This is a genomic window from Methylophilus sp. YYY-1, assembly GCF_029132825.1.
GTDB classification, from domain to species: Bacteria; Pseudomonadota; Gammaproteobacteria; order Burkholderiales; family Methylophilaceae; genus Methylophilus; species Methylophilus glucosoxydans.
The window spans coordinates 1-115343 of record NZ_WOVG01000002.1 but is presented as its reverse complement, the minus strand read 5'-3'; the positions used below and the strand labels follow the sequence as shown (position 1 = coordinate 115343).

General features: G+C 51.7%; 106 protein-coding genes, 1 tRNA gene and 1 rRNA gene (1 of these 108 running past the window's edge). 47 read left to right on the top strand and 61 right to left on the bottom strand.

Annotated elements, in window-relative coordinates:
- The 9 genes from gmd to purM all read right to left on the bottom strand — a co-directional run.
- Positions 1-276, bottom strand: the 5' end (the start) of a protein-coding gene (gmd, locus tag GOC95_RS07135; protein ID WP_275356477.1) for a GDP-mannose 4,6-dehydratase. Its footprint begins 840 nt before the window's first position; the window shows 276 of its 1116 coding nt (coding positions 1-276); the start codon lies at positions 274-276; the stop codon falls past the left edge of the window.
- 188 nt (positions 277-464) lie between these two features.
- Positions 465-1172, bottom strand: a complete 708-nt coding sequence (locus GOC95_RS07130) for an ABC transporter ATP-binding protein (RefSeq protein ID WP_275356476.1) — start codon at positions 1170-1172, stop codon at positions 465-467.
- A gap of 1 nt (position 1173) precedes the next feature.
- Positions 1174-2007, bottom strand: a complete 834-nt coding sequence (locus tag GOC95_RS07125) for an ABC transporter permease (RefSeq protein WP_275356475.1) — start codon at positions 2005-2007, stop codon at positions 1174-1176.
- Positions 2000-3205 (bottom strand): glycosyltransferase, encoded by a 1206-nt coding sequence (locus GOC95_RS07120; protein WP_275356474.1) that lies wholly within the window; start codon positions 3203-3205, stop codon positions 2000-2002. Before GOC95_RS07120 ends, GOC95_RS07125 begins: the two co-directional genes overlap by 8 nt.
- Positions 3206-3252: 47 nt before the next feature.
- On the bottom strand, positions 3253-4218 hold the full coding sequence (locus GOC95_RS07115; protein WP_275356473.1) for a GDP-L-fucose synthase: 966 nt from the start codon (positions 4216-4218) through the stop codon (positions 3253-3255).
- A gap of 190 nt (positions 4219-4408) precedes the next feature.
- The gene (locus GOC95_RS07110; RefSeq protein WP_275356472.1) at positions 4409-5683 is read right to left on the bottom strand and encodes an RsmB/NOP family class I SAM-dependent RNA methyltransferase; all 1275 of its coding nucleotides are present in this window, start codon (positions 5681-5683) and stop codon (positions 4409-4411) included.
- A 39-nt stretch (positions 5684-5722) separates the two neighbouring features.
- Entirely contained in the window at positions 5723-6817 is a 1095-nt protein-coding gene (locus GOC95_RS07105; RefSeq protein WP_194749798.1) for a DUF3108 domain-containing protein, read from the bottom strand.
- 25 nt (positions 6818-6842) lie between these two features.
- Entirely contained in the window at positions 6843-7544 is a 702-nt protein-coding gene (locus GOC95_RS07100; protein WP_275356471.1) for a DUF3108 domain-containing protein, read from the bottom strand.
- A complete protein-coding gene (purM, locus tag GOC95_RS07095; RefSeq protein WP_275356796.1) occupies positions 7544-8593 on the bottom strand; it encodes a phosphoribosylformylglycinamidine cyclo-ligase in 1050 nt (349 codons plus the stop codon). Before purM ends, GOC95_RS07100 begins: the two co-directional genes overlap by 1 nt.
- A gap of 170 nt (positions 8594-8763) precedes the next feature.
- On the opposite strand from purM, the gene GOC95_RS07090 reads away from it, so the two are divergent.
- Both GOC95_RS07090 and GOC95_RS07085 read left to right on the top strand, forming a co-directional pair.
- A complete protein-coding gene (locus GOC95_RS07090; RefSeq protein ID WP_275356470.1) occupies positions 8764-9894 on the top strand; it encodes an AI-2E family transporter in 1131 nt (376 codons plus the stop codon).
- A 20-nt stretch (positions 9895-9914) separates the two neighbouring features.
- Positions 9915-10520, top strand: a complete 606-nt coding sequence (locus tag GOC95_RS07085) for a DnaA/Hda family protein (protein WP_275356469.1) — start codon at positions 9915-9917, stop codon at positions 10518-10520.
- 36 nt (positions 10521-10556) lie between these two features.
- Here the strand turns inward: GOC95_RS07085 and GOC95_RS07080 are convergent, their stop codons facing one another.
- A complete protein-coding gene (locus GOC95_RS07080; protein WP_275356468.1) occupies positions 10557-11651 on the bottom strand; it encodes a diguanylate cyclase in 1095 nt (364 codons plus the stop codon).
- A gap of 184 nt (positions 11652-11835) precedes the next feature.
- Between GOC95_RS07080 and GOC95_RS07075 the strand changes: the two genes are divergently transcribed.
- Complete coding sequence (locus tag GOC95_RS07075) at positions 11836-13467, top strand: NAD(P)/FAD-dependent oxidoreductase (RefSeq protein ID WP_275356467.1); 1632 nt, start codon at positions 11836-11838, stop codon at positions 13465-13467.
- A 66-nt stretch (positions 13468-13533) separates the two neighbouring features.
- Here the strand turns inward: GOC95_RS07075 and ahpF are convergent, their stop codons facing one another.
- The 4 genes from ahpF to GOC95_RS07055 form a co-directional block, all read right to left on the bottom strand.
- Positions 13534-15099: an alkyl hydroperoxide reductase subunit F gene (gene ahpF / locus GOC95_RS07070; protein WP_275356466.1), complete on the bottom strand. Its 1566-nt coding sequence runs from the start codon at positions 15097-15099 to the stop codon at positions 13534-13536.
- 189 nt (positions 15100-15288) lie between these two features.
- Positions 15289-15852: an alkyl hydroperoxide reductase subunit C gene (gene ahpC / locus GOC95_RS07065; protein WP_018987528.1), complete on the bottom strand. Its 564-nt coding sequence runs from the start codon at positions 15850-15852 to the stop codon at positions 15289-15291.
- A 153-nt stretch (positions 15853-16005) separates the two neighbouring features.
- A complete protein-coding gene (gene soxZ / locus GOC95_RS07060) occupies positions 16006-16812 on the bottom strand; it encodes a thiosulfate oxidation carrier complex protein SoxZ (protein ID WP_194749791.1) in 807 nt (268 codons plus the stop codon).
- Between the two features lie 9 nt (positions 16813-16821).
- Entirely contained in the window at positions 16822-18381 is a 1560-nt protein-coding gene (locus GOC95_RS07055; protein ID WP_275356465.1) for a M48 family metalloprotease, read from the bottom strand.
- A 127-nt stretch (positions 18382-18508) separates the two neighbouring features.
- Here GOC95_RS07055 and moaC point away from each other — a divergent pair, with 127 nt between their 5' ends.
- Positions 18509-18997: a cyclic pyranopterin monophosphate synthase MoaC gene (moaC, locus tag GOC95_RS07050; protein WP_275356464.1), complete on the top strand. Its 489-nt coding sequence runs from the start codon at positions 18509-18511 to the stop codon at positions 18995-18997.
- Between the two features lie 765 nt (positions 18998-19762).
- On the opposite strand, the gene GOC95_RS07045 is transcribed toward moaC, so the two are convergent.
- Together GOC95_RS07045 and GOC95_RS07040 are read right to left on the bottom strand one after the other, a co-directional pair.
- Entirely contained in the window at positions 19763-20773 is a 1011-nt protein-coding gene (locus tag GOC95_RS07045) for an FAD-dependent oxidoreductase (protein ID WP_275356463.1), read from the bottom strand.
- A 73-nt stretch (positions 20774-20846) separates the two neighbouring features.
- Entirely contained in the window at positions 20847-22823 is a 1977-nt protein-coding gene (locus tag GOC95_RS07040) for a cation:proton antiporter (protein ID WP_194749709.1), read from the bottom strand.
- A gap of 224 nt (positions 22824-23047) precedes the next feature.
- On the opposite strand from GOC95_RS07040, the gene GOC95_RS07035 reads away from it, so the two are divergent.
- The 5 genes from GOC95_RS07035 to GOC95_RS07015 are packed head-to-tail and all read left to right on the top strand — an operon-like array spanning position 23048 to position 27674.
- On the top strand, positions 23048-24049 hold the full coding sequence (locus GOC95_RS07035; protein WP_275356795.1) for a KpsF/GutQ family sugar-phosphate isomerase: 1002 nt from the start codon (positions 23048-23050) through the stop codon (positions 24047-24049).
- Positions 24050-24074: 25 nt separating this feature from the next.
- Positions 24075-24698 (top strand): LPS export ABC transporter periplasmic protein LptC, encoded by a 624-nt coding sequence (lptC, locus tag GOC95_RS07030; protein WP_275356462.1) that lies wholly within the window; start codon positions 24075-24077, stop codon positions 24696-24698.
- A gap of 58 nt (positions 24699-24756) precedes the next feature.
- Entirely contained in the window at positions 24757-25371 is a 615-nt protein-coding gene (gene lptA / locus GOC95_RS07025; RefSeq protein WP_275356461.1) for a lipopolysaccharide transport periplasmic protein LptA, read from the top strand.
- A gap of 8 nt (positions 25372-25379) precedes the next feature.
- Positions 25380-26123, top strand: a complete 744-nt coding sequence (gene lptB / locus GOC95_RS07020) for an LPS export ABC transporter ATP-binding protein (protein WP_194749713.1) — start codon at positions 25380-25382, stop codon at positions 26121-26123.
- Positions 26124-26129: 6 nt separating this feature from the next.
- A complete protein-coding gene (locus GOC95_RS07015; protein WP_275356460.1) occupies positions 26130-27674 on the top strand; it encodes an RNA polymerase factor sigma-54 in 1545 nt (514 codons plus the stop codon).
- 45 nt (positions 27675-27719) lie between these two features.
- Here the strand turns inward: GOC95_RS07015 and tyrS are convergent, their stop codons facing one another.
- Positions 27720-28958 (bottom strand): tyrosine--tRNA ligase, encoded by a 1239-nt coding sequence (gene tyrS, locus GOC95_RS07010; RefSeq protein ID WP_275356459.1) that lies wholly within the window; start codon positions 28956-28958, stop codon positions 27720-27722.
- Positions 28959-29082: 124 nt separating this feature from the next.
- On the opposite strand from tyrS, the gene GOC95_RS07005 reads away from it, so the two are divergent.
- Together GOC95_RS07005 and gltA are read left to right on the top strand one after the other, a co-directional pair.
- On the top strand, positions 29083-30198 hold the full coding sequence (locus GOC95_RS07005) for an anhydro-N-acetylmuramic acid kinase (protein ID WP_275356794.1): 1116 nt from the start codon (positions 29083-29085) through the stop codon (positions 30196-30198).
- A gap of 183 nt (positions 30199-30381) precedes the next feature.
- The gene (gltA, locus tag GOC95_RS07000; protein WP_275356458.1) at positions 30382-31671 is read left to right on the top strand and encodes a citrate synthase; all 1290 of its coding nucleotides are present in this window, start codon (positions 30382-30384) and stop codon (positions 31669-31671) included.
- Positions 31672-31724: 53 nt separating this feature from the next.
- Here gltA and speD read toward each other — a convergent pair whose 3' ends face one another.
- Positions 31725-32096, bottom strand: a complete 372-nt coding sequence (gene speD, locus GOC95_RS06995; RefSeq protein ID WP_275356457.1) for an adenosylmethionine decarboxylase — start codon at positions 32094-32096, stop codon at positions 31725-31727.
- Between the two features lie 125 nt (positions 32097-32221).
- On the opposite strand from speD, the gene GOC95_RS06990 reads away from it, so the two are divergent.
- Genes GOC95_RS06990 through GOC95_RS06965 form a run of 6 tightly spaced genes read left to right on the top strand, consistent with a single transcriptional unit; the run spans position 32222 to position 38736 of the window.
- Positions 32222-33220 (top strand): SPFH domain-containing protein, encoded by a 999-nt coding sequence (locus tag GOC95_RS06990; RefSeq protein WP_275356456.1) that lies wholly within the window; start codon positions 32222-32224, stop codon positions 33218-33220.
- Between the two features lie 12 nt (positions 33221-33232).
- The gene (locus tag GOC95_RS06985; protein WP_275356455.1) at positions 33233-35188 is read left to right on the top strand and encodes a DUF4178 domain-containing protein; all 1956 of its coding nucleotides are present in this window, start codon (positions 33233-33235) and stop codon (positions 35186-35188) included.
- A gap of 13 nt (positions 35189-35201) precedes the next feature.
- On the top strand, positions 35202-35345 hold the full coding sequence (locus tag GOC95_RS06980) for a hypothetical protein (protein ID WP_156171694.1): 144 nt from the start codon (positions 35202-35204) through the stop codon (positions 35343-35345).
- 15 nt (positions 35346-35360) lie between these two features.
- The gene (locus tag GOC95_RS06975) at positions 35361-35576 is read left to right on the top strand and encodes a DUF350 domain-containing protein (RefSeq protein ID WP_049639492.1); all 216 of its coding nucleotides are present in this window, start codon (positions 35361-35363) and stop codon (positions 35574-35576) included.
- Positions 35569-37137, top strand: a complete 1569-nt coding sequence (locus tag GOC95_RS06970) for a polyamine aminopropyltransferase (RefSeq protein ID WP_275356454.1) — start codon at positions 35569-35571, stop codon at positions 37135-37137. The genes GOC95_RS06975 and GOC95_RS06970 overlap by 8 nt, the downstream gene beginning before the upstream one ends.
- Positions 37138-37140: 3 nt before the next feature.
- Positions 37141-38736 carry an FAD-dependent oxidoreductase gene (locus GOC95_RS06965; protein WP_275356453.1) on the top strand — a complete coding sequence of 532 codons (1596 nt, stop codon included), beginning with the start codon at positions 37141-37143 and terminating at the stop codon, positions 38734-38736.
- A 40-nt stretch (positions 38737-38776) separates the two neighbouring features.
- On the opposite strand, the gene erpA is transcribed toward GOC95_RS06965, so the two are convergent.
- The 6 genes from erpA to rplM all read right to left on the bottom strand — a co-directional run bounded on the left by erpA (position 38777) and on the right by rplM (position 42042).
- Entirely contained in the window at positions 38777-39133 is a 357-nt protein-coding gene (erpA, locus tag GOC95_RS06960) for an iron-sulfur cluster insertion protein ErpA (RefSeq protein ID WP_194749778.1), read from the bottom strand.
- Positions 39134-39199: 66 nt separating this feature from the next.
- Positions 39200-39607 carry a polymer-forming cytoskeletal protein gene (locus tag GOC95_RS06955; RefSeq protein WP_275356451.1) on the bottom strand — a complete coding sequence of 136 codons (408 nt, stop codon included), beginning with the start codon at positions 39605-39607 and terminating at the stop codon, positions 39200-39202.
- 64 nt (positions 39608-39671) lie between these two features.
- Positions 39672-40034 carry a hypothetical protein gene (locus tag GOC95_RS06950; protein WP_194749718.1) on the bottom strand — a complete coding sequence of 121 codons (363 nt, stop codon included), beginning with the start codon at positions 40032-40034 and terminating at the stop codon, positions 39672-39674.
- Positions 40034-41080 carry an N-acetyl-gamma-glutamyl-phosphate reductase gene (argC, locus tag GOC95_RS06945; protein ID WP_275356450.1) on the bottom strand — a complete coding sequence of 349 codons (1047 nt, stop codon included), beginning with the start codon at positions 41078-41080 and terminating at the stop codon, positions 40034-40036. Before argC ends, GOC95_RS06950 begins: the two co-directional genes overlap by 1 nt.
- Before the next feature lie 118 nt (positions 41081-41198).
- A complete protein-coding gene (gene rpsI / locus GOC95_RS06940) occupies positions 41199-41591 on the bottom strand; it encodes a 30S ribosomal protein S9 (protein ID WP_049639496.1) in 393 nt (130 codons plus the stop codon).
- Positions 41592-41613: 22 nt separating this feature from the next.
- Positions 41614-42042 (bottom strand): 50S ribosomal protein L13, encoded by a 429-nt coding sequence (gene rplM, locus GOC95_RS06935; RefSeq protein WP_194749720.1) that lies wholly within the window; start codon positions 42040-42042, stop codon positions 41614-41616.
- Between the two features lie 362 nt (positions 42043-42404).
- Here rplM and GOC95_RS06930 point away from each other — a divergent pair, with 362 nt between their 5' ends.
- A complete protein-coding gene (locus GOC95_RS06930; protein ID WP_275356449.1) occupies positions 42405-43964 on the top strand; it encodes a hypothetical protein in 1560 nt (519 codons plus the stop codon).
- Here GOC95_RS06930 and ubiA read toward each other — a convergent pair.
- The 6 genes from ubiA to thiS form a co-directional block, all read right to left on the bottom strand.
- Positions 43956-44819, bottom strand: coding sequence for a 4-hydroxybenzoate octaprenyltransferase (gene ubiA, locus GOC95_RS06925; RefSeq protein ID WP_275356448.1), 864 nt, complete (start codon positions 44817-44819; stop codon positions 43956-43958). The genes GOC95_RS06930 and ubiA overlap by 9 nt on opposite strands.
- 24 nt (positions 44820-44843) lie before the next feature.
- Positions 44844-45443 carry a chorismate lyase gene (locus GOC95_RS06920; protein ID WP_275356447.1) on the bottom strand — a complete coding sequence of 200 codons (600 nt, stop codon included), beginning with the start codon at positions 45441-45443 and terminating at the stop codon, positions 44844-44846.
- Positions 45404-46642, bottom strand: coding sequence for an MltA domain-containing protein (locus GOC95_RS06915; protein WP_275356446.1), 1239 nt, complete (start codon positions 46640-46642; stop codon positions 45404-45406). Before GOC95_RS06915 ends, GOC95_RS06920 begins: the two co-directional genes overlap by 40 nt.
- 86 nt (positions 46643-46728) lie before the next feature.
- The gene (gene apaG / locus GOC95_RS06910; RefSeq protein ID WP_275356445.1) at positions 46729-47112 is read right to left on the bottom strand and encodes a Co2+/Mg2+ efflux protein ApaG; all 384 of its coding nucleotides are present in this window, start codon (positions 47110-47112) and stop codon (positions 46729-46731) included.
- Between the two features lie 2 nt (positions 47113-47114).
- The gene (locus GOC95_RS06905) at positions 47115-47897 is read right to left on the bottom strand and encodes a thiazole synthase (RefSeq protein ID WP_275356793.1); all 783 of its coding nucleotides are present in this window, start codon (positions 47895-47897) and stop codon (positions 47115-47117) included.
- A 51-nt stretch (positions 47898-47948) separates the two neighbouring features.
- Entirely contained in the window at positions 47949-48152 is a 204-nt protein-coding gene (gene thiS, locus GOC95_RS06900; protein ID WP_194749782.1) for a sulfur carrier protein ThiS, read from the bottom strand.
- A 336-nt stretch (positions 48153-48488) separates the two neighbouring features.
- Here thiS and GOC95_RS06895 point away from each other — a divergent pair, with 336 nt between their 5' ends.
- Positions 48489-48668 (top strand): hypothetical protein, encoded by a 180-nt coding sequence (locus tag GOC95_RS06895; protein WP_194749724.1) that lies wholly within the window; start codon positions 48489-48491, stop codon positions 48666-48668.
- 286 nt (positions 48669-48954) lie between these two features.
- Here the strand turns inward: GOC95_RS06895 and gndA are convergent, their stop codons facing one another.
- Positions 48955-50469 carry an NADP-dependent phosphogluconate dehydrogenase gene (gene gndA / locus GOC95_RS06890; protein WP_194749725.1) on the bottom strand — a complete coding sequence of 505 codons (1515 nt, stop codon included), beginning with the start codon at positions 50467-50469 and terminating at the stop codon, positions 48955-48957.
- 167 nt (positions 50470-50636) lie between these two features.
- Entirely contained in the window at positions 50637-51377 is a 741-nt protein-coding gene (locus GOC95_RS06885) for a dienelactone hydrolase family protein (protein WP_194749726.1), read from the bottom strand.
- A gap of 182 nt (positions 51378-51559) precedes the next feature.
- Here GOC95_RS06885 and GOC95_RS06880 point away from each other — a divergent pair, with 182 nt between their 5' ends.
- From GOC95_RS06880 to hemE, 5 genes are all read left to right on the top strand, one after another.
- Complete coding sequence (locus GOC95_RS06880) at positions 51560-52513, top strand: serine protease (protein ID WP_275356444.1); 954 nt, start codon at positions 51560-51562, stop codon at positions 52511-52513.
- 106 nt (positions 52514-52619) lie between these two features.
- Positions 52620-53900, top strand: a complete 1281-nt coding sequence (gene hemL / locus GOC95_RS06875) for a glutamate-1-semialdehyde 2,1-aminomutase (protein WP_275356443.1) — start codon at positions 52620-52622, stop codon at positions 53898-53900.
- Positions 53901-54322: 422 nt separating this feature from the next.
- A complete protein-coding gene (locus tag GOC95_RS06870) occupies positions 54323-58993 on the top strand; it encodes a glutamate synthase-related protein (RefSeq protein WP_275356792.1) in 4671 nt (1556 codons plus the stop codon).
- Positions 58994-59081: 88 nt separating this feature from the next.
- Positions 59082-60509: a glutamate synthase subunit beta gene (locus GOC95_RS06865; RefSeq protein ID WP_194749729.1), complete on the top strand. Its 1428-nt coding sequence runs from the start codon at positions 59082-59084 to the stop codon at positions 60507-60509.
- Positions 60510-60681: 172 nt separating this feature from the next.
- The gene (gene hemE / locus GOC95_RS06860; RefSeq protein WP_275356442.1) at positions 60682-61746 is read left to right on the top strand and encodes a uroporphyrinogen decarboxylase; all 1065 of its coding nucleotides are present in this window, start codon (positions 60682-60684) and stop codon (positions 61744-61746) included.
- A 6-nt stretch (positions 61747-61752) separates the two neighbouring features.
- Here the strand turns inward: hemE and GOC95_RS06855 are convergent, their stop codons facing one another.
- Both GOC95_RS06855 and GOC95_RS06850 read right to left on the bottom strand, forming a co-directional pair.
- Positions 61753-63366 carry a glycosyltransferase family 39 protein gene (locus tag GOC95_RS06855; protein WP_275356441.1) on the bottom strand — a complete coding sequence of 538 codons (1614 nt, stop codon included), beginning with the start codon at positions 63364-63366 and terminating at the stop codon, positions 61753-61755.
- Between the two features lie 297 nt (positions 63367-63663).
- Positions 63664-64260 (bottom strand): cytochrome b, encoded by a 597-nt coding sequence (locus GOC95_RS06850; protein ID WP_194749732.1) that lies wholly within the window; start codon positions 64258-64260, stop codon positions 63664-63666.
- Positions 64261-64363: 103 nt separating this feature from the next.
- On the opposite strand from GOC95_RS06850, the gene GOC95_RS06845 reads away from it, so the two are divergent.
- Positions 64364-65293 (top strand): quinoprotein relay system zinc metallohydrolase 2, encoded by a 930-nt coding sequence (locus tag GOC95_RS06845; RefSeq protein WP_275356440.1) that lies wholly within the window; start codon positions 64364-64366, stop codon positions 65291-65293.
- Positions 65294-65299: 6 nt separating this feature from the next.
- On the opposite strand, the gene GOC95_RS06840 is transcribed toward GOC95_RS06845, so the two are convergent.
- The 4 genes from GOC95_RS06840 to GOC95_RS06825 are packed head-to-tail and all read right to left on the bottom strand — an operon-like array spanning position 65300 to position 68946.
- Entirely contained in the window at positions 65300-66091 is a 792-nt protein-coding gene (locus tag GOC95_RS06840; protein ID WP_275356439.1) for an SDR family oxidoreductase, read from the bottom strand.
- Between the two features lie 12 nt (positions 66092-66103).
- Positions 66104-66802, bottom strand: coding sequence for an iron-containing redox enzyme family protein (locus GOC95_RS06835; RefSeq protein ID WP_275356438.1), 699 nt, complete (start codon positions 66800-66802; stop codon positions 66104-66106).
- Positions 66799-68295 carry an AMP-binding protein gene (locus tag GOC95_RS06830; protein ID WP_275356437.1) on the bottom strand — a complete coding sequence of 499 codons (1497 nt, stop codon included), beginning with the start codon at positions 68293-68295 and terminating at the stop codon, positions 66799-66801. The genes GOC95_RS06835 and GOC95_RS06830 overlap by 4 nt, the downstream gene beginning before the upstream one ends.
- Positions 68296-68304: 9 nt before the next feature.
- The gene (locus GOC95_RS06825; RefSeq protein WP_275356436.1) at positions 68305-68946 is read right to left on the bottom strand and encodes a thermostable hemolysin; all 642 of its coding nucleotides are present in this window, start codon (positions 68944-68946) and stop codon (positions 68305-68307) included.
- A 366-nt stretch (positions 68947-69312) separates the two neighbouring features.
- Here GOC95_RS06825 and GOC95_RS06820 point away from each other — a divergent pair, with 366 nt between their 5' ends.
- Complete coding sequence (locus GOC95_RS06820) at positions 69313-70026, top strand: phosphatase PAP2 family protein (RefSeq protein WP_275356435.1); 714 nt, start codon at positions 69313-69315, stop codon at positions 70024-70026.
- Positions 70023-71714 (top strand): phosphoethanolamine--lipid A transferase, encoded by a 1692-nt coding sequence (locus GOC95_RS06815; protein ID WP_275356434.1) that lies wholly within the window; start codon positions 70023-70025, stop codon positions 71712-71714. The genes GOC95_RS06820 and GOC95_RS06815 overlap by 4 nt, the downstream gene beginning before the upstream one ends.
- Here GOC95_RS06815 and GOC95_RS06810 read toward each other — a convergent pair.
- Both GOC95_RS06810 and GOC95_RS06805 read right to left on the bottom strand, forming a co-directional pair.
- The gene (locus GOC95_RS06810) at positions 71711-72220 is read right to left on the bottom strand and encodes a hypothetical protein (RefSeq protein WP_275356433.1); all 510 of its coding nucleotides are present in this window, start codon (positions 72218-72220) and stop codon (positions 71711-71713) included. The two genes, GOC95_RS06815 and GOC95_RS06810, sit on opposite strands and share 4 nt — an antisense overlap.
- Positions 72220-73260 carry a hypothetical protein gene (locus GOC95_RS06805; RefSeq protein ID WP_194749744.1) on the bottom strand — a complete coding sequence of 347 codons (1041 nt, stop codon included), beginning with the start codon at positions 73258-73260 and terminating at the stop codon, positions 72220-72222. Before GOC95_RS06805 ends, GOC95_RS06810 begins: the two co-directional genes overlap by 1 nt.
- Before the next feature lie 38 nt (positions 73261-73298).
- Here GOC95_RS06805 and GOC95_RS06800 point away from each other — a divergent pair, with 38 nt between their 5' ends.
- The gene (locus GOC95_RS06800; RefSeq protein WP_275356432.1) at positions 73299-74981 is read left to right on the top strand and encodes a HAMP domain-containing sensor histidine kinase; all 1683 of its coding nucleotides are present in this window, start codon (positions 73299-73301) and stop codon (positions 74979-74981) included.
- 2 nt (positions 74982-74983) lie between these two features.
- Positions 74984-76357: a sigma-54 dependent transcriptional regulator gene (locus GOC95_RS06795; protein WP_275356431.1), complete on the top strand. Its 1374-nt coding sequence runs from the start codon at positions 74984-74986 to the stop codon at positions 76355-76357.
- 10 nt (positions 76358-76367) lie between these two features.
- Here the strand turns inward: GOC95_RS06795 and GOC95_RS06790 are convergent, their stop codons facing one another.
- Positions 76368-77168, bottom strand: a complete 801-nt coding sequence (locus GOC95_RS06790; RefSeq protein WP_275356430.1) for a class III extradiol ring-cleavage dioxygenase — start codon at positions 77166-77168, stop codon at positions 76368-76370.
- Positions 77169-77186: 18 nt separating this feature from the next.
- Positions 77187-77576, bottom strand: coding sequence for a DoxX family protein (locus tag GOC95_RS06785; protein WP_275356429.1), 390 nt, complete (start codon positions 77574-77576; stop codon positions 77187-77189).
- A gap of 162 nt (positions 77577-77738) precedes the next feature.
- Here GOC95_RS06785 and GOC95_RS06780 point away from each other — a divergent pair, with 162 nt between their 5' ends.
- Positions 77739-78644, top strand: a complete 906-nt coding sequence (locus GOC95_RS06780) for a LysR family transcriptional regulator (protein WP_275356428.1) — start codon at positions 77739-77741, stop codon at positions 78642-78644.
- Here GOC95_RS06780 and GOC95_RS06775 read toward each other — a convergent pair.
- Positions 78628-79032, bottom strand: a complete 405-nt coding sequence (locus GOC95_RS06775; RefSeq protein ID WP_194749749.1) for a DoxX family protein — start codon at positions 79030-79032, stop codon at positions 78628-78630. The genes GOC95_RS06780 and GOC95_RS06775 overlap by 17 nt on opposite strands.
- 228 nt (positions 79033-79260) lie before the next feature.
- Between GOC95_RS06775 and GOC95_RS06770 the strand changes: the two genes are divergently transcribed.
- From GOC95_RS06770 to GOC95_RS06730, 9 genes are all read left to right on the top strand, one after another.
- Positions 79261-79899, top strand: coding sequence for a TetR/AcrR family transcriptional regulator (locus GOC95_RS06770; protein WP_275356427.1), 639 nt, complete (start codon positions 79261-79263; stop codon positions 79897-79899).
- Positions 79892-80977, top strand: a complete 1086-nt coding sequence (locus GOC95_RS06765) for an efflux RND transporter periplasmic adaptor subunit (RefSeq protein WP_275356426.1) — start codon at positions 79892-79894, stop codon at positions 80975-80977. The genes GOC95_RS06770 and GOC95_RS06765 overlap by 8 nt, the downstream gene beginning before the upstream one ends.
- Positions 80977-84177, top strand: a complete 3201-nt coding sequence (locus GOC95_RS06760; protein ID WP_275356425.1) for an efflux RND transporter permease subunit — start codon at positions 80977-80979, stop codon at positions 84175-84177. Before GOC95_RS06765 ends, GOC95_RS06760 begins: the two co-directional genes overlap by 1 nt.
- 148 nt (positions 84178-84325) lie before the next feature.
- A complete protein-coding gene (locus tag GOC95_RS06755) occupies positions 84326-84982 on the top strand; it encodes a protein-L-isoaspartate O-methyltransferase (protein WP_275356424.1) in 657 nt (218 codons plus the stop codon).
- Between the two features lie 24 nt (positions 84983-85006).
- Positions 85007-86353 carry a TolC family outer membrane protein gene (locus tag GOC95_RS06750; protein ID WP_275356423.1) on the top strand — a complete coding sequence of 449 codons (1347 nt, stop codon included), beginning with the start codon at positions 85007-85009 and terminating at the stop codon, positions 86351-86353.
- Between the two features lie 4 nt (positions 86354-86357).
- On the top strand, positions 86358-86912 hold the full coding sequence (locus GOC95_RS06745) for an isochorismatase family protein (protein WP_194749755.1): 555 nt from the start codon (positions 86358-86360) through the stop codon (positions 86910-86912).
- Positions 86913-87132: 220 nt separating this feature from the next.
- Entirely contained in the window at positions 87133-87435 is a 303-nt protein-coding gene (locus GOC95_RS06740; protein WP_275356422.1) for a transcriptional regulator, read from the top strand.
- Positions 87432-88769, top strand: a complete 1338-nt coding sequence (locus GOC95_RS06735) for a HipA domain-containing protein (RefSeq protein WP_275356421.1) — start codon at positions 87432-87434, stop codon at positions 88767-88769. The genes GOC95_RS06740 and GOC95_RS06735 overlap by 4 nt, the downstream gene beginning before the upstream one ends.
- 113 nt (positions 88770-88882) lie before the next feature.
- Entirely contained in the window at positions 88883-89221 is a 339-nt protein-coding gene (locus tag GOC95_RS06730) for a tRNA-binding protein (protein ID WP_275356420.1), read from the top strand.
- A gap of 53 nt (positions 89222-89274) precedes the next feature.
- On the opposite strand, the gene GOC95_RS06725 is transcribed toward GOC95_RS06730, so the two are convergent.
- Positions 89275-89670 (bottom strand): DUF2130 domain-containing protein, encoded by a 396-nt coding sequence (locus GOC95_RS06725; RefSeq protein WP_275356419.1) that lies wholly within the window; start codon positions 89668-89670, stop codon positions 89275-89277.
- A 133-nt stretch (positions 89671-89803) separates the two neighbouring features.
- Between GOC95_RS06725 and GOC95_RS06720 the strand changes: the two genes are divergently transcribed.
- Positions 89804-90529: a hypothetical protein gene (locus GOC95_RS06720; RefSeq protein ID WP_275356418.1), complete on the top strand. Its 726-nt coding sequence runs from the start codon at positions 89804-89806 to the stop codon at positions 90527-90529.
- Between the two features lie 62 nt (positions 90530-90591).
- A complete protein-coding gene (locus tag GOC95_RS06715; RefSeq protein WP_275356417.1) occupies positions 90592-91824 on the top strand; it encodes a hypothetical protein in 1233 nt (410 codons plus the stop codon).
- 134 nt (positions 91825-91958) lie between these two features.
- On the opposite strand, the gene nikR is transcribed toward GOC95_RS06715, so the two are convergent.
- The 6 genes from nikR to chrA all read right to left on the bottom strand — a co-directional run bounded on the left by nikR (position 91959) and on the right by chrA (position 99693).
- Positions 91959-92363, bottom strand: a complete 405-nt coding sequence (gene nikR / locus GOC95_RS06710) for a nickel-responsive transcriptional regulator NikR (RefSeq protein ID WP_275356416.1) — start codon at positions 92361-92363, stop codon at positions 91959-91961.
- Between the two features lie 15 nt (positions 92364-92378).
- Entirely contained in the window at positions 92379-94439 is a 2061-nt protein-coding gene (locus tag GOC95_RS06705; protein WP_275356415.1) for a TonB-dependent receptor, read from the bottom strand.
- Between the two features lie 121 nt (positions 94440-94560).
- Entirely contained in the window at positions 94561-96681 is a 2121-nt protein-coding gene (gene pnp / locus GOC95_RS06700) for a polyribonucleotide nucleotidyltransferase (protein ID WP_194749761.1), read from the bottom strand.
- Positions 96682-97014: 333 nt separating this feature from the next.
- The gene (rpsO, locus tag GOC95_RS06695; RefSeq protein WP_194749762.1) at positions 97015-97284 is read right to left on the bottom strand and encodes a 30S ribosomal protein S15; all 270 of its coding nucleotides are present in this window, start codon (positions 97282-97284) and stop codon (positions 97015-97017) included.
- A 182-nt stretch (positions 97285-97466) separates the two neighbouring features.
- On the bottom strand, positions 97467-98360 hold the full coding sequence (locus GOC95_RS06690) for a PfkB family carbohydrate kinase (RefSeq protein ID WP_275356414.1): 894 nt from the start codon (positions 98358-98360) through the stop codon (positions 97467-97469).
- A 4-nt stretch (positions 98361-98364) separates the two neighbouring features.
- Positions 98365-99693: a chromate efflux transporter gene (gene chrA, locus GOC95_RS06685; protein ID WP_275356413.1), complete on the bottom strand. Its 1329-nt coding sequence runs from the start codon at positions 99691-99693 to the stop codon at positions 98365-98367.
- A gap of 138 nt (positions 99694-99831) precedes the next feature.
- Here chrA and GOC95_RS06680 point away from each other — a divergent pair.
- From GOC95_RS06680 to GOC95_RS06670, 3 genes are all read left to right on the top strand, one after another.
- Positions 99832-99907 (top strand) — tRNA-Phe (locus GOC95_RS06680).
- Positions 99908-99949: 42 nt separating this feature from the next.
- Positions 99950-100267 (top strand): rhodanese-like domain-containing protein, encoded by a 318-nt coding sequence (locus GOC95_RS06675; protein WP_275356412.1) that lies wholly within the window; start codon positions 99950-99952, stop codon positions 100265-100267.
- 21 nt (positions 100268-100288) lie between these two features.
- Positions 100289-100522: a sulfurtransferase TusA family protein gene (locus GOC95_RS06670; RefSeq protein ID WP_275356411.1), complete on the top strand. Its 234-nt coding sequence runs from the start codon at positions 100289-100291 to the stop codon at positions 100520-100522.
- A gap of 360 nt (positions 100523-100882) precedes the next feature.
- Here GOC95_RS06670 and GOC95_RS06665 read toward each other — a convergent pair whose 3' ends face one another.
- Both GOC95_RS06665 and ilvA read right to left on the bottom strand, forming a co-directional pair.
- On the bottom strand, positions 100883-102028 hold the full coding sequence (locus tag GOC95_RS06665; protein ID WP_275356410.1) for a glutaminyl-peptide cyclotransferase: 1146 nt from the start codon (positions 102026-102028) through the stop codon (positions 100883-100885).
- Between the two features lie 151 nt (positions 102029-102179).
- Entirely contained in the window at positions 102180-103691 is a 1512-nt protein-coding gene (gene ilvA, locus GOC95_RS06660) for a threonine ammonia-lyase, biosynthetic (RefSeq protein WP_275356409.1), read from the bottom strand.
- Positions 103692-103786: 95 nt separating this feature from the next.
- Between ilvA and rpiA the strand changes: the two genes are divergently transcribed.
- Both rpiA and phoU read left to right on the top strand, forming a co-directional pair.
- Complete coding sequence (rpiA, locus tag GOC95_RS06655) at positions 103787-104449, top strand: ribose-5-phosphate isomerase RpiA (protein ID WP_194749787.1); 663 nt, start codon at positions 103787-103789, stop codon at positions 104447-104449.
- A gap of 88 nt (positions 104450-104537) precedes the next feature.
- Entirely contained in the window at positions 104538-105242 is a 705-nt protein-coding gene (gene phoU, locus GOC95_RS06650) for a phosphate signaling complex protein PhoU (protein ID WP_275356408.1), read from the top strand.
- An 89-nt stretch (positions 105243-105331) separates the two neighbouring features.
- Here phoU and GOC95_RS06645 read toward each other — a convergent pair whose 3' ends face one another.
- Positions 105332-105604 carry an oxidative damage protection protein gene (locus GOC95_RS06645; protein WP_194749769.1) on the bottom strand — a complete coding sequence of 91 codons (273 nt, stop codon included), beginning with the start codon at positions 105602-105604 and terminating at the stop codon, positions 105332-105334.
- A 79-nt stretch (positions 105605-105683) separates the two neighbouring features.
- Between GOC95_RS06645 and GOC95_RS06640 the strand changes: the two genes are divergently transcribed.
- Positions 105684-106079 (top strand): diacylglycerol kinase, encoded by a 396-nt coding sequence (locus GOC95_RS06640; RefSeq protein ID WP_275356407.1) that lies wholly within the window; start codon positions 105684-105686, stop codon positions 106077-106079.
- A gap of 97 nt (positions 106080-106176) precedes the next feature.
- Here GOC95_RS06640 and GOC95_RS06635 read toward each other — a convergent pair whose 3' ends face one another.
- The 8 genes from GOC95_RS06635 to rrf all read right to left on the bottom strand — a co-directional run bounded on the left by GOC95_RS06635 (position 106177) and on the right by rrf (position 115322).
- Positions 106177-108207, bottom strand: coding sequence for a TonB-dependent receptor (locus GOC95_RS06635; protein ID WP_275356791.1), 2031 nt, complete (start codon positions 108205-108207; stop codon positions 106177-106179).
- 100 nt (positions 108208-108307) lie between these two features.
- On the bottom strand, positions 108308-108616 hold the full coding sequence (locus GOC95_RS06630; RefSeq protein ID WP_275356406.1) for a hypothetical protein: 309 nt from the start codon (positions 108614-108616) through the stop codon (positions 108308-108310).
- A 97-nt stretch (positions 108617-108713) separates the two neighbouring features.
- The gene (truB, locus tag GOC95_RS06625; protein ID WP_275356405.1) at positions 108714-109613 is read right to left on the bottom strand and encodes a tRNA pseudouridine(55) synthase TruB; all 900 of its coding nucleotides are present in this window, start codon (positions 109611-109613) and stop codon (positions 108714-108716) included.
- Between the two features lie 16 nt (positions 109614-109629).
- Positions 109630-109986, bottom strand: coding sequence for a 30S ribosome-binding factor RbfA (gene rbfA / locus GOC95_RS06620; RefSeq protein ID WP_194749773.1), 357 nt, complete (start codon positions 109984-109986; stop codon positions 109630-109632).
- Positions 109986-112694, bottom strand: coding sequence for a translation initiation factor IF-2 (gene infB, locus GOC95_RS06615; protein WP_194749774.1), 2709 nt, complete (start codon positions 112692-112694; stop codon positions 109986-109988). Before infB ends, rbfA begins: the two co-directional genes overlap by 1 nt.
- A gap of 84 nt (positions 112695-112778) precedes the next feature.
- Complete coding sequence (nusA, locus tag GOC95_RS06610; RefSeq protein WP_194749775.1) at positions 112779-114245, bottom strand: transcription termination factor NusA; 1467 nt, start codon at positions 114243-114245, stop codon at positions 112779-112781.
- Positions 114246-114284: 39 nt separating this feature from the next.
- Positions 114285-114773, bottom strand: a complete 489-nt coding sequence (rimP, locus tag GOC95_RS06605; protein ID WP_275356403.1) for a ribosome maturation factor RimP — start codon at positions 114771-114773, stop codon at positions 114285-114287.
- 435 nt (positions 114774-115208) lie between these two features.
- A 5S ribosomal RNA gene (rrf, locus tag GOC95_RS06600) occupies positions 115209-115322 on the bottom strand.
- Positions 115323-115343: the final 21 nt, after the last annotated feature.

Genomic DNA, 115343 nt, shown 5'->3' with positions numbered 1-115343 from the left:
GGCAACATGCGATTGAGCCCCAAGGTTATAGACTTCATCAGGTTCAACCTGCTTGAGTATTCTTATTAGATTGGACGTGTCAGATAAATCTCCGTAGTGCAAAATCAATTTTGGATTTAACACATGTGGATCTTCATAGATGTGGTCAATACGATTAGTATTGAATAGGGATGAGCGTCGCTTGATACCATGTACTTCGTAACCTTTAGCTAGTAAAAACTCAGCTAAATATGACCCATCTTGACCTGTTACTCCAGTTATTAAAGCCTTTTTCATACCATCCTTGAAATTTATATCACTTTAAAATAAACAAAAAACCATTAAAAATGCAAATAAAAAATTTTACGACTAACGTGATGTCCAACACGGTCTTTTGAAAACCCGATTGCGCCTATGTCATTAGAGCTTATAAAGAAAACTTCTCTGATGAGAGAGCAAACATCTCCAACCATGGATATGGTGAATTAGGTTACTTCTTTCAATTGACCGTGACTTAATTCAAAAACTCTGTTGCAAAATTGAGAAATCAATGATTCTGAATGCGAAGCAAATACAAAAATTTTTGCAGAAGAAACAATACTTTCCATACGCTCTCTTGCTTTTATCTGAAATGATTTATCACCTGTACCGAACATCTCATCGACCAAAAGAATTTCAGGTTGATTTGATGTTGTAACCGCGAACATAAGCCGCATTAACATTCCCGATGAGTATGTTCTAACTGGAGCACTTAGAAAATCTCCAAGATCGGTAAAACTCTCTATGGACGGCAATATCTCATTAATTTCTTTTAAAGACATTCCTAGTAGCAAGCCCAAACGATAAATATTTTCATAACCTGTTAGCTCTGAGTCCAAGCCTGCTCCAAGCTCTATTATTGTTGATACCTTACCCTCTCTAATAATGTTTCCTTTTGTTGGCGTATAAATACCCGCCATGGTTCTTAATAACGTTGTTTTTCCCGCGCCATTATGCCCAATCAAACCAACAGAGTCCCCATCGTTAAGAGCAAAGTTAACATTTTCTAACGCTGAAACCGATACTAAATTCTTTTTGGTTTTTGATAAGCGCCCACCTGTACTGACCTCAACAAGTTTACTTTTTAAAGACATCGCACCTGCATGATAAATTGGATAGCTAAGTGACACGTTATGAAATATTATTTTTGCCATACTATACCCAAAAAGAAATGCTTCCTTTATTTTTCCCCAGAGAGTAAATTACAAACGACCAGCCTACTAATGCTGCAACACAGCCAACCTCATAAACAAAAGGATTGATTGATGCACCAATTAAAGGGTCTCTGATTAATGCTAATAGGTAGCTAAAAGGATTCAACCAAACAATAGCTTGTTGCGACACCTCCAGTAAATTTGGTCTGTATATAACCGGGCTTATGAAGAAAATTATTGGCATCATTGCAGAAACAATCTGTTCTATATCTCGAAAACGAGCACCCCAAATACCTAACAATATACTTATCCATAATAAATTCGCAATAACGAGCATTAGTCCTGGAATAAACAATAATTGTCCAATACTGATGTGTTGGTGGAAAATAAATAGAACGACCACTATCACGATAAAACTATGAGTTAGATTTATAAGATGCTTGGCTACAAGCTGCAATGGGAAAAGCGTGTATGGGTTCTCAATATTTCTTATGAAGTGGGAATTTCTTACAAAGATAGAGCATGATTCAAGAATGCAGCCAGATATGAACTGCCAAGATACTAATCCGATAGTCAGAGATGGAATAAAAGTTGCGGAATCTTGCTTTAACAGCATACTCCATAAAAAGCCCAAACCTGCGACACTAACTGAAGTACTTATTATCATCCATATTGGACCTAAAGCACTTCGTCTATATCTGGCTTTGGTATCACCCCATGCAAAAAACAAAACTAAGTCTAATTTTGAAATCGCCCTCTTGATATCATTAAAACCAATTGCTAATGTGCTCTTCAACCTCTGACCAAAGCATGCAATGCCTGAATACTCAACCATTTACGTAGGCCTCAGCTTGAGTCTTTATGTTATATGTAGCTTCATCACCATAAGGCATTTGCGGTATTGGAGCCGCTAATATCATATTAGTTTTTAGAGCCATTTCCAGAATGTTACCAATGTCAAATCGAGATACATTTGTATAGCGAACTTGTTTAAACAGCTCATCAAATGCAAATGATGTAGAGCACAGCACCCTTGGACACAGATCTAAACAAATCGAAGCAATTCCGGATCCATCCTGCCCATTCTCATAATAGGGCAGCCATGAAATATCAACTTGTGATGCGACGCTCAAAAAGTCCTCATCATTTAGCTCGCCCAGAAAGAAAACTCTAGATTTTAGTTCTTTCGATGAAAGGACATTTTTGATTAATTTTGATAGATATTCATCAACCTTTCCGTTTGACTTCAAAGTTTGTGGGTGTTGTCTACCAAAAATCACTAATTTGTAATTTTCAGGTAATAATTTTAAAGCCTCCAATGCATCCATATGCCCTTTGTAGCCACTGATGTAGCCAAACATACCAATTAAGACATCATCTTTTGATAAGTTTGCTCTGGTACGGATATTACTTAAAACGGATTTGTTAGGAACGAAGTCATATGGCACCAACTTCAGAGGATGCAGAGTAATATTTTTATAATCAAAAAAATGTCCAATTTGTTTTTTTGCGCGGGTAGTATGAACAATAACTCTGGCATTAGCATTAACAGCTTTTCTTAAAAGACCCTTATTAATTTTAAGGTGTGTATTTAAGTACAAGTTTGAGAACAAATCTTTCAAACCAGACTTAATTTTTAGCATTAAGATTTTCTTAAATGCCAATCTTGCACCAGAGGGAGTTGTGCTGATTAATCGAGGGGAGTGAAATGTAACTGATGTATTAGGATTCGCCTTTACTAACCAGCCAAACCTCTTAATGATATCTCTAGGAAGAGACCCATAAAGACCTGCCTCCAGTTGAATATTCACAATATCAAAGCCCGTCAACTTTGAAGCAAGACATTTAATATGCTCGTCACCTTTTGGCCTCACGCCAAAATCGACAGACTGCAATAGACTTAGATCTAGCTCCAAAACCTCCACATCAAATTCAGGAAAAAATTTTTCGATGCTATCATGAATAACTTTAGTAAATGCTGCATTTCCACAGCTTTCCGAGTAGCTTGACACGATTGCCATTTTTTTCTTCATTATTTTAACCTTGAATTATTTATACATTGAGTGTTTGAGGACAAAAATTATAGTCTGCCATTACCACTTGCTAACTGACTCTTGAAATCCGAATAGGACAGTTCTAGACCTTTACAGGGATCAATTACCGGCTTCCATCCCAGATTATTAATTCTTGCACTGTTTAAAAGCTTTTTCATGGTCCCGTTAGGTTTTGATGTATCAAACACAATTTTTCCTTCAAAACCCACCGTCTTAACAATAAGATGAGCCAGTTCAGAAATTGAAAAATCATATCCTAAGCCGACATTGTAGATATCGTGTTCAGATTTTTGAGACATCAACACCTTCATTGCACTAGCCAAATCATCAATATAGAGAATTTCTCTTCTTGCGGTCCCGTCCCCCCAAACCAAAAACTCTTTATCGCCGGACACTTTAGCCTCATGAGCACGCCTAATAATTCCAGCAATAACGTGATTATGTTCTGGGTGATAGTTGTCACCTGGGCCATAAAGATTGGGGGGGATTACAGACACAAAATCACATCCGAACTGAGTTTTGTATGCGCGACACATTTCAATACCTGCAATCTTAGCGATTGCATAAGATCTAATGTTTTCTTCAAGCGGCCCAGTTAATAAAGCATCCTCTGAAATGGGTTGCAGTGCTTTTGTGGGGTAGGTGCAATTTGATGCTACAAAGACTAGTTTTTTCACGCCTACTCGGTATGCTGCATCTATAACATTTGTTTGAATCAGAATATTGTCTCTCAAAAAGTCTGCACGATATGTAGCATTTGCGTGAATTCCACCAACTTTTGCGCCTGCATGAAAAACCAATTCCGGCTTGTGCTCATGCACCCAATCATTAACCTCAGCTTGACAGCGTAAATCTAGATCAGCACTTGATGCAGTAATTAGTATAGCGTTTTCATTCGCCATAGCTCGCATAAGGGCAGAGCCTAGCATTCCCCTGTGCCCAGTAATCCAAATGCGTTTATTTGCAAAAATAGAATGATTATTTGAGGACATATATAATTTTCTGATGTTAAATTTTCAAAACGTGAGGCCATATAAAACCACTCTTACTGGCATACAATAAGTTACAAACCTATTAACATTTTGAAGTTAAAAAATGTAATCTACCATTTTACCATTTTTGTGCATCAAATAAAAATTTAAGCAAATCAATCAGTCATCTTCTTGAGAAACAATTTTCTTTTTAGCTCTTTTCAAACACCGCCGCAAAAAAACCATCCGTGCCATGCAGATGAGGCAATAATTTCAGATAGCCTCCTGTATCCATCGCAATATTTTGCTGGGCTAAAACTTCATTGGCAGGGATGAGTTTGAAGTCAGGGTGTGCGGCAAGAAAGGCTTCGGCGATGGCCTCATTCTCTTCACGTAACAAGCTACAGGTCGCATACACCACGCGGCCACCGGCTTTGCAGAGCTTGGCGGCGCGGGCGAGGATGTTGGTTTGTTTGACATTCAGTTCAACCACATCTTCTTCAGCTTGGCGCCATTTTAAATCCGGGTTGCGGCGCAGGGTGCCGAGACCGCTACAAGGGGCGTCGACCAGCACGCGGTCAAACTTGCCGTTGAGGCGTTTGAGTTTGAGGTCGTTTTCGTTGTTAATCAGTTGCGCTTGCAGGTTGGAGAGGCCGCTGCGTTTTAAGCGTTGGCCAAGGTTGTTGAGACGTTTTTCGGAGACATCAAAGGCATATAAACGCCCGGTATTTTTCATCAATGCGCCCAGCGCCAGCGTTTTGCCGCCCGCCCCTGCGCACAAGTCGGCGACCATCTGGCCGCGTTTGGGGGCAACCAGATAGCTGAGCAACTGGCTACCTTCATCTTGCACCTCGATTTTGCCTTCGGTAAACAGGATGTGTTTGCCGATATTGAGGCGCGAGCCCATGCGGATGCCGACGGGGGAGTACGGCGTAGGCGTGATCACATTATCTTTAACCGTGTTTTCAGCCAGCATACGGGCCAGCACTTCTTCGCGGCTGGCCTTGATGGTGTTGACGCGCAAATCCAGACTGGCTTGCTCAAACATGCTGCGGCAGATGGTCATGGCTTCTGTCTCGCCATATTGTTCAACCAGTTTTTGCCAGAACCAGTCGCGCACATCGGCCAGCACTGCTGGCGCAAAGCCTTCACTGTTTTTCGCTTTGATGGTGACGGCCCATTCTTTTTGACGCTCGTCGAGCATCTCATCCAAGTCACGGATGCTTTTGCCCTCTATTTTAAGCAGCAAGGCGATAATGAGCTTGCGTGTATCTTCTTGTTCATCTGGCTCGCTGACACTCACTTCACGCAAATAACGATAGCGGCGTAAGACGCCGTAGGCGGTTTCAGCCACCCAAGCACGGTCTTTGGTGCCCAGCTCGCGATGCTGACGGAAAAATTCGCCGAGCTTGGCATCGGCCGGACTTTCAAATTTCAGCAGGTCGTTTAACAGCATCGCCGTCTGGCGCATCAGGGATTGGTTCATCAGGTTCTTTCAATACTTACGATAGTTGCAATATTTGCGTTATTCGGCGATCAAGCGCGTGGCCACTTGCTCAATCACCATGCCGTTTTTCTCGAGCTTTTTGATTTTAACCGGCACATAGCGATAGCCGCTGGCCAGCCATAATTCCACTTTTTCATCTGTGTCACCACGGGTGTGCGCAATATGCAGGGTAGACACAGACTGCTCGGCAATCTCTAACGTCTCCTCACCTTCAAACACATACTCATATTCGCCCAGCCGGCGGCCATTGGTTAATGTCACGCGCATTTCTTGCAGCGGCGGTACAAACATAAACTGATACATAAAACTCAGGATGTCTTGCGTATTGGCGGGCAACTCGCGCTTTTGCTCACCCTTGCTGGTTTTGAGGGTCAATTCACCGATCGCCCAGTTAAAGGTCGCCTCATAGGTTTTGCTTTCACGGCTACCAAACGCATAACGGTAATAGCTAGGCCTGAGCCCAGCGGGCCCCACTTCACCGCGACTTTGCTGTTCAAGCGAGGGGTACAACAATTTTAGCAGCCCCTTGCCCTCAACCAGCCAGCGTAAGGAATAACTTTCTGCAGTCTCGCGCACATATTCAATGCTGGCACTGCCGGCCGGGCGCGACTCGCCATTCACATACACCGCATACTCGGTCAGCACATGCCGATATGGCGGGGCAGGCCGCTCATCGTCCGTTGCCTCTGGATGATCACTGGCATGCCACTCGGCAATTTGTTCTGCCACCGCCTCAGCCTCAGGCACAGCAGGCGCATCCTGACCTGACTGGCTCACATCTGCTGACGATGACTCGCTTAAAGCATCCGGCGCGACACGATCACCCTGATCAGTCGCCGGTTCTGAAAGTGGCTGCGCGGAAGAGCGCTTTTTCGCCGCAGGCGCAGGGCGAGAGGCCGGCGCCTCAACCTTGGAAGCGACTGGCGCGGACTTGGTTGGCAACACAAGACGTGCTTGCAATCGCGCTGGCTGTTCCGCTTCTGCCGGTAACCAGCTCCGCCAATTGACCTCACTCAACACCAGCACATGCAACAACAAAGAAACACAGAAAGCGAGAAACAACGGCCACGAAAAATGCTGCGTGATCTTTTCTCGTAACCCTGACGCTGGCATGTTTAAGTTCCCAGCATTGACGGCATCACTGGCCGGTGATGCTGGTGATCACCTGCTCCATCTGTTTGCCATCATCTTGCACAATCAGCTTGACTGGCAGATAGCCTTTTTCTTTGGCCAGGTATAACGTTTTCTCACCCTCGGTATCCGCCAGTTTGATCACATTAAACGTCCCTGCCTCGGTGACAAGCGGTGTTTTTTCTTCGGTGATCACAAAGGCGTGGGGCGAGAGTTTTTTACCAGTTGCCACGTCCAGGCTGATTTGTTTACCTTTAGGGGGCTGCCACATCCAGCAATACATCACACTTAGCAAATCCTGTACGTTTTTGGTCAACGGCACGGTTTCCTGCTCGTCTTTGATTTGCATATTGAGGATTTTTTTCGCCCAGTCAAACTCACTGATCAAGGCTTTATTCGGATGTTTGGACTGGCGTGACTCAAAATGTGCCGGACGTAAAGCATTCGAGATAACCTGGCCTTGACTGGAGAGTGTGCGCTCACCCATCAGCTTGTAAATGCCTTTACCTTCCGCCAGGGAATTGATCTCGTAACGCCCTGAGGAGACATTGAGCTGATCTTTGATGGTGCCAATACTGACGCCTTGCTGCAACAAATCATAGGTGACGGTCAGTTGCTTGGGCGCAGCCGACAAGCACGGTGCGGCCAAGAAGCCTGCAATCGCCAGACAGAACGCTAGATGGCGGCAAAAGCGCTGCATGCCAGCCATTACACCACCACGGTTGGGGCTTCGCCCGCTTGCTGTGCGCGAATCTGACCAATCCGGTAAACCGTCTCTCCTGCGGAGGCCAGCACAGCTTGCGCCTGGTCTGCGTGCTCTGCCGCCACGATCACGGCCATGCCAATACCGCAGTTAAACGTGCGGTACATTTCAATCGGTTCGATATTGCCTTGTGCCTGCAACCATTGGAACAAGGGTGGCAACGTCCAGCTGGCTTTCTGGATTTCTGCAGTCAGGCCTTCAGGCAACACGCGCGGGATATTTTCGGTGATACCGCCACCCGTAATATGCGCCATGCCTTTGACTGGCAAAGTTTCCAGCAACTGGAGAATAGACTTCACATACAGCTTGGTCGGTGCCATCACCACATCTTTGAACTTGCGGCCATGGAAATCTGATTCCATATCAATCCCGGATGTTTCGATCAGTTTGCGGATCAAGGAGTAGCCATTAGAGTGCGCACCACTGGAAGCCAGGCCCAGCACCACATCAGCGGCACGAATGGTAGAACCGTCAATAATATTGGCTTTATCGACACAGCCAACAGCAAAGCCAGCCAAATCATATTCACCGGCAGGATACATGCCAGGCATTTCAGCGGTTTCACCGCCCACCAGCGCACAACCGGACTCTTCACAGCCTTGCGCAATGCCTTTAATCACGGCGGCAGCAGTGCCGACTTCGAGTTTGCCACAGGCAAAGTAATCGAGGAAAAACAGCGGCTCGGCGCCTTGCACCAGAATATCGTTTACACTCATGGCCACCAGGTCTATACCCACAGTGTCATGCTTGTTCAACTGAAATGCCAATTTAAGCTTGGTCCCCACGCCGTCGGTGCCCGAAACCAGCACAGGCTCCTTGAATTTTTTTGGCATGGCAAACAATGACCCAAAGCCACCAATCCCGCCCATGACTTCAGGACGCAGCGTGCGCTTGGCAAAGGGCTTGATTTGTTCGACCAGGGCATCGCCCGCCTCAATGTCTACACCGGCATCGCGGTAGGTAATGGAAGTTTTATCAGAAGAAGTCGTCAAGATACTCTCGTTTCTTTCAATGCGATTAATTGTGTGACGCACTACCGGCAATGTGCAGATGTTTGCAACAAAGCGTAAGACCGCGTCGAAATTCAGTATAATTTTAAAATAATCATTATTTTAACGCATCTTGCCAGTTCGACCTACGCCGGATTCGCGCATGCGCCCTACCCATGTCAGACCAAGACCATCACAAGTCCATTGCTACCCAGTTTGTCAGTGATCATCGCTGGTGGATTCTGATCGGCATTTTCATTTACCTTTTTTACCTGCTCGAGCCCATCCTCACGCCTTTTCTGGCCGCTGCCGTGATTGCCTATATGCTGGACCCCATGGTGGACAAACTGAGCGAAGCCGGCCTGGGTCGCTGGCAGTTTGGCCGTACCGTCGCCACTTTGCTGGTGATGACTGGCGTCATTTTGGCGTTGATTGGTCTGTTGCTGATCTTGATTCCGCTCTTGCAACAGCAGTCGCAGTTAATCGCGCAACGCTTACCGGTCGTGGTCGATCACTTCCATCAGCAGGTAGAGCCCTGGTTACGCGACAAATTCGGCATCCACCTTGATATTGACAGCAACGTTGTCCAAAAACTGATCAGCGAGCACTGGCAAACCGCAGGCAGTATGCTGGGGAGTTTTTTGCTCAGCGCCGGGCAAAAAGGCCTTAACCTGATTGGCATGTTTGCCAACATTTGCCTGTTGCCCGTGGTGTTGTTTTATTTTCTGCGCGACTGGGATCATATGATGGCTGAAACCGGCAACCTGATCCCGCGCAACTGGATCGCGCGGGTAAAGCATATCTGTAAAGACGTAGACAGCGTGGTCGCAGAGTTCTTGCGTGGCCAGCTTTCCGTCATGCTGTCGCTATGCGTGTTTTACAGCGTCGGCCTGTGGCTGGTGGGGCTGGATATGGCGCTCTCCATCGGCATGATTGCCGGCTTGTTAAGCTTTGTCCCCTACCTGGGCTTTGCCTTGGCCTTTGTGATGGCAGTCTTGCTCGCCTTGTTACAGTTTGCCTCGCTACCAGAAGTTGTCCCGGTCCTGCTGGTATTTGGCGTCGGCCAGTTTGTAGAAAGCTTTCTGCTCACGCCTATTTTGGTGGGCGACCGCATTGGATTGCACCCGGTCATCGTGATTCTCGCATTAATGGCTGGTGGGCAATTATTTGGGTTTGCCGGCGTATTGCTGGCGTTGCCGGTGAGTGCCGCAATTGCCGTAGGCTTGCGCCATACCAAACAAAGTTATTTGCGTAGCGAAACCTATTTGAATAGCGAGCCGAATCTGATCCAAACCCTGGATGAGTGATCCCTCGCGATAAGACTGCCGTGAAACAACTGCTACTGAATATTCAGCCGCCGGCCGCGCCCGGTTTTGACAACTTTATTGTGGGCCAAAACCAAGAGGCGCTGGCCAGCTTACATGCCGTGCTGGCCGCACAAGCCCCCACCCGTTTTCTTTACCTCTGGGGTGAGTCTGGCAGTGGCAAAAGCCATTTATTGCTGGCTGCACAGACCCTGGGGGCGCATATTGCCGATGATGTGCACCTGCTGGATGAAGAGTCGCAAATCATTTTGTTTGATACTTTTAACCAGATCAAGGCGGAAGGCGGCATGCTGGTGACCGCTGGCAGCCATGCGCCCACCCAGATGGGCTTGCGTGATGACCTCGCGACCAGGCTGGCCTGGGGCTTGGTTTATCAACTACATCCGCTGAGTGACAGTGAAAAAGCGGAGGCCTTGCGTGCTCATGCGCATGAGCGTGGCATGAAATTACCCGAAGAGGTGATTGCTTACTGCTTGCGCTATTTGCGCCGGGATTTGCCGACACTGATGGCCGTGCTGGACGCGCTGGATAAATGGTCATTGACCACCAAAAAGCCCGTCACCGTCGCCATGCTCAAAAAAATGCGTCAGTTGCAGACAACGCGGTAATCAAACACAAGACGGGCACCACACTCAGCTATCGACCTACTCGCCAAAGCTGAAACGATTCTTGCCATTTTTCTTGGAGTCGTACATGGCTTTATCTGCCACATGCAACAACTGTTTCACGTTTTTGCCATGATGCGGGTATTCGGCAATGCCGATACTCACCCCGATTTCCAATGGAATCCCGCGCACAACCACGGGTTGCGCAAACAAGTGGATCAAGCGCTGCGCGAGCTGCGTCAATTCCAGCCGATGTAAGTAGTTGCTCACCACCAATACAAACTCGTCTCCGCCCTGACGGGCCAGAAAGTCAGACTGTCTCAGCACTTTCTTAAACATATTTGCCACTTCAATTAGCAAGGCATCGCCCACATCATGTCCATAGGCATCGTTCACCCGTTTAAACCCGTCCAGATCCATAAAAAAGACAGCAAACTGCTTGGAGCCTATCCTGGCCATTTCGTAAGTGCTTTCCAGATAGACATTCACACTGCGGCGGTTTGGCAGGCTGGTGAGCAAATCGTGATCCGCCTGATGGCTAAGCTGTTTAGCTACGGCCTGATTTTCCATGACCTGTTCCAGCAAAAGGGTGGTACTGCGGTAAGAAAAGACCAAGACGCTGATAATGACAATACTCAATAGAATCGCCACCGTGACTGAAGCCAGGATACGATTGCGGATCGCTTGCTCAAAGCCTTGACGCTGTAATACCAGTTGCTCGTCAATCTGCGCCATATGCCCATCAATCAACTTCATCAATTCACGCCCGCGATCTCTGCTTAATGAAAGATGTGGCGCATATTCACCCGCATGCATCTGTACCTGCACGCTTTTATCCATGACATTAAATTTTTGTTGCACCAACTGTTTGATTTTATTTAACAAGGGACGCGCAGCACAGTCTATTGCCAAACTATTTTCTAGCTGTGCGATGACTTTAGAGGCTTCATCACGTCCTTGTTCCAGCGCATCCAAAAACAAGGTGTGCCCAGTGAGCAAATAACCGCGCTGCCCACTTTCGGCATTGGTGATCGCCTTACCCAAGGTCACCACCTGGTAGCGCTGCCTGTCTACCAGATCTTTTTGCTCTGAGTAATCAACGAGCTGATACATGGCAACAAACAACCCCGCCATTGAGATGCACAATAATGCAGCCGCAATGATTAGTGGGATAAGTATTCGTCGCTTGTAATTAAACATACAGACTTTATATCGTCACAATCTCACATATTTTTTAGGGAAAATTTCCAACTAATTGATGATAAAGCCTTACCGAATAGAATAAAATAGCCTTTTGATAGATAACCACTATCCCATTATGCTCAGAATCACAGAAATCAAACTACCGATTGAGCTTGCAGATACGCTCAAACACCAGGATGACCAAATCAAGGCGGCGCTGATCAGACGCCTTGAAATCCCCGAAAGCGAACTGATCCGCTTTGAGATCTTTAAGCGCGGCGTGGATGCACGCAAGTCACATGCCATATTGTATGTGTACAACCTGGATGTCGAGGTCAAAAACGAAGCCAAAATACTGGCACGGTTTAAAAAAGACCCGCACATCAAACCGGCACCGGATACCAGCTACCACTTTGTCGCACAATCCAGTCAGAACAAGACACACCGGCCTGTTGTGGTGGGATTTGGTCCAGCCGGGATTTTTGCCGCGCTGATTCTCGCCCAAGCCGGCTTCAATCCGATTGTGCTCGAACGCGGCAAAGAAGTGCGCAAACGGACCCAAGACACCTGGGGACTCTGGCGCAAACGCACATTAAACCCTGAATCCAACGTGCAGTTTGGTGAAGGCGGAGCGGGCACGTTCTCGGATGGCAAACTCTACAGCCAAATCAAGGATCCCAAACATTACGGCCGCAAGGTCTTGCAGGAATTCGTCAAGGCCGGGGCGCCAGAAGAAATTCTTTACGTCAGCCATCCGCACATCGGAACTTTCAGGCTGGTCGGCATGGTTGAAGAAATGCGCAATACCATTATCAGCCTGGGGGGCGAGATCCGCTTTGAAAGTCGGGTAACCGATATTGCCATTGAGAACGAGCAGGTACAGGGCGTCACTCTGCATAGCGGTGAGTTTATCCCGACCAATCATCTGGTGCTCGCCGTCGGTCACAGCGCGCGTGACACGTTTGAGATGGTCTATGAAAGAGGCGTGTATGTTGAAGCCAAGCCGTTCTCGATTGGCTTCCGCATTGAACACCCACAAAGCCTGATAGATCGCGCGCGCTATGGCAAAAGCTATAGCGACGATATCCTTAAAAAACTGGGCGCAGCTGATTACCGGCTGGTGCATCACGCGCAAAATGGCCGTAGTGTGTATAGTTTTTGCATGTGCCCGGGCGGCACGGTCGTTGCCGCCACCTCAGAACCCAACCGCGTGGTGACCAATGGCATGAGCCAATATAGCCGCAACGAGCGTAACGCCAATGCTGGCATTGTGGTTGGCATCACGCCGGAAGTGGATTACCCAGGCCACCCACTTGCGGGTGTCGAATTCCAGCGCCAGCTGGAAAGCCAGGCATACGTGCTCGGCGGCAGTAATTACTCAGCCCCCGGCCAACTGATAGGCGACTTTTTAGCTAACCGCCCCTCGACCCAATTTGGTGAAGTGATGCCGTCTTACACGCCCGGTGTGCACTTGACCAACCTGGATACCGCATTGCCTGAATTCGCGATTAGCGCCATGCGTGAAGCGATCCCGGCTTTTGCCAAACAAGTTTCCGGATTTGACCTGGCCGATGGCGTCCTCACTGGCGTGGAAACCCGCACCTCCAGCCCGATCCGCATCAAACGCACCGACGATACCTTGCAAAGCATCAACACCAAAGGCTTGTTTCCCTGTGGTGAAGGCGCAGGCTACGCAGGCGGCATTCTGTCAGCCGCGGTAGATGGGATTAAGGTGGCAGAAGCCGTTTCGCTGTCGCTGACTTCCTGATCAGTTTTTCAAAATAGACCACATAAAAAAACCTGCCGAGGCAGGTTTTTTTTATTGCCAACACAATTACTGACGAATCAGGTAATCAAACGCCCCCAGTGCTGCATTCGAGCCCTCACCCATGGCAATGATGATTTGCTTGTAGGGAATCGTTGTGACATCCCCTGCCGCAAACACACCTGGCAACGACGTGGCATTGTGGTGGTTAATTTCAATTTCACCATATTTGCTCAGATCCAGGGTGCCTTTTAGCCAGTCACTGTTAGGGACCAGGCCAATCTGGATAAACACACCTTCCAGTGCGATATGCTTGCTCTCGCCAGAGACGCGGTCGGTGTAAGTAAGGCCATTCACACGTGTACCGTCACCAGTGATTTCGGTCGTTTGGGCGCTAGTTAAAATCGTCACGTTTTCAAGTGAGCGCAATTTGCGTTGCAATACCGCATCTGCCTTCAGCTCAGTATCAAACTGCAGCAAGGTGACATGACCAACCACACCAGCAAGGTCAATTGCGGCTTCCACACCGGAGTTACCACCACCAATCACTGCGACATGCTTGCCTTTAAACAACGGGCCATCGCAGTGTGGGCAGTAGGCCACGCCTTTGTTTTTATAGGCTTCTTCGCCAGGCACATTCAGATTTCTCCAGCGTGCACCGGTGGCCAGAATCACGGACTTGCTGCGCAAAATCGCCCCGCTTTCGAGCTTCACTTCAATCAAGCCAGCATGTTTGCTGTCGGTTTTGCTAGGCTCGGCCAATCCAACGGCACGTTGCAATGGCATGATATCCACGTCGTAGGTTTTCACGTGCTCTTCAAGCGCCGCGACCAGTTTAGGGCCCTCTGTCTCTTTGACTGAAATAAAGTTTTCAATCGCCAGGGTGTCGTTAACCTGGCCACCAAAGCGCTCAGCGACGATGCCCGTGCGTATGCCTTTACGGGCTGCATAAATTGCTGCTGAAGCACCCGCCGGGCCACCGCCAACCACCAGCACATCAAACGCTTCTTTAGCGTTGAGCTTTTCGGCCTCTCTGGCAACAACGCCCGTATCCACCTTGGCCAGAATTTCTTCGACCAGCGTACGGCCTGAGGCAAACATCTCGCCATTGAGGAAAGTGGCGGGTACCGCCATGATGTTGCGCTCGTTGACTTCGTCCTGAAACAGCGCGCCGTCAATCACGGTGGTCTTGATGCGTGGGTTGAACACGGTCATCAGCGTGGTTGCCTGCACGACGTCTGGGCAGTTATGGCAAGACAAGCTCATATACACTTCAAAATTCAAATCGCTATCCAGCGCCTTGATCTGGTCAAGTACATCCTGTTCAACCTTAGGCGGATGGCCACCGGTCCACAATAAGGCCAGCACCAAGGAGGTGAATTCATGGCCTAACGGAATCGCCGCAAAGCGCACACCATGGGTTTCGCCTTCTTTGGCAATCACGAATGACGGTTTGCGTGCATCATCGCCAGTCTCGTCCAGGCTAACCTTGTCTGACAAAGCGGCAATTTCTTGCAACAGTTCACGCATTTCTGCGGCACGCTCACTCCCATCCAGCGAAGCAATCAAACGGATAGGTTGGCGCAACATGCCAAGGTAAGTCTGCAGTTGGGTTTTTAAGGTGTCATCTAACATATTCATTCTCCAAAATCACGGCTGGTGCATTTCTTCAGGCAACAACACGCCGTGGCCATCACGCATGGCAATCAAAAATGGTTGGGGGAAACTCGCTCAGGAAAAACCACAGTGACAACACATCCACTCAGTGACTTTTCCTGAGCGCCCTGCTTGCGCAGGGCGTTGCTCATACCAATCTCAGCGAGATTAGATCTTGCCTACCAAGTCCAAAGATGGCGTCAAGGTTTTTGCACCTTCGTTCCACTTGGCTGGGCACACCTGGCCTGGGTTAGCAGCCGTATATTGTGCAGCCTTCAATTTGCGCAGCGTTTCTTTCACATCACGGGCAATTTCGTTGCTGTGTACTTCAACAGTCTTGATCACGCCGTCTGGGTTGATCACGAAGGTACCACGCAATGCCAAACCTTCTTCATCAATATGCACGTCAAATGCACGGGTTAATTGGTGAGTTGGATCGCCAACCAATGGGAATTTCGCCTTGCCTACGGCTGGTGAAGTCTCGTGCCAAACCTTGTGGGAGAAGTGGGTATCGGTGGTCACGATGTACACTTCAGCACCAGCCTTCTGGAATTCCGCATAATTGTCAGCTGCATCTTCAACTTCGGTTGGGCAGTTGAAAGTGAACGCTGCTGGCATGAAAATCAACACAGACCATTTGCCTTTCAAAGACTCGTCAGTCACTTCGATAAATTTACCGTTGTGAAAAGCTTGCGCCTTGAATGGTTGTACTTGTGTGTTAATCAATGACATGTAGTTCTCCTTTATGATTTAGAACGTGGGTTAATTAAACAGACTTCATTAAATATTGCTGCATTTCAACAGCGAATGAGTGCATTGTAGACACACACATTCAATATGTAAAATTGATTATTTTAATTTTATCAATAAATTATTTTTATCAAACTATACAGCCACCGTAACTTGTCCATGCCCTTCAAGGCCACGGTTATCCTGCCAGTTTACCGTAATCACATCGCCGACCTTGGCATCCTGTATATAAAAGGTGAAATAGGGATTGCGTGCAATCGCGGTGCCCGTCTGGGCATCTACAATCACCTGCCCATTCATCACCACTTGCATCAGTTGCATAAAGTGCGCGGGCATTAACTGGCCATCTTCATTTTTGCTACGACCCGTACGCATGGGATGCACAATAATGATTTTAAGTTCAGTGACATGGTTCCCCAGCGGGCTGCTCTCCAGCATGCGGGCTCGCATTTTCATGCTACTGGCAAACGGCTCTTCACGTTCGCTGCTGGCACAACCATCTTCGAGCACGATCACCTGACGCCGCTGCTGCACAAACTGGCCACTCCCCTGTTCTGCCAACGCGATCACCTCCCCCGATTGCGCGAGCTTGACGCGTGTCACCAGCCTCGGCAATACCTGCTTGCCTAACTCAAAACTCGCAATCAAGGGAGTGGGATTGGCATCTGCCAGCAAGCGCAAACTACGCAGTTTGCCCGCCGCCTGCGTGCTGCTCAGCTCAATTTGCACCACGGCGCCGTTTTCAGCTTTTTGCGGTGCGTCAATACTGAGATCACTGGCGACAGGCACCGCGGTGGCTTTGAGCGCAGCCAACACTTGTGCCGTTTGCTTGGCCTCAAAGGCAGAAGCAAACCAGGTGGCCGCTTGCACTTTGCGGGCGATGATCCACAATGGTAGCGCTGCCAGCAGCACACTGTTTTTTAACCAGCGACGTCTGTCCATCCTGCCCTCCTATCCATTTTTGTCATCCCCTTGTTCCAGCTTGAGCTGCACCCTGAGCGCTTTCAATCTGGCCTCGACTTTGGATTGCAGGTAAAAATCGCCATCCTTGGCCTTGCTGGCAATTTCAAACTGCTCAATCGCCCGCGGCAAATCATACTTGCGCACATAAGACTCCCCTAGCGCCTGATGCCGCAACATCTGTTTGTCCTGGCCCTGATATGCGGCAGCCAGCCAGTCATACAGTTTTGGGTCCTCAGGGAAGGCCTCAAGCTGTTTCTGGATAAAACTGACTGCCGGCGCCCACTGATTGCTGCGGATCAATAACTCAGCCTCGCCTTGCGCCAGCGCACGATGTTGCGGATATTGCTGCAAGCCCTGAACAAAACGGTTTTGCGCCTGTGCCACCTGCCCCGACTTGGCCAGGGTCAAGCCTTGCAGGGTCACCAGATAAGGGCTGGAAAGGCCATGCTTAACCAGCCAGTCGACCTCGGCCTGTGCTTTTTGCGGCTGATTGACACGCAGCCAGGCGTAAGCCAGGCCATAGTGTTCAGCCAGCTCATTCTGGTAGCGGCCCTCGTTAATATTGTTCTGAAACTCTTCTACCATTTGCTGGGGCGCGCCTTGAAAAGCCCGGATTTTTGCCCGCATCATAAAAAAGGGCAGACTTTCATTCACCTGCTTATAAGGCAGGTTTTGTACACGGTTGCCTATATCGGCAATCCGCTCGCTGGTCAGCGGGTGGGTACGCAAATAGCTGGGCATATTGCCATCCGAAAAGCGCGTCGCCCGCTGCATGGTGGTAAAAAAGGCCGGCATGGCGCGCACATCAAAGCCTGCATCCTGCAAAATGGTCAAGCCGACCCGATCTGCTTCGCGCTCGTGCTCACGCGTGTAATCCAGCTGCTTTTGTATCCCGGCAGCAGAGGCCGCAGTCATCGCGCCCATGCCCACTTGCGGGTTAGAGCGTGCCACCAGCAATGCCAGGGCCGTCGCAGCGATATTTTTGAACATATCGTACTTTTGAGAGGCAAGCATACGCGCCAGGTGATGCTGCGTGACATGGCCGATTTCGTGCCCCAGCACACTGGCCAACTCAGACTCACTGTTGGCCGCAATGAATAAACCGGTATGGACGCCAATGACCCCGCCCGGCATGGCAAAAGCGTTAATCGACTTGTCCTGTACCACAAAAAAATAAAACTTTTGAGCGCGGTCCGGGCTACTTGCCCCCAGCCGCGTGCCCAGTGCCTGCAGGTAATCAGTCACCTCGGCATCATCGAACACATCTTCATCGGTAGCGACTTGCTTTAAAATCTGGTGCGCAATTTTTTCTTCATCGCGCAATGACAATACGGTTTGTGAGGCGTCACCCAACTCAGGCAGCTGGTTAGATGAATCGGCAGGCAGGGTGACATCCAGATCACCAGGCTCATAAGGCTTGCCAGAAAAAATACCAGTCGAGTTATTCGCCAACAAGGACGCCTCGGGCACAATGAACAGTGCGCACAAACACAACCCGCGCAACAGCCGCGCCCAACGTGTACGCAGATTGCCAGATTGAAATGCCATGTGGAGTGGTTTAAAACGCATGTGCCCTGTGCTAAAGACCCAAACTTGTTATGATAACGACTTCACTGCCCGAGTTCATCCTTTTTCACTCGCACTGATTTCACTAGAACTGAGCTCAAGACCACTTATGTCAACTGCCAACAACGGACTCACCCACTTTAACGCCCAAGGCCATGCCCATATGGTCGATATCGGTGACAAAGCACACACCAAACGCATCGCCATCGCTGAAGGCAAGATTCAAATGCAGGCAGCCACGCTGCAAACCATCCTGCAAGGCACCGCCAAAAAAGGCGACGTCCTCGGCATTGCCCGCATTGCCGCGATCCAGGCCAGCAAAAAAACCAGCGATCTCATACCGCTCTGCCACCCGCTTAGCCTAAGCCGCGTAGATGTCAGTTTTATGGCGAATGAAACGCAACACAGTATTACTTGCCGAGTGCAATGTGAGACCACCGGGCAAACCGGGGTGGAAATGGAAGCCTTGACTGCTGTACAGGTTGGCCTGTTAACGATTTACGATATGTGCAAAGCCATTGATAGAGGCATGACAATACAAAGTGTTCGGGTGCTCGAGAAGCATGGTGGGAAAAGTGGGGATTGGCTGGCGGACTAAGCAACACAAGTTACCACACTAAACATTTCCTTTCGCCTCTCGTCAAGTTACTTTCTGTTGCTTTCCCCACAGAAAGTCACCACAACTAACGCAGTGTTGCGGCGAAGGCTAACCTTTAGGTTAAGCCACGCAGTGGCGACCGAAGCCAAAGAAGAGGGCACCCAGCCATCACGGCCTCACTGTTGCCTTGCATTGTTGGCTACGGTTGCTATGCTTAACATCGCTACGCGAGTTAGCCTACACCGTAACAGACTGCTTTGCAGTCTTAGTGATCAACAAGTAAGCGGTCACGAACCTCGCCTTAGCATCTTTGCCGCGGAGCTCAGACAGTCGCTCCCTTCTTCCTTACTTTGTTTCCGCTACTCAGCGCGATGGGATTTATCCCGTCAAAGTCACACTGTTGAAATTTGGACCGTTCAAAAAGTAATTCTTTTTTAATTCATGGACGCTTGCAGTTGCATGGTTTTCGGGGGGCCCATCTGACGCACCAAGCAACGCATGGTTGGCGGGAGTACTCGGCCATCGGCTGTCCGAGATCCGCAGTGGCTTGCGTCTTGTGCAAGCCGCCAGGGCAAGTTTCGATGGCCGCTCGGCAAGCCGAGTAGCACAGCAAACAAGCGGAAGCTGGGGTGCACTTTTTTCTGCTTACTTTATCTTTGAGTGCAAGCAAAGAAAAGTAACTCGCCTAAAGGCGAAAAGGAAAGTTGGTTAGTATGCCGAAGCAGACCCACTGTTACCAAAAAGTTAAAGAATTACCTTCTTTACTTAAGCCAACAATGCCGCAATCCGCCGCGCACATTCTGGCGCCATGGTGACGCCATAGCGAAAATGACCGGTATTCAAATACAGATTTTCAATGTTTGGATGACGGCCTATCGTCGGGATATTGTGCGGCGTGCCGGGGCGCAAGCCACTCCAGTGTTTGATCACTGATTGCCCTCGCAGGGCTGGCAGAATCGCCTCGGCTTTTTGCAGCATTTCAAGACGCATGCTTTCAGTCACCCCGGTATCAAAACCGACATCTTCCAGACTACTGCCGGCTAGTAAGTGACCATCCCGACGTTGCAGCATGTAAAAACCTTCACGGTAAATAATATGCGGTAGCAGGCCAGGGGACATCTGATACAACAGCATTTGCCCGCGCATGGGCTTGATCTCCAGACTCAGCGCGGTTTGTTTGAGTAGCTCAAAACTCCAGGCGCCGGAGGTGACGACAAAATGGTCGGCAGACAAGGTTTCGCCTGTTGTGGTTTGCCAGGTGTGGATGGCGGAGGCGCCCTCTTGCAAGGGCATGAGTTGTGTTTGTTCGCGCAGAGTGACGCCATGCTTGATCAACCAGGCTTTGAGCGATTGTAGCAGGCGCGGGTTACGGATTTGCACCACTTCTGGAATCAGCAGGTTATCTCCTTGCAACTCTGCTTGCAGTCCATAGCGCTGGCACCAGTCCAGGGCTGCTTGCTGGTCAAACGGTGGCTGGATCAGCATGCCGCTACGCGTGCATTCGGGGTCTATACCGGTTTCGGCAAAGAGCTCCGCACTGACGGCTGGATAGGCGCGCGCACCAGCCAGCGCCAGCTCGTTGACAATCTCCTGATAAAACCAGGGCAACAGCGGAAAAGCGATGCCCGCCCCAGCCCACGAAGATTCGCCTGATGTTTGGGCCGCGACGATATTGCGCTCAACCAGCGTGACGGTGTGCCCTTGTTTCTTTAACTGCATGGCAGTGAGGCAGCCTACGATGCCACCGCCGACCACGACCACTGAAGTGTTTGCCATAAGACCCGGTATTTAAAATGAAAAAGCCTGAGGCCCCGAGCTGCAACAGTCAGGGCCTCAGGCCTCTATTGTCTTACGGTTTACGGCCAGAAATCAAATAGACTTCCATCGCGATGAGGGCGGCATTGCTGCCGAGCAGGACCAGAATATCGCCTTCGTTGAGAATAATATCCGGTCTGGGTGCAATCGGTTCTGGCATATTGGTGCGCCGGAGCTGTTTGACCTCGACCGCAAAATCCTCAAACGGGATATGGTCCAAGCGCAAACCATGCGCATAAAAGTTTTTATACATCTCGACCGAATGCAGTTGTGGCAGGGCGGCGGTGGTCGTATCCGCATCGCTCACGCCACGGAAGTAACCTTTGAACATTTTGTACCGCTCTTCGCGGAACAGACGGATACGTTTGACCACGCGGTTAAGCGGAATCCCCAGCGTGACCAGTGCATGCGAGGCCAGCATGAGGCTACCCTCCAGAATTTCCGGCACCACTTCTGCCGCCCCGGCATCTCGCAGCAAATCCATTTCACTGTCATCATGGGTGCGCACAATCACGGGCAAGGTTGGATATTTTTCCTGGATTACATGCAGCACCTTCATGGTGCCACGCGTTTCGGCATAGCTGACAATCACCGCTTTGGCCCTGGCCAGCCCGGCCGCCTCAAGCACAGAGCGGCGGCCTGCATCGCCGTAAATCACATTTTCACCGGCGGCGGCGGCTTCCTGAACGCGGCTGGCATCCATATCCAGTGCCACATAGGGGATATTTTCTTCGCGCAAAAAGCGGCCCAGATACTGGCCACTGCGACCATAGCCGCAGATGATGACATGATCGCGCAAATCGAGGCTGTGCTCCTGAATAGTCTCCACCACCTTGTAGCTATTACGCGTATAACTCTTGACCAGTTTGCGCGCAATCCTGCCGTTATATTGAATAATGAACGGCGCCACTAGCATAGAAAGAACTGCCACGGACAGCACCAGCTGTAGGGACTCGCCGTCAATCAAATGCGTTTGCAAGCCCAGGGCCAGCACCACAAAACTGAACTCCCCCGCCTGGCCAAGAATAATGCCGGTACGGACACCCACGCCCATCTCAAAGCCATACAACTTGGTTAAAAAGGCAATCAGGCCAATCTTGAACACCAGGAACAGGGCTAACAGGAAAACAATCAATACAATATGATTGATCAATACGGAAACGTCGAGCAGCATGCCGACGCTGATAAAAAACAGACCCAGCAAGATATCGCGGAAAGGCGCAATATCTGATTCAACCTGATAACGGTATTTGGTCTCGGAAATCAGCATCCCGGCGACAAAGGCCCCCAGCGCAAAGGACAAGCCGACATAGTTGGTGGCTGCCGCCATCAGCAGGGTGACCATCAGCACATTGAGCACAAACAACTCGCGTGAGCGCTGTTTGGCCACCAGCTCAAACCAGAAGTTAAGGATGTTTTTCCCGAACTTGAACAGTAAAAACAGCAGTACAGACGACTTGAACAGCGTCAGCCCCAACACATCCAGCCAATTGTCGCTATGCGAGCCTAGCGTCTGGATCAACACCAGAATCGGAATCACGGCCAGATCCTGGAAAAGCAGCACGCCGATACTGAGACGACCATGTCTGGAGTTAAGGTCTACACGCTCCATCAGAATTTTGGACACAATCGCGGTCGAGGACATGGTGATGGCCGCACCAATGATAAAAGCAGAAGTCAGGCTGAGCCCGGCCACTTTGCCCAGTACCAGACTAGCCAGCAAGGTCAGCACGACCTGTCCGCCCCCTAGCCCGAACAGCGTTTTTCGCATGGCATACAGCTTAGGCAGACTAAACTCGAGACCGATGCTAAACATCAAAAACACGATACCAAACTCGGCCACCTGGCGACCGGACTCTTCGTCCTCCAGCAAGCCCAGGGCGTGCGGGCCCAGCACGATGCCGATGACAAAATAGGCCAGCATGGCAGGCAAGCCGAGGATGCGGAACAAGCCCACGGCGAAGACCGAGCTGGTCAGCAGTAATAAAAGATGTATCAGGGAATCAAACATGCAAAGCTCTAACGCATTTATACCAAGCCGGTCAAACAGGGGTTTGATCGCCATCAGCCAGCGCTGAAGGGTCAAGGTCTATTATGAAACGCAATTGTTTCAGGATGATGCATCGTGCCACAAAACTTTGTTTTATGCAAAAAATGTGCCTGAGAATAAAAAAACCGTAAAAAAAGGGTGTTTTACTTTATTGTCAGGCAACTCGCTTGTTATACTTACCCGCCATGATGACAGCAAATTCCGGCATCCATCTTGTTAAAACACCCGATATCGTGTCGCGCGCACGAGGGGTGTTGTTGCACGAAGCCGATGAGATCAGGCATCTGGCAGACCGCATTGGCTCGGCTTTTGAGGCCGCCGTCCATATGATTCTGGCCTGCAAGGGCCGGGTGGTGGTCACGGGCATGGGCAAATCCGGCCATATCGGCGGCAAAATTGCGGCCACCTTGGCCAGTACCGGCACACCGGCGTTTTTCATGCACCCGGCCGAGGCCAGCCACGGCGACTTGGGCATGATTACGGCAGAAGATGTGGTGATCGCGCTGTCCAACTCTGGCGAGAGTGATGAAATTATTAATATTTTGCCGGCGATCCGCCGCATAGGTGCTCGGGTGTTGAGCATCACGGGCAGCGAAGACTCCACCTTGTCACGTGAGTCGGAAGTGCATTTGAGTGCTGCCGTGAGCCATGAGGCTTGCCCACTCGGCTTGGCTCCCACAGCCAGCACGACAGCGGCCTTGGCCCTTGGCGATGCCTTAGCACTCTGCGTGCTCGATTTGCGAGAGTTCACTGCCGAAGACTTCGCCCGTTCGCATCCCGGTGGCAGCTTGGGCAGACGGCTACTGGTGCGCATCAAGGATGTCATGCGTACCGGCGCGGCCGTGCCCCAAATTGATCAACACGCCTCCATTCAGGAAGCCATCACGCAAATTTCACTCAAGGGCATGGGCTTCACGGCTATTGTGGACCACGCGCAACGCCCAATAGGCATTTTTACCGATGGCGATTTGCGCCGCTTGTTTATGCAGGGCAAGAACAATCCACAGGCATCCATTGATACCGTGATGAACAAACAGCCGTATTTGCTGGAGACGAATCAGATGGCGGTTGAAGCAGTTAACATGATGGAGCAGCACAAAATAAATGGCTTTTTGGCAGTAGATGCCCAAGGGCAGTTGGTAGGGGCATTCAATATGCATGACTTATTGAAAGCCAAAGTCGTTTAGCTTAAACAGGCATTAGAATTCAGGCATGCTTAAACACCCCATTTTGTTGCCGATTGCGTTAATGCTGTTGCTGGCGCTGCTGACCTTCTGGATTAACCAGAATGTACAAGAGCAAGCACTCAAAATGAACATACTTAATCGCCAAGCGCCGGACTACATGTTGTACAACTTTGTGAGTACCCGCACGGATGCGTCCGGCAATACCAAATATGTGCTGGCGGCTGCAAAAATGCGCCACTTTCCTGCCAATGACTATGCAGAATTGCAGCGGCCACGCTTTACCCAGTTTGGCCTGAACAAGCCTTACACGCAAATTTATGGTCAGCAAGGACGTGTTTCCGCCAATGGTAAACTGGTGGAGTTTAGCAATCAGGTCAAGGTGATCCGCCAAGCCTCTGCCACCAAGCCAGAAACACAAATGCAAACCGAGCGGCTTTGGCTGGAGCCGGATACCGAGGTGGCACACACAGACCAGCCGGTGATCATCCGCCAAAAACCGGCGACAGTGATTACAGGCACGGGCATGCGTTTTGATAACCGGGCTGATACCATGCAATTGTTTAACCGGGTGCATGTGCATTATGAGCGTCCACCCGTCGCCAGCAATTTGGCAAGCCCGGCCCAGGCGTCAAACACAGAACGCCAATGACCGTTGATTATGGAGAAATGAGTTGAACACGCACAAGCCCTTATTTTTAGCGATCTGCATGAGCGTATGGGCGCTATTGTCCATGCCGCTGAGTGTGCTAGCCGAAGAATCTGACCGAGATCAACCGATAGAGCTTGAAGCGGATACCGTGACCGTGAACGATGCTAAAAAAATCAGTATCTACACGGGCAACGTGATTCTTAATCAGGGCACTTTGCAAATCAAGGCGGACAAAATGATCGTACGCGAGGATCAGGACGGCTTTCAACATAGCACCTGTACCGGCAACCCCACCACGTTCAAACAAAAACGTACCGGTAAAGACGAGTGGATGCAAGGCAGTGGTCAACGTATCGAATACAACGCCCGCATGGATAAAGTGCAACTGTATACCAATGCCTGGGTTAAACGTGGTGAAGACATCGTGACCGGGGACTATATCAGCTACGACGCTAACGCCGAGTATGCCGAGGTGATTGGCGGCACCAAAGCCAACCCGAACGGGACGGCTGGCAGCCGCGTCAAGGCCACCATACAGCCTAAAAATAAAACCACACCGCCTGTCATTGACAACAAGCCAACCTCTCAACAGGGGTTACGGATGAATCGCTCCTTGCAACTCAAGGTCGAACCTGCCCCTGCCGAAAACACTGGTGAGCAAGGCAAAGAGTAAGCATAAAGATGGAAACCATGGCAGCAGATCAGAACCATTTGCAGGTTAACCGCCTGAAAAAAACCTATCAGGGCCGTACCGTCGTCAAAAACACGACGCTTGAGTTACGCAGTGGCGAAGTGATCGGCTTGCTGGGTCCCAACGGGGCAGGCAAAACCACCAGCTTTTACATGATTGTCGGGTTGGTTGCGCTGGATGAAGGCAACATTACGCTGAATGGCGCCGACGTGAGCCGCGCGCCCATGCATGAGCGCGCGCGCATGGGCTTGGCTTATCTGCCCCAAGAAGCATCCATTTTCCGCAAGCTCAGCGTAACCGACAACATCCTCGCCATTCTTGAAACCCGTCCCTATACGGAAGAGCAACGTGAGGCGAGGCTTGAATCCTTGCTGGATCAATTGCATATCCAGCACATCCGCAACAGTCAGGCCGTCAGCTTGTCTGGTGGCGAACGTCGACGCGTTGAAATTGCGCGCTGCCTGGCCACTGACCCTAAATTTATTTTGCTGGATGAACCGTTCGCCGGGATTGATCCGATTGCGGTGATCGAAATCCAGAAAATCATCCGCTACCTGAGCAGTCAGAATATTGGTATTTTAATCACCGACCACAATGTGCGCGAAACGCTGGATATCTGTGACCGCGCTTATATTGTCAATGAAGGCGCTGTGTTTGCAGCAGGCACGCCCGATGAAATCATTCAGAATGAAGGTGTGCGTGAAGTGTATCTGGGCAAGAATTTTAGGCTGTAATCCGTCATGAAACAGAACCTGCAATTACGTATTTCGCAAAATCTGGCGCTGACGCCGCAGCTGCAGCAATCGATCCGTTTGCTGCAACTTTCCACGCTGGAACTGAACCAGGAACTGGAAACCATCCTGCAGGAAAACCCGTTACTGGAAATGTCAGACGGTGAAGAAGGCGAGTTTGAAGATAACACACCGCCTCCCCCCACTGTAGAAGCTGAGCCGACAGATGCCAGCTCGTTTGACATGGCAACGCAGCAAGAGATCACCGCACCGGCAGAAAGTCTGCGTGAAGACTTGCACGATGAGCTGGGCGGGAGCGAGAGCGACCTGCCCAATTTAAACGAGGAATTCACGCCGCCAGAGTTTGAAGATGATTATGAAGAGTTTGGCAGCACCAGCAACTGGGACGAAGCCGGACGCAATCATCAGGAAGACGAAGACAGTGACTTTTCCAGACAGGAAACCACCAGCATCAGTTTGCGCGAGCATCTGATTGATCAGATACAACTGGCACATTTATCGCAACGTGACATGAGCCTGGTCAAACTGCTACTGGATAGCATCACTGATGATGGCTATCTGGAGCAAGATCTGCAGGAGATTGTGGAGCACTTGCCACTCGAACTTGAGGTCGAGCTGCTGGAACTGGAAACCGCCCTCAAGCTGATCCAGAATCTGGACCCTGTAGGCGTAGGTGCGCGCGATTTACGCGAGTGCCTGCTCTTGCAACTGACGCGTTTGCCGCAAGAAACGCCACACTTGCAAACCGCCATTGCCATTGCCAAAGACCACCTGGCGCTGCTTGCCAACAAAGACTTTGTCAAACTGCGCAAGGTGCTTGGTTGCGATGAAGCGGTACTCAAGGCGGCGCAGCACCTGATCCGCCAGCAAAACCCCAGACCCGGCAGCGAGTTTTCCAGCTTTAGTCACGATCACTTTATCCAGCACGATGTGGTGGTTAAAAAAATCAAGGGCATTTGGGTCGCCTCTTTAAATGATGGCGTGATCCCCAAACTGCGCATCAACCAGATGTATGCGGACATCCTCAAGCGCAACCGCGAGAGTTCAGGCCAATACCTGCAAAGCCAGATGCAGGAAGCCAAGTGGATGATTAAAAATATCCAGCAGCGCTTCTCGACCATTTTGCGCGTGTCACAAGCCATTGTAGATCGCCAGCGCAACTTCTTTGAACATGGTGAAATTGCCATGCGGCCACTGGTGCTTCGTGAAATCGCCGAAGAACTCGACTTGCATGAAAGCACAGTTTCCCGCGTCACCACACATAAGTATATGCTCACACCGCGTGGCGTCTATGAACTCAAATACTTCTTTGGCAGCTCGGTGGCCACAGATGCAGGCGGCTCCTGCTCTGCCACCGCTATCCGCGCCTTGATCAAGCAAATGGTGGCCGAAGAAAACCCGAAAAAGCCTTTGTCGGACAACCAGATCACCGACACACTGGCACAACAAGGTATCGTCGTTGCCCGCCGTACCATAGCCAAATATCGCGAGTCCCTGAATATTCCTCCCGCGAACTTGCGCAAAACGCTCTAAACAAAAAAGGCCGCAGATGCGGCCTTTTTTGTTTCTCAGCTCAAATCACCTGATTGTGATCTTGGCAAATTTACGTTTACCCACCTGTGCGATCACTGTCACACCTTTTGTCAAAGGCAGATTCTTATCATCCACCTTGACGCTGTCGAGCTTGACGCCGCCTTGCTGCACTGCGCGCATGGCTTCACTGGTGCTTTCGACCAGGCCCGCCTGTTTCAACAATTGGCTAATGCCGATGCTCTCGCCTTCAATGGTCACTTCAACTTCGGGCACGTCATCCGGGATGCCGCCTTTGGCACGGGTCTGGAAGTCCTGCAAGGCTTTTTCAGCCGCGGCTTGACCATGGAAACGCGCCACAATTTCTTGGGCAAAGCCGACCTTGATATTGCGGGGATTTTCACCGCTGGCGACTTGCGCCTTCCATTCGGCAATGGTTTCCAGCGTCGCAAAAGACAGCAAATCAATATAGCGCCACATCAGTTCATCTGAAATCGACATGATCTTGGCAAAAATAGTCTCTGGCGCCTCGCTAATGCCAATGTAGTTACCGAGTGATTTAGACATTTTATTGACGCCATCCAACCCTTCCAGCAACGGCATCATCAGCACACATTGCTGCGACTGGCCGGCCTGCTTTTGCAACTCACGCCCCATGAGCAGGTTAAACTTCTGGTCGGTACCACCGAGCTCAAGATCCGCTTGCAGGGCGACCGAATCATATCCTTGCAGTAACGGGTACAGAAACTCGTGAATCGCAATCGGTTGATTACCCTTGAAGCGTTTGGAGAAGTCATCGCGCTCCAGCATGCGGGCCACGGTATGGCTGGCAGCCAGTTTAATCATCCCCGCCGCGCCAAGTTCACTTAACCAGTTGGAGTTAAAGACAATCTCGGTTTTGGTGGGATCCAGAATTTTGAAGACTTGTGCAGCATAGGTATCGGCGTTGGCCTTGACCTGCTCCACGGTTAAGGGTGGACGGGTGGCGCTTTTGCCAGTCGGGTCACCAATCATGCCGGTAAAGTCACCGATCAGGAATAAAATCTGATGGCCCAGGTCCTGCAACTGGCGCAATTTATTAATGAGGACGGTATGACCCAGGTGCAAGTCGGGCGCGGTAGGGTCAAAGCCTGCTTTCACACGTAACGGCTTGCCTGTTTTCAGTTTCTCGACCAGCTCCTGCTCTATCAGTAACTCATCTGCGCCACGCTTGATAATGGCCAACGCCTTGGCAATTTCTGGGCTCAATGCTGGCACTTCAGATGAGGGTTGTTTGGTATCGGTCATGCGGGTATCCGTCAAATACAACGATGCGCACTGATGGCACCGTCTCAAATAAGTAAAACAGCTATTTTAACGTAATCCCATGCATTTCTGTAAGCGCGGCTGGAGCAGTGTTAAAATGACACCCATGCAAGTTTCTGCCGATCGCTCCCAGCCACGTTTGTTTATTGGACTGATGTCCGGTACCAGCCTGGACGGGGTGGATGCCGTGCTCACCTCGCAACGGGGCGAGCAACTGACACAAACGGCCACCTATTTTCTGCCCTACCCTGACGCGCTTAAACAGCGTCTACTGGCCTTGCACACGCCCGCCAATAACGAGTTACACGAGGCCGCAGTGGTTGCTAACCAGCTCGCAGAACTCTACGCGCAAGCCGTCAAGCAACTGCTTAAGCTCGCCGACATCCGTGCCGAGGCCGTGACAGCCATCGGTTGCCATGGCCAGACCATCCGGCACTGTCCGACACTGGCATACACTATACAATTGGGCAACCATGCCCGCTTGGCAGAATTAACAGGGATCACGGTCATTGGCGACTTCAGAAGTCGCGATATTGCCGCTGGCGGCCAAGGTGCACCGTTAGTGCCGGCCTTTCACCAGGCGGTGTTTACGAGTGCAGACAGGCATCGCGTCATCATTAATATCGGCGGCATTGCCAACTTGAGTGATCTGCCAGCACACGGACAAGTCACAGGCTTTGACTCGGGACCCGGCAACCTGCTCATGGATGCCTGGACGCAGCAACACACAGGCCAGCCCTATGATGCGGGCGGGCACTGGGCAGCTGGCGGGAAAATTAATCCAGACTTGCTCAATGCCATGCTGGCCGATCCTTATTTTGCACTGGCCACACCTAAAAGTACGGGACGCGACCTGTTTAACGACACCTGGTTAATGCAACTGCTGCCTCAGTACCCCGACAGTGCACAAAATGTGGCGCGTACTTTGCTTGAGTTAACAGCAGTGAGCATCACCGATGCGCTGACGCGATTCTGCCCAGGGGCTCAGGAAGTCTACGTCTGTGGGGGTGGTGCACATAATCTGGCCTTGCTGAATAGACTGCAGGCACTGTCTGGCCAGTCCATACAGCTGACGGATCAATTGGGCGTTGGCGTGGACTGGGTGGAAGCGGTCGCCTTTGCCTGGCTGGCGCAACGCTGTGTAGATCATTTGCCAGGCAATTTGGCCGCGGTCACCGGCGCGGCGGGGCCACGCATTCTGGGTGCCGTTTACCCCAACTAAGCACCGGCAACGACGCGTAGCAATGATTCCCAAAAGCAGTGCAAACGCACCAGTGACTTGATTACATCTGGTGCAGGCTTTTGATTGTTTTTTTAACTTTTCCGCGACAGTCACCGCACAAGCGGTGATAAAACAAAACGATTGCGTATAATTTAACCAACTTGATTAAAGACTGAGTACGTTATGGCTACCAAGGCGACCATTACATTTGACAACGATAGTAGCGCAATTGAGCTACCGGTACTAAAAGGCTCACTGGGCACGGATGTGATTGATATCCGCAGCTTGGGCAAACATGGTTATTTCACGTTTGATCCTGGCTTCATGTCTACCGCATCGTGTACATCTGGCATTACCTTTATTGATGGTGAAAAAGGGCTGCTTTACTACCGTGGCTATCCGATTGAGCAACTGGCCGAGAACTGTGACTTCCTTGAGGTCTCGCACCTGTTGCTGCACGGCGAACTGCCGGATAACAATCAACGTGAGGAGTTCGTGAGCACCATCAGCGAACACACCATGTTGCACGACCAGATGAGCAATGTATTTCGTGGGTTCCGCCGCGATGCGCACCCGATGGCGGTCATGATCGCGGTCGTAGGCGCCATGGCGGCTTTCTATCCAGACAACAACAATGTGTCCGACCCGGAATCACGTAAAGTGGCTGCCATGCGCCTGCTGGCCAAAGTTCCCACCATTGCCGCCTGGAGCTATAAGTACAACATCGGCCAGCCATTCATGTATCCCAAAAACAAATTGGGCTACGCCGAAAACTTTATGCACATGATGTTCGCCACGCCCTGTGAAGACTATGTGCCCAACCCGATTCTGGCCCGTGCGTTTGAGCGGATTCTGATTCTGCACGCAGATCACGAGCAAAACGCTTCTACCTCTACCGTGCGTCTGGTCGGCTCCAGCGGCGCCAACCCGTTTGCCTGCATCGCAGCCGGCATCGCCTCGCTATGGGGCCCCTCACACGGTGGCGCCAACGAAGCCACACTTAACATGCTGGAAGAAATCGGCGACGTCAGCCGCATCGGCGAATTTATCAAACGCGCCAAAGACAAAACCGACAGCTTCCGCCTGATGGGCTTTGGTCACCGCGTTTATCGCAACATGGACCCCCGCGCTTCTATCATGCGCAAAACCTGCCATGAAGTGCTCAATGAACTGGGCCTGCACGATGACCCGATGTTCAAACTGGCAATGGAACTGGAAAAAATTGCGCTTGAGGACGAATACTTCGTTTCGCGCAAACTGTATCCAAACGTGGACTTCTACAGCGGCATCGTCATGCGCGCCATGGGCATCCCCAATTCGATGTTTACGGCGATTTTTGCCCTGGCCCGCACTGCAGGCTGGATTTCACAATGGTGTGAAATGAACGCCGACCCCGAACAGAAAATTGGCCGTCCTCGCCAGTTGTATGTGGGGTCTGAGCGTCGGGAATTCGTACCATTGCATCAGCGTTAACATAGCAACACACAATAAAAACGCCGGATTTCTCCGGCGTTTTTATTTTAGGATTATGCTCGTTGCACCTCGAAACGATCTACATGCCCCGGAGAGAATGCAGCGATCACTGCCTCAAACACGCGGCTCGCCTTGTCTGAATTGTCCTCTTGATAGTTGCAGACAAACACATCCAAAGTCACATAACGCGACTCCGGCCACGTGTGTATCGTCAAGTGGGACTCCGCAAGGACCAGCGCACCAGTCACACCCTGCCCCTGACCAAAGTCATAGAAGCTCTCGCCTACAATAGTCAATCCTGCATCACTGACCACTTTTCGGCAAAAGTGCCGACAGTCGTCTACACGGGTCATCAAGGTCAACCCTGGATCCACCTCATGTAAATTGGCCATCAAGTGTAATCCACTATGCGCGAATCTTTTCATAAACGAACTGAAGCAATACAACGATCACTATTTTGAAGTATATTTACAATAATTGGTCGATTCGCATTGTATAGTAATTTTGCGTTAACCATGTCCAGTCAAATAAAAACAAACAGGGAGCCAGAGTGGGTATTTTTGACTTTGTAAAAAAACAATTTGTTGATGTCATCCAGTGGGCGGAAGAGGGTCATGGTGTACTCGCTTATCGTTACCCCATGATGGATATGGAGATTCAGTACGGCGCCCAGTTAACCGTAAGGGACTCGCAAAGCGTATTGTTTGTGAACGAAGGTCAAATTGCCGACAGCTTTGGTCCTGGTTTGCATACCCTCAACACCAAAAACTTGCCGCTACTGACCAATTTGCAGCATTGGGACAAGCTATTCGAGTCCCCATTCAAGTCAGATGTGATTTTCTTTAGCCATCGTTTGCAACTTGACCGCAAATGGGGCACCCCCAATCCGATTACCCTGCGTGATCCAGAGTTTGGCATGGTCAGATTGCGGGCTTTTGGCATCTACAGCTACCGCCTGAGCGATACGGCTTTGTTTTATAAAGAGGTGTGCGGCACGCAAGGGGTCTACACCGTCGAAGAGCTGGATGGTCAACTACGTAATGTGATGATCGCTGAACTCACACAACTGTTTGCCAGTAGTAAACTCCCTTTTATTGATATGGCCGCCAACCAGGGCCAGCTGGCGCAAGCCTTGCATGCCCAAATGACGCCTGTATTTGCGCGTTACGGTCTGACTCTGGACAATCTTGCAGTGGAAAACATCTCGCTTCCGGAAGAGCTTCAGGCTGTGCTGGATAAACGTATCAGTATGAATATGGTGGGCGATTTGAATCGGTATACCCAATACCAAGTCGCTGATGCGATTCCGTTAGCCGCGCAAAATGAAGGTGGCATGGCAGGGGTAGGCGCGGGCATGGGCGCAGGGCTGGTGATGGCACAAAATATGGCCCAGGCGATGGCACAACCGGCTAACGCGGCCACGCCAACCGCCACACAGGACGAGATTATTACCACACTAGAGAAGCTGCATACCTTGGTCAGCAAGGGGGTGTTGACTCAAGCTGAGTTTGACGCCAAAAAGGCTGAGCTGCTGGGTCAAATTAAATAAAGCGTTGTTGCTGTGATACGGTATAGTCAGTGCCCGGCTTGCGGCGCCAAAGTCCACTTTCGTGCCAGCACGACGCTGTTGATGGTCTGTGAGTATTGCCAGAGCACGTTGCTACGCAACGATATTAATCTTGAAAATCTGGGCAAAATGGCCGAACTGCTGCCAGATCGCAGCTTGTTACAAATTGGCAGTAGTGGTATCTATCTGGGCGATGGCTTTACCGTGATCGGCCGCCTGCAGTTTCAACATGAAAGTGGCCTTTGGAACAGCTGGCATTTGCTATTTGATCATGGCAAGACCGGCTGGCTCTCTGAGGCTTCAGGCAATTACTCCCTGAGTTTTCAGGTCAATGAGGGACTTCCTGATCTTCCCCTTGAGCGCTTCGTTCCGGATTTAAGCGTACCGGTCAACGGCCAGCGCATGTCCGTGATTCGTGTTGAAACTGCCAAATGTATTGCCGGACAGGGCGAGCTATCAGCTGCAGTGCCAGTAGGCCATACCTTGCACTTTGTCGAACTGGCTGTTGCACAAACCTATGCCTCTCTTGAGTTTGATGGTGCGAACCCCACGCTTTATATGGGACAGGCAGTTGAGTTAACCGCGCTTCACCTGCAAAACCTGCGGGACCTTGAACAAAGCGCGATTCAGATTTCCAGCCGTCAGCTGCAATGCCCGGCCTGCGGCGGAAACCTGAACTTCCGGCTGCAACAAGCACTGACCATCACCTGCCCCCATTGCGCCACGGTCCTGGATTCCCGCAATGACAAACTGGCAATCCTGCTCAAACAATCCAACAAGCTGCGACAATTAAACCGATTACCGATTCCACTCGGGAGCATTGGCCGCTTTGAACGCGCAACGTTTACAGTAATAGGCTACTTGCGCCGCTCTACCAGAGCCTCGGGCTTATTACACTATTGGGAAGAGTATCTACTCCACCATCCCGGCTATGGTTTTCGCTGGCTGGTCTGTAGTCAAGGCCATTGGAACCTGCTTAAACCCATCCTCAAGGCGCCGTCTATCAGTAAAGGCTACACAGGGGACACCATCGCCATGCTGGAAGGCAAGACTTACCGCCACTTTGCCAACTACAAGGCAAAAATTGACTGGGTGGCGGGTGAGTTTTACTGGCGGATAAAGGTAGAAGACAGCGCCTCTCTGGAAGATTACATTGCGCCACCTTATTTACTGAGTAAAGAGTTGCAAGGTAAAGAAATCAACTGGAGCCAAGGGGAATACCTGCAGCCAGAACAAGTCAATGAGGCCTTTGAGGGCAACCTGCTGCTTACGCCGCCAAAGGGCGTGTTTGCCAATCAACCTTGTCCGTATGAACCATCGGTCGATGCCTGGTTAAAAAACACGCTACTCTTTGTTGTCCTAGTCATCGTACTGCAATGCTGGTTTGTATTTGAATCCCGTCAGGAAGTCGTATTTAGCAAGGTCATGGAAGTCAGCGCTGTAGACAGCAGCGACTGGTCAAACTATCGTACGCTTAATCCAGAGAGCGCAAACCTGGAAAGTGAGCCATTTGAGATCCATTCAAACCATGGCAATGTGGTGATTGATATTGATGGCAATCTGGACAATAGCTGGTTGTTCTCCAGTATCAGCCTGGTCAATCTGCAAAACGGGCTGACTTACAGCAGTAGTCGCGAAATCAGCGATTATTCTGGCTACGATGGGGGCGAATACTGGCGCGAGAACGATAGCCATACAGACGTGGTTTTTAGCGCGGTTCCACCAGGACGTTACCAATTACAGGTTGAAGCAGAAAGTGAGCGTAGCTATGGCAGCGTCAATGCCAGAAAAACCCAATACCTGCGTGTGATTGCCAATGTCCCGCTCTGGCAGAATTTCTGGTTTGTGCTGATTTTCTTGCTCATTGGCCCAGCGCTCTTTTACTATTTCAGGCACCATTTTGAGCAGCAACGCTGGGCTGAAAGCGATCACCCCATGAATAATACCTGACAGGATACATGCCATGTGGCTCAGAATTTATCAATTGACGGCGATGATGGCAATCGCCTACTTTTGCAAACTGCAATATGACGGTGAACCTTTTTGGCAAAGAGATGATGCCATGCATGTCACCCGCGGCGGTTCGCATGAAGCCAACCATAAGTAAACAAAAGGAAGCATTATGGATACACTGTTACTGACTAATCTGCAAAATTCGGTCATTTTTTCATTACTAGGTGTAGTGATTTTCTGGCTGTGTTTTGTCATCATCGACAAAATCACGCCTTACCAACTGTGGCGGGAAGTGGTAGAAAAAAATAATCTGGCACTGGCAATCATTGTAGCGGCCATGTGTATAGGCATCGCCATGATTATTGCCGCCGCCATTCATGGCTGATACGGGCACTTCAACAACCAATCAACTGAGCGTGCATGACAAGGTGCTACGGCAAGCGCTGTTTGCATCTGTGTTTATTATCGCGTCATGCGGACTGGTATATGAATTAGTTGCTGGCACCGTTTCCAGTTATCTGCTTGGCGACTCGGTCACGCAGTTTTCCACGGTCATCGGCGTCTATCTCTTTGCGATGGGCGCAGGTTCATGGGCGTCCAAATATATTCATCAACATCTGGTCAAACGATTTATAGAGCTGGAGTTGCTGGTCGGACTGACAGGTGGGTTTTCCGCAGTCATTTTGTTTCTAGCCTTTGCCCAGATTGGCTACAACGGTGGCCTCGCCTTTCATGCTATTTTATACATACTGGTATTTGTGATTGGCCTGCTGGTAGGGTTGGAGATCCCGCTGGTCATGCGCATTCTGGAAGCGTCACTGACCCTGAAAGAACTGGTTTCCAGAGTACTGACATTCGATTATCTGGGGGCATTGGCAGTCTCACTGGCTTTTCCATTGTTTCTGGTTCCCCATCTGGGATTAATGCGTACAAGCCTGGTGTTCGGACTCCTCAATGTTGCCGTTGCGGTCTGGGCCATCCAGTTATTTGGCCTGCAATTGCGACAACGTCGTCAATTGTTGATCGTTGCAGCCCTGTCCAGCACAGCACTGGTCGCTGGCCTGATCTTTGCAGAGCACCTGACCCGCTACAGCGAAGAAATGCTGTTTGAAGACCGCATTGTATTTTCAAAGTCGACACGTTATCAGCGTATGGTGCTGACACAATGGCGTGATGACACACGGTTGTTTTTAAACGGTAATTTACAATTTTCCTCCCGGGATGAATACCGTTACCATGAAGCGCTCATACACCCGGCTTTAAGTGCCGTCTTGCATCCTCGCAACGTGCTGGTGCTAGGTGGTGGAGATGGGCTCGCCTTGCGCGAGATTTTGAAATACCCCTCCATCGAGCAGGTGACGCTGGTCGATCTTGACCGGGAAATGACAGACACCTTTAAACATAACCTGCGATTAAGCCAACTCAACGCGCATGCTTTTGACTCACCCAAGGTTAAGGTCATTACGGCAGATGCATTTGTCTGGTTGGACCAGCAATCCGGTTTTTATGATTTCATCGTCGTCGACTTTCCTGACCCGACCAATTTTGCGCTGGGCAAACTCTACACGACCAGCTTTTACCAGCTGATTGCCGCCCATCTTTCGCAACACGGGCTGGCAGTGATTCAATCGACCTCACCCCTCTATGCCAGACAGTCGTTCTGGTGCATCGTTAACACCATTGCGAGTGCCGGATTGCATACCACGCCTTACCACACGCTAGTCCCGTCATTTGGCGAGTGGGGTTATGTGATTGCTAGTCACCAGTCCTATCAGCCACCCGCCCGGATTGAAATCAGTGGCTTGAAGTTTATTCAAGCCCAGACGCTGCCCAGCTTATTTTACTTTCCACCTGATATGCAAGCCGTTCCTGCCGAGATCAACCGCTTGAACAACCAGCACCTCGTGCATTACTACGAGCGCGAATGGAATCATCAGGGCCCCTAAGCCATGGATAGACGGACATTCTTGCTCAGCCTGGCTGCCAGCCCATTGCTCATGCAATGCCAGTCAAGGAAAAATCAAGCGTTTGGCGGGCAGCTATTAGGCCCAGACCATGTGGCCGGACATGCACTGACCAAAGGCGAGTTTCCACCCTACTCCCAGACACGTCGTAACCGGGTAGTCATCGTTGGTGGCGGGATCAGCGGGTTGAGCGCCGCTTGGTACCTGCAGAGTCAGGGCATGCACGATTTTGTCTTGCTAGAACTGGAGGAGAATACAGGTGGCAATGCGCGTAGTGGGCATAACCGCATCAGCGCCTACCCCTGGGGAGCGCACTATTTGCCCATCCCCAACCATGAAAACCATATGCTCAAGCAGTTCTTGGCTGAAACAGGGGCAATTGTCAGCGGGCATCACACACACAAACCGATTTATCACGAGCGTTATTTGTGTTTTGCACCGCAAGAGCGGCTGTTTATCCATGGCCAATGGCAAGAGGGTCTGCGTCCACACCATGGCTTGAGCAAAAACGAACTGGCCGAAATAGAAGCGTTTGAACAACAGATGCACACATTTCGTCTGGCACGGGGAAAGGATGGCAAACCGGCTTTCAGCATTCCTCTGATAGAATCATCACAGGATCCGCAATGGTTGGCGCTGGACCGGTTAAGCATGACAGATTACCTCTACCAGCAAGGCTGGCAAGGGCAAGCGCTTCACTGGTACGTCAATTACGCTTGTAGAGATGATTACGGCATGCCGGCCAGCCAGATTTCGGCTTGGGCCGGTATCCATTATTTTGCTGCACGCCGCGGCGAAGCCGCAAACGCTGAATTGGATCAAGTACTGACCTGGCCACAAGGCAACGCTTGGTTGGCTGAGCAACTGGCAAGCAAATCTTTGACCCAAATCCAATCACGGCAACTGGTACATGCCATCAGTCAAGAAAAACACGGCATCACAGTGGACGCTCTAGATCTAAACAGCCGACAGACTACCCGCTGGCAAGCCGACCATGTCATTTATGCCTCACCCGCCCATGTTCTGCCTTTTGTGTTACGCCAACACACTGATCTGACACAATCCGCACGTAATATTTCGCATGCTCCGTGGTTGGTCGCCAATATTAGCCTTTCTCATGCGTCTACCCTGCAGGGTAATCTCCCCGTCGCCTGGGATAATGTCATTTATGACCGCCCCGGATTGGGTTATGTGGTTGCCAACCACCAAACGCTACAACAACCCAGCGAATCAGTGATTACCTACTACCACGCACTGGCTCAGGCTGATTCAGTCCGTGCACGCAGAGAACTGTACTCGAAATCCTGGCAAAGTCTGCAGCAAAGCATTATGCAAGAGCTACACACGGCCCATCCCATGCTTGAAGAGGCCATCACACGCATGGACATCTGGCGGTGGGGCCATGCGATGACATTCCCCAAACCTGGTTTTTTAACAGATCATCATCGCCTGCGGCTAAACCAACAGCACGATAGATTGCATATTGCACACACCGATGCAGCTGGCATTTCAATTTTTGAAGAGGCCTTTGCACAAGGTGTACGTGCAGCAAGCCATTGTTTACATCGTCGTGCAAAATGAAAAAGCCGGGATTAACCCGGCTTTTAGGCGCACCAGTGAGTTAAACCGAGAACGAGCTACCGCAGCCACAAGTGGTGGTCGCATTCGGGTTACGAATGACAAATTGTGAGCCCTGCAGGCTATCGGTATAGTCGATTTCTGCGCCCATGAGATATTGCAGGCTCATCGGGTCAATCAACAAGGTCACGCCGTCCTTGTCCACCTGGGTATCGTCGTCGTTCACTTCTTCTTCAAAGGTAAAGCCATACTGAAAGCCGGAACAACCACCACCGCTCACAAACACACGCAGTTTCAGCTCTGGCGTACCTTCTTCATCAATCAGCTCTTTGACCTTTTTGGCAGCATTATCGGTAAATACCAAAGGACTAGGCATTTCAAGGGTGGCTTCTGTGGTCATCATAGACTCCTGTAAAATTCGTATTGAGTATATGGCGGTATTCCGCCGGATTTCAAGTGGCCGCGTTTAGCTGGCTTCTGTCGTTGATGTTTCTGTGGGGCTTGCTTCCGACTGCTCACCCAGATAAATCAGTTTTCCTTCAATCACGGCACCGGTGTGCATTTCGAGCGATTTGTAATACAGATCACCGATAATACGCGCCTTGCTTTGCAACTCGATAAAGACGGAAGACCTCACCGGCCCGCGTATCATACCGTTCAGTACAATTTTGGAAGCCTCGACACTGCCAGTCACGGCCCCGTTTTCACTGATAATCAGCGTACTGGGATGGGTTTGCTTTTCAATGACATTACCAACAATCAAGCCATCTACTCTTAAACCACCTGCAAACTGCATATTGCCATTTAACTGCGTTTCATGCCCGATCAGGGTATCAATGTGACTGTCAATTTGAACACTTTTCTTGAAAAACATGCGACTTCCTGTTCCGATATACTTAAATGGCAATCCTGATTGCGTCAGCGCTGCTCACACAGACTCAATGCTTGGTCATGTTTTTGTAAAACACCAGCTCCTCTTTGAGCTTGATATTTTCGTCCTGTTGCGCAGTCAGTGTTTTGGCCAGGTTGTTGCTCGTTGCCAATTCCACCTGTAACTCACGCTGGGAAGCGATCAGTTTCTTCTGCAACTCTATATTTTCCGTCGTGACCTGGCGCAGGCGATGCCGAATATTTTCACTATCATCATCATGCAAAACCCAGTAGGCCAATGCAAACCCAATTACCACATAGGAGACCGCCAATATCCCCTGAAAGTACCAGGGACGATGTGAGCGCACGGCCACCTGCTTGGCAGTCAGGCCAAAGTGATTCCTGAGTCTTCTGCGGATAGGCCTGATCATTATGGCAACAATGGCAATACTTGCAAACCAGTCTCAGGGGCCAGATTGAACATCAGGTTCATGTTCTGCACCGCCTGACCAGAGGCGCCTTTGACCAGGTTGTCCTGCACGACAATGATTGTGACATAATCATCCGCCTGTGGGTACACCGCCATCCTTAAAACATTCGATCCACGGACCGAGCGTGTCTCGGGAAGCGCACCGGCCGGCATCACATCGACAAAAGTCGACCCCTTGTAGCGTTGCTCATACACCTGCTGGATGGATGCCCGCGGCGCTTGCCTATTAAGTTTGACATGGAGCGTACTGAGCATGCCGCGTATCATCGGGATCAAATGCGGCACAAAGATGAGCTGGACAGCTTCATTGCCAGACAGTTTTTTGAGTTGTGCCAGAATCTCGGGATGATGCCTGTGCCCGGCCACACCATAGGCTCTGAGGTTATCACTCGCTTCAGAGAACAGCGTAGACACTTCTGCTTTTCTGCCGGCGCCGGAGACACCCGACTTCGCATCCGCGATAATTGGCACCGAGAAATCAATCCAGCCTTGCTCAAGTAAGGGTGCCAACCCCAGCAACACGGTGGTGGGGTAACACCCTGGATTACCAATCACTTGCGCCTGCTGCACCTCTTCGCCATATAGCTCTGGCAAGCCGTAGACGGCATCTTGCAAAATATCGGTACAGCTATGGGGGAGTTTGTACCATTTTTCAAAGACAGCGGCATCCTGCAACCGGAAGTCTGCAGCCAGATCAATCACCTTCACGCCAGCAGCCACCAGCGCAGGCGCTTGTGCCATGGCCACCCCATGGGGCGTGGCAAAGAACACCACATCACATTGAGTCAGATCAACGGTCGCTGGGTCACTAAAGGCAAGTTCAACGACGCCACGCAAACTGGGAAACATCTCTGCCACAGGCAGGCCTGCTTCACCCCGTGAAGTAATGACCTGCAATTGCACATTGGGATGACGCGCCAGCAAGCGCAATAACTCTACACCGGTATATCCTGTGCCGCCAACGATGCCTACCTTAATCTTTTCCATCTGCCTTACCCAGTTGAGGAGTTAAAACGCACACTGCATAAAAAGTTAATTAATATAAATGAAAAAGGCCGCCAATGCGACCTTTTTGCACAACAGGTTTGTAACAAACGTTGAAAAATTAACGTTTGGAGAACTGTTTCCGACGACGTGCTTTACGCAGACCGACTTTCTTACGTTCAACTTCACGTGCATCACGTGTTACGAAACCAGCGTGGGACAATGCGCTCTTCAGGGCAGCATCGTAGTCAATCAATGCACGGGTAATGCCGTGACGAACTGCACCAGCTTGACCGGATTCACCACCACCATGCACATTGACCAGAATGTCAAAGCTCGCAGTGTTGTTGGTCAATTCCAGAGGTTGACGCAAAATCATGCGAGAAGTCTCGCGTGAGAAGTACACGTCAGCTGGCTTGTCGTTTACAACGATATTGCCGCTACCGGACTTGATGAACACACGTGCCACTGAACTTTTGCGGCGGCCTGTGCCGTAGTTGTATTTACCGATCATGTTTTATCCTAATCGTCTTGAATTAGATGGTTAATGGTTGCGGTTGTTGCGCAGTATGTTCGTGCTTGTCACCCGCATACACTTTCATTTTTTTGATCATGGCATAGCCCAAAGGACCTTTTGGCAACATGCCTTTCACTGCTTTTTCCAATGCACGGCCTGGGAAACGGTCTTGCATTTTGGAGAATGAAGTGGTTGTAATACCGCCTGGATAACCAGAGTGACGGTGGTACAGCTTGTCACCAGCCTTGTTACCGGTTACTTTAATTTTGTCCGCATTGACTACGATGATGTAGTCGCCTGTATCCACGTGCGGTGTGTAAATAGCTTTATGCTTACCACGCAGACGATGAGCGATTGCGCTGGCCAGACGACCCAATACCAAGTCAGTGGCGTCAATCACGAACCAGTCACGTTGTACTTCATGCGATTTTGCTGAAAAAGTTTTCATTTTATAACTACCGAGTTATAGCGTATAAATTAAGAGGGCGGATTATATGCTAGCTTGAGAAAGCTTGTCAACGGATTATTCTAAAATAATCCCTGACCAATGCCGCGAGCCTTTATGATTTTATCAGGCTGCAGATTTGGGGCTGTTTACCATCAATTTTGCAAATAAGTTGAAGTAAAGTATGCTTTTTAAGCAAAAGATCTTTGTTTTATCAGGAATAATTGCAAACAGATGCTATATTAGCTCAAGTTTCGACTTGATGCACTGAATCATTTCAACCGCAGAGATTAAAAAATAATATTTTCATGCGCTCAGGCCATTCACAGACGCGAGAGTCCACGATCACAACAGCATTGCGCTGCATGGCGTTGCCATTGTTGCTTTTGTTAGCGCCAACCTCACTCGTGCAGGGCGCAGACTTATCCGCATTCCGCTTTGAGTCTGAACCTGGCCAACCCCTGCTGGCACAAGTGCCGATCACGCATGCCACATCCAGTACGGACATCAACTGTTTTCAACTGCAGCAATCTGTGGCTGATTTTGTGCATCTGGAATACACCACACTGAGCGCGGATCAAGGCATGCTCATGCTATGGTCCGACCGCGCGATGAGCAGCCCGGTCAAAGTCACCCTAACAGATACATGCCAACGCACCGCGCAGACCTTTACCCTGCACCCGGACATGAAAGTGTCGTTTGAAGTAGAGGTGCCTCAGCAAACAGCGACCCAGCCAATTACTGCAGAGGCGCCCACCACGACCCCACAGGCTCCCTCTCAACCGATACAGGAGGGCATCCCGCTGGAGGCCTACGACAAGCTACAGGGACAAATCAATGAATTGCAGCAGGCATTTAACACCTTGCAAAGCAAATCCGATGCCCTTTATGCCAGTTCACTGGCGCAAACGAATTTACTCGCCTCTCTGAAATCGCAATTGGTCCATGTGCAGAATGAAAACCACCTGCTGCGCACACTGGTGATGACGCTAGGCCTGGCCTTGATCGCCAGCGGCTTTTTCTTTGCCGACTGGCTCAGGCGGCATGCAGCAGTACCCAAGCGCGCCAAAGGCCGTCAACCAGCCTCAGCCACAGAAGAATCCACCGGTCCGGCGACCCAGCCGCAAACCAGCCAGCGATTCGCAACCACTTTGCCGCCACTCACCAGCTCACCAAGTCCTGCACAACCAGTCTCTGGTGCGACGCAACCGCCCTATACCCAACGAACCGGAAGTCGCTTGAAGTCGGTTCCTATCCACGCCAATGATGATGTGCTCGGGCTCGAAGCGGTTCCACAAAAACTCAGCTCACAAAAAAGCACGCAGTCCGTGATGCAAGATGCTTCCAGACTCTTCACACATGGTCGAGTGAATCAGGCCATTGAGCACTTGCAACAACACCTGGCCAAACACCCGAAATGCTCCCCCTGGATGTGGCTGTATTTACTGGATTTATTATCCAAAGAAGGCAAGCACCAGGAGTTTGACATGATGGCCAGCGAGTGCCGCAAGCACTTCAACTTGAATGTAGAGCACGCGCCAGACCTCAAACAACAAGGCATCGAATCTTTCCCGCGCGTGATGAAAGCCTTGCAGCAGGCCTGGGGCACGCCGCAGGTAATTGCGCTGATTGACGACCTGGTTTACAACACCCGCCTTGTGCCGCGTATGGGTTTTGAGCGTAGCGTCTTTGAAGACCTCATGCTATTGAAAGAAATTGCCTGCCAGACACAAAACCTGCCTGCAATGCCCCCTTCGCCCAAAGCCCCGGACGAAGAGACCTCCATCAATGGTAACTTGCGCGAGTTGCAGCAACTCTCTGAAGACATCTATATCCTCGCTCCGGCAGAACAAGCGCCCTTCCAGTACTGGACCGATTTCACCTTTGAGCTGGGTGAGCCCGCTGGTGGACGCAAATCAGCCTAACCAATAGGCACCCGCGATGCCTGCCGTTAATGCAGCGCCTATCCAGATATTCTCCAAAAACGCCTTGAAACACTGCGCACGCTGACGCGTACGGATCAGCCCATTTTGCCTGAATAACTGTAAGGTAGCGGCCACCCATCCCAGCCAGAATGGCCAGCCCAGCCTGAGCTGAATGGCGACCCAGGCTACCATGGCCAGCATGACAATCAGGCACAGCATAATCGCGAACACCTCACGGTGACCAAAGGTAATCGCGGATGACCGGATGCCGATCTTAAGGTCATCCTCACGGTCCACCATGGCATAAGCCGTATCATAGGCCACTGACCACGAGACATTCGCCAGCAACAACCACCAGGCAGTTGCCGGCACAGCCCCCTGTAAGGCAACAAATGCCATCGGGATACCAAAGCCGAACGCAATGCCCAAATAGGCCTGTGGAATGGCAAAAAAGCGCTTGGTGTACGGGTAGCTAACCGCCAGAAACAAGGCGGGTACAGACCACAGCACCACTTGCATGCCCAGCGTACACACCAGCACAAACGCCATCAAAGATAGCGCTACCGCCACGGCATAAGCCTCTTTGACAGAAATCTCCCCGGTCGCCAACGGCCGGCGTTGGGTGCGCGCCACCGCGCCATCCCAGTGCCGGTCGGCAATGTCATTCAATGCGCAGCCGGCTGAGCGCATCAGTATCGTACCCAACACAAACACGGTTGCCACCCATAGATCAGGGTACCCTGCGCCTGCAATCAACAGCCCCCACAATGTGGGCCAGAGTAGCAACCAAATCCCGACCGGCTTATCCAGGCGGGTTAAGCGATAATACGCATGCCAGTTGATGGTTGACTGCATTACAAAAGCTTTCCGATTAAAAAATCAATCATGGGGATGATCCACACAAGCAGGCAAAAACACTTCTGTCACCAGCAAAAGGTGATGATGCAGACGGAACAAGGAGCGTCTTGTCCAAAGGGGATATTGCTGCAACTGCGGATGATAGCGGCATACCGCCTGATGCAAGGGATGCTGTGCGTACAATTTGCGGAACTGCAACGGCCCACGTGTGACTTTAGGATTGGCAAACAGCGCTGCCCCGAGCGGCACCCGCCCGATTGCACGCAATCGGCACCATGGTCCGCGCAAATCCTGACGCGCGATGACACTATGCGCAAACACGCGCGGCTGGCCGTTTCCGCGCAACATGACTTCTCGCACCCATGCACGGGACATCGCATGCAGGCGCAACATGGCCTGTTCGTCTACATGCGGCTTGCGCCAGGCTTGCGCCAACAGCTCCACCGAAAACGCCGGATAGTGTTTTTTCAGGCGGGCAGTTAATGAACCCCTTTCCTGCAACCAGGACCTAAAGGGGGTTTGACCAACAACCGCGCGTTGCCAGGCCCGCTCAGAAGATTGCTTCAGTTGCCGCATCTCGGTCAATGTGGCAAGGGAAACGTTTTGGGCAACCACACCCATATTTTTCCTTGTTGGCGCATGGCCCCCGCCAGTTTGCCAGCAGCCTCGCCTTCTCCCCAATACACATCGGCACGCACCCCACCCTTGATCGCCCCGCCTGTATCCTGGGCTTGCATCAATTGCTGCAAAGGTGCCACATCATTGGGGTAAGTGGTCGCCAGATAGACCGGGGCGCCCAGGGGAATGTAAAACGGATCGACGGCAACACTACGCGCAGCTGTGAGCGGCACCCCTAATGCACCCAGTGGACCGGACAACCCCGGTGGCAGCAACTTGAAAAACACATAACTGGGATTCGCATCCAGCAAACCGCGTAACTGCTCGGGATGCTGCTGTGCCCAAGACTTGATCCCCTGCATGGAAGCGTCGCTGGCGGTCATTTCTCCGCGCTCCACCAGGATCTTGCCAATAGACTGGTAAGGGTGCCCATTCTGGTCGGCGTAACCTACGGGAACACGCTCGCCGTTTTCAAGCGCAATGATGCCCGACCCCTGCACCTGCAGAAAAAATGCTTCTACCGGATCGCTGACCCAGATTAACTCACTGCCATTCAACGGCGATTGCGGCTGCTCAATTTCTGCCCGTGTGTAATAGGGAATCAGCGTTTGGCCCTGCAAGCGGCCACGCACACGTTTATACTTGAGCTCGGGAAACAATGCCGACAAATTCACGGTAATCAAGTCCGACGGCACTTGATAAAGCGGGACGCGGTAACGCGGACTTGCTTGCCTAGCCCCTTGCAACACAGGCTGATAATAGCCGGTGATCAAGCCTTGCGAGATGCCATCTGCCTGCCGCGTGGCATACACATTAAAATATTGCTGCCAGTAGGCCTGAATGGCAGACACATCCTCAGCCTGCACCAAGAGCGCGGCAGCACAAACCGCTTTCCAGTCCGTTTTGTTTTTGAGCCCCTGACATCCTTGTAGCCATGCCTTCCAGCTGGCGACCCAGTCTTCTTTTTCCAACCCTGGCAGGTCTGCCCACTGCGCGGGCTGGAGCAAGGCAAAGGCTTGTGATGGCGTAACAGGCGGGACACTGCCACTCGTACCGGGCTTTTCAACCGCAGGCTTGCTCGGAGCTGGCGATGTTCTGCCCGAGGTGTCCGGCGTTGGCACCGTTTGACATCCTGCCAGCCACAGCAGACTGGAGAGGACAAGACATAGACGGATGACAGAACTGTTTTTGATGGTTAACACGTTTGTAACTTCAACTTAAAGACCATTGATGGGTCTGCGGCCTCATGCAGCAAACAGCAGACGAGGCAAATGTTTCCGCATGCGGTTTAATGCAGCCCGGCTGCCTGATGCAACCAGAACGTCGGGATATCGACTTCAAACCAGTGACCATCGACGGCCACCATCTGATAAGTGCCATACATTTCCCCACTGGGTGTACTGAACATGACGCTACTGGTATAGCGGTATTCTGCATCGGGCGCCAGCAAGGGCTGCTCGCCGACCACCCCCAACCCTTTGACTTCCCGCACCTGTTGCATGGCATCGGTAATCACCCAGTGTCGACTGATCAGCTGCGCAGGCGTTTGCCCGGTATTGCGGATCGTAATCGTATAGGCATAGATGTACTGCCCCGTTTCCGGCGAAGACTGATCAGGCAAGTACTCTGTCTCGACAGACACCTGACAGGCATAGAGGGCGCGTTCGGTCACATTTATCCTATCATGCCAGTGGTTGGTGAACTAGGGCTGGCAGAATACAGCTTTTTCGCCATACGTCCGGCTAAAAAGGACTCACGGCCAGCCTCAATGGCTTTTTTCATGGCGCCTGCCATCAATACCGGGTCACGCGCAGCCGCAATCGCAGTATTCATCAACACGCCGGCACAACCTAGCTCCATCGCAATCGCCGCATCAGACGCACAGCCTACGCCAGCATCCACCAAGACCGGAATCTTGGCATTTTCGATGATAATTTGCAGATTCCATGGATTTAAAATCCCCATGCCGGAACCAATCAGCGAGGCCAAGGGCATCACTGCCACACAGCCAATGTCCTCCAGCTGCTTGGCGATGATCGGGTCATCCGAGGTATACACCATGACCTCAAAGCCTTCTTTGACCAGCGTTTTGGCCGCAGCAATGGTTTCGATCACATTCGGATACAAGGTATTCGGATCACCCAATACCTCCAGCTTGACCAGGCGGTGATCATCCAGCAACTCACGCGCCAGACGCAAGGTGCGCACGGCTTCTTCAGCACTGTAACAACCCGCGGTATTCGGCAGATAAGTAAATTCGTTCGGCGGCAAATACTCCAGCAGAGAAGGTTCGTTTGCATGTTGACCGATATTGGTCCGGCGGATGGCCACGGTAATAATTTCAGCGCCACTGGCGTCTATCGCAGCGCGTGTCTGCGTAAAGTCCTGGTATTTGCCGGTGCCAACCAACAGTCTGGATTGATAAGATTGACCGGCAATCACTAAAGCATCATTCATCATTAAACTTTCTATTCCATTCTTAGCTGCATAACGCTGATGAGATCGCGCTTAACCGCCACCGACCGCACCGACGATTTCCAGCTTGTCATCCGCGTGTAACTGCACGTGGGCAAACTGACTACGCGGCACAATATCGCCATTACGCTCAATCGCAATGCGCTTGCCTGTCAGTTGCATCTGCTCGACCAACGCTTGCACACTCATGGCCTCTGCGGCAAGTTGCATGGCTTTACCATTGACGAAAATTTGCATGCTGCTTTTAAAGGTTTTATTAAACAAGCCGATATTCTACGAAAAATCAGCGGATTTGGCTTTCAGTTTTTACGTCACATGGTTTCAAGCCATCTTCAACACGTGTCATCCAACCTGGAGGAGTATGCGTTATTTTAAGCGTGAACATGGCACCATGTTTGCTTTAATGTTGTAGCGATACAAATATGCCTGAAGAATTTGACAAGTTTGGTCACTACGGCAAATTCCGCATTGCTGCAGAATGAACTTTTTGTTAATTTTGGCGCCACAAGCACGGCGAACACAATTCGTTGTTTTGTGTAATGAATATTGAGAATCCCAAAAGGAAGAGTAAAAATGCAAATCGTAGAATCCTACCAAGCCGTTTCATCACAACATTTTTTGATTGATGAAATTTACGCCCCCAGCCTCAACAATGCTGCTCCCAACGCTAAAGCGTTTGCCGAAGAACAGCAACACCTGAAAGCCATCAACGAGCTTCATCGCTTTTTGGAATCGAGTTGCGACTGCGTTTAATACGCAGGGCGTTTCAAACCGACCCCGCAACGGGTCACTGATTTTCAAGTTGGATGCTTGAATCCAATCTTGGGTTAGCCGGAAATATGTGAAAATTCACTTCGGGCGCCCTTTACCCAAAAATTGCGCAACGACTGCGATATCGAAGTCCCTGCGTTAAAGTAGAGGTAATGATGAGACAAATAAAAAAGATGGCTTTTATCGCCATCTTTTTTATTTTCAGCGGTTGATTCAGAAGCAGCGACGACCCGTAAGAGCGGTCACTGCTATCCTAAGAAACTGCAGACTATTCAACCGACAGCTGTGGACGACCAGCTTCTGGCCAATCTAAGTGGAAGAACTGACCACGTGGCTGATCTTTGCGCTCATAGGTATGTGCGCCAAAGTAGTCACGCTGGCCTTGCAGCAGGTTGGCTGGCAAGTCAGCACTTCTGTAGCCATCATAGTAAGCCAATGCCGCCGCGAAGCCTTGTGCCGGAATGCCATTGGTCACAGCCAACGCAATCACTTTACGCCAGCCGGCCTGACCTTCGTTCATCGCATTGGTGAAGTATGGATCCAGCATCAAGTTTTTCAGGCGTGAGTTCAATGCATAAGCATCGGTAATTTTTTGCAGGAAGCGCGCGCGGATGATACAACCGCCACGCCAGATCTGGGCAATTTCACCGAAGTTGAGTTTCCAGTTGTAAGCCACTTGCGCCTTATCAATCAGCTGGAAGCCTTGTGCGTAGGCGCAGATTTTGGAGCAATACAAGGCATTCTTGATCGCCTCAATGGTTGCAACTTTGTCTTTCTCTTGCACAATCACTGGACCTTTGAGGATCTTGCTGGCTTCAACACGCTCCTCTTTCAGGCTGGATAATGCACGCGCATAGACGGCAGCTGCAATCGCATTTGCGGGGGCACCCAGTTCGAGCGCATTGGCCGCCGTCCACTGGCCAGTGCCTTTTTGGCCTGCCGTATCGAGAATCTGGTCAACCAGGAAGCCTTTGCCAGCCGGATCTTTTTGCTGCAGGATATCGGCCGTAATTTCAATCAGGAAGCTGGACAGCTCACCTTTGTTCCACTCGGCAAACACTTTGCCGATTTCATCGGCCGGCATGCCCAGCAGATTTTTCATCAGCCAGTAGGCTTCGCAAATCAACTGCATATCGATGTACTCGATACCGTTGTGCACCATTTTTACATAGTGACCTGCACCGTCCGGGCCGATATATTCCGCGCAAGAGAACCCACCCTGAACTGGTTTGCCAGGTGCGCCACCTTCTAACGGGGCACCGGTCACAGGATCCACTTTGGCTGCAATATCGCGCCAGATGGGCTCCAGACTAGCCCAGGCCTTGCGTGTACCGGAAGGCATCAGCGATGGACCAAAGCGGGCACCGGTTTCACCACCAGACACGCCGGAACCAATAAACTCAATGCCTTTGGCAGCAAGCTCTTTTTCGCGACGGATGGTGTCCGTCCACAGCGCATTACCGCCATCAATAATAATGTCCCCCTGCTCCAGGAAAGGTAACAGGGCATTAATGGTCACATCGGTCGCGCTCCCGGCTTTCACCAGCAACACAATCTTGCGTGGACGCTTGATGCTCAGTACAAAAGAGGCCAAATCAGCATGCCCCACCACACGTTCGTGTGAGGGCTCATTCTTTTTACACTCCTCGATGAAGTTCAGCATTTTTTTCGGGTCACGGTTATAGACCGCAATGGTATAGCCGTGATCAGCAATGTTAAGCGCCAGGTTTTGGCCCATCACTGCCAATCCTACCAATCCAATATCCGCATTTTTTATAGTCATAGTTCTCTCTAAACAATGGTTAATTTAGTTGAAAAAAAAGCACAGGCTTTTGGCCTGTGCTTGGACTAGGGTATGTATTGAATATCCCATGCAAGTTGTTTTGAGAATCGCAACTGGCATAACATTTTCAGCACCTTAGTTTTCTTTCGCTCAAGTGTTCCAGTCGGTTACTTGAGTACGTTACCGAACATCTGCAAGGTCAATTGATATCCAATGTTGACCAGCTGCGCATCGTAACGTTCCCCTTCATCGCGCATGAAGGCATGTTGTCCATTAAATTCATGCCAGGTGTAATGCAGTCCGGGCACCGCGGCAAAGCGGTTATACAGCTCTGCACGCTTATCCCCCGGGATATGAGGGTCTTGCTTGCCCCAGATCATAAGCAACTCGCCCTTGATTTCGCCGACACGGTCCATGCTGTGCTGACCAGGCTGGTTCGGGATAATGTTGGTGTGCAAATCGGTGGCATAGAAACAGGCCGTCGCTTTGACTTCGGGTTGCAAAGCTGCACGGAAAGCCAGGTGACCACCGATACAAAAACCGGCCGCACCCAAATTGCCGTCATACCAGGCTTGCTTGTTCAGATAGTCAATCATGGCGCGGTTATCCGTGTCGTAGGCCTGCACATCTTTGGCCATTTTGTCCGCATTGCCTTTGTCACGGCCAGCATCGTCATAGCCCAATACCGTGCCAATCGGATTCAACTCATGGAACACTTCAGGCACCAGCACGGCATAACCATGCCCTGCTAAAAAGCGCGCTGCGCGCTCAATCGGACCGGTCTGCTGAAAAATTTCAGAGTAAAACAAAACCGCAGGCACTTTGCCATCGTGTTTTGGACGATGAACATAAGTACGCATCACCCCGGTCGGGGTGTCCAAATCAACGATTTCGCTCGTAATCAGCATGATAAATCCTTAAACAATCAAAAAATACCGGCTATTCTAGCGCTGTTTGCATGGCTTTTCACAGATATTGTGTCAGGGCAAGCAGAATTTTTTGCAATTCCGGCTGACAAAGTCGAGGTAGCTTGCCTTCATCACCAACCATGGGAGTTTGTATGCGCCCCTCATTCAATCTTGTTTGCTTCATGCTCTTCAGCACGAGCGCTTTGGTGGCCCATGCCGAGCTCGACCATGAGCTGGTTTACCGACTGAAAGCCTCGGTGGTAAAAGTGCACAGCATGACGCAAACGGGCGGTCACGGCGTCGGCAGCGGCGTGGTTGTGGCGCCAGATACAGTGGCTACCAATTGCCATGTGCTGGCAAACAGCAGCGGCGTTAGCGTTTCCAAATTCGGTGATAGCGTCAGCCCGGTTGGCATGGTCGCGGACTGGAAACACGATATCTGCCTGTTGAAATTTCAATATCTGGAACTGCCGCCAGTCAAGCTGGGCACAACCGCCGCCTTACATTATGGTGATGCCGTCTTTTCCATCGGCTTTCCAGGTGGACCGCCCAAGCCACAAACCATCGCAGGCCATGTGAAAGCCTTGTACCCCTATGATGACAGCCTGATTGTGCGCACCGATGCCGCGTTTATCATGGGCGCCAGTGGCAGCCCGACCTTTAACCAGACAGGTGAACTGGTTGCTTTAAGCACGTTTAAAAGTCCCGGCAAACAGGCCTACTTTTATAGTGTGCCGGTCGAGTGGATACAAACGCTGCTTGGCAAACAAGCCAGCAACAGCATTCAGGCCGACGCCACTCCCTTTTGGGACTTACCGCTGAATGAGCGCCCATTCTGGATGCAAGTGGTGATTCCTTACCAAAACAGCGACTGGCCGGCCGTAGAGCAGATCGCGCGCACTTGGTTAAGCCAGCAAGCAGAGGCCGCAGAAGCACACTTTTATTTAGCCAGTGCGCTACATGGGCAAGGGCACCTCGCCGCAGCCCAACAAGCCTATTTACAAGCCACTAAGCTGGAGCCGAACTATCTGGAGGCTTGGTCAGGACTGACCTTGCTCGCTCAACAATCCGCGCAGCCAAGCTTGCAGGCGGAGGCTGAGCGCCACCTTCAACAGCTCGCCAGCCAGACTCAATAGCTTGGACACACTCGCTGACCACAAGCCATCCGGCCAAGCGTACGCATGATCAACCCCAGAGGCTCTGCTAGAATAGCGTTTTTAATGTTTATCCGATTGCTCCGCCATGACCTCTCGCAACCAGCAACTGTTTGAAAAATCCCAGCAACTGATTCCAGGCGGCGTCAACTCGCCGGTACGCGCGTTTCGTAGCGTCGGTGGCACGCCCATCTTTTTCAAAAAGGGCCTCGGCTCCAAGCTCTGGGATGCGGATGGTAAAGAATACATTGACTACATCAACTCCTGGGGCCCCATGATTTTGGGACATGCCCATCCGGAAGTTGTTGCAGCCGTGCAGCAAGCGGCCGCCAACAGCCTGAGTTTCGGCGCGCCAACCGGCCTCGAGCTCGAAATGGCTGAATTAATTAATCAACTTGTGCCCAGCATGGAACAAGTACGCCTGGTCAGCAGCGGGACCGAAGCGACCATGAGCGCTATTCGCGTGGCCCGTGGCTTTACCAAGCGCAATAAAATCATCAAATTTGAAGGCTGTTACCACGGCCATGCCGATGCCTTGCTCGTTAAGGCTGGCTCCGGCTTGCTCACCTTTGGCGAACCCAGCTCCGCCGGTGTCCCGCCAGAAGTCGCTGCGCACACCCTGACGCTCGATTACAACAACTCGCAAATGCTCAAAGACACCTTTGCCAGCATGGGGGACGAGATTGCCTGCGTGATTCTGGAGCCGGTAGTCGGCAATATGAACCTGATTGTGCCTCACCGCGAGTTCTTAACCACTTTGCGTGAACTGTGCACTCAGCATGGCACGGTGCTGATTTTTGATGAAGTCATGACCGGCTTCCGCGTGGCACTGGGCGGTGCACAGGCACTGTATGGCATTAGACCGGACATGACGACCCTGGGCAAAGTCATTGGAGGCGGCCTGCCCGTAGGCGCCTTTGGTGGCCGCAAAGACATCATGAGCGTGCTCGCACCACTGGGGCCGGTTTACCAGGCCGGCACCCTATCAGGCAATCCCGTGGCAGTGACCGCCGGGCTGACCACCCTCAAACTGATCCAGGCACCCGGCTTTTATGAGGCACTGACGGCAAAAACAGCGCAGTTAATGGACGGCATGAAGCAGGCAGCACACAAAGCGGGCGTCACATTTAGCGCACAAAGCGTAGGCGGCATGTTTGGCCTCTATTTTAGCGCCAGCAACCCCACCAGCTACGCCGACATGATGCAGGCAGATAAAAATGCCTTTAATCACTTCTTCCACAGCATGCTGAACAGCGGCATTTATCTGGGGCCATCCGCATTTGAGGCGGGCTTTGTCTCGGCGGCACATACCGATGCCGATGTCGCCCAAACCATACAGGCGGCCGAACAAGCCTTTGCCAGCCTGTAAGCCAGACGTTTGCGTGGCGATTGCCACTCAGGCTCGCCACGCAAACCAATCGCCACACCACTGACATCCAGGATGGCGCCCCCTGAGCAGCCTGACGCTTTCTGGCAGACTGCCCATATGAGGCGATCCAATCACAACATCTGATCCATGGCTGCGCCAGGTGCGCTGCTCTGTTCATGGATAAACCGCCTTACAAGCGCGACAGATTCAACTAACCACCTAGTTTTAAGCACCGATTACATCGCTAGCATTTGTGCAAATTAAAGCGCAAGCAATTGGTAAATAAAAACCATTCTCAACTAAAAAATAAAATGCCTTTATCCGTTATTTAACGCAGGCTAAACAATTGAAATTGCTAAACTTTAACGGTATCATTGAAGGTTCCTCCAAATGTTTTGTAAGTGAAGAATCTGGCAATGGACATGCAGTCTGACAACAACCTGATGAGTGCTTCTCAAGATACCGCAACCGCCCGGGACGACCAATTCGGTTTAGCTCCGCAATCCCAGGGTTTATATGACAGACGCCACGAGAAAGATAGCTGTGGCGTGGGCTTTGTCGCCCATATTAAAGGCCAGAAAAGCCACGACATTGTCGCTAAAGGCCTGCAACTGCTGGACAACCTGACCCATCGCGGCGCGACCGGTTACGACCCTAAACTGGGTGACGGCGCGGGCTTGCTGATGCAGATGCCAGATACCTTTATGCGCGAAGAGGCTGCCAAGCTGGGCATGACCTTGCCAGCAGCCGGACAATACGCCGTCGGTCAGGCATTTCTGCCACAAAACGCAGACAACCGCGCGCAATGCGAAGCCATCTTTGCCAAAATCATTGCAGAAGAAAATCAAACCCTGCTGGGCTGGCGTGATGTGCCGGTCGACAACAGCAATATTGCCGACGCCGCCCGCGCGGTTGAGCCTGTGATGCGCCAGGTGTTTATTGCCAGCACCGTGACCGACAGCAACACCTTTGAACGCAAATGCTTTGTGATCCGCAAACGCATTGAACACGCGATTCGCGCACTGAACCTGCAAGACAAGGCACAGTTTTACATGCCTTCCTTCTCTTCGCGCACCATCGTCTACAAAGGCATGCTGCTGGCTAATGAAGTTGGTGTCTACTACAAAGATTTGAGAGATGAGCGCGTGATTTCAGCGCTTGCGCTGGTACACCAGCGTTTCTCTACCAACACCTTCCCAGCCTGGGATCTGGCCCACCCCTTCCGCATGATTGCACACAACGGTGAAATCAATACCGTTCAAGGCAACGTGAACTGGATGGCCGCCCGTCATGAGACCATGAAATCCGCCGTGCTGGGTGAAGACCTGGAAAAACTGTGGCCACTGATTGCAGAAGGCCAGTCCGACTCCGCCTGCTTTGATAACTGTCTTGAGCTGCTGGTGGCTGGTGGCTACAGCCTGCCACACGCCATGATGATGCTGATCCCGGAAGCCTGGGCAGGCAATCCATTAATGGATGAAGACCGCCGTGCGTTCTATGAATACCACGCGGCACTGATGGAGCCATGGGACGGCCCGGCTGCAGTCGCGTTTACTGACGGTAAAATGATTGGTGCCACGCTGGACCGGAATGGCTTGCGCCCAGCCCGCTATCTGGTCACCGAAGACGACATCGTCATGATGGCGTCTGAAATGGGTGTGATCACTTTCCCACAAGAAAAAATCGTTAAAAAATGGCGTTTGCAGCCAGGCAAAATGTTGCTGATCGACATGGAGCAAGGCCGCATTATCGACGACGAAGAAGTCAAAACTGAACTGGCACAAGCCAAACCTTATCGCCAGTGGATTGAACAGACCCGCTTCCATTTGACCGACTTGCCTGGCGTAGGCACTGGTGAAGTCAGCCTGAAAGCGGATTTGCTGGATACCCAACAAGCCTTTGGTTACTCTCAGGAAGACTTGAAGTTTGTCTTGCAACCCATGATAGACAACGGCGAAGAGGGCTCAGGCTCCATGGGGAACGACGCGGCCTTGCCCGTGCTGTCCAACAAAGCCAAGACACTGTACAACTACTTTAAACAGTTGTTTGCACAAGTGACCAACCCGCCGATTGACCCGATCCGTGAAGAGCTGGTGATGTCACTGGTGACATTTATCGGCCCTAAACCCAACCTGTTGGCGATTGATGAAACCAACCCGCCATTGCGTTTGGAAAGCGGCCAGCCAGTGTTGAGCCTGGAAGGCCTGGAAAAACTCAAACAGATTGAGTCTTTGACCAAAGGCCAGTTCAAGTCCATCGTCCTTGACCTGACTTATGATGCCGCCTTAGGTAAAACCGGCATGAAACAGGCCCTGGACGTCTTGCACGACCAAGCCGAAAAAGCCGTGCATGACGGCTATAACGTACTGATCCTCTCGGACCGTGCCGTCGCAGCGAACCGCATTGCCATTCCAGCCCTGCTGGCCTGCTCGGCCACGCATGAGTTTCTGGTCAAAGCCGGCTTGCGTACCAGCACCGGTCTGGTGATTGATACAGGCTCAGCCCGTGAAGTACACCATTTTGCCCTGCTGGCAGGCTATGGTGCGGAAGCTGTTTGCCCATGGCTGGTGTACGAAACCATCAAGACCCTGACCGGCGATGTTGAAAAAGCCGGCAAAAACTTCGTCAAGGCGATCGGCAAAGGCTTGTACAAAGTCATGTCCAAAATGGGCATCTCGACCTACCAGTCTTACTGCGGCGCACAGATTTTTGAAGCGATCGGCCTCAATAGCCAGTTTGTGAATGACTATTTCACTGGCACGGTCAGCCAGATTGAAGGCATCGGTCTGGAGCAAGTTGCCGAAGAAACTGTACGCATGCACATGCAAGCATTTGGGAATGACCCCGTGCTCTCCAATGCGCTGGAAGCGGGCGGTGAGTACGCCTTCCGTGTACGCGGTGAAGAGCACTTGTGGACGCCGATGTCGATCAGCAAATTGCAGAACGCGACTCGGACTGGCAAATACGAAACTTACAAAGAGTACGCCGCACTGATCAACGATCAGACACGTCGCCACATGACCTTGCGCGGACTGTTTGAAATCAAACCGGCGGGTAAAGCGATCCCATTGGATCAGGTGGAATCGGCCAAAGAGATTGTTAAACGCTTTGCCACTGGCGCCATGTCTTTGGGCTCCATTTCAACCGAAGCGCACGCCACCTTGGCGATTGCCATGAACCGGATTGGCGGCAAGTCCAATACTGGCGAAGGCGGTGAAGACGTTAAACGCTTTATTCCGGTCCAAACAGAATCCAGCCTGGCCACCGTATTGGGCACTGATTTGATTGAAGCAGATGTGCCAATGCAAGCGGGTGACTCTTTGCGCTCACGCATCAAGCAGGTGGCCTCTGGCCGCTTTGGCGTGACCGCCGAATACCTGAGCAGCGCTGACCAGATCCAGATCAAAATGGCGCAAGGTGCCAAGCCTGGGGAAGGCGGGCAGTTGCCTGGCCATAAAGTGTCGCCCTACATTGCGAAACTCCGTTTCTCAGTGCCTGGCGTCGGCTTGATCTCTCCGCCACCACATCACGACATTTATTCGATCGAAGATTTGGCACAGCTGATTCATGACCTGAAAAACGCCAATCCAAAAGCCTCGATTTCGGTCAAACTGGTGTCAGAAACCGGCATCGGTACCGTGGCAGCGGGTGTGGCCAAGGCCAAGTCTGATCACATCGTGGTCGCTGGCCATGACGGCGGGACAGGTGCCTCACCAATTTCTTCGATCAAACACGCAGGTACGCCATGGGAGCTTGGCCTGGCTGAAACCCAGCAGACCCTCGTACTCAACCAGTTGCGTGGTCGCGTGGTGCTGCAAGTCGATGGCCAGATGAAAACCGGCCGTGACGTGCTGATTGGCGCCCTGCTGGGTGCGGACGAATTTGGCTTTGCCACCGCACCGCTGGTGGTTGAAGGCTGTATCATGATGCGTAAGTGCCACTTGAACACTTGCCCGGTCGGTGTTGCCACCCAAGATCCAGAACTGCGTAAGAAGTTTACCGGCCAGCCTGAGCATGTTGTGAATTACTTCTTCTTTGTCGCTGAAGAAGTGCGTGAACTGATGGCCAGCATGGGCATTGCCAAGTTTGATGACTTGATTGGCCGTGCCGATTTGCTGGACATGAAAGCCGGCATCGAGCACTGGAAGATCAATGGCCTGGACTTCAGCAAAGTGTTCCATCTGCCAGACATGCCAGCCAGTGTGGCACGCAAAAACAATGACGTGCAAGATCACGGCATCGCCAAAGCATTGGATAACCAATTGATCGCATTGGCTAAACCGGCGTTGGAAAAAGGCGAAAAAGTCACGCTTGAGTTGCCAATTGTGAACACTAACCGTACAGCAGGCACCATGCTGTCACACGAAGTGGCGAGCCGTTATGGCAACGCAGGTCTGCCTGACGGTACCATCCACGTCAAATTCACTGGCACCTCCGGTCAGAGTTTTGCGGCATTCCTGGCCAAGGGCATTACCTTTGAGCTGACAGGTGAAGGCAACGACTACGTGGGTAAAGGACTGTGTGGTGGTCAGATCATTATCAAACCACCTGCAACCTTCCGTGGCTTATCCTATGAAAACATCATCGTTGGTAACACCGTGATGTACGGTGCGACCACAGGCAGCAGCTTCTTGAGCGGTGTGGCGGGTGAGCGCTTCTGCGTACGTAACTCAGGCGCAACTGCCGTGGTTGAAGGCGTAGGCAACCATGGTTGCGAATACATGACTGGCGGGACCGTGGTGGTACTTGGTCAGACCGGCCAGAACTTTGCAGCCGGGATGAGTGGCGGGATTGCCTATGTTTACGACATTGACGGCCAGTTTGCCAAACGCTGCAATATGAGCATGGTGTCACTGGAAAAAGTCGAAGCGGCTGAAGCAGATGTTGGCAAAGTACAACACCTAGGCCAGCCAGACGAAGTGATTCTTAAAGGCTTGATCGAGCAGCACCTGGCGTTGACAGGCAGCCCTCGAGCAAAAGAACTGTTGGCCGACTGGTCAGCCGCGCGTGCAAAATTTGTTAAAGTATTCCCGAACGAATACAAACGCGCACTGACCGAAATGGCTGCAGCCTCCGCCAAGCAAGCCGCATAATCGTTTTTGTTAATTGAATGCCCCGCGTGATTGGCGGGGCTGTTTAAAGTTGTGTCTGTCACGAGCAACTGGGAAGAGATGATTTCACATGGGTAAAGTCACAGGTTTTATGGAATTTGACCGACTGGCAGAAGAAAATCTGCCCGTTCAGGATCGCGTCAAGAACTACAAAGAGTTCGTCCTGCATTTGACAGACGACCAGGCCAAACAGCAAGGGGCACGCTGCATGGATTGCGGTATCCCATTTTGCACCACCGGCTGTCCAATCAATAACATCATTCCTGACTGGAATGACCTGGTCTATCATCAGGACTGGCGCAGCGCGATTGACGTGTTGCATTCCACCAACAACTTCCCGGACTTTACTGGCCGTATCTGCCCCGCCCCTTGCGAGGCAGCCTGCACCTTGAACATTAATAACGACGCCGTCGGGATTAAGTCCATCGAGCACGCCATCATCGACAAAGCTTGGGAAAACGGTTGGGTCACACCACAAATCAACCCGAACAAAACTGGCAAAACAGTGGCGATTGTGGGGTCTGGCCCCGCAGGTCTGGCCGCAGCACAACAACTTGCTCGCGCGGGCCATGCCGTGACCGTGTTTGAAAAAAATGACCGTATCGGCGGCTTGCTGCGCTATGGCATTCCTGACTTCAAACTGGATAAAGCAAACATTGACCGCCGGATGGCGCAGATGGAAGCCGAAGGCGTGACCTTCAAGGTGAATCAGCATGTCGGTGAAAATGTCAGCGCGGCAGATCTGGAGCGTGACTTTGATGCCGTCATCCTGGCAGGTGGCGCAGAACAGCCACGTGATCTGCCCGTGACAGGTCGTGAACTCGATGGTGTTCATTTCGCCATGGACTTCCTGACCCCTAACAACAAAATGGTAGCCGGTGACAACGTGCCCAACCAGATTAAAGCCACCGGCAAACATGTGGTGGTCATCGGCGGTGGCGATACCGGTTCTGACTGTGTCGGCACCTCCAACCGCCATGGGGCAGCCAGCATCACCCAGTTCGAGTTGATGCCTCAGCCGCCTGAAAAAGAAGACAAATTTATGGTGTGGCCAAACTGGCCACTCAAAATGCGCACCTCCAGCTCGCATGAAGAAGGCGCAAACCGTGACTGGTCGATCACAACCAAAGAGCTGATCGGCGAGAACGGCAAGGTTAAAGCCCTTAAAGGTGCACGTGTGGAATGGAAAGACGGCAAAATGTCTGAAATTCCAGGTTCAGAGTTCACCATTCCTGCTGATCTGGTGTTTTTGGCCATGGGCTTTGTCTCACCGGTACAAAAAGTGCTGGAAGCATTTGGCGTGGAAAAAGACAACCGCGGCAATGCCAAAGCCACGACCGATGGCGAAGGCTGTTATAAAACCAGTAAGGACAAAGTCTTTGCTGCCGGTGACATCCGTCGCGGCCAGTCCCTGGTGGTCTGGGCGATTCGTGAAGGCCGTCAGTGCGCACGCGAAGTCGATGCGTTCCTGATGGGTAGCTCTACTCTGCCACGCTAGTCCAGGTTGCCTTGAAACCGCAAAACGCCGATGGTTTTCATCGGCGTTTTTATTTGTCATATCGCAAAAAAACCGCATTCTTTCAGGTGAAACAACGGCTTGGCCTTTATAATCATGCTTTTAGCTGATGTGCGTACGACCACACCAGCACAGGCAACCGAAACCATAGCAAATGACCACTCTTCAAAATGACACCTTTCTGCGCGCCCTGTTGCGCCAGCCTACTGAATATACCCCGGTGTGGATGATGCGCCAGGCAGGCCGCTACCTGCCTGAATACCGCGAAAGCCGCAAAACCGCTGGCAGCTTTATGCAACTGTGCCAGAGCCCGGCCTTTGCCACCGAAGTGACCCTGCAACCGCTGGACCGCTATCCCCAACTGGATGCGGCCATTCTGTTCAGCGACATATTGACCGTCCCTGATGCCATGGGACTGGGCTTGTATTTTGAAGAAGGGGAAGGCCCCAAGTTTGAGCGGACTTTACAAGAAGAGGCAGACATCCTCAAACTGGAAGTGCCTGATATGGCCAAACTGCAATATGTATTTGATGCTGTCAGCAGCATCCGTCAAGCACTGAATGGCCGTGTTCCTTTGATCGGTTTTTCAGGCAGTCCATGGACACTGGCCACCTACATGGTGGAAGGCAAAGGCGGCACCGACTTTTTGAATACAAAAAAAATGGGCTATGCCAGACCCGAATTACTGCACCGCATTCTGGAGATTACGGCGCAAACGGTGACGCAATACCTCAATGCACAGATTGCAGCCGGTGCACAGGCTGTGATGATTTTTGACTCTTGGGGGGGTGCCTTATCGCATCAAGGCTATCAGGAGTTTTCACTGCAATACATGCAGAAAATTGTCGCTGGCCTCACTAAAACCGCAGAAGGCAAACCAGTGCCCAGCATCGTGTTTACCAAAGGCGGCGGGTTGTGGCTGGAGTCACAGGCAGCCATCGGTGCCGATGCCCTCGGATTAGACTGGAGCGTGGATCTCGGCCAGGCACGGGCACGCGTGGGGGACAAAGTGGCGTTGCAAGGCAATATGGACCCGGCGATCCTGTTGAGCTCTCCTGCCGCCATCGAAAAAGAAGTCGCACAGATTCTGGCCAGCTACGGCCATGGTCACGGCCATGTGTTTAACCTGGGCCATGGCATCACGCAATGGACCCCCCCGGAGCATGCGGCCTGCATGCTGGAAACCCTGCGCAAGCTCAGTCCACAGTATCACCTGTAAACATCGTCACCGCACGAGCTTATTGCGGCCAGACTGGGCGGCTGTGATGACTTGACGAGGTCTTGTTGCAGCGGCGCAAAAACGTGAGACTTGCGCCGGGCTTAATCGCCACAAATAGTGATCTCGCACAGTGGCGATCGGCGCGATGTCGGCGAGCATGGGTAAATGGTTGGCGTTACCAGGGTCGCCCGCCACCCAAACGGCCTGCTTCCGCCCTAGCTGGCAAACGTGTTGTGTCAACACACTTTCGGTTAACAACTGGTTTGCCGCTGTTTGCGGGTCAAAATGCTTGGCCTCTATCAGCTCCTTTTCCCAACTGTCGTCCAACACCTCATACTCAGCAGTGCGCCAATCAGCCACCATCCAGGCGGGATGCGATAACCGCAGATAAAACATCAAGTCAAACTGGTATTTATTGAGCAGAATCAATTGATCCTGTTTGCTAACCAAGGGCTGGACCTTGGTTGCCAGCAGGAAAGAAGCTGTTTTTTGCGCGTGCTGAATCACCATCCCCATGGCTATCACACAGGTCACGGCCGCCGCCAAAAATGTGACCCACAACCGCTTGGGGAAGCGGTGCTGCCAGGCTTGCCGCATACCCATGGCTGTCAAGACCGCTATCGCCGGCAAAACTGGCATGATGTAGCCCAGTGGTTTGGAAACCGGGATCGAAAAAAATAGTAGGATCAATGCCAGCCAACATACCATCAGCAATGCCACATCCTGCTGCCGTGAACTCCAGCGCTGGACTTCGTGCTTGCGCAAGCGGGTCAACCACAGAGAAGCGGGCAAGGTCAGCGCCAATAGCACGGGCAGATAAAACCAGAACGGCTGCTGATTGTTAAAGTGCGTGCCGGTGAAGCGCTGCACATGGTGATGAATAAAAAAGTACTCCAGAAAGCCCTTAAACTGCGATTCCATGCATAAAAACCAGGGACTGGCCATCAGAAAAAACAATACCAGCGCTGGCCACCATAAGAAATACTTGAGAGACGCAAGACGGCGACTCACCAGCAGCCAGCCACCAACGACCAGTACTGGCAAGACCATGCCAATCAGGCCCTTGGCCAGAACGCCTCCTGCAGCAAACACCATCGCCATATACAGATATTTCCGCTCCGGCTGGCCTTGTTCAATACTCCAGGTAAATTCTGCCGCCAGCATGATCGTCATGGCAATCATGCTGGCAACCAACATATCCAGATTGGCAAACTGGGCACTGGCAAAAAAGAATGGCTGCGTCACGAGCGCGACAAAAGCCAGTACCGCAGTTTTTTTGTCCAGATGCCTGGCTGTAAACCAATACAGCGCGATCGCCATCAATACGGCAGCCAGCAAGGAGGCCAGCCTGCTCGCAAGCAGCGAAGGGCCAAACAGCTTGAAACTGGCCGCCGTGATCCAGTAAAACAAAGGCGGTTTATGAAAATATGGCAAGCCATCCAAATGAGGAATCGCCCAGTTTCCAGAGGTCAACATCTCCCAGGCAATGCCGACATAGCGGCCTTCATCCGGCAGAGTAAGTGGCCGACAAACGGCGGCTATGCCCAACCAAAGCAGGGTGACCGCTAACCACAGGAAGTGACTCAAATGACTGTTTTGTTTTATTTGTACTGGCGACATGCCTATCCGCTTGCGATTGATGAACGACTGAATGGCGAGTCAGGATTCATCACACGCTGATAGGCGCGATGTTGATTCCCGACATCCATCACTCACCAGCAAGGCGTATGCCAAATAAAATCACATTTAAAATCAATTACCTGCAATCAAAACCAATTTACCCTGTGCATTTTTTGCAGGGCTATAAATGCGTTTAATCAGCCGGGTGCACTTTTTGCAGTGCGCTTGGGCACCATCAGCCGAAAAAGGAAAATAAAAAAGCCTGCAATCGCAGGCTTTTTTCAGGCAAACCGCTCTCTACTTCAGAGACATGCGCGACATGGTCTCGTCTTTATCTTTCCATTGATGTTTGAGTGCCCCAAGCACATGCACGATAAATGCAGCCAGCATCAGGTTGGCAAACAATTCGTGAGACTCTTTGAACACATCGCGCAAATCGGCATTATCCAGCCCGCCGAACACCTCCAGCCCAAACCACTTCAAGCCGAACTTGCTGTAAAGCGTCATGAGTACGCCGCTCAGTGGGATCAAGACCATCAGCAAATACAGCATGTGATGCACGGCTGTCGCCAACTTACGCTCCAGCGCTGAATAGCTGGCCAGCATGGCAGGCGGGGTATGTGTCACACGCCAGTAGACGCGGAAAATCACCAGCCAGAGCAAGGTAAAGCCGATGGACTTGTGCAGATTAAAATACAGGGTCCGGGCTGTGGCCGGCTCGTCCATCTGCCAGGTGACGATCCCCAGATCGAACAGATCAAAGGCCGTTTGTTTTGGCCCGTCTTTCGGCAACTCGCCCATGTACCAGCCCAGGGCAAACATGCCAATAATGACCAGTGCGATGAGCCAGTGCAGAATAATCGCCACCTTGGTATAACGCTGGGTTGAACTCATTGAATCTCCTTTGTTGATGGATGTGACCAGCCTGTGACAGCGGTCACTATGACTGCATGCATGAATTGTTTATGATGCATGAATCATTCATGGGTAAGCCGTCATGTTATCAAAAATCAACCGCTTTGGTGTGCGTCTTGTATACGTATTTGTAACGCTGTGTAGCCAGGCCTGGGCCGACGACTTTGAATTTAAACAGGTGGCGGACGGCATCTATGTGCACCATGGCAAGCATCTGGATATTGATGACGGCTATCAAGGCGACATCTGCAATCTGGGCGTCATTATTGGCCAAGAGGCCATTGCCGTGATTGACAGTGGCGGCAGCAAACATACCGGTGACCAATTACTCGCCGCCATTCGCCGCATCAGCCCCTTGCCTATCCGATATGTCATCAATACCCATGTCCATCCAGACCACACCTATGGCAACGCCGCTTTTCAAAATGGCACTACCCACTTTGTCGGTCACGAAAAACTGGCCACTAACATGCTGCTGCGCAAGGAGCAATATGAAAAACTGAATGCGCGCCTACTGGGGGCTGACGGTGCGGCAAGCCCCACCATCCCCCCGGATACCCTTGTGCATGCTGAGCAGTCGCTGGACCTGGGGCACCGCATCCTGCAACTACAAGCGCGCAAGGTGGCCCACACCCATACTGACCTCACTATTCTAGACACGCAAACCAACACCCTGTTTGCGGGCGACTTGCTGTTTGCGCAACGGACGCCAGTGGTAGAAGGCGACCTCAAAGGCTTGATCGCCGTGCTGGAGCAAATCAACCAGCAACCATACTCGCTCATCGTCCCCGGCCATGGGTTAGAAAGCAGCGACCAGAAAACCATCATTGGCAACGAGTTACGCTATCTCAACTTGTTATTGAGCGATATCAGAAACAGCATCAAAAAAGGCATCAGCATGGAACAAACCATGGACACTGCAGCCGCCTCTGAGCATGACAACTGGGTATTGTTCGACATCGCCAACCGGCGCAATGTCAATCTGGTTTACCCGCAACTGGAATGGGAATAAGTCAGGCTACAAAAACCGCTTCGCCAGCCTCGCTTGTTGCTTCAAGCCCAGATTCACCAGCCTGGGCGCAACACCATTGAGCCAGGCAAAGAAGCTTTGCGGTTGCCCGATATACAGCTCTTGCTGGTCTTTGAGCAGCGCCTGGATAATTTTATCCGCAACAAATTGCGGTTCATCAATGGCTTGGCCGGACGCTTGCCACATGGCATTGGTGCGGTCGTCATTCATAGGCGTGGCGATAGCGCGTGGGGCGATATAGGTGACCCCGATGTTGCTATCAATGAGTTCGCGTCGCAAGGCCTGGCTAAAGCCATGAATGGCAAACTTGCTGGCGCAGTAGGTGGCAAAATGCGGGAACCCCAGCGAACCAAAAATAGAGCCGACAAATGCCAGATGCCCGCGGCCGCGCTGGCTAAAATAGGTGACAAATTCACGGCTTAATACCAAGGTCGCCGTGACATTGGTATGAATCATGTTGTCAATGTTCACTTCGGCCTGCTTGGCAAACTCGGTGAACTCAATGATGCCAGCATTGTTCATCAGCAAATCGACATGCCCCATCTCGCGCAAAGACTGCGTGAGCACTTGACTGGCCATATTCGGCTGCGCCAGATCGGCAACGATAATGTGCGCCTTGCCACCCTGACTGGTAATTCTTTTTTGCAAGACATGCAGCTTGACCGGATCTCGGCCAACGAGTCCGACGACGGCCCCTCTTGCACTCAACGCAAGCGCAAGCACCGAACCGAGGCCGCCGGTTGCACCGGTCAATACCACATGTAAATTACGCAACTCCATGACTGATGGCTCCTAAGCTGCCTGGTGCAGCGTGTGAATAATCGCCGCTTGTGCCGCGACATGTTTAAAGATCTCACCATACAAGCGGTAAAACCGTTTGGCCGCATGAATGATCGCTTGCTGGTCTTCTACGTTGGTCACTTGATTCATGAGACTTTCGTAGAAAGTAACATGGCTAATATCCAGCGACCCATGCGAAAACAGATAGCTAAAGGCTTTTTTGGGCAACTGCAGGGCCTGCATGATTTTTTCGCCGGCCTGGGTGGCCACCGCTGTGCTCGTGCCTTCAAGCACTAACACCATGCCAAAAAAGCCCAGTGGATTCACGCGGTGTATCATGTCGTAGGCATAAGCCACCATCACCTCGGTTGCATGGCAAGCGGCATCTTGCTCGGTTGCACTGTGACGCACAGACTCCTTGTCGCCACCGCAGGCTTCAATATCATTCAGCACCCATTCCTGATGCCCCATTTCTTCTTCGATATATTCACCAATCGCGGTCCGCAACCATTCATACTCACCGCTCAACCGGCCGCCGCAGGCCATCAGTAACGGCGTGGTGTGCTTAACATGATGATAGGCTTGCGTCAGAAAAGCACGATAGGTTTCCAGGGTAATGTTGCCCTGTGCGCCTTGTTGGATCAAGGGCAAAGTCATTAAGGCGTTGCGCTCCTGCTCAGTGGCGCTCAATAATTGCTGATAAAAACTCATGCGGAAATTCCTTCATAAAGGGCGTTGATTTCTGCGGCATACGCGGCAGCAATCACATCGCGTTTTAAACGGCCATTGGCCGTCAGTTGTCCGTTTTGTGGGGTAAAAGGCTGTTTGGCATATATCACATCGCCCACTTGCGCATAATCAGGCAAGCCCTGATTCGCCCGTGCAATGCCTTGCGCCACTTGCGCCTGACTTGCCTGTGGTGCAAGCACCACCACCGCCACGTTATACGGCCTCGCTTCTCCAAACACACAGGCCTGTAACAATCCGGCCTGCTGAATCAATGTCGTTTCGACCCACTCTGGCGACACGTTGCGCCCGAATGAAGTAATAAACAGATTTTTTTTGCGGCCAGACAGGATCCAGTGACCTTCGGCATCCTGGTAGGCCAAATCGCCGGTCGGCAAGTAACCGTCCACATCAAGCGCTGGTTCAGTGATCGTCCCATCTGCCGCCATATACCCAGCGTAAATGGCTCCTTTGACCCACAACTCGCCGTGGCTATCCACGCGCAATTGCACGTGCGGCAAGGGCTGACCAATACTGCCTGGCTGATTGGCCAGTGGGGTATTCAGTGTGACCACCGAGGCACATTCGGACAAGCCATAGCCTTCGTATACTGGTAACCCCAGTGCATGTGCCTGTAACAGCAGCGCTGGTGCCACCTTGGCGCCCCCCACTGCGACAAAGCGCAACTGAGCCAGGGCCAGCTGACCGGCTTGCAGGCAAGCCACCAGCGCACGCAACAACTCTGGAATCAAAATGGCCGTGGTGGCCTGGCTGGCTTGCAAGCCATGGTAGAGCTTGAAGATATCAAACTGGCTACCGCTAAAACCAACGGCCTCGCAGCTGTAGACCACGACGGTGGTGCCAGAGATCAGGCTGGCATAAACGCCGGCGACATTTTCCAACAAGGTGGCCAGTGGCAACACGCAAAAATGGCAGTCATCGTGGCCTGGTTTGACCTGTGTGCGAATCGAACTAGCAACTTGCCACATGTGGTCTTTGCTCAAGCAAACGCCTTTGGGCGCGCCGGTCGTGCCAGAGGTATAAGTAATTTTGGCCACAGGCGCCGCCCTGTCATGCGCCTGCACGCGAAGCACAGTGACCATCTTGTCGGCCACCTGCCATTCAGCAACTAGCGTAGCCTCGGGGAACAGGCCTAGCCAGACTGCGGGCGTATCAGTCAACACCAGGCTGACGCCCGCATCCAGAATGGCATGCTGCTTTTGCGTCGCAGAGAAAAAGGCGGGCACCGGTACATTGGTCCAGCCCGCCGCCAGTATCGCCAGATCCAGCACGATCCAGGCCGGGCTATTATCAAGCGCCAAGGCGACACTGGCTTGCGGTGTCAACGTCATCAACGCCGAAGACACGCGCGTGATTTCTTTGGCAAGGGCAGCATAGCTCAATTGTGTCTGTGCGCCCTGTAAGGCAATCTGCTCGGGAACTTGAGCCGCCTGCGCTTGAATTTCGTTCAGTATCATGATCGGGGCTTATAAAGGATCAGCCACACCACGAATCGCCACAATTTGCGGGATATGTTTGTAGTAGCTGCCCCATTTTGCACGTTCTTGCGCGTCCAGACGATCAGGATTCGCCGCCGCTAATGGATATAAGTCTCGCCCGCCCTTGATCAGGCCATTTTGCAAACTGTGATGTGCGGTCGCAACGCCCCAAGGTAAATTCATACTCAGGCTATGTTGAATCACATGCGCAATCAGCACGCCGGCATTACGCGGATTGGCCACCGCCAGGTTACCAAAATAGGTGATTTCCTCACGTGCAATGTCGCGGCCAAGCTGGCGCGACATCAACTGCTCAATAGGCTCATCAATATACTGCTCGAGAAACAGACGGCCATAGGCGGCATGATGCAAACCAAAGGCGGCCATCAGCACACCACTGGCATCCCGCAAGGCCACCAGTTGCGGCATAAACTGGCTGACTTCTGCACCATACATCTGTTTAAACACCGCAGCAATAAAGGCCTCCACCTCCTGACGGCAGGGGGCCCCCTGCTCGACCAGGTGTCCGGTAATTTCATTGACCTGATAACGCTTGGCCTGGGCAAAGTCTCTCAGCTCATAGGCAGAGGCCGCGTGATAAAATGCTGTGTTTGGTTCTGAATGTAACATGTCAACCGTCTCGCAAAGAATGCTCTTGGGCTTTCATTTGCAATCCTTATGCCAGATCAATTTATACTTATAAATCATCATCTTAATCAAAAGCCACCCCGCAAAACCCTGCATATTTTGCAGACTATTAAAGGCTGTGTATTCAGCTTCTGCACATTTTGCAGAGGCTGATCGCCTATGAGCTGGCGCAGCCCTGTCAAGGATGCAGTGTTTTTCCAATGCAAATCAGTCGTTTACCTTAGTATTAACGACGCGTACGGGAATGTGGCACACGGTTTGCATTTCATGTCCACGTTTTTGAAAACAAGAGACGCACCTCCTGTTAATCGTGCGAATATGGATAAAAACAGGCATACACACTGAGCAATGAATACTCAAACAATAACGCAACCCTGGTTACCTGAACCGACCTTGGCCATGCTGTGGAAAGCGTGGCTGCTCTCCGCCATGGTGATTGTCTGGCTGGCCAATGGCACGGGCATAGATCTCTATCTGGCCGACCAGCACTTTGACTTTGCTCAACAGGCCTTTAGCCAAAAGCATGCTTTTTTTTACGAAACCATCATGCATGAATATGCCAAGCATCTGCTGACCTTGCTCTGGCTCACCCTGTTGTTGATCAGCAGTGTGCCTGAACGCTGGTTCGGCAAGCGGCTGACAGCCTCCATGCGCTATAAACTTCGCTGGATTCTTTTTTTGGCCTTGCTCAATGCGCTGCTGGTCTCTGGCCTCAAACATCAAATGCCGCATGCTTGCCCCTGGGATGTTGTGCGTTATGGCGGCGAGCTACAGTGGGCGCCTACATTCAGCAGCCATGCCGGGATTGAAGAGGGGCACTGCTTTCCAGCCGGACATACCACCAGTGGCGTCTGGCTGTCGGCGCTCTGTTTGTTGTGGCTGCCGCACGCCCCGCGTAAAGCCCTGCTGATGGCGCTATCTGGCCTGGCCGTCGGCTTAATGCTGGGTTGGGCGCAACAAGTCAGAGGTGCCCACTTTTTATCGCATACCCTGACATCGCTTTGGCTGATGTGCAGTTGGCTATTGCTGGTCCTTACTTATACCAAGAGTCGTATTGAATGAAACTATTTGCAAACCTCAAGCGTGCTTTGTACGTACTGTTTACCCCCCAAATCTGCCTGATTTGGGCTGTCAGCCTGTGGTTGATGCTGACCAGCAACCATGCGCTGTTTAGCCATATCCTGAATCTCTACCCCTGGAATGCAGAAAATGCGGGCTTTATTATCAGCTTGAGCCTGTTTTTCACCTTTAGCATTACCTGGTGGCTGATGCTGTTGAGCCATGGCAAATCTGCCCGCTGGGTGTTGGCGGTGATTGTGTTGTCTGCCGCCTGGGCCGCGTTTTATATGGATGAATTCGGCGTGATTATTGACCATGTCATGCTGGACAACGCCGTCAAAACAGATGCACGTGAAGTCATGGGGCTGTTATCGTGGGGCTTTTTCATCAAAATGCTGTTGCTGGGTGTGATGCCGGCACTGGTATTGATCAAAGCCGTGCCTGCCCGTTTTTTTGTGCGGGATGCGCTTAGCGTTCGCCTCAAACAGATCGGCCTGTTGATGTTGGGCATGGTCCTGGTAGTGATCCCCTGCAGTGCAGATTACGCGACCTTTATCCGCGAACACAAACTGGTACGCATGTATGCCAACCCCACCTTCTTTCATTACTCGCTGGTGAAGTGGGCCTCGAAAAAAGTGTTTACCCGCAGTATTACCGGCTTGCAGAAAACCGCGGTAGATGCGGTCAATGTAGGGGAGCCGCGTCACCATGAGCTGATTATTATGGTGGTCGGTGAAACCGCCAGGTTCGATCGCTTTTCATTGAACGGCTACCATAGGCTGACCAACCCCAGGCTGAGCAAGGAAACCATACTGAGCTTTAAGCAGGTGACCTCTTGCGGGACGTCCACCGCGGTTTCCGTACCGTGTATGTTTTCTTTGCTGACGCGCAAGCAATATGACGAGGAGAAAGCCTTGCATATGGAAAATGCACTGGACGTCCTGCAAGCGCATGGCGTAAGCGTACTTTGGCGTGACAATAACTCGGATTCAAAAGGGGTGGCGTTGCGCGTACCGTATGAGGATTTCAAATCACCGATACACAATCCGGTCTGCAATGACAACGAGTGCCGTGACATCGGCATGCTGAGCGGCTTGGACAATTTTGTCGCAAAAAACAAAGACAAGGATATTCTGATCGTGCTGCATCAGATGGGTAATCACGGGCCGGAGTATTACCGCCGCTATCCCGATGAATTCAAACGGTTTACGCCCGTGTGTAAAACCGGTCGCCTGTCGGAATGTACACAAGAAGAAATTGACAACTCTTACGACAATGCCATTTTATACACCGATTATTTCTTATCTGAAGTAATTCAGTTTCTGAAAAAATACGACACCCAACGTGAAACAGCAATGCTCTATGTCTCTGACCATGGCGAGTCATTAGGCGAACACGGGATTTACCTGCATGCGGCGCCCTACATGATTGCGCCGCAGCAGCAAACACATGTGCCGGCCATTTTGTGGCTGGGGCAGCATTTTGATTATCAGCTGTCGCAAGTGACCCCTTATGAAAACTACCCGCTCAGCCACGACGATGTGTTCTGCACACTGCTCACCGCCTACGAGCTGAAATCAGAAGTGTGTCATGCCGAATTTAGCTGGTTGGCACAAAACCGTGAATTGATCGAGGAGCAAAGAAAGCACCTGATCCCACAACCGGGGCAGGCTGCCATCCCGGCAAACTAATTCGTATCACACCTGATCGTGGGCGCATCGGCGCTCACTTTGCCGGAGGACAGCCACAACACGGGTTTGACACGCTCATCCACATGGCAGGCATCAATATAGCCGACGGCGCCATCGGTTTCAGCCACGTACCGAATCATTGCTTCTTCGGATTGCACCGTGTATGGCGGCTGCACCCCGTGGAAGTAGAGCCCGTTCCAGTAGTTGATTTGTGAGCGCGGCGTACTATGCAATACCCATTGTGAAAACTTGAGCCGCAGTGGGTGCTCACTGTGCAGATTGACAGGATGCAGCGCCTGCCCATGCTCGGCATACAGTTTCTTGCGCCAGAAAATCAGGCCCAGCTCGTCGGCATGGATGCTGGGGGCCAGCCCCGCTTGTGCAGGCACAATCACGGCAATGGGACGGTTGTCGTCTGCCGCCTGTACGCTTGCCGCCATGAGCATCAGCATGCTGAGCAGACTGACGAGTCTACGCAGGCGATGATATCTTTGCTGTAACAACATTAAAACATCACCGCAAAAGAGGTTACAAACCCGCGCGGCACATCGCTGTACTCCCCGCTGCCCCCAATAAACTCAAACTTGAGCAACTGGTTGGGTTTGACGCGCTTGGTCATGCCTAATACCCAGCGGTCTGCATTTTTGCTTTCCACTTCATGCAGCGTTTCCAGGCGGGTGATCCAGTACCACTCCTGACCTAGCGCATAGGCACTCTGCACGTAGCCGCCGCTGCCACCGTCATCGCCCGCCGTGGTTCTGCGCTCATACACTTCACCGCTAAACTCCCAGCGGTTGAGTTCAAGCAAAAAATCCAGGCCAAAGACATGATACGTAGGTGAGCCCGCATAGTTTTTCTGATAGCTCATCACATTGAGGCCCAAAGTATTTAAACCAGCATTGGCGCCGGTCAGGCCTAAAATGTTGTTGAAGGCGACGCGGGCTCCCATGACATCACGAAAGATGATTTCGTCGCCATCCTGATGCTGATCCTTGAGGGCTTCTGCATATACCTGATACTCAAGATCCACTTGCTTGACCGGCAAACTGCCAAACAACATGGCACCGTTGATGCCATAAGGGAACATGCGGCGCGTGACCAAGGGCCGGCTGGCGGTCCATACCAGCGGCGGCGCATGTAGTTGGTTCCAGCGTCCGGCAGGGGTTAGAAAACGTCCCAGCCTGACATTGGCTTTGTCATTTAGGTTGTAATCAAAATAAAAACGCTCGAGGTCAACGTAGCTTTTTTTGGTATTGACACCCTGATGATGGTCGTAAGAAAGCGGGTCTTCCAGCTCCAGCTCGCTAAAAAACTTGACGCGGCCCCCTTGGTCCCAAGTGGTGATCATACTGATTTGATTCAGCGTAAACTGGGTGGATTGCGTGCGAGGGACGCGAATGTCAGCACTGGTGTAGCCCCCCACATGAAACGCATTCCAGAATGCATCCAGGTCTTCGGCGGCCACCGGCTTGCATAGCATACTCAGGCTGATTACACTGAGCATGACTCGAATACTGAGCACAACCCGACTAAAGCTGTTTAACATATCTGACCCATGATGATCGTCCCGGCTAAAACCATTTGATGCGTATTTTCTCACATCTGCCGCGCTTGCAAACGCCACTCACCATCCGCAAAATGCTTTTAATTGTATTTTTGCTGGCGGGCCTGTTGCCGGCACTCATGGTTAGCCTGATCAGTTTTTACCAGGCAAGGCAGGCGCTACGCGTAGAAATCAAGCACGACCTGCAAACCACCGGTAAAGCAGTTGCCGAGCACGTCGACCGGGTGTTGAACGAACGTGTACAGAACGTCCGCAGCTGGAGCCAGCTTGGCATCATGCAAGACTTGCTCATAGAAGACATTGATAAACGCTTGTCGATGTTTTTGGCCGAGACGCGTAAAAGCTACGCCGAGCAATACCTCAGCCTGGATGTCATTAACCTCAAAGGGCATGTCGCGGCTTCCAGTGAGCCCGCACATATTGGCCAGCCCCTGGCAATTCCGCCTGAGTGGATGCGGTTCCAGGATGATGACCAGGTAATCACGCTTTACCGGCTGGACCATCAGCAGCTCATGATTTCGGCCCCCATCCTGTCGCAGAATACCCTGCAACCGCTTGGCACCCTGGTCGTCACCTTTAACTGGCGCGTGATTGAAAATCTGCTCGACCATGCAGCCCAACACAGCACCGAGCTGGCCTTGTTTGATCAAAAATTAAACCTGTTGGCTCAATCCAGCCACTGGGCGGATCAACAGCATAGCCTGCATGCACAGGCACCGCTGATCAGCCGCCTGCCGTTACAGGGCTGGCAGGTACATCTGAATAAAGATCACGATGAAGCCGTCGCGCCTGTGCATAGGCTGGGCATGATTTTTATTGTGGTGCTGGGCGTGACGCTGGTCTGCTCCATCCTGCTGGTGCGCCCGATCGCGCAAAACATCAGCCGACCGCTGGAAGCCTTGACCCGCTATGTACAACGCTTTCGCCAACTCGACGCCATTGCCCCGGTGTCCAGCGGGCCGGTCGAGGTGCAGTCCTTGCACCAGGCGTTTACCGACATGGTGGCAGAGCTCGCCGCCTCGGAGCAGCAACTGACACGCGCGGCCAAGCTGGCGGTGGTCGGTGAAATGGCAGCGGCCATGAGCCATGAAGTCCGCACCCCCTTGGGTATCATGCGTTCGTCCGCCGATGTCTTGTTACGCGAACCGAATCTTTCAGAAGATGGCCGAGAAGTGCTGGGCTTCATTATTTCTGAAACCGAGCGCCTTAACAAACTGGTCAGCACGCTGATAGACTCGGCCCGTCCGCGTGCGCCCAGTAAAATCCCGCTCGACCTGCAAGCGCATTTGCAGCATGTGATCGCCCTGCTGCAGGCGCAGGCACAATCCAAACAATTGACCCTGTCGCTCTCTGCCTCAGCGGCCGTGGTGGTGGAGGCGGACCAGGACCAGATGACGCAGGTCCTGCTCAACCTGCTGATGAACGCCATCCAGATTCTGCCCAAGGGGGGCCACATCGCCCTCAGCTTATGGTCAGATGCGACACATGCCCATATTTCGGTCGCAGATGACGGTCCCGGGGTGCCCCCTGCACAACAAACCCATCTGTTTGAAGCCTTTTTTACGCAACGCGCGGGCGGCGTCGGTCTGGGCCTAGCGGTGGTCAAACAAATCATGGAGACCCACGGTGGTACAATCCAATACTCAACCAGCCCCTGGCAAGGGGCGCAGTTTAACCTGACCTTGCCACTCGCAAACACTTAATTATGTCCAGTCCACAACACACCATTTTAGCCGTTGACGATGAACCCCACATGCGCAGGCTGCTCGAAATCAGCTTGCGGCAAGCCGGCTACAAAGCGCTTTCGGCAGGCAACGGCCGCGAAGCGCTCGAGCTTGTCCAGCAACAGCAGATTGATCTGGTCGTGAGCGACCTGCATATGCCGGGCATGAGCGGTTTGCAGTTGCTTGAGGCCTTGCGCAAGCAATTTGAGCGCCTGCCATTCATCATGGTCACCGCCCAGGGCGAAATCAAAACCGCCGTCGAAGCCATGAAGCTGGGCGCCAGTGATTATATTTTGCGTCCGTTTGAGCTCGAAACATTGGAAATCGCGATTCAGAAGGCACTGGCAATCAACCGGATTCAACTGGAAAACTCGTTTTTCAAGGAGAGCAGACAACCCACGGTCACCGGCCTCATCGGCGACAGCGTGCCTATGCAGTCGCTGAAACAAATGATCCAGCAAGTGGCGCCGGAAAGAGCCACTGTGTTTATTGTGGGTGAAACCGGTACCGGCAAAGAGCTGGTCGCTAAAGCCCTGCATGATGCTTCGCCCAGAAAAACCGAATTGTTTGTTGCGGTGAACTGCGCAGCGATCCCGGCAGACATTCTTGAGTCAGAATTATTTGGTCATGAAAAAGGCGCATTTACCGGGGCGGTGAAAGAGCGTGTCGGCAAGTTTGAGCTGGCCAATGGCGGCACGCTGTTTCTGGATGAAATCACCGAAATGCCGATTCAACTGCAGTCGAAACTGCTGCGCGTATTGCAGGAGAATGTGGTGGAAAAACTGGGCGGCAACCGCCAAATCGCGCTTGATGTGCGCGTGGTGGCGGCGACCAACCGCGACCCCATGCAAGCCGTCAAAGAAGGCAAACTGCGCGAGGATTTGTATTACCGGCTCAACGTGATTCAACTGCAAGTGCCGCCATTGCGCGAGCGGGGGGAAGATGTCGGCTTGCTGGCAGCGTATTTTTTGGCTAAACGCCACGGCCAGCTCAGCGAAAGCGCACGCCTGTGTTTGCATCAATATCGCTGGCCGGGCAATGTCCGTGAGCTGGAAAATATTCTTGAACGCGCCGCGATTCTGGCAGGCAGCCAAACCATACAGCCCCAGCACTTACCGGCGGACATTGCGCAATCGCCCGGCCTTGGCCCGGCTTCGTCCACCGCCAATCTAGACACGTCCGCGACTCCGGTGGAAAACGACCTCTCGATTCCGCGTGCCACGGAAGCCATTGAACGCCGCTTAATCCTCAAGGCACTTGAAGCCTGCCAGGGCAACAAAACCAAAGCCGCCAAGCAGTTAGAGATTAGCGAGCGCTCACTGTGGAACAAACTGAACCAGTACGGCCTGCGTTAATCGGCCATCCTCAACCCTGAGCGGTCCACAAGTAGGCATCCATGGCCAGAATGCCATAGGTGGTTTCGGGCGTGTAGCGTTGCGCGGGTCCAAACACCTTTCCAGGTGCCGTGCCCGACACACTGCCTGCGGCGACGAACAGCGGCATCAAATGATCTTCGGTGGCATGCGCTTGCCGTGCCCAGGCACATTCATTGCGGTAATTGCACAGCGAGTCCCATTGCTGTTGCGCGATGCGTGCCGCCATCCAGTCGGCAAATGCATCTACATAAGCCAGCGGCAGTGCATTGCGATCTGCGCTAAAAAAATCCGACAAATTATGCGTGATGGCGCCGGAGGCGAGGATCAGGATATTTTGCGCATGCAGCGCTTGCAAGGCCTGACCCAGCGCAAACTGGGCAGCAGGCGAGCTGCGGCTCTGGATTGAAAGCTGCGTCACCGGAATATCGGCTTGCGGATACATGAGCATCAAAGGCACCCAGGCGCCGTGATCCAGCCCCCGGTCAGGATGCACTTGTACAGGTAAATCATGCGCCTGCAGCAAAGCGAGCACTTGCTCCGCCAACCAAGGCGCGCCTGGTGCCGGATAGGTTTGTGTATACATGGCCGGGGGAAAGCCCGCAAAGTCATGCATGGTCTGTGGCTGGCTAGCCAGGCTCACCGTTGGCACACGCGTATCCCAATGCGCAGACACCACCAGGATCGCCTCAGGCCGGGGCAAACTGGCAGCTAGCGCGGCCAGCATTTGCCCGGTCAGGCCCGGCGCTAACGCCAGTGATGGCGCGCCATGCGAAACAAACAAAGTGCTCATATCAGCCTTGACCGCAACCTAGCGGCGACGATTATCAACACTCAACGCCCCTGGCCCGAACGCAACAACCATCAACAAGCCACCGACGATGGTCAGGTTTTTCAAAAACATGATCTGCTGGATTTGGTCTGCCATATTGTTGTGAAACATGAACGCGGTTGCCACGGTAAATACGGCAATCCCCGCTGCGGCTAGACGGGTTTGATAGCCAACCAGCAAGGCGATGCCCAGTACCAGTTCGACAAACAAGGCAATCGCATAAGCCACTTCAGGCATAGGCGCGCCGACACTTTGAATATAGCCGATGGTTCCGGCGGGATTAGCAGCTTTGCTCAAGCCACTGATGATAAAAATATGTGACAACAAAATACGGCCGGTCACACTGGCGGCGGATTGCAAAACATTCATGGGTAGGCTCCTAAAAGCGTGAGCAGGGGAATCTGCCAGCACGCATCTGATTAAAAAAGTCGGGTTCATCCGGCTCACTGACAAAACGCATTGTATGCCCGCGCCATAAAAATGATAATTACCCTATAATGCGTAAAACTGTCTCATAAAAGTTGACAATAGATGACCTCTTTTGAAGATTTGCATTTCTTTGTCGAAGTGGTGAAGCATGGCAATTTCACCACCGCGGCGCACTCGCTGGGGATTTCCAAACAGCTGGTGAGCCGGCGCATTATTGCGCTGGAAGCGAGATTGGGCATGCGACTGCTGCAACGCACCACCCGCAAACTGTCTGCCACCGAAACTGGCAAAGTGTTTTTTCAGCGGGCGCAAACAATTCTGCAAGCACTGCATGAAGCGGAGCTGGAGGTCAGTAACAGCTCAGGCGATCTGCGCGGCCTGCTGAAAATTTCAGTGCCCCTGTCTTACGCCAGCTTGCGCCTGGCGCCGGCTTTAACCGCATTCATGCAGCAACACCCGCAACTGGAAATCTGGCTGGATGCCGATAACCGGCATGTGGATATGGTCAGCGAAGGCTATGATATGGTGATACGCGTGACTGACCAGCCAGAGGAAGGCATGGTGGCACGCAAGCTGGAAGACGCCGCGATGTGCTATTGCTGCAGCCCGGCGTATATTGCACAGCATGGCATTCCGTCGACCCCGCAGGCGCTGGCCAAGCATATTTGCCTCACCCATCGCGCCAGCGAGTGGCAGTTTGTCGAGCATGACCAAATCCACCGCATCCCCATCCAGCCCAGGCTCAAGTCCAACCACGGCGAAGTCTTGCGTGATGCTGCCCTGGCCGGGCTCGGGATCACCGGGCTGCCCGCGTTTTATGTGGCGGCCGACCTGCAAGCAGGCCGTCTGGTGGAAGTGCTGGCCGACTACCGGCGACCGCAGGGGGGTATTTACGCCATGTACCCGTATCACAAACAGGTCTCAGCCAACACGCTGGCCTTGATTGAGCATTTGCGTCAATGGCTGCAAGCACCGCCTGCGGGGACAGCGATCACTGCGGTAACATAATGCGCTTGCCGCCATCCACACTGTAGCCGCCTGGACCAAAGGCGATCACAATCAGCAAACCACCGACGATGGTCATGTTTTTAAGAAACATAATGACTTGCAGCGGGTCGGCCATATTGCTGTGAAACACCAGCGCAGTGACAAAGGTAAACAGCGCAATGCCAGCCGCAGCCAGCTGTGCACGAAACCCCAGCAGCAAGGCAAGACCCAAGCCAAGCTCAACCACCAGCGCCACTGCATAAGCCAGCTGCGGCATCGGTAAATGCGCACTTTCGATATAGGCCAGCGTGCCCGCAGGATCCAGCACCTTGCCCACCCCACTCACAATAAACACCAACGATAACAACACACGCCCCAACAAACTGATCCAACGTTGCCGTACATTCATCTTGATCGCTCCTTATCATTATTTGGATTGCGCAAGCGTCGCCCGCCCCCATGACTCCACCGGCCAGTGCATTGCGGCAATCTTAACCCGCGGCGCAGCTCAAAACCGGATACCGGTGTATCACATTTGTTACTCTGCACCATTCAGCACAGAATTACCAGCACCCATTGACATTAAATAATTACAGTGTTAACTTAACATCGTTACATTTAAATTCATTGGTCAGCCATGCCCCCCAAGGTTAAGACAGAAGTCGAGAAGCAAGCGATCAGGATGCTGATCATGGATGCTGCGCGCGAACTGTTTATTCACCAGGGGATAGAAGCGGTCACCATGCGCGCGGTCGCCCAACGGGTAGGCTATACCGCCACCAGCCTCTATCTGTATTTCAGTGACAAAGAAGCCCTGATCCGGGCGGTGGTCGATGCCGATGTCCTCAAACTGGCGCAGGCGCTCAAAAGCACCTTTGAAATTCGCGACCCCTTGCAGCGATTTTTGCAATTTGGCCAACACTACATCGAGTTTGCACTGAAGTATCCCAATCACTACCGTATGATGTTCATGACGCCTCATCCACCTTTGGCCCCAGAACTGTCCAGCATCGAGCGTCACAACCCGGAGCAGGATGCTTACGCGCAACTGATTGAAGTGGTGACCAGCGCCTGGCAGGCAGGCATCTTCCGGCCGACACTGACTGACCCGGTACTGATTGCGCAGACGGTCTGGTCCGCCATGCACGGCCTCTGCGCCTTGCATATCAATATGTGTGATGACGCCTGGATCAACTGGCGGCCGGTGGAATCCCGCATGCAGGCCATGGTAAACATGTGCACGTATGGTTTTTTGAAAGCCCCTACCCATGAATAACGCTCGCCTTTATTTATACAGCCTGGCCCTCATGACCGTATTGAGCGGCTGCCAACCTGAGACAGAGGTGCCAGCTGCGCCGCGCCCGGTGTGGGTGATGACCATCGCAGACAGCGCAGTCGCAACCACCGCCCGCTACACCGGCGAAGTGAAGTCGCGCTATGAGTCGAATATTGGCTTCAGAATTAGCGGCAAAATCATTACGCGTGCCGTCAATGTCGGTGAGCTGGTTAAAAAAGGCCAACTCATTGCGCAACTGGATCCGAGCGATACCCGTTTGAATGCCCAATCGGCCAGCGCCGAAGTGCAAACCGCACAGGCCAACCTGGCGCTGGCGCAAACTGAGCTGGCCAGACGCCAGCAACTTTACCGCCAGCAATTTATTTCAAAATCGGCCCTGGACAGCTACGAGACACAAGTGAAAACCAGTGCAGCCAGGCTAGAGCAGGCCAAATCGCAAGCCGCAGTCAGCCAGCATCAAACAGGCTACACCCAACTGCTGGCAGACCGTAGCGGTGCCATCGGCATGATACAGGCCGAGCCGGGACAGGTGGTGGCCGCCGGACAAACCATTGCCCGGATTTACGACTTGCAAACGCTGGAAATCCAGATTGCCGTTCCCGAAACCGTGATTGATACCCTGCACCCCGGTGATCAGGCCAGCGTAACGCTGCAAGGCCTGTCCCACGCCTATCAGGGCCGTATTCGCGAAATTGCGCCAGCAGCCAATAGCCAGACCCACGCCTTCGATCTGCGCATCCAGTTGCTGGATGCCGATGCCAAAATCAAACTGGGCATGACCGCTGACGTGCGCTTTTTATCAGGTGCAGCCAGACAAACTATCTTGGTCCCGAGCACGGCGGTCACCCAATTTGCCGACCACCCCAGCGTCTGGGTGATAGATGCGCAACAGCAGGCACATCGACGTGCGGTGACCACTGGCAACGTCACTGAAACGGGCGTAGAAATCACCTCTGGCTTGCAAGCCAACGAGACCATTGCCACCATCGGCGTGCATACCCTGACAGAGGGCATGCGCGTGCAAGCCGTCACTCCTGGCCCGGAGGTATTGCGCTAATGAGCGAACACACCACACCAGCGCATAAAGCCACCAGCCCCTCGCTGTCGCAGCGCTTCAACCTCTCGACCTGGGCCCTCAAAAACCAGGCCCTGGTGCTTTATTTCATTTTGCTGACCTTGCTCGCCGGCAGCTTTGCCTATACCCACCTCGGGCAATCAGAAGACCCGCCCTTTACCTTTAAAGTCATGCTGGTGCGCGCCAGCTGGCCGGGCGCCTCTGCGCAAGAGGTTGAGCAGCAGATCACGGATAAAATTGAAGAAAAACTGCAAGAAATCCCGTCCATCGATTACACCAGCAGCTATTCACGCCCGGGTGAGTCGGTGGTATTTATTGTCATTCGCGATAATACCTTCTCCGAAAAAATCCCCGAGCTCTGGTATCAGGTACGCAAAAAAATTGGCGACATCCGCCACACCTTTCCACGTGACCTGCAAAGCCTGACCTTTAACGATGAGTTCAGCGACGTCTATGGCAGCATGTATGCCATCACCGCCGACGGCCTCAACCCGCAACAACTGAAAAGACAAGCCGAATGGGTAAGAGCGCGTCTGCTCAAACTACCCGATGTGGAAAAAGTTGATTTGTTTGGTGAGCAACCACAAAAAATCATCATCGAAATTTCCAATCAAAAACTCACTTCCCTGGGCATCACGCCGGCACAACTGGTGCAAATCCTGCAACAGCAAAACAGTGTCGTTGGTGCCGGGACCTTTGATGCAGGCCCGGAAAGAATCCGCCTGGATGTCAGTGGTCGCTTGCAAACACTGGAGAATTTACGCCAGTTTCCGATTCGGGCAGGGAATCAGAACCTGAGGCTGGGCGAGATTGCCACCATTAAACGCGGCTATGCCAATCCGCCGGCAGAGCGCATTCACTTCAACGGCACGCCCACCTTGCTGATCGGGGTCAGCATGCAGGCCGGCGGGGACGTCATTGCCTTGGGCAAGGCCATGCAAAGCACCATACGCAGCGTGCAAACACAATTACCGGTCGGCGTGCAATTGCATCTGGTCACCTCGCAGCCCGAGATCGTGCAACACTCGGTGCATGATTTTGTCCGCTCCCTCATTGAAGCCTTGCTGATTGTGCTGGCGGTGAGCCTGCTCTCCCTGGGCTGGCGGACCGGCATTGTGGTCGCCGTCGCCATCCCGATTGTGCTGGCCGGGACATTTCTGCTCATGGACTGGTTTCAGATTGGCCTGCACAAAATTTCGCTGGGCGCACTGATTTTAGCGCTAGGCTTGCTGGTCGATGATGCGATTATTGCGGTCGAAATGATGGCAGCCAAAATGGAACAAGGCTGGGAGCGTATGCAAGCCGCCTCGTTTGCCTTCACCTCCACCGCCATGCCCATGCTGACCGGCACGCTGGTTACAGTGGCAGGCTTTCTGCCGATTGCCACCGCGGTCTCCTCAACCGGCGAATATACCCGCTCCATCTTCCAGGTCTCGGCCATTGCACTGAGTCTGTCCTGGATTGCCGCGGTGATTGTCGTGCCCTTTTTAGGCTATCACTTGCTGCCGGATGCCGCTGCACATGCCCAACCTTCACTCTGGCGCCGGTTCAAGCAAACATTAGGCTTTAAAAGCGATGATCAAGAAGCGAGCGCTCACAACGAAGAGACACTGTATGCCACGCCGTTTTACCAGCGCCTGCAAGGTACGGTCAGCTGGTGTGTCCAGCATAAGGGCCTGGTGATTCTGGCAACCATTGCCTTGTTTGTGGTTGCCATGCTGAGTTTTGGCAAAGTGCAGCAACAGTTTTTCCCCGACTCGACCCGCCTCGAAATCGTGGTCGATTTGCGTCTGGCCGAGAATGCCAGCGACCAGTCCACCGAAGCGGCCGTGACCAAACTCGAGCGCTGGCTCAACGATTGGCAAGCAAAACATGGCAAGGTGGAGAATGTCGTGTCCTACCTGGGCTCAGGTGCACCCCGCTACTACTTGCCGCTAGACGTGCAATTGCCACACCGCGCCTTTGCCCAACTGGTGATTTTGACTAAAGACCTGCCACAGCGTGAAGCCTTGCGCACAGATCTGCTGAACTTGTTTCAACACGATTTTCCACAACTCCGCGCTTCGGTATTGCGGCTGGAAAATGGGCCACCCGTCGGCTTTCCGGTGCAGTTCCGCGTCGACGGCAAAAACCTGAAAGCGATACGCGAGGTGGCGCACCAGATTGCAGACGCGATGCGTGCCAACCCGCACCTGATCAATGTGCAACTGGGCTGGGAAGAACCGAGCAAAGTGATCCACATTGAGGTGGACCAGCACAAGGCGCGCCTGCTCGGCATCCATTCGCCAGACATCGCGCAGTTACTCAACACGCAGTATTACGAACAGGTGGTCAGCGAGTTCAGGGAGGCGAATGAGCGCATAGACCTGGTCATGCGTAGTCCGGTCGATGAGCATGCGCAACTGTCGCAAATCGGCCAATTAACCGTATTAAGCCAGAATGGCGAGCGCGTGCCGCTGGCGCAAGTGGCCACCATTGAATATGGGTTTGAAGAAGGCGTGATCTGGCGTCGCAACCGCGTGCCTTCGCTCACGGTGCGTGCGCATTTGCGCGGCAAAATGCAGGCACCGGTGGTCTCCGGCCAGGTGCAACAAGCCATTGCCCCGATTTTGCAGCATTTGCCGGCAGGCGTCACCGTAGAAACCGGTGGCGCGATTGAAGAGTCCGCCAAAGGCGCCAGCTCGGTGGTTAAAGGCGTCCCGCTGTTTTTAGCCGCTGTATTCACGTTGCTGATGCTGCAACTGCGTAGCTTGGCTAATGTCTTTCTGGTGGTATTGACCGCGCCCTTGGGCATGATAGGCATTAGCTTTGCCCTGCTGATTTTTAATATGCCGTTTGGCTTTGTCGCCATGCTGGGCAGCATTGCGCTCTCCGGCATGATCATGCGTAACTCGGTCATTCTGGTCGACCAGATCAATCAGGATATTGCCGAGGGCGCCTCGCTCGAGCAAGCGGTAGTGCAATCGACCGTGCGCCGCTTCCGGCCGATTGTACTGACGGCCGCTGCGGCCATTCTGGCCATGATTCCGCTGACGCGCAGCGTGTTCTTCGGACCGATGGCAGTCGCGATTATGGGTGGGCTGGCCGCCGCCACCTTGCTGACCATTTTGTTTGTGCCGGCACTGTATGCGTTCTGGGCCCGTTTGACCGACAGAACCATGCAATCATGGCGCAATCAATGATAGGGCGCGATTAAAAAATTTCGACGCCGCATAGATGGAATAGGTAAGGCGCAATTTTTTATGCGCAACGCAGTATCGCAACGAAAGTTGAATGAATAGAAGTGCCCTATAATGTTTTTTCTCTTTAACCGGATAGTGGGATTCAAAAATGACAGACCAGGCAACCGCACGTTTTAACATGATTGAGCAACAAATCCGCACCTGGGAGGTGCTGGACCCGCAAGTATTGGCCACGCTGAGCAACACGCCGCGTGAAGCATTTGTGCCAGACGCCTACCGCGGCCTGGCGTTTGCCGATATTGAAATCCCGCTGGACATGGGGCAGCACATGCTGAGCCCAAAAATCGAAGGGCGTTTTTTGCAAGCGCTGCAACTGCAAGCTAAAGACAAAGTGCTACTGGTCGGCGCTGGCAGCGGCCATCTGGCCGCACTGATGGCGCAACACTGCGCACAAGTCACTGCGCTGGAGATCTTCCCCGAGCTGTGCGCGCTGACCGCGAAAAACCTGGCTAACCAAGGCATCCAGAATGTACAGCTGATTGAGGCCGATGGTCACAATGGCTATGAAGCCAAAGCGCCTTATGACGCCATCGTATTTACCGCCTCCAGCCCGGTTGAACCCGAAGGCGTGCGCTACCAGTTGAGCATTGGTGGCCGTATGCTCATCGTGCTGGGCAAAGCCCCGGTCATGCAGGCGACGCTGGTACAACGTCTGGCCGAGCACAGCTTCAAACAAGACGTCCTGTTTGAAACCAGCCTGACTGAAATGCAAAACGCACCCCAGGCCCTGGCCTTTACTTTTTAACATCTCATGTCTGTTTAATGCCTTATGTCTAGCCCTGCCTATTTGAGAGTAGTGATGCTGATTGCCAGCCTGTGGTGGTCGGCACACGCCAGTGCTGCCGCGCAAAGCCTGGTAGACGTGTATCAGGAAGCCCTCGCCAGTGATCCGGTGCTGGCCTCGGCGGGTAGTGCCAATCAGGCTGCGCAAGAAGTGATAGAACAGGCCAAAGCCGGCTACCGTCCTTCAGTGAATTTTACGGCGGGCGCGAATGCCAACCGCACCGATTTAAAAATCGTCGGTAGCCAGGCGCCCTTCCCCGGCGGGCGCAACAACTACGAAGCTTATCAGGCACAGCTACAAGCCAGACAACCGCTTTTCCGCAAAGAAGCCCTGGAGCGCATAGACCAAAGCAAGGTGCAGGTGAGCATCGCTGACAAGCAATATCACCTGGCACAACAAAACCTGATGTTACGCACCACGCAGGCCTATTTTGAGGTGCTGCTGGCGCAAGACCGCAACATGCTGATCACCGCGCAAAAAGAAGCCATTCAGCGCCAGTTGCAACAGGCCAAGGCCAATTTTGAGGTGGGCACCACCACCATTACCGACGTCAATGAAGCGCAAGCGCGCTATGACCTGATCGTGGCGCAAGAGCTGGCCGCACTCAATGACATTGATATTGCCAAACGCAGCCTACAGGCGATCACCGGCAAATTGCCAGAACGCCTGGCCAGTGTGCGCGAAGATATCCAGATCAGCCCCAGCCTCAAGCCCATGCAAGAATGGCAAGAGGTCGCCCATGCCAGCAACCTGAATATCCAGATTCAGCAAGAAACGGTACAGGTGAATGAAAAAGATATCGAAATCGCACGCGCCGGGCATTACCCCACCGTAGATGCCGTCGCCAACTATCAGGACAGCTACGCCAATGGCGGCCAGTACGGGTTTGGTGCCGACCTGAAAAGTGCCAGCATAGGCGTGGAAGTCTCTGTGCCGCTCTATCAAGGGGGGGCCGTGAATTCACGCGTGCGCCAGGCCGCCTACAATCGGCAAAAAGCTCTCGATGACTTACAAAACGTCATGCGCCAGACCACCCTGGAAACCCAACGTGCCTACCTCAACCTGAACACCAGCATCGCGCAGGTAAAAGCGCTTGAGCAAGCGCTCAAAAGCAGCCAAAGCCAGCTCGACTCCACCAAGCTCGGTTACGAAGTCGGCATACGCACCAGCGTAGATGTACTCAACGCCCAGCAGCAATATTACAGCGCCAACCGTGATTTATTGCAGGCCCGCTATAACTACCTGGTGAACATCATCCGTTTGAAAACCGCCAGCGGCATCGTCTCCGAAGCCGACCTGCAAGATATCGACCAACAACTAGCCAAGAGATAAGCCCATGAAGCCAGTCATTGCCACCACCGATGCCGTTTGGATGCTGATTGATATACAAACCCGGCTCTGTGACGCGATGCAACCTGAGCCCATGGCCGCCGTCATCAAAAACATTCAGCGCCTGATTCAAGGCGCCCAGCTCCTGAATATCCCGCTCTGGGTGACTGAACAATACCCGGAAAAACTCGGCGCAACCCTGCCCGCGCTGCAAACCCTCTTGCCCGATTACACCCCTCGCACCGCAAAACTCGCCTTCTCCGCTTGGCACGAGTCCAGCTTTCAGGAATCCTCCGTCAGCGTCGCCCCGCAAGTCGTGCTGTTCGGCCTGGAGACCCATATTTGCGTGCAACAAACCGCCCTAGATGCACTGGCTGCAGGCAAACAAGTGTTTATCGTGGAAGATGCCGTCATCTCACGAAATGAGGCCAACCGCAACAATGGCATCGAGAGAATGCGTAATGCCGGTTGTATCATCACAAATACAGAATCCATGCTATTTGAGCCCATGCAAGGCGCCACGCATGCGCAATTCAAGGCCGTGTCGGCACTGATTCGCTAGCTAGCTGGCTGCACCAACGCCTTTAGCGTATTTGGATGCGGGAAATAAATACTTCGTTACCATTTTTCAGGCTTAGTCAGAGATGAAAATATATTCGGTGAGATATATTTTCATCTCTTCCTCTCTAAAATCATAAAATATATGCGTTCCGATATATTCCTTTATTTTGAAAAAGATCTGGAATAGAATATATGCGATCATATATTTTTGGGGAATTCGCATGAAGGTTCCGATTAACTCACCAGCAGATTTGGGCGAAGTCATTCGCGCTACACGCAAATCAAATAATCTTCGTATGGATGATTTGGCTGGTATTGCTGGCGTGGGGCATGTTTTCGTGGGCGATGTCGAATACGGAAAAGAAACCGCCCAAATCGGCAGAGTCATGCGGCTTTTAGGAGAGCTGGGAATAAAACTGTCTGCCGAGGTTCCAGCTTCTGCAGAAGCCTATCTGGGCAAGATTCGTGACCAGAACGGCTTGGTACGTCCCAGCCAACGCAAGACCCAAAAAGGTACTCAATGAAGCGAATATTGCTCGCTTATATCAACGATGCCCATGTCGGCACATTGGTCGCTGAAGACAATATCTGGAGGTTTGAATACACAGATACCTGGGCCACGGATAACAAGGGATACGATCTTTCTCCAAATCTACCCAGAGTAGATGCTGAAGGCAAACCCAGCATTCACATTGACGGTAGCACGACAAGACCTGTGCAATGGTATTTTGATAATTTGCTTCCTGAGGAAACGTTACGAACGATCCTAGCTAAGGAAGCCAAAGTAGCCATAGAAGATGCGTTTGGATTATTAGAAGCTTATGGTCGAGAATCTGCGGGATCGTTAACGCTCCTTCCTGAAGGCGTACTTCCAGAACAGGGAGGAAAGAGAAAGCTCTCCCTAAAAGAGCTATCTGATCGCATTAAAGCGATGCCCAGAATTCCCTTGAACGCAGATTCACCGAAGAAAATGTCCCTGGCCGGTGCTCAACATAAGCTAGCAGTCATCTATCAAGATGGGGAAATTTATGAGCCAGATGGCCAGGCAGCCTCAACACACATCTTAAAACCTGAGCATCCAGAAAAAAACCGCTACCCGTCGACCGTTATCAATGAGTACTTCACCATGCGCGTTGCAAACCTGGCAGGATTGGATGTGCCTAAAGTATATCGACTGTTTTGCCCAGAGCCGGTGTATCTCATTGAGCGTTTTGACAGGGCTATACATCAAGATGGCAGAGTCGACAGGCTCCATGTGATTGATGGATGCCAACTCCTCAACATAGACCGCGTATTTAAATATGATGCAGCCAGTACTGAATCACTTGCAAAGTTAGCTCAGCGCCTTTCAGTCCCGGCTGTCGGAAGGCTATGGTTTTTCGATTGGATAGTCTTTAACATTCTGATGGGTAACGGAGATAACCACCTCAAAAACATCTCTTTCATGGTTTCCCACGATGGCATTCAAATTTCACCATGTTATGACCTTTTGAGTACAGCCGCTTACGAGACGCAAGCCATAGATAAAGAACATGCTAGCTGGCCTAAAACAGATTTCCCCATCAGACTGGGCCAAGCGCAAAAGTTTTTTTCAGAGATTACACGTGAAGATATTATCGAAACCGGTAAAAAACTGGGGTTAAGTGGAGACACTGCCACCCGCAGATTAAATAATCTGCTCAAGAAAGTACCGCTGGCATTCAGTCATCTGAAAAGTGAAATTACCATCGAAAACGCTAAACTGCCTGAGGACGCACGCTGGAAAGTAGAGGGTGATGGCCGCATGATAGGGATTATGGAAAAATACATCATGCATCCGATGGTGAAACAACTCAGCGGGATGGATGACAGAAACTAACCGAAAAATGCCGTCGAAAGAATATGCAATCCAAGGCAGTGATGGCATTGCTTCGCTCGCTCCTGATTAAAGTCTTCTGCGATAATGCCCGGTTATTTTAGAAAGCTGGGCATATGAATCAAATCGAATGGAATGACTTCACGAAGGTTGAGTTACGCGTTGGCCGCGTGATTTCTGCGGAGGTATTTGCAGAAGCACGCAAGCCAGCCTACAAACTACACATCGACTTTGGCCCAGAGATTGGCCTGCGTAAATCCAGCGCGCAGATTACAGCGCACTACAAGCCAGAAAATCTGATCGGCAAACTAGTGGTCGCCGTGGTTAATTTTCCGCCCAAGCAAATCGGGCCGTTGATGTCAGAATGCCTGGTAACGGGTTTTCATGATGCTGAAGGAAGAGTGACTTTATGTGTGCCGGAACATGTGGTTCCGCTTGGCACCAAACTACTCTAAATTCTCACTTATTAGAAAACTATGTCATCGCTGGAATTAGCGTTGACGGTTGGTTATCGCTTCAACTCTTCAAACTTTTCAGCCATCGTCGGATTACCTTTAGTCAGTTTCTTGATAGTCACATCTTGTGCTTTGTCATTGGCTAAACGCAGATTCCGGCTGGTACTTAGCAATGCATCCTTAGTTTTTTGCAGATGATCGATGGATTTATCAATCTCATCAATTTCCCTCTCAAAGTGATTTGAGGCGAACTCATAGTTACGAGAAAACGCGTTTGTAAAAGCTTCACGCTCATTCTCAAAATTAGTGATGTCGATATTCTGTGCTCTTACGGTAGCCAACCCCGTTTTGTATTTCATTGAGTTTAACGCTACATTACGCAACAGGGTAATCATAGGAATAAAGAACTGCGGGCGTACCACATACATTTTAGGGTAGCGGTGAAACATATCGACGATGCCCTAATTGATATGAGTTATTAATCGTGGATTAAATGGCAACTTGTAAAGAGTCTTAAATAAATTTATGCTAATGAAAAGCAATAACTAAATTAAAAATCAAATTTATAAAAGGGAGATACACATGCTGCAAAAGCTCGAAAATGCATATCTAGCCATTCTTCGGTTTGTTGTCATTCTTGTCGCAGGCCTTCTACTGGTGGCAGTAGTAATCCTAGTTTTAAACTCAATGAAGGCATTTAAATCCGAGCCTATAGTAAAAAAAGCTGAGCCACATGTTTCACATGAATTTGTTATTAAACAATTAACAAGCAAAGACACCACCAAACAGAGTGGTAATGCTAAGTTGGGAGATAGCTCTCCCTCGGTAAACGATCCAAACAATAAATATTATGACCAGATCGCGACTAGTCTAATTAAGTTTGTACAAAAACACGCAGAAGGATATGAATCCATTAATAAATCTAAAATTATTGAGTATGTAAAAAAGCAGGCTAACACACATACCGAGGAAGAAACCAAAACAAAATATGCGAAGGGACTAGCTTCAACAATCGATAAAATTCTAGATTCACCGCAAATTACAAAAATGGCAAAGAATCAGGCGCCAGTTGATATTGTCGAAAAGGTAATGGATTCTTATTCGACTGAATTTGCAGCACAAATTGAAGAAGAAAAACAAAATGCCATTTACGAGCAACAGTTATACGCAGCTCGGAAGGCAGAGGCCATTCAGAGTCTTTATATTGCTGCTGGAGCATTCGGTACATTTCTTATGATTGTTTTCATTTCAATTATTATCCGAATCGAAAGAAATCTGAGACACCTAGATCCCGCCCACAAAAATTAGTGAAGAATAGTGGATGCTTTATCAGCTCAGCAAATAAATATAATCATCCAAAAATTAAAATCATGAATATAAACTTCTCATTCAAGTGCAAGACATGCAATGAAATAACAAATGCTAGAGTTGGTCTTTCAAACCGAGACGTTCAACCTTTTAAATTTTCCTGCCAATCTTGTGGCTCACCAATAGAGTTAAACCTTACACAAACTTCATTTGAGTCTATAAATGGAGCTGAAGTACTTGAAGAAACACTAGAGTTTGATGAGAAAACCAGCTTTGTTGATTTACATTTGGATTTTCCAGTGTCTTTTGCAAAGTATCAAATGGGCTTAACTCCATTTATGCGAGCCATTCAAAGAATTGGATTTGAAAACTACGCGGCTCACAACCATCGGTTAAATGCTTTAAATCAGTTGTATAGACTTTCCCCAGAGTTAAGGCAAATAATTAATCAATACTCCAAAAACATTGAATTATTTTCACGCCTATGTGAATCGAAGTTTGGAGTAAAGGTTAAATCAACAAGTCCTCAAGATATTAACGCTGCACTATATATGGTAATTGCAAAAGTGTTCTTTGCCTTTGCTATGCCAAATGACAATGCAGAAGCAGTTGAAAAATATTCAAAAATAACAATGCAGTTATCCGAAAAAAATAAAAATGCTTTGGATAACTTCATCAAAGAAATAATCGATACTGGATTTCTAAAAAACATCCAAGAAGATTGTTTAGAAATCTATCCGAAACTACTTGAAGCCGAACTCCCTATGAGACCAGCATTATTTCTCGACTTTGACGCAAACTATCAGAAGGAGTTAGTTGCTTTCAGAGTGTCAACTGATGACTTTCAAATGTATAAAGATTTGTACAAGGACATCTCAGAGATCATGTCTCGCCAGTTAGTGTTAGTAGCTGGAATAAATAATTTAATTCATCGCGGTAATCACAATGAATTTAAAGAAATTGGGAAGCACACACCAGCAAGCCTACATGACTACGCGGATGTAGCATTCGGATTAAAAATTAGCTTTCTTGATGATAGTTGGTACGTAATTGACGATGGTGTTGCTGATAATCAACTTAGAAATTCAATTGCTCATTACAAAGCTGAATACGATGATATAACGCAATTAATCACATACTTTCCACGTAAAGAGGGAATTAAACAAGAAAAGTCTGAGCAAATGTACTTCATTGACTTCATGAGGAAGATATTAATCTCATACCGAGAAATGCACAGACTGCATCAACTCATTAAGTGCCTTTTTAATTATTATTTTTTTATTTATAAAAAATAACCCCTACAACGATTATGAGCTAAATTAACGGACCCAATATTAAACTTGTTAGATGTATTTTCTACCCATTGAAGGATCTAACATGAGACGCAAGCCGTGTATAGATAAGCGTTTCAACTTCGGGCGTGTCTAGCTCACCTTGGAATTATATGCACCTTAGCATGCGTCACCCCCGTCTGTGACGAGATAGCATTCACACAAGCCTCCACTTCGGCAATCTTGCCTTTCAAAATCACCGTTTCCATGCAGTTGTCATGATCCAAATGCACATGCTGGGCAGCGATAATCACGTCATGATGATCGTGTTGTAGTTGATTCACCCGGCTAGCGAGCTGGCGTTCGTGATGATCATAGACATAACTGAGCGAGGCAACGCACTCGGCCTGTGCGTGATCCACATCTTCAATCACAGCTTCATCGAGTGCTTTACGGACGAGGTCACGAAAAGCTTCTGAGCGGTTTACGTAGGCCCGCACGGCGACCAATTGGTCAAAGGCGTCGGCCAGGTCATCTTCCACCGAAATTGTAATGCGTCGCATAGATCATGCTCCTCGTTAGAAATGATAGGTGAGTGTCAACCGTGCAGCCCTAGGCTCTACAGGGTGAAAATGAATATCATTGACCGGAGCCGCCTCGCCTTTGAGTTGTGATCCGTAGTAGTAGTCGATATCACTGGCTTTGCGGTTAAACAGGTTAAATATGTCCAGCGTCATGCTGGTTTTCGGGTTAAAGCGGTAGCCGACGCGGACATAGGTGAGCAAGGTCGCGTTTGACTGGACCGTATTGTCTGCCACCAGTGGCCGTGGGCCAAAGTAGCGGAGTTGCACGGCGCCAAACCAGTGACCCCATTGGGTTACGGTGGCGCCTAGCGAGGCCACTTTATTGATGGATCCGGGAATAAAGTGGCCTGGGTCATTGGGGTCTTGTTGGGTAAAGCGTGCTTTGGAGAGCGCAATATCCATATCCAGCAGTAACCAGTCATTGACCACATAATGGTTGTTCCACTCCACGCCATAGCGACGGCTGGCCAGGCTGGGTTCGGTTTCACCAGCGTCGCCGACAAAGACCAGCTCAGAATCAATATCCAGTTGCCACACTGCCAGCGAGCTTTGCAAGCCGGGCATCCATTCTGAGCGCACACCGACCTCACTGCCACGCGTGCCGACCAGGGGCGTGACGGGTGAGGCAGGGTTGCCATCGGGCAAGCGGGTTTGCGTGGTGCCGCGGGCATCGTTACTGTGAAAGCCTTTGCCGAGATTATAGAAAAATTCGGTATGGGCCCACGGCCCGAAAATCACAGATACTTTTGGCGAGACGATGCCATCACTGACACGGCCTGAATTACCCTGAAGTGAGCTGTTCACGTCGAACTGGTAGCGGTCATAACGCAGGCCAGTGACCGTGCGCAGTTTGTCGTGCCACCAGACGGTGTTTTCGGCATAGAGGCCCGCGCTGCTTTCTTCTACTTTGTCTGAGCGGATCAGCGACAAGCGCTGTTTTTGTGCCGTGTTGTATAGCGCAACCGGTGACAGTTTGTCGTAACGCGTCTGCAGCCCTAGCTTGTTTTCGATGGGCAGGCCAGCAAGCTCACCGAGCCAGGTCTTGCTGAGATGCGCGCCCAGCATGGTGCGTTTTTCACTTTGGTTAAACTGGTCGCCATTGACCGGATCATTGAGAAAGTAGGTGAAATTGCTATATAAATCGAGCGCAGAGCGCACGGCATAGGCATTGATTTGCCAGCCGCCCTGCGCGTCACGGTGCTGCTTGCTAAACGACAGGCTGTAGCGCGATGCATCACCGTCATCGGTCAGGTCTATGGCATCAAAGCGGTTGATCTGCCCTGCGCGGACGGCGCGTAACGGAATCTGGTCGGTGCTGTTCCAGCGGTTGTGATAGGCCATGGCGGTCAGGCTCATGTTGTCGTGCGCATCCCCTGTACTAAAACGCAGGACGCCATTGTATTTTTTGACGCCTTCGGCCACTTGCCAAGGGCCGTCATAGCGATTGAGTTCTAGCGCACAGAGGAGCTGGCCGTTGTGCATGGCCTGTGAATCTGCCACCAGCATACGTTGATAGTCGTAACTGCCCAGCGTGAGACTGGCGATGCCTTGCGGCAATCGATTGACCAGGTGCAAATGCGCAGCACCGGCAGAGGAAAAATCCCCCTCCTCCGCTGAATAAGTGCCCTTTTTATAGTGGATATGGCTGACCAGCTCGGGGATCAGGAAATTCAAATCGGTATAGCCTTGGCCATGTGCATGGGTGCGCATATTGACCGGTATCTCGTCCACATAGGTGGCAAAGTCGGTGCCGTGATCAAGGTTAAAGCCGCGCAAAAAGTACTGGTTGGCCTTGCCACTGCCGCTATGCTGGGTAACGATCATGCCGGGGACAAATTCGAGCACCTCTCCCACCCGTGAAATGGGCCGGTTTTGAATCAGGCTGGCATTCACGCGCCCCTCGCTGGCGGCATCAGACGAACCGACCGCGTTGTCATAATGCGCACGCACGGGCACTTCATCGAGCGTGAGCGCCTCACTGGCGACAGTCAACCGGGATAACAGCACCGTAACCAGGCCGAGACTTAGCCGTATGATCTTTTTGTTATTTTTCATACGGCGGCATTATGCGCGAAAACAGAGTGACACCCTATAAGTAAATTAACGCAAGACGCGGTGCGCTGACGCCAATAAAAAAGCCCGCTGGCGCGGGCTTTTTTAGATCAGAGCGAGCAACTTATTCAGCTGCTGGCGCTTCTTCTCTTGCAGGTGGATCGATCAGGGCTTTCATGCTCAAACGCACTTTGCCTTTGTCGTCCAACTCAACCACTTTCACTTTTACAATGTCACCCTCTTTGAGGTAATCGCTGACCGCTTTCACGCGCTCGTGAGCAATTTGTGAAATGTGTACCAGACCATCTTTACCTGGCATCAAGGTCACCACTGCACCGAAGTCCAGAATCTTGACCACTGGGCCTTCGTAGATCTGGCCGACTTCCACCTCGGCAGTGATCTGCGCGATACGGCGTTGGGCTTCAGCGCCTTCGTCCGCATTGGTGCACGCGATCTTCACGGTACCGTCATCTTCAATGTCGATGCTGGTGTTGGTTTCTTTGGTCAGTGCCTGAATCACAGCGCCACCTTTACCGATCACGTCACGGATTTTGTCCGGATTGATCTTCATGGTGATGATGCGTGGGGCAAACTGTGACATTTCGGTGTTTACGCCAGACACGGCTTGCTTCATCAAGCCCAGAATATGCGCGCGGCCTTCTTTGGCTTGTGCCAGGGCCACTTGCATGATCTGTGCCGTAATGCCAGTGATCTTGATGTCCATTTGCAGGGCGGTCACACCTTTGTCGGTACCGGCCACTTTAAAGTCCATGTCACCCAGGTGATCTTCGTCACCCAGAATGTCGGTCAGCACTGCAACGCGGTTGCCTTCCTTGATCAGGCCCATGGCCACACCTGCCACGTGGGCAGTCAATGGCACACCGGCGTCCAGCATGGAGAGGCAGCCACCACAGACAGACGCCATGGAGCTGGAACCGTTAGACTCAGTGATCTCGGACACGACACGCAGGGTGTAGTCAAAGTCTTCTTTCTTAGGCAATACGGCTTTCAATGCACGTTTAGCCAGGTTACCGTGGCCGATTTCGCGGCGTTTTGGTGAACCAACACGACCCGTTTCGCCAGTGGCGAACGGAGGCATGTTGTAGTGCAGCATGAAGTTTTCGTAGTATTCGCCAGCCAGCGCGTCAATGATTTGCTCATCTTTGCCTGTACCCAAGGTCGTCACGACCAATGCCTGCGTTTCACCACGGGTAAACAGCGCAGAACCGTGGGTGCGTGGCAATACGCCGGAACGGATGGTGATCGGGCGCACGGTACGTGTGTCACGGCCATCAATACGTGGCTCGCCGTTCAAAATCTGGCTACGTACGGTTTTCGCTTCCAGCTTAAAGAACTCGTCTTTAATCTTGTTGGCTTCCAGCGTAGAAGTTTCTTCAGTGATCAAGGTGCTCATGACGCGGGACTTGATTTCGTCCAGCTTGGCAGAGCGCTCGCCTTTGGATTTGATTTTGAAGGCAGCGTTGATGTCTTCAGCCGCAATCGCTTCAATTTTTGCAATCAGCGCAGTGTCTGGCTCTGGTGGAGTCCAGTCCCAGGCATCTTTACCGGCTTCAGCAGCCAGTTCGTTGATCATTTTGATCACAGGTTGCATTTGCTCGTGACCGAATACAACCGCACCCAGCATCACGTCTTCTGGCAATTCTTTGGCTTCGGATTCCACCATCATCACAGCGGTTTCAGTCGCAGCCACGACCAAGTCCAGCGCGGACTCTTTCAGTTGTGTCGCCGTTGGGTTCAAGACGTATTCGCCATTGATATAACCCACTTTGACCGCACCCATTGGGCCGTAGAACGGGATACCTGCCAGCGCAACCGCAGCAGACGCACCGATCATGGCCGGGATGTCAGCATCAATTTCCGGATCCAGGGACAACACGGTCGCCACAATCTGCACTTCGTTATAAAACGCATCCGGGAACAGTGGACGCATAGGACGGTCGATCAAACGTGCCGTCAGGGTTTCTTTTTCGCTAGGACGGCCTTCACGCTTGAAGTAGCCGCCTGGAATGCGGCCAGCCGCATAGGTTTTTTCCTGATAATCCACAGTCAATGGAAAGAAATCCTGACCTTCTTTGACTTCGGTTTTTGCAGTTGCAGCCACCAGTACTACTGTATCGCCATAGCTCACCATGACGGCGCCATCTGCCTGGCGTGCGACTTCCCCGGTTTCAATGGTCAGGGTATGCGCACCAAGCTGGAGGCTTTTTCTCGTAATTTCAAACATTGTTTTTCCTTTATCTACCATGGCTATTCACTACCTAATAGCCAATCTCAACAATGAAAACCAGACTGCCAGTGCCGACACTCCACGCTTATGCATAGCATTGTGCGCGACAACTGACGCCCGGTTTCCCGATTTGCGGTGACTTCCATCAGCACGCTTTTTGTAAAAACCCTGCACAAAACGCACTCACAGAAGCCACCCCAGTTGGTGATATGAAAATCCCGAATATCAGCAATCTCAGGATTTTTAAAGCAAAAAAGCCGAGGCAGTCACCATGCCATCGGCTTTTATTTCGTTAAAAGTGAACTGGATTAAACGTCACTTTTAGCCAAATTATTTACGCAGATTCAAGCGCTCGATCAGCGTTTGATAGCGGCTAACGTCTTTACCTTTGAGGTAGTCGAGCAAGCGACGACGCTGGCTGACCAACGCCAACAGACCACGACGGGAGTGGTTGTCTTTTTTGTTGGATTTGAAGTGCTCGGTCAGGTAGCTGATACGGTATGTCAACAAAGCCACTTGTACTTCTGGGCTCGCTGTATCGTTAGCACTGCGTTGAAAATCTTTAATGATTTTTGCGGATTGTTCTGCGGTAATCGCCATCTTTATTTTCCTTGAGTTAGCGTCAATATCGTCGCAGCCAGACAACCCATTTGCCTACCGCACCGACATTCAATTTACACGAAACGCGCATTATAGCGGCAAGCGCCAGCCTTGCATAGGTTTTTATTACATTAAGTTTCTGTTTTTATGAATTAATTTGGCAGGCCTGCATGGTTGGGACGTTATAAAAAGTCCTCATAAAAATCGGCAGCCGCTGGCACCGCCCCGCGAATGCCACAAATGGAGGCGGCGAAACTGGCCGCGCGGGTCAAGATGGTGGGGCGCGACCAGCCCGCCAGCAAGCCGCGAATCACCACCGAGGTATAAGCATCGCCAGCGCCTACACTATCGACAAATGCCGTGCTCAAGCGCACCGGCGGCACGCGAAAACCCTGACCAAACCGGTCCAGCCAGAAACTGCCCTCTTCACCACAGGTGACAAACATTTCAGTCAAGCCACACACCATCAACAAGCGCCGGGCCAGCTCATTCACATCTGCCGCACCCGGCAGTCCAAGCAATTTACAGACTTCTGGCAACTCTTCATGATTGATTTTGAGAATATCGGCGGCCTGCAAGGCCATGCGTACGCTCTCCGCGTCATACCATGGCGCACGCAGGTTGATGTCGCACAGCACCGTGGCGGGCTGGCACAGCGCCAACCACTGCGCGGCAAGCGCCTGCATGGGTGCATGGCGCAAAGCCAGTGACCCGAAATACACCAGCCTCGGGGGATGTTTCAATGTGAGCGCCTCGACAGGCGGCCATTGCAGGTCATCATAGGCCTGCTGATCCAGAATCTCGAAGCGATGACCATCGGGGCCCAGATGCACCTTGACTTGCCCGGTCGGCAAACGCTCAGAGTGCTGCACCCCTTCGGTAGGCAGGCCACTCGCCTGCATTTCGGCCACAATACGTTCGCCCAGGGCATCTTGGCCGATGGCAGTGAGAAAGTGCACGGGCAAGCCAAATGCGTGACAATGGCGGGCAACATTATAAGGTGCGCCGCCGATGACCGTTTGCTCGGGAAACACATCCCCCAGCACCTCACCCAAAATCATGATCGAATCTGACATCTGTTTATCCTGCTTTTAATAACCAACCAATTGCCATACACGCTGGCAACAACCAAAGAATTGAAATCCGCTTGCCGACCAGCAACCACAGCGACAGCACCACCATGCTGGCAGCGGCGACATCTGGCGCATCGGGCCAGACCACGTGCCGGCTCAACGTGAGGGCCAGCGCCACCATGCTCGCGATCACCGCCGCACTGATGGCATGCAGCGGCGCAGTCCAACGCCATTGCTGGCGGGTACGCTCTATCCAGGGCGCCCCCAAAAACACCATGACAAAACTGGGCACAAACGTAAACCAGGTCGCAATCGTCGCCCCGATCAACCCCGCCTGCCAATCAGGCAAGGCCAGCCCGGCCTGCCAGGCCGCAACAAAGCCAATATAGGTGACCACCATAATCAGCGGGCCCGGCGTACTTTCGCCCAAGGCCAGGCCATCCAGCATCTGCTCCGTCGTCAACCAGTGGTAATGCTGCACACTGGCATCAAACACATAGGGCAAAACGGCATAGGCGCCGCCAAAAGTGAGAAACGCAGCCTGGCTAAAAAAAGCTGCCAGGCGGGTAAATAGATGTGACGGCCCATAATAAAACACTAAGGCCGCAGCGACACCTAAACCACATAGCACCCCCCAGATCAGCACTGTCGCTGTCCACCGACGCAAATCAGCCAGCCCGGCCAGCGCCGTGTTGTCATCAATCACACTTGGCGCCGACTGCATGGCCCTTGCCGCTGCATGGCCAACTGACGTTTCGACCCACTGCGGCCAATATTGTTGCACAGCAACGCCCAACACCGCGGCCAGCAGAATAATCACCGGGAATGGCAGATGGACCGTTTGCATGACCAAGGCCAGCAAAAACACGCCCCACAACCAGCGGGCGATCAGCACTTTTTTAGCCAGGCGCCAGGCGGCACAGCAGACCAGCGCGACTACCAGCGGCTTAACCCCATACAACAAAGCCGCGACGGCGGGCTGACTGCCCCACTGCATATACCCCCACGCCAGCGAGACCAGCAAGCCAAACGCGGGCAACACAAACAAACTGCCAGCCACAATGCCACCCCAGGCACCATGCAATAGCCAGCCCATATAGACTGCCATTTGCTGCGCCTCGGGGCCTGGCAACAGAATGCAATAGTTCAAGGCATGCAAAAATCTGGCCTCTGAAATCCAGCGCTTTTCTACCACCAGCGCCTGGTGCATCAGGGCAATTTGTGCCGCGGGCCCACCAACACTAATACAGCCCAGGCGCAACCAGTAGGCCCAAAATGCCCGTGCAGAAGGCTTCGCAGGCGCCTGCATTTCAGGCGGCGTCTCGACAATAGACATCAACCATTCCTTTTAAAACAGCGGCCTCAAATACCGCCTCGCAAGCATATCAGGATTTTTTTTAACTTTTGTGTGCATTCTTGGCGTTCTTTGCTATAATGCGCGTCTTGCGATTCGGGACACACCCAAATTGCTGTTGGCCAGATAGCTCAGTCGGTAGAGCAGAGGATTGAAAATCCTCGTGTCGGCAGTTCGATTCTGCCTCTGGCCACCACTCCTCCTGCCTTTCGGCACATTTCTTTTTCTGGGTTTGTTGATGTCATTAAAACACTTAACACCGGATGAATTACAGCCATTACTCAATGATCCCTCATTGTTGCTGATTGATATCCGCAATGATCACGAGCTTGTTTCCGGTATCTTGCCTGGTGCCATGCATTTGCCATTAGGACATCTGGCGACGATGTTTGATCAACTGCCGCAAGACAAAAAAATCGTGTTTTACTGCCGTAGCGGTGTACGCTCCATTTCTGCAGGTGAGTTTGCCTTGGCGCAAGGCTGCCACGATGTCTCGCATTTGGCGGGCGGCATTCTGGCTTGGGCTCAACACGGCTTGCCCATCGAGCCCGCTTAATTCAGAGACTCAGGATTGTTTATGCAATACGACAAAGAAGTAGATGCCCGCCACCTGAATTGCCCCCTGCCCATTTTGCGCTGCAAAAAGGCCCTGAACGAGTTGCAAGCAAACCAGGTACTCAAAATCACGGCCACGGACCCTGGTTCAAAGAAAGATTTTGATGCCTTTTGCCGCCAAACCGGCCACACCCTGATCGAGATGCAAGAGGCAGAAGGTGTTTTTACCTTCTGGCTACGCAAGCGCAGCCAGTAAACCCCTCTCCCGCGGACTGACACTCAGCCACTAACCGCACCAACCATCCATTCATCCGCTGCAGCGCAAAAAAAGGGCTTCCGAAGAAGCCCTGTGAGGAACGACGTTAACCCGTGGGTTAACGTGGTCTGCATGCCGAAACAACGATTGCCGCACTGGCGACTCAGGGACTCAACCTGACTTGCAGTTTGCCGGCATGGCTTCCGACAATCTGCACACTCCAGACGCAATCATTGTTATCTAAAGATGATTTCGGCAGCTTCACGCAAAACTTTAGGGCGCGTTCAAAAAAATTTAATAAAAAAGCCCGCCGATCAGGGCGGGCTTGTTCAATCAATTGAAACGCGATTGGAAATAAATTTATTTGGCGTTTTCCAGACTACCCATGGCTTTAGGGAAGGTCACCACGCCCCATGGCATATTTTTCACTTCAATCTGGTTCGTGACTTCAAGCTTATCTGCATCAATCACGAATACCGCATCAGACTTGCCGCAAGCCAACAGCACCTGCTTGTTGTCCGGGGTAAAACTAAAATGCCAGCACCGGTTACCGGTCGGCACTTCCTTGATTTTTTCAAAGGTCTTGGCATCAAACACCTGCAACAGTTTTGCTTTATTGGTGGCCACAAAAATCCGCTCACCCTTGCTGTCGTAGGCTATGCCGTATGGGGTCTCAGCCGTGTCTACCGTGCGTACCACATTAAAGTCTTTGTCCATCACCATAAACTTGTTACCAAACTCCAGCGTGGCCAGATAGGTATTGCCATCCGGAGAGACTTTGATGCCGCGCGGACGATCTCCATATTGATGGGTGAAAATGGTTTTGACCAGATCGCCAGTTTCGATGTTGTGTACAGTGACGGTATTGTCAGCTTCGTTCGTAATCACCAGCTGTTTGCCATCGGCCGAAAACTCCAGACCTTCGGTTTCTGGCCCGCCAGTAATTTCGCGGACTTTTTCACCTTTGGTCAGATCAACAATCGCAATCTTGGCTGGGACTTTTTCTTCATCGTCGTCATCGTCTTCTTCTGGCTTGCTGCCCGGCTTGGGTGGCGGACCAGCTTTAGAGCTAGGCTCGGACGAAACAAAAGCATAATTACCACTCACCCGCACAAACTCAGGGTTTTTGCCGACCTCAATCTGCTTGACGACTTCGCCTGTGGCGGTATCAATCACGGACACACTGCCATTTTCACGCGTCGCCACCACCAGTTGCTTGCCATCGTCTGTCAGAGCCAGGCCACGCGGGCCCTTGGCTTTCACATCCAGCATGCTGGTCACTTGCATGGTCGCCAAGTCAATCACGTCGACGCCGGCATCCTGGGTGGACACATAAGCCAACGTCTTACCAGAAGAACTTTCGCTAACAGCGCTCGTGGCCGCTGGCGTTTCCGGGGTTGGTGCGGACTCTTCTTGCTTGTTACAAGCGGTAACGCCAGCAAGCAAGGCCAGCAACCACACGCTGGTGCGCGCACGACGCGCCAATGATGAATTCAACATTTGCATTTATCTCCTGATTATTATTTAAGTCTCATCGCTCTAAAGTGCAGGCATTCCCTGCAAGAATCGTTCTCAGCCAGCCAATCAGCGCCATGGCTCGCATTCAGCTGACATCACCCACGGCGATGGCTGCAAACAACCACCATCATGGCTGCTATCAGCCCAAAAATAAACGATACGCCGGGTTATGGCTCTCATCCCAGTACGGGTAACCCAATTGCTGTAAAAACTGGGTAAAGGCTAGCTGATCCTCGGGCGGCACCTGCATGCCCACCAAAACCCGGCCAAAATCTGCCCCATGATTACGGTAGTGAAACAAACTGATGTTCCAGTTGTGACCCATGGATTCGAGAAAGTTCATTAAGGCGCCGGGTTTTTCAGGAAACTCAAAACGGTAAACCACCTCGTTTTGGACTTGTGGCGCATGCCCGCCCACCAGATGGCGCAAATGTAACTTGGCCATTTCGTTGTCGCTCAAATTAATGGTGGGCAAGCCCGCCGCCGCCAATTTGCCCGCGATAGCATCGGCCTCGGTCGGGTGATGCACCGCCAACCCGACAAAAATATGCGCTTGCTCGGTGTCAGCAAAACGGTAATTGAATTCGGTAATATTGCGCTGCCCTAACAGGCGGCAAAAACGCTTAAACGCGCCCGGGGTCTCAGGAATGGTGACGGCAAAGACCGCCTCCCGGCGTTCCCCCAACTCCGCGCGCTCGGCAATAAAGCGCAAGCGGTCAAAATTCATGTTGGCACCTGAAGCGACTGCGACCAGGGTTTTACCTTGACACTGTTCGCGTTGACTGTAGGCCTTCAAGCCAGCCACGGCCAGTGCCCCGGCCGGCTCAAGAATGCTGCGCGTATCCTCAAACACGTCTTTGATAGCGGCACAAATCGCATCGTTATCAACCACGATCATTTCATCGACATATTGCTGCACGAGCGCAAAGGTATGCTCGCCCACTTGCTTGACCGCAGCCCCATCTGCAAACAGGCCCACTTGTTCCAACATGACACGTTGGCCGAGCTTCAGTGATTCGGTCATGGCTTCGGCATCCTGCGCTTCGACGCCGATGACTTTGATTTCGGGGCGGACCGCTTTCAGATAGGCCGCCATCCCAGCCAGCAGACCACCACCGCCGACACAACAAAACACGGCTTCAATCGGCGCCGCATGATCCTGCACCAACTCCAGCGCAATGGTGCCCTGTCCGGCAATGACATCCGGATCATCGTAAGGATGCACAAAGGTCAAGCCTTCCCGTTGCTCGAGATCGAGCGCGTGCAAGTAGGCATCGGAATAACTGTCGCCAAACAACACCACTTCGGCACCGCGTGCGCGCACCGCATTGACCTTGATCGCTGGCGTGGTGGTCGGCATCACAATGACGGCACGGCAGCCCATTTTCTGCGCACTCAAGGCCACGCCCTGCGCATGGTTTCCGGCACTGGCGCAAATCACGCCACGTTGCAAAGCCTCAGCCGAGAGGTTGGCCATTTTGTTATAGGCACCGCGCAGCTTGAATGAAAATACCGGCTGCATATCTTCGCGCTTGAGCAACACCCGGTTATTCAGTCGCGAGGACAAGTTGGGCAATTCATCGAGCGGCGTATGTCTGGCAACGGCATAGACGTGGGAGTGTTCGATTTTTTCGCGGTAATTGATGGTCATGAAATGCGTGGAGATTTTAAAACCGCAAGGTTGCAGTGTATGATAGAGAATTGTTTGTATTATAAAGAATTAATCAAGGATTGAAGCACATGGCGATGGATAAAGCACAACAAGACGCATTGAAACTCGAAGTGGCAAAAGCAGCAGTCAATTATGTCAAGGATGGCATTATTGGTGTGGGCACCGGCTCAACTGCCAACTTTTTTATCGACGAACTGGCCAAAGTCAAACATAAAATCACCGGCGCAGTCGCCAGCTCCGAAGCCACCGCGCAACGCCTGCGTAACCACGGTATCGAGGTCTTTGACTTGAACAGCGTCGACAGCATGGATATCTATGTGGATGGCGCCGATGAAATCACCGAGCACATGCATATGCTCAAAGGCGGCGGCGGTGCATTGACCCGTGAAAAGATCGTGGCAGCTGTGGCCAAATCTTTCATCTGTATCTGCGACGAAAGCAAATTTGTACCCGTCTTGGGCAAGTTTCCCCTACCAGTAGAAGTATTACCGATGGCTCGCAGCCATGTGGCACGTGAACTGGTAAAACTGGGTGGTCAACCCCAATTGCGTGACTTCACGACTGACAACGGCAACTTGATCCTTGATGTGCATGGCTTGAGCATTACCGACCCGATTGCAATGGAAGCCAAGATCAACCAGATCGTAGGGGTGGTGACTAACGGCTTGTTCGCAGCACGCCCGGCCAATGTGTTGCTGCTGGCCACGCCAAACGGCGTTAAAACCCTGACCAAGTAATTGCAACTTCTGCACACTGAAAATTATCATACAGTTGTCATATTGGGCTGGTAATCTGCACCGGCACAATAATTAGGAAAAATTTGTCATGCAATTTGAACACACCTCTAAGCAATATGATGTTGAACTGGAGTCCGTCCGGGCTAAGGTTCTGGAAATGGGCGGGGTCGTTGAGCAGCAAATCGTCAATGCACTGGAGTCGCTGACCAACGCGGATGTCAATCTAGCCAAAGACGTCATGGAGCGCGATGCGCGTGTCAACGCTTTAGAGGTTCAGGTGGATGAAGACTGCAGCCATATTATTGCGCGCAGACAACCTGCAGCACGTGATTTGCGCATGATCATGATGATGGTGAAAACCATCACGGATCTGGAGCGGATTGGTGACGAAGCCACTAAGATTGCACGGACTGCCCAGCGTATCTACGAGCAAGACCGGATGTACAAACCACGGTTCAACGAGATCAAAACCATGGTTGGCATTGTGCGTGAAATGCTGCGTACATCGCTGGATTCATTTGCACGCCTGGATGTCAGCCAGACCGTGGAAGTCGCCAGACAGGATGAGCAGGTGGATGAACAATTCCGCGCCGCCATGCGTCAGTTGATCACATTCATGCTGGAAGATCCACGTACGATCTCGATGTCACTTGAAGTACTGTTTGTGGCAAAAGCCATTGAGCGCATTGGCGACCATGCGAAGAACATCTCGGAGTACGTGGTCTATATGGTCAAAGGCAAAGATATCCGTCATACCAGCCTGGAAGATATTCAGCGCGAGACGCAGTCGTAATAGACCGCAAATAAAAAGCACTCCGAGGAGTGCTTTTTATTTTTGTTGGCCGGGATACGGTTAAAGCCTCTTCGTTTTAACCTTTTTCACTAGGCAGAAGGAGGCACATAGCCAGTGGCAACATCTGCGCCTTCGCCAAAAAAGTACTTTTCGGTTTGCTCGGATAGATATTTACGTGCACTCGGGTCCGCAAGGCTCAAGCGGTTTTCATTGACCAGCATGGTCTGCTGTTTTAACCAGCCTGCCCAAGCTTCTTTAGACACATGCATATAAATCTTTTTACCCAGTTCTCCCGGATAAGGCGGAAAATCCATGCCTTCGAGCTCTTTGCCCAGTTTCACACATTGCACCAATCTTGCCATGTTCGATCCTCACTACACTGCTAAAAGCGCTATCATAGCGCATGTTAAAATCTGATGTTCGCAATTTTAGAGATAAGCCATGCAAAACAACACCCCTTCAGGTCACCAGGAAAGTCCATTCAAAGGCAAAACCGGCCTCCGGCGCTTGATTAATGCCTTTGGCTACTCCATGGATGGCTTCAAAGCCGCTTACAAGCATGAAGATGCTTTCCGTCAGGAGGTCTGGCTCTCGCTGGTGCTAATTCCTCTGGCATTTTACCTGGAGTCTGAAGCCCTGCACCGCATCCTGATGGTGGGCAGTGTGTTGCTGGTCATGATTGTGGAGCTGCTGAATTCGGCGGTTGAAGCGGTGGTAGACCGCGTGTCGATTGAACGGCATGCGCTGGCCAAGCGAGCCAAAGATATTGGCAGTGCTGCCGTGTTGTTGGCATTGATCAACTTGACGGTAGTCTGGGGCTTGATTTTATTCAATTAAATGACAACAGGCTGACCAAGTCAGCCTGTTGCTTTGATCTGTCGCGCCTCTGCGCGCCGCGTAATGCGGCGTCCAGAGGCGCAGTTAGTTCCACCGCTTAAAAGTCAGCGCGGGCGCCCACCAATACCGCCCTCGCGCCTGACGGGGCAATATCCTTCAGAAAAGAAGCGTGCTCACGGATCTCTTCATTGAGCAGGTTATTCGCCTTGGCAAACAACTCCACGTTATACTTCACCGGCAACTTGTATGCAACCAATGCACTGACATTGGTATAGGCATCCGTTTTGAGCTCGTTCTCGGCCACGTTATTCTGCTTAAAGGCATGCAGCACATCGACGCGAGCATTCCAGTTGCCCAGACGATAATCCAGTCCACCGCCCAATCTCAAGGGAGAGATTCTAGGCAAGTATTGATTATTACGCGTGTCTTTGGCATGCACGTAGTCACCGCGCATTTTTAATGTCCACTCGTCGTTCAAGGCAAACTTGCCTTCTAACTCCAAGCCCTTGAACAAGGCCGGAACCGCTCTAAACTGTGCTTCAGGCAACAGCTCGCCATCCACCGGCACCTCAATGCCTGTATTAAACAAGCCGATAAAGTTTTTAAATTTGGTGGCATACGCGCCTAGCGTCACACTGTGACCACCTGACTTCCATTTCAGCTGCGCATCAATACCGTTGGAGCGCTCTTTGCTGAGGTTAGTATTACCGACCTCCACCTGCCCAGTCGCAATATGTGGTCCATTCGCATACAGTTCAAAATAGCTAGGTGCACGCTCGTTATGCGACAAGTTGGTCGTCACACTCCAGGATTCATCAATGGTGTACAGCCCCCCCAGCGCAAAGCTATTGGGGTTAAAGTGTTTGCTAAACGCCTGGGTGAATTTATCATCGACATGGGAGTCTATCGAGGTATCGCCAAACCGCCCGCCAAAGGTGACTTTGTGTTTATCGATTGCATACTCTTCGTAGACATAAGCCCCTTGGTCCACGGTGGTGACACTAGGCACAAATGCCTCTTCGCCTAAGGCCTGAAAACGCGTGTTCTGGAACTGATAGCCGACCACCCCATTCAAGCCTGCCAGTGGGACATGGGTGGCTTCGAGGCTACCTTGTAAACCACGGTTTTTAAAAGTGGTTCCTACCACCCCACTCTCAACTTCTACGTGCTGGTAATCGGTGTAAGCCATTCTCACCTTGATTTTTTGCACAGGCCCCTTGAGTTCTCTCACTTCACCTGCCAATTCCGTACGTTTATTTTCCATATTGATTCTGACATTCTCTTCGGCCACGGTGCCGTAGTGGTTATTGGAGTCCGCATAGGAAATCCCCAGATAGCCTGTATCAAAGGTCCAGGAAGCACCCAATGCGCCGCCATTGGCCAGTGCAGAACTATTATTGAGCTTGTCCTTGCCGCGACTATCGCGCGCAGTACCATCGGCCAAACTCTTGCGCTTGGAAAGCGCATAGCCAGGAATCTCAAGATTGCTGGTTTCACGGCTGTAGATATCGGCATGCAATGCAAACAGGCCATTACCCACATCGACCACCGCAGCGCCATTGCGCGTATTGTCTGGCCCGCCAAACCTGGTTTCAGCGCGGCCGGTATAGCCATTAAGGGATTCTTTAGGGATACGGTGGTCAATGGCGTTGACGACACCGCCCATGGCACTGCCGCCATACAGCAACGCTGCCGGACCTCGCACCACATCAATTTGCTCAATAATCAATGGATCCACGCCCACTGCATGGTCAAAACTCAGTGACGAGGCATCCAGAATACCAACACCGTTTTGCATGATACGCACACGCTCGCCGTCCAGGCCACGGATAATCGGACGCGAAGCATTTGGACCAAACTGCGTGGCCGTCACGCCCGGAATGCCATTCAGGGTTTCACCCAGAGTCCCTTGACGACGCAAACTGAGCTCACGTCCGCCCAGTACCGAGACCGGCACCACCATATCATCCGATGCCACGCCCAGGGGATTGCCCGTGACAGGCACATTATCAATATCAAGGGTTTTCGCGTCTTCTGCCGAGACCAGCATGGGCGAGCTCAACGCCGCCATCAATGCCAGCCATAATGATTTTTGCTGCCCACGTGCAGACATCCTCTTTTGTAACATTTTCATTGTTTTTTCCAGACAAGGTCAGGCAGTGCTGTGTGCACTGCATAAATAGCTCACTCCAGCCGCAAGCGCGACCTGGAGAATGTATCGTCAAGGGTTAAACAATGGCAGGAGGGGCGCGTGCGGCATAGGCCGCGAGCGTTGGGCGCTGTATGGCAATCGCAAGGGCGCTGATGACAGCAAGATAGCTAAGCTCTGGCAAGCTCCATTGCAGGGCCTGCGTCATCACCCCGACGAGATGCGCGTAGGCGACACAGAGCCTGCATTGGTCTTTGCTTTGATGTTTGTCAGATTGCGAGTGTTGCGTCAGCTCTTTGAGATGGGTAATTTCATGTGTGACAAGGCCTATCTGCGTGATCGCAAACAACACTGCCAATAGAAAATACACATAAAAGCGCTTTAACATGTTGAATATACTAACATAAATTCTTACACACGGAATGCAACTCTATTGCATTTTTATGCAAAAGCCATGCGCTTTAGCGAGATGAGCAAGTGAAAAGCTAGAGATTAACGACGCGTTTGGGGGCAATACGGCCATCGCGCTGCTGCTGGCCGACCCCAAGAAACAAGCCGGAAGCACTATAAATACGTAAATCGCCCGCTGGGATAACGCCAGCCAGCCAGACTGGATTGCCTTGTTTGAAATAATAGGCGGCATCCTCATGCAGCTCGACTTTAGGCAGGATTTGAATGGCACTATCGACAGGCAGCAACAACGCATCGCGCTGCTCAATAGACATCTGCTCCAGAGCTTCTATCGTCACGGTCTCGGCGATTTGATAAGTGGCGGTCGCCGTACGGCGTAAAGCTGTGAGGTGCGCACCCACATTGAGTGCTTTACCGATATCCTCGCCTAAGGTACGGATATAAGTGCCTTTGCTACAACAGACTTCGATTTCTGCACTATTCTCAGCACAGGCCAAGACACGCAATGCATGAATGGTTACCTGACGCGGTGCACGTTCTAGCTCGACACCATTACGCGCGTATTCATACAAAGGCTTACCGTTTACCTTGAGCGCAGAATACATGGGAGGCACTTGTGTAATTGACCCCAAAAACTGCGGCAACACGCGCTCAATCTCTGCACGCGACAGCTGGCAAGCCACCTCACTGACGACGTCACCCTCTTTATCTCCGGTGGTGGTGGTCACACCAAACTTGACAGTCGCCACATAAGTTTTGTTTTCATCCGTCAGGTGTTGTGCAAATTTGGTAGCTTCGCCCAAGCAGATCGGCAACACGCCAGTTGCAAGAGGATCCAAGGTCCCGGTATGTCCGGCTTTTTGGGCCTGATATAACCATTTGACCTTTTGCAGGGCCTGATTGGATGAAAAGCCATAGGGCTTGTCCAGCAACAACACGCCACTGACGGCACGTTTAATGCGTTTGGTTTGCATAGCGCGGAGGTGAAAATTATTCTTGCGGAGGGGTATCAGACAAAGCGTCGCTGATCAGCTTGTCCATGTGCATCCCACGATCTATGGATTCATCATAGACAAAATGCAACTGCGGGACAGTACGGATCATCATGCGCTTGCCCAGCTGCGTACGCAAAAAGCCGGCGGCTTTCTCCAGGCCGGCTTGCAGGCCTTTGCTATTCTTCTGCGCGGTGTAAAAGACCTTGGCATGTGCCATATCACCCGCCACCTCAACCCCGGTCAAGGTGACCATCTGCACACGCGGGTCCTTGATCTCAAACATGAGCAAATCCGCCAGTTCACGGCGCATTTGCTCAGAGATGCGGTCATTTCTTGAAAATGCTTTAGCCATTAGAGTGTTCTGGCCACTTCAACGACTTCATAAACTTCAAGAATATCGCCGACTTCAATCTCATTGTAGTTCTTGAGAGACAAGCCGCACTCAAAGTTATTTTTAACTTCTTTAACGTCATCTTTGAAGCGCTTGAGGGAGTCGAGCTCACCCGTATGGATAATGACATTGTTACGCAGCAAACGGACTTTGGAGTTACGTTTAACCACGCCATCCTGTACATAACAACCGGCCACTGCACCCACTTTGGAGATCCGGTATACCTCGCGGATTTCTACCGTACCAATCATTTGCTCTTTCTGCTCTGGTGCAAGCATGCCACCCAACGCCGCTTTGATCTCGTCCACAGCTTCGTAAATGATGTTGTAGTAACGCAGGTCGACATCCAGATTCTCAACCAGCTTACGTGCGCCGGCATCTGCCCGGACGTTAAAGCCGATCAGTACCGCACTTGAAGCGGCGGCCAGGTTCACATCAGACTCACTGATGGCACCCACGCCGGTGTGAATAATATTCACACGTACTTCGCTGGTAGACAGTTTTTGCAGGCTGGTGGTCAAGGCTTCGTAAGAGCCCTGTACATCTGATTTGATAATCAGGTTCAGGGTTTGTACTTCGCCTTCAGCCATCTGCTCAAACATGTTTTCAAGTTTGGCCGCCTGCTGCTTGGCCAGTTTCACATCGCGGAACTTGCCCTGACGGAACAAAGCAATTTCACGCGCCTTGCGCTCGTCGTTCAAGACGATGGTTTCTTCACCAGCACTTGGCACATCAGACAAGCCCAGAACTTCTACCGGAATAGACGGGCCGGCTTCTTTAATGTCGTTGCCATTCTCGTCAAGCATGGCACGCACACGGCCATAAGCCGTACCTGCCAGCAGCATATCGCCGCGGCGCAGGATACCTGACTGCACCAGAACGGTAGACACCGGACCACGTCCTTTGTCCAGACGACCTTCAATGACCAGGCCTTTGGCTGGCGTATTGAGCGGGGCTTTCAACTCAAGCACTTCCGCTTGCAGCAACACGGCTTCCAACAACTCATCAATGCCTTTACCGGTTTTGGCAGACACTTCACGGAACATGGTATCGCCACCGTACTCTTCTGGCACCACCTCATGTGAGATCAGCTCGCTTTTCACGCGCTCTGGCTGGGCTTCCGGTTTATCAATCTTGTTAATCGCCACCACGATAGGCACATTACCTGCCTTGGCATGGTGTATCGCTTCAATCGTTTGTGGCATCACGCCATCATCAGCCGATACCACCAGAATCACGATATCGGTCGCCTTCGCACCACGGGCACGCATAGCGGTAAAAGCCTCGTGGCCAGGGGTATCCAGGAAGGTCACCATGCCGCGTGGCGTTTCCACGTGGTAAGCACCGATATGCTGGGTAATGCCGCCTGCTTCACCTGAAGCCACGCGACTGCGGCGGATATAGTCTAGCAAGGAGGTTTTACCATGGTCAACGTGACCCATGACCGTGACCACCGGTGGACGTGATTCCAGAATCGCTTCAACGCCTTCGGTTTCCTCCAGGAAGCTTTCAGGATCATTCGCAGCCGCGGCTTGCGCTTTGTGACCCATTTCTTCGACCAGAATAATCGCAGTGTCTTGATCCAGCACCTGGTTGATGGTCACCATCATGCCCATTTTCATTAAGGCCTTGATCACTTCCGCCGCTTTGACAGACATTTTGTGCGCCAAATCCGCAACCGAAATGGTCTCCGGCACCATCACCTCTTTGATGATAGGTTCGGTTGGTGCATTAAAGGCGTGCTGATCATCTTTATTGGATTTGTGATGCTTGCCCTTAGGGGTGCGCCAGCCTTGAGCGCCGCCAGCAGGTGCATCACCACGGGTTTTAATGCCGCGTTTTTTGTTCTCGTTTTCATTCCAGTCGCGGTTGTCGGTCTTGGCTTTTTTATCTTTATTTTCTGGCTTGTCTGTTGCTTTGGCAGCGGGCTTGTGTAGCGTCCCTTCAGACAACTTGGTGGCTGCGGGTTTATTCTTCGCAGCCTCGGCCTCTGCCTGGCGCTTGGCTTCCTCTTCTGCGCGACGTTGTGTCAACGCTTGCTTGCGCTTGATATCTTCTGCCTGCAAGGCAGCCAGCTTGGCCGCACGCGAAGCTTCTTGTTCACGTAAGGCAATCTCCTGCGCCGACAGAACCACGCCTTTTTTCACAGGGGCTGGGGCTTCTACGACTGGTGTAAGTGCTGGTGCCTCAACTACTGGCTCAGGTTCTGGCTCTGGCTCAGGTTCAGCCACGACCTCAACGATCTCTTCGATCACAGGTTCTTCCACCACGACCGGCTCAACCTCTACGGGCAAGCTCTCCAGAACTTCTGCTGGTACTGGCTCGGCTTCATCATAAGCAGCGGCATCCACAGGCGGCTCATAGCCCAGCTCAGGGCGCTCCAGCACGCGTTTTTTACGCACTTCCACCTGAATCGTACGGGCTTTACCTGAGCTATCCAGCTTTTTGATTTCGGTGTTCTGCTTACGGGTCAGTGTGATCTTGTTTTTAGGCGCGTTACCTGCCCCATGCTCTTTACGCAAGTAATCCAGCAAGGCAGCCTTGTCACCCTCTTCCAGGAAATCATCCACAGACGTTTTATGAACGCCTGCGCTTTTCAGTTGCTCGATAAGAAGAGTCGTTGGAAGACCCAGCTCGGCGGCAAATTGTGCGACGGTTGAAAGTGCCATGTACTGCTCCAGTTCAATTACTTTATTTTTTAATTAAGAGGTATGCATGATGTTTTAAACGCATAGGTTATTTAAAACGCCTGGTTACTTAAACCAGGGTGCTCGCGCCGTCATAATCAATGACTTCGCACGCTCTTCATCTATTCCGGTCAACTCAACCAGCTCATCGACTGCCAGTTCGGCCAGATCTTCGCTGGTATGAATCTCGCTGGCTGCCAGTTTATGGGCAGTGTCTGCATCCATACCGTCCAGCGTCATCAGGTCGTTGGTGTCTTCTTCAACTTTTTCTTCTTTGGCAATCGCCTCGGTTAACAAGGCAGCACGTGCGCGTGAACGTAACTCATTGATCGTGTCTTCATCAAAGGCCTCGATTTCAGCCATCTCTGCCAAAGGCACGTAGGCAATCTCTTCCAGTGTGCTAAAGCCTTCCTGCACCAGGATATCCGCCACTTCTTCGTCCACATCCAGCTTCTCGATAAACAATTGGCTGATTTTGGCATACTCGTCCTGACTCTTCTGCGCAGCCGCTTCTTCGGTCAGGATATTCAGGTTCCAGCCAGTCAGTTCCGACGCCAGACGCACGTTTTGACCGTTGCGCCCAATCGCTACCGCCAATTGCTCTTCGTTCACCACCACATCCATGCTGTGTGCATCTTCATCGACCACAATCGACGTCACTTCAGCTGGCGCCAAGGCATTAATGACAAACTGTGCCGGATCCATGCTCCACAATACGATATCCACGCGCTCGCCACCGAGCTCAGAAGTCACCGCTTGTACACGGGAGCCACGCATGCCCACGCAAGTCCCCACAGGATCCAGGCGCTGGTCATTGGTTTTAACCGCAATTTTGGAACGCAAGCCAGGATCACGCGCCGCAGAACGAATCTCCAGCAGGCCTTCTTCGATTTCAGGCACTTCCAGCTCAAACAAACGCTTGAGGAACTCGGGAGCGACACGCGACAGGATCAGTTGCGGCCCACGGCCACCACGGTCCACGCGTGACAGATAAGCACGCACACGGTCACCCACGCGCAGGTTTTCTTTTTGAATCATGGCTTCACGTGGCAGCAGGCACTCAATACGGCCTACTTCAATAATCGCATTGCCTTTTTCCATCCGCTTGATCACGCCAGTGACCAGGCTTTCGCCACGCGCCAAAAAGTCCTGGATCATTTGCTCACGCTCAGCTTCGCGCACCTTCTGCAAAATCACCTGTTTTGCTGCCTGTGCGCCAATGCGGCCAAACGAGATCGACTCTAATGGCTCTTCGTAATAGTCGCCAATTTGTCTGCCAGCAGCACGTTCGTCTTCTTCATCAAACTGGTAAGCCGAGCTTTCCAGCAGGTCATATTCTACATATTGCCAGCGTCTAAAGGTTTTGTAATCTCCGGTTTCACGGTCAATTTCGACACGAATATCTGCGCCTTCTTCATGGTTCTTTTTCGTCGCCGAAGCCAATGCCAATTCCAGGGCAGTAAAGATTACCTCTTTATCCACGTTTTTTTCATGGGCCAGGGCATCAACCAACAACAATAATTCACGACTCATCGTAATCTCCAACTCACCGTACGGATTAGCTAAAACAAATTAATCAAAAACCGGGCTCAATCGAGCCTTATCTATATTATCCAGCGACAATCTATAAACCCAGCCATCGCACTCAATCAACACTTTCCCCTCGTCAACGCCTTGCAACTGCCCCAAAAAAGTCTTTCTGGGCAATGTGGTTGGCGTTGCTTTAGGGCCATCATCCGGAATTCCCACTCGCAATTTGATTTGTGCACGCTCACCAGTAAAACGCACAAAATCACGTTCCTTGCGCAACACACGATCCAGACCGGCAGAAGAGACTTCCAGGCGGTCATAATCGATATCCAGCTCTACCGTCAGCACGTTGCCAAGCTGGTTGCTCACCAGAACACAATCATCAATCGTAACGCTGTCCTTATTGTCTTTGGGTGTCAGCTTGTCGATGAACACGCGCAATAACTTGCCACGATTGGCTGCCTCAAAATCAACCAGCTCGTATCCTAACTGCGTGACTGTCTTTTCAACTACCGAATGCAAATTTTGCATACGCACCCTTAATTCAAAACGTTACGTCCAAAAACAAAAAATGGGCGTAACGCCCATCTATCATTTTGATTATACCAAAATTCCTTTTAAATTCAAAGTAACAGATGGCGCAATGGCAGGGTCGGACGGGGTTTGTTTGACGTCTACGGCCTGTAGTAGCCCGAACGGGTCAATGACATACGCCTGTGTATTTTTTAAGATGTGTGTAAAAGAGGGAGAAGCAACAGATCAACAACCGCTTGAGCGGTGTCAATTATATTTCAAGCTGCAGTGCAGCGCTTAAGTTTTCATGGCAGTCTATTTTGAGTTGATCTTAATAGACACTTCAACCCGGTGCTTGCACCGGGTTTTTTTCTGCCTGACCTTCATCTGCCTACCGCTTACAGGCAATAAAAAAGCCCCCGACATTGCTGCCGAGGGCTTTTTAGAATAGGAGCTTGGGGATGACCTACTTTCGCATACGAAGAGTACACTATCATTGGCGCAAGTTCGTTTCACGGCCCTGTTCGAGATGGGAAGGGGTGGTTCCAAACTGCTATTGTCCCCAAACATAACTGGTAATGTTATGCA

What these genes read in the sequence shown, in the direction of transcription:
- soxZ (WP_194749791.1), bottom strand. Translation starts at nt 16,812, where the DNA reads ATGGACAGACGTCGCTGGTTAAAAAACAGTGTGCTGCTGGCAGCGCTA.
- GOC95_RS07075 (WP_275356467.1), top strand. Translation starts at nt 11,836, where the DNA reads ATGCTCAGAATCACAGAAATCAAACTACCGATTGAGCTTGCAGATACG.
- GOC95_RS06825 (WP_275356436.1), bottom strand. Translation starts at nt 68,946, where the DNA reads ATGTTACATTCAGAACCAAACACAGCATTTTATCACGCGGCCTCTGCC.
- GOC95_RS07055 (WP_275356465.1), bottom strand. Translation starts at nt 18,381, where the DNA reads ATGGCATTTCAATCTGGCAATCTGCGTACACGTTGGGCGCGGCTGTTG.
- GOC95_RS06830 (WP_275356437.1), bottom strand. Translation starts at nt 68,295, where the DNA reads ATGATACTGAACGAAATTCAAGCGCAGGCGGCTCAAGTTCCCGAGCAG.
- GOC95_RS06675 (WP_275356412.1), top strand. Translation starts at nt 99,950, where the DNA reads ATGTCATTAAAACACTTAACACCGGATGAATTACAGCCATTACTCAAT.
- GOC95_RS06760 (WP_275356425.1), top strand. Translation starts at nt 80,977, where the DNA reads ATGAGCGAACACACCACACCAGCGCATAAAGCCACCAGCCCCTCGCTG.
- GOC95_RS06795 (WP_275356431.1), top strand. Translation starts at nt 74,984, where the DNA reads ATGTCCAGTCCACAACACACCATTTTAGCCGTTGACGATGAACCCCAC.
- GOC95_RS06850 (WP_194749732.1), bottom strand. Translation starts at nt 64,260, where the DNA reads ATGAGTTCAACCCAGCGTTATACCAAGGTGGCGATTATTCTGCACTGG.
- gndA (WP_194749725.1), bottom strand. Translation starts at nt 50,469, where the DNA reads ATGACTATAAAAAATGCGGATATTGGATTGGTAGGATTGGCAGTGATG.
- GOC95_RS06805 (WP_194749744.1), bottom strand. Translation starts at nt 73,260, where the DNA reads ATGTTAAACAGCTTTAGTCGGGTTGTGCTCAGTATTCGAGTCATGCTC.
- GOC95_RS06740 (WP_275356422.1), top strand. Translation starts at nt 87,133, where the DNA reads ATGAAGGTTCCGATTAACTCACCAGCAGATTTGGGCGAAGTCATTCGC.
- GOC95_RS06975 (WP_049639492.1), top strand. Translation starts at nt 35,361, where the DNA reads ATGGATACACTGTTACTGACTAATCTGCAAAATTCGGTCATTTTTTCA.
- GOC95_RS06955 (WP_275356451.1), bottom strand. Translation starts at nt 39,607, where the DNA reads ATGTTTTTCAAGAAAAGTGTTCAAATTGACAGTCACATTGATACCCTG.
- GOC95_RS06745 (WP_194749755.1), top strand. Translation starts at nt 86,358, where the DNA reads ATGAAGCCAGTCATTGCCACCACCGATGCCGTTTGGATGCTGATTGAT.
- GOC95_RS06750 (WP_275356423.1), top strand. Translation starts at nt 85,007, where the DNA reads ATGTCTAGCCCTGCCTATTTGAGAGTAGTGATGCTGATTGCCAGCCTG.
- pnp (WP_194749761.1), bottom strand. Translation starts at nt 96,681, where the DNA reads ATGTTTGAAATTACGAGAAAAAGCCTCCAGCTTGGTGCGCATACCCTG.
- GOC95_RS07105 (WP_194749798.1), bottom strand. Translation starts at nt 6,817, where the DNA reads ATGCCAGCGTCAGGGTTACGAGAAAAGATCACGCAGCATTTTTCGTGG.
- GOC95_RS06950 (WP_194749718.1), bottom strand. Translation starts at nt 40,034, where the DNA reads ATGATCAGGCCTATCCGCAGAAGACTCAGGAATCACTTTGGCCTGACT.
- gltA (WP_275356458.1), top strand. Translation starts at nt 30,382, where the DNA reads ATGGCTACCAAGGCGACCATTACATTTGACAACGATAGTAGCGCAATT.
- ahpC (WP_018987528.1), bottom strand. Translation starts at nt 15,852, where the DNA reads ATGTCATTGATTAACACACAAGTACAACCATTCAAGGCGCAAGCTTTT.
- GOC95_RS06735 (WP_275356421.1), top strand. Translation starts at nt 87,432, where the DNA reads ATGAAGCGAATATTGCTCGCTTATATCAACGATGCCCATGTCGGCACA.
- GOC95_RS06930 (WP_275356449.1), top strand. Translation starts at nt 42,405, where the DNA reads ATGGCGTTGCCATTGTTGCTTTTGTTAGCGCCAACCTCACTCGTGCAG.
- GOC95_RS06965 (WP_275356453.1), top strand. Translation starts at nt 37,141, where the DNA reads ATGGATAGACGGACATTCTTGCTCAGCCTGGCTGCCAGCCCATTGCTC.
- rimP (WP_275356403.1), bottom strand. Translation starts at nt 114,773, where the DNA reads ATGCAAAATTTGCATTCGGTAGTTGAAAAGACAGTCACGCAGTTAGGA.
- ilvA (WP_275356409.1), bottom strand. Translation starts at nt 103,691, where the DNA reads ATGACCATCAATTACCGCGAAAAAATCGAACACTCCCACGTCTATGCC.
- GOC95_RS06810 (WP_275356433.1), bottom strand. Translation starts at nt 72,220, where the DNA reads ATGTTGTTACAGCAAAGATATCATCGCCTGCGTAGACTCGTCAGTCTG.
- GOC95_RS06780 (WP_275356428.1), top strand. Translation starts at nt 77,739, where the DNA reads ATGACCTCTTTTGAAGATTTGCATTTCTTTGTCGAAGTGGTGAAGCAT.
- phoU (WP_275356408.1), top strand. Translation starts at nt 104,538, where the DNA reads ATGCAATTTGAACACACCTCTAAGCAATATGATGTTGAACTGGAGTCC.
- GOC95_RS07115 (WP_275356473.1), bottom strand. Translation starts at nt 4,218, where the DNA reads ATGTCCTCAAATAATCATTCTATTTTTGCAAATAAACGCATTTGGATT.
- GOC95_RS06730 (WP_275356420.1), top strand. Translation starts at nt 88,883, where the DNA reads ATGAATCAAATCGAATGGAATGACTTCACGAAGGTTGAGTTACGCGTT.
- GOC95_RS06895 (WP_194749724.1), top strand. Translation starts at nt 48,489, where the DNA reads ATGCAAATCGTAGAATCCTACCAAGCCGTTTCATCACAACATTTTTTG.
- GOC95_RS06815 (WP_275356434.1), top strand. Translation starts at nt 70,023, where the DNA reads ATGAAACTATTTGCAAACCTCAAGCGTGCTTTGTACGTACTGTTTACC.
- GOC95_RS07130 (WP_275356476.1), bottom strand. Translation starts at nt 1,172, where the DNA reads ATGGCAAAAATAATATTTCATAACGTGTCACTTAGCTATCCAATTTAT.
- GOC95_RS06640 (WP_275356407.1), top strand. Translation starts at nt 105,684, where the DNA reads ATGCAAAACAACACCCCTTCAGGTCACCAGGAAAGTCCATTCAAAGGC.
- nikR (WP_275356416.1), bottom strand. Translation starts at nt 92,363, where the DNA reads ATGCGACGCATTACAATTTCGGTGGAAGATGACCTGGCCGACGCCTTT.
- GOC95_RS06880 (WP_275356444.1), top strand. Translation starts at nt 51,560, where the DNA reads ATGCTCTTCAGCACGAGCGCTTTGGTGGCCCATGCCGAGCTCGACCAT.
- hemE (WP_275356442.1), top strand. Translation starts at nt 60,682, where the DNA reads ATGACCACTCTTCAAAATGACACCTTTCTGCGCGCCCTGTTGCGCCAG.
- rpiA (WP_194749787.1), top strand. Translation starts at nt 103,787, where the DNA reads ATGGATAAAGCACAACAAGACGCATTGAAACTCGAAGTGGCAAAAGCA.
- GOC95_RS06855 (WP_275356441.1), bottom strand. Translation starts at nt 63,366, where the DNA reads ATGTCGCCAGTACAAATAAAACAAAACAGTCATTTGAGTCACTTCCTG.
- GOC95_RS06645 (WP_194749769.1), bottom strand. Translation starts at nt 105,604, where the DNA reads ATGGCAAGATTGGTGCAATGTGTGAAACTGGGCAAAGAGCTCGAAGGC.
- GOC95_RS06845 (WP_275356440.1), top strand. Translation starts at nt 64,364, where the DNA reads ATGTTATCAAAAATCAACCGCTTTGGTGTGCGTCTTGTATACGTATTT.
- GOC95_RS07100 (WP_275356471.1), bottom strand. Translation starts at nt 7,544, where the DNA reads ATGGCTGGCATGCAGCGCTTTTGCCGCCATCTAGCGTTCTGTCTGGCG.
- GOC95_RS06785 (WP_275356429.1), bottom strand. Translation starts at nt 77,576, where the DNA reads ATGAATGTTTTGCAATCCGCCGCCAGTGTGACCGGCCGTATTTTGTTG.
- rplM (WP_194749720.1), bottom strand. Translation starts at nt 42,042, where the DNA reads ATGAAAACTTTTTCAGCAAAATCGCATGAAGTACAACGTGACTGGTTC.
- GOC95_RS06670 (WP_275356411.1), top strand. Translation starts at nt 100,289, where the DNA reads ATGCAATACGACAAAGAAGTAGATGCCCGCCACCTGAATTGCCCCCTG.
- GOC95_RS06755 (WP_275356424.1), top strand. Translation starts at nt 84,326, where the DNA reads ATGACAGACCAGGCAACCGCACGTTTTAACATGATTGAGCAACAAATC.
- erpA (WP_194749778.1), bottom strand. Translation starts at nt 39,133, where the DNA reads ATGACCACAGAAGCCACCCTTGAAATGCCTAGTCCTTTGGTATTTACC.
- GOC95_RS06920 (WP_275356447.1), bottom strand. Translation starts at nt 45,443, where the DNA reads ATGGGTGTGGTTGCCCAAAACGTTTCCCTTGCCACATTGACCGAGATG.
- GOC95_RS06630 (WP_275356406.1), bottom strand. Translation starts at nt 108,616, where the DNA reads ATGTTAAAGCGCTTTTATGTGTATTTTCTATTGGCAGTGTTGTTTGCG.
- lptA (WP_275356461.1), top strand. Translation starts at nt 24,757, where the DNA reads ATGAGCGTATGGGCGCTATTGTCCATGCCGCTGAGTGTGCTAGCCGAA.
- GOC95_RS06885 (WP_194749726.1), bottom strand. Translation starts at nt 51,377, where the DNA reads ATGCTGATTACGAGCGAAATCGTTGATTTGGACACCCCGACCGGGGTG.
- GOC95_RS07090 (WP_275356470.1), top strand. Translation starts at nt 8,764, where the DNA reads ATGTCAGACCAAGACCATCACAAGTCCATTGCTACCCAGTTTGTCAGT.
- GOC95_RS06635 (WP_275356791.1), bottom strand. Translation starts at nt 108,207, where the DNA reads ATGTTACAAAAGAGGATGTCTGCACGTGGGCAGCAAAAATCATTATGG.
- lptB (WP_194749713.1), top strand. Translation starts at nt 25,380, where the DNA reads ATGGAAACCATGGCAGCAGATCAGAACCATTTGCAGGTTAACCGCCTG.
- hemL (WP_275356443.1), top strand. Translation starts at nt 52,620, where the DNA reads ATGACCTCTCGCAACCAGCAACTGTTTGAAAAATCCCAGCAACTGATT.
- thiS (WP_194749782.1), bottom strand. Translation starts at nt 48,152, where the DNA reads ATGCAAATTTTCGTCAATGGTAAAGCCATGCAACTTGCCGCAGAGGCC.
- rpsI (WP_049639496.1), bottom strand. Translation starts at nt 41,591, where the DNA reads ATGATCGGTAAATACAACTACGGCACAGGCCGCCGCAAAAGTTCAGTG.
- GOC95_RS06800 (WP_275356432.1), top strand. Translation starts at nt 73,299, where the DNA reads ATGCGTATTTTCTCACATCTGCCGCGCTTGCAAACGCCACTCACCATC.
- GOC95_RS07045 (WP_275356463.1), bottom strand. Translation starts at nt 20,773, where the DNA reads ATGGCAAACACTTCAGTGGTCGTGGTCGGCGGTGGCATCGTAGGCTGC.
- GOC95_RS07125 (WP_275356475.1), bottom strand. Translation starts at nt 2,007, where the DNA reads ATGGTTGAGTATTCAGGCATTGCATGCTTTGGTCAGAGGTTGAAGAGC.
- GOC95_RS06720 (WP_275356418.1), top strand. Translation starts at nt 89,804, where the DNA reads ATGCTGCAAAAGCTCGAAAATGCATATCTAGCCATTCTTCGGTTTGTT.
- GOC95_RS06835 (WP_275356438.1), bottom strand. Translation starts at nt 66,802, where the DNA reads ATGAGTTTTTATCAGCAATTATTGAGCGCCACTGAGCAGGAGCGCAAC.
- ubiA (WP_275356448.1), bottom strand. Translation starts at nt 44,819, where the DNA reads ATGCAGTCAACCATCAACTGGCATGCGTATTATCGCTTAACCCGCCTG.
- ahpF (WP_275356466.1), bottom strand. Translation starts at nt 15,099, where the DNA reads ATGTTAGATGACACCTTAAAAACCCAACTGCAGACTTACCTTGGCATG.
- infB (WP_194749774.1), bottom strand. Translation starts at nt 112,694, where the DNA reads ATGGCACTTTCAACCGTCGCACAATTTGCCGCCGAGCTGGGTCTTCCA.
- GOC95_RS06765 (WP_275356426.1), top strand. Translation starts at nt 79,892, where the DNA reads ATGAATAACGCTCGCCTTTATTTATACAGCCTGGCCCTCATGACCGTA.
- GOC95_RS06970 (WP_275356454.1), top strand. Translation starts at nt 35,569, where the DNA reads ATGGCTGATACGGGCACTTCAACAACCAATCAACTGAGCGTGCATGAC.
- argC (WP_275356450.1), bottom strand. Translation starts at nt 41,080, where the DNA reads ATGGAAAAGATTAAGGTAGGCATCGTTGGCGGCACAGGATATACCGGT.
- GOC95_RS06790 (WP_275356430.1), bottom strand. Translation starts at nt 77,168, where the DNA reads ATGAGCACTTTGTTTGTTTCGCATGGCGCGCCATCACTGGCGTTAGCG.
- GOC95_RS06770 (WP_275356427.1), top strand. Translation starts at nt 79,261, where the DNA reads ATGCCCCCCAAGGTTAAGACAGAAGTCGAGAAGCAAGCGATCAGGATG.
- GOC95_RS06665 (WP_275356410.1), bottom strand. Translation starts at nt 102,028, where the DNA reads ATGCAAATGTTGAATTCATCATTGGCGCGTCGTGCGCGCACCAGCGTG.
- moaC (WP_275356464.1), top strand. Translation starts at nt 18,509, where the DNA reads ATGTCAACTGCCAACAACGGACTCACCCACTTTAACGCCCAAGGCCAT.
- rpsO (WP_194749762.1), bottom strand. Translation starts at nt 97,284, where the DNA reads ATGGCGATTACCGCAGAACAATCCGCAAAAATCATTAAAGATTTTCAA.
- lptC (WP_275356462.1), top strand. Translation starts at nt 24,075, where the DNA reads ATGCTTAAACACCCCATTTTGTTGCCGATTGCGTTAATGCTGTTGCTG.
- GOC95_RS07120 (WP_275356474.1), bottom strand. Translation starts at nt 3,205, where the DNA reads ATGAAGAAAAAAATGGCAATCGTGTCAAGCTACTCGGAAAGCTGTGGA.
- GOC95_RS06715 (WP_275356417.1), top strand. Translation starts at nt 90,592, where the DNA reads ATGAATATAAACTTCTCATTCAAGTGCAAGACATGCAATGAAATAACA.
- speD (WP_275356457.1), bottom strand. Translation starts at nt 32,096, where the DNA reads ATGAAAAGATTCGCGCATAGTGGATTACACTTGATGGCCAATTTACAT.
- GOC95_RS06840 (WP_275356439.1), bottom strand. Translation starts at nt 66,091, where the DNA reads ATGGAGTTGCGTAATTTACATGTGGTATTGACCGGTGCAACCGGCGGC.
- GOC95_RS07015 (WP_275356460.1), top strand. Translation starts at nt 26,130, where the DNA reads ATGAAACAGAACCTGCAATTACGTATTTCGCAAAATCTGGCGCTGACG.
- truB (WP_275356405.1), bottom strand. Translation starts at nt 109,613, where the DNA reads ATGCAAACCAAACGCATTAAACGTGCCGTCAGTGGCGTGTTGTTGCTG.
- GOC95_RS06905 (WP_275356793.1), bottom strand. Translation starts at nt 47,897, where the DNA reads ATGAATGATGCTTTAGTGATTGCCGGTCAATCTTATCAATCCAGACTG.
- GOC95_RS06725 (WP_275356419.1), bottom strand. Translation starts at nt 89,670, where the DNA reads ATGTTTCACCGCTACCCTAAAATGTATGTGGTACGCCCGCAGTTCTTT.
- nusA (WP_194749775.1), bottom strand. Translation starts at nt 114,245, where the DNA reads ATGAGTCGTGAATTATTGTTGTTGGTTGATGCCCTGGCCCATGAAAAA.
- GOC95_RS06865 (WP_194749729.1), top strand. Translation starts at nt 59,082, where the DNA reads ATGGGTAAAGTCACAGGTTTTATGGAATTTGACCGACTGGCAGAAGAA.
- chrA (WP_275356413.1), bottom strand. Translation starts at nt 99,693, where the DNA reads ATGTCTATTGTCGAGACGCCGCCTGAAATGCAGGCGCCTGCGAAGCCT.
- GOC95_RS06870 (WP_275356792.1), top strand. Translation starts at nt 54,323, where the DNA reads ATGCAGTCTGACAACAACCTGATGAGTGCTTCTCAAGATACCGCAACC.
- GOC95_RS06820 (WP_275356435.1), top strand. Translation starts at nt 69,313, where the DNA reads ATGAATACTCAAACAATAACGCAACCCTGGTTACCTGAACCGACCTTG.
- rbfA (WP_194749773.1), bottom strand. Translation starts at nt 109,986, where the DNA reads ATGGCTAAAGCATTTTCAAGAAATGACCGCATCTCTGAGCAAATGCGC.
- GOC95_RS06980 (WP_156171694.1), top strand. Translation starts at nt 35,202, where the DNA reads ATGTGGCTCAGAATTTATCAATTGACGGCGATGATGGCAATCGCCTAC.
- GOC95_RS07040 (WP_194749709.1), bottom strand. Translation starts at nt 22,823, where the DNA reads ATGTTTGATTCCCTGATACATCTTTTATTACTGCTGACCAGCTCGGTC.
- tyrS (WP_275356459.1), bottom strand. Translation starts at nt 28,958, where the DNA reads ATGACCGATACCAAACAACCCTCATCTGAAGTGCCAGCATTGAGCCCA.
- GOC95_RS07035 (WP_275356795.1), top strand. Translation starts at nt 23,048, where the DNA reads ATGATGACAGCAAATTCCGGCATCCATCTTGTTAAAACACCCGATATC.
- GOC95_RS06690 (WP_275356414.1), bottom strand. Translation starts at nt 98,360, where the DNA reads ATGTCAGATTCGATCATGATTTTGGGTGAGGTGCTGGGGGATGTGTTT.
- GOC95_RS06705 (WP_275356415.1), bottom strand. Translation starts at nt 94,439, where the DNA reads ATGAAAAATAACAAAAAGATCATACGGCTAAGTCTCGGCCTGGTTACG.
- GOC95_RS07005 (WP_275356794.1), top strand. Translation starts at nt 29,083, where the DNA reads ATGCAAGTTTCTGCCGATCGCTCCCAGCCACGTTTGTTTATTGGACTG.
- GOC95_RS06775 (WP_194749749.1), bottom strand. Translation starts at nt 79,032, where the DNA reads ATGAATGTACGGCAACGTTGGATCAGTTTGTTGGGGCGTGTGTTGTTA.
- GOC95_RS07110 (WP_275356472.1), bottom strand. Translation starts at nt 5,683, where the DNA reads ATGAACCAATCCCTGATGCGCCAGACGGCGATGCTGTTAAACGACCTG.
- GOC95_RS07080 (WP_275356468.1), bottom strand. Translation starts at nt 11,651, where the DNA reads ATGGCGGGGTTGTTTGTTGCCATGTATCAGCTCGTTGATTACTCAGAG.